This window comes from Romboutsia faecis, assembly GCF_014323405.1.
Classification (GTDB): domain Bacteria; phylum Bacillota; class Clostridia; order Peptostreptococcales; family Peptostreptococcaceae; genus Romboutsia_E; species Romboutsia_E faecis.
In genome coordinates, this window is record NZ_JACRWE010000003.1 from 346,028 (window position 1) to 461,370 (window position 115,343).

Consider the following 115,343-nt stretch of genomic DNA (forward strand, 5'->3'; position numbering starts at 1 on the left):
CTTCGGCTTTATGGCTTCTTAGTTCTCCTCTTAAATCTAATCTATGCGGTTGTCTCCTATTTCTTCTTGTTATCGTCTTCTTTTTATTACTTTCAACAGTTCCCATTAACTTTTTTAGATATAAATTCCAAGGAAGTTCTCCTTTGTTATTTTTAATTAATTCTATTAACTCATTTAAATATGATGGATTCTTACCTTTATTTGATTGATTAACAAATTTTTCTGTAAACTCTTTTAGTGTTTTTTCATCAATTTCATCTGAATCTTCCCAAATATCATGAGTTTTCTCTGGATCATAATCAGCTGTTATGCTTTCATTATTATTAGCATCATTTTCTTCTCCATCTTCATCTTCTTCTTGTAAATCTAACTCTGTTTGAATTTTATCAACATAGTATTCAAAAGTTTCATAAGGCTCAAGTTTTAAAGAGTAATTAACATTTACCCACTCTAAGGTAGTAGCATATGGTGGAAGATTATCTAAATATTTATTTACTACTATATCCATTGCCATGTTAATAGCTAACGTACTGTATCTACTATTCAAATCTTTTGATCTTAATAAATGTTGTGATATTATATGAAGGATTTCATGTTTGATGCTAGTTTCCATTTGTTTTCTATTGAGTTGTAAGAAAATTAACGGATTAAAGTATATAACATATTTAGCACCTTTAAAATTTACAGCAGTTGGACTACTTATATCAAATCTTATATCTCTTGACATTTGAAATAAGAAGTATCCATAAAAGTTATCATTATCTTCCATTAAACTTAAATTAACTTTATCTATAAGTTTAAAAAATTTACTTTTATAATCTTTTGGTATATCTATTTCAAACTTTTCACTATTTTTATTTGCCTTTATCATAGTAGCAGTATTAATAATTTCATTTGCATTTATAAAAAGTTCTTCTACTTGTTTGTTAAAATTATTTTTCATAAATTAGCCCCTTATTGAACTATAAGACTCAAAGTAAGCTTCTACAAATTCTTCATTTTCAATAGCTACATTATACACTTTAGCATAAGTATTTTTCATATCCTTCATAATGCCTACCATTAAATCTATTGGATATGTTTTTAAGAACTTTACAAATCTATTTATATAAAAACTACTATCATAATTCTCATCATTTATATTTGCTTCTAATTTTTTTAGTATATTCATTGCAGATAAATAAAGTCTTGTATGAGTTTCGTTATTTACTTTTTCTATAACACTTTCATTTAAAATATCTCCTGAGAATACATCTTCAAAAGATATTAATGGACTGTGATTTGATTCAATAAAACTTATAAACTCCTCTGCAATAACCTTACCTACATTACCTTTTATAACATTTAAAAATACTGTTCTTGGAATTATATCCATCTTATTCTTATATTCTTTATAAGTTTTAGACACTCTTTCATAACTTCTAGGTGTAGCTCTTACATCATCTTCATTCACCTTATGTAAATATTCAGGGAATGTAGATATAAATTCTATAACCTTTTGTTCAATTCCAGCATCTATAGCCCAGCTTAACCATTGTGTATAGTCTGGCTCCATATTTAACCAAACAAATCTATTTTCTTGTGCAGCATCCATATCTACAACTTGATAATCAAAATCTGAACCATATTTACTTGATGGGTTCATTGCTGCTAATATTTTCACATCATCATGTAATTTATATCCATTTATTTCTCTATTTAATATTAAGTTCATAAGCTCTTGTTGTACTGTATGTTCACAGCGATTTATCTCATCTATAAATAAAAGAACACTATTTCCTTTAGATATTTCTTTATCAATTTCCCTTAACTTATTATGAACAGCATATACTGTTGCTTTCTTTTCTATTTTATCTCCATTAGAGTTAGTAGTTAAATAAGATTCTATAGTTGGAAGTCCTCCTATTTCACCTTCTTTAAGTAAGTTACCATCTATAACTATTAAACTCCAATTATTTTCCTTAGCAAGTGTTTTAGCTAAAGCTGTTTTTCCGATTCCACTCTCACCAACTACTAAAGGTACTTCTTTAGTAGATAATACTAAGTCGACGCTTCTTAATGTCTCTATAAAATTCATCGTTATCTCTCCTAAATCATCTTAAGTTTTTCATCTACTGATATTCTCTTAGCTTTTTTGCTTCCATATTTATAAATAAACATAATTTTATCTATTTTAAAAATATTACTCTCTTTATCTATCGTACTACAATTTAAAAAATCTCTTATATATTTTTCAGATATATCTTCTTTTGATATCACCTCTTTTAATAATTCTTCTAACTCATCTTTTGTAATTATATTTGATACTTCACGTTCTATATATTTTATAACTAAGATATTTACTTTTATAAACTCTAGTATTTTTTCTTTATCTAAATTATTTATGAAACTAATAGCAGCCTCATTATTTTTAATAGCTATTATTTGTGAATTAAAACTTGGTGATTTTATATATCTTAATGCATCATAGCTTATTTTTACTGCTTCTTCTTGGACACTTTCATAAGGCTCTTTAATGTGTTTTATTGAGTCATAGTTTTTTCTGACTGCTAATAATTGTAATTCTTCACTAGGATTTTTCGCATATTGTATAGCCCATCCAGCTTGATTTATGGCTAATTTAATTACATTCTCAGTTGGATTTTTTATATAATCTAATATACTCCATCCTTCACTTACTACTTTTATCATCATTTCTTCAGTTGGTTTATCTATGAACTTGATTGCTCTTGGATTATTTTCTATAGCTAAATTTTGCATTTCTATTGTAGGATTATTTATATATCTAAGCACTAGTCCATCTTCTTTAATAGCTAATATTTTCATTTCATCTGTTGGATTACTTATTGTTTTTATAATAGAAGGATTTCTTTTTATTATTTCTATAAGTCTTGATTCATCCATTGTGTACCTCCCCTATCTATTATCTTTTTCCTATTATATATATATACTTTTTCAGCAAATTTAAACATAATAATTACATTAAATATTAATGCCTAATTATTCTATATTTTTTATAACTATATTGTATTAACTTGTGAATTAAGCAAGCATAGTAGTATATCACTTTTTAGAAAAGGTAAAATAGATAATAGCATATACTTATATCCTATTATATTAGCATCCTTAATAATGCCAATAATTAACCTTTTTATTTTGCAGTTATCTTGATCAATTTTTCTTAATACTATACATTTAGCTATTTTATTATCTAACTTGGTTATATACAACCTTCAATATGAAATCCGTAGCTGTCATTTTTTGCTCTTATATTTTTTTATTTTTATTATATTTCCTACTAGGAGTTTTTCTAAGGTTTTAATATAACCATGACTTAAAATTTAACTTAATATATTTTTTGTGATTTTCCTAAAATAAAAAAGTAGAGTGTAATAATATTTACACTCTACTTTTTTATTTAATTAAACAGTTAATTTACTTTAAAATCTGTTTTAAATTAAACGTATTATCTTACATTTCTTGTAATTGAGGCGTATAATATATTGGCGTCTCCTCTTTTGATAATTTCTTTGATAATATTATAAAATATGTTACACATAGTATAATTTGTACAAATGTAGACATAGGAGTTGCAAGACCTACTTTAAACAATGATACTGGTAATATTTTACTCATAAGATATGATACTGGTATTCTTATACAAAATGCACCTATTATTCCTTGTATCATTACAAAAGTCGTTTTTCCACAACCATTGAAGTAACCTACCATACAGAACATTATTGCAGTAAGTAGGCAATCTATTCCGTATGCCTTCATATATTCCCAAGATGCTAAGACTACTTCTCTATCTTTTGAAAACATCCCTGATAGTAAATCTCCATGGAAAAACGTTACATAGAACATTACAACACCACAACATAATGAAGTTGAAATAGCATAAAGAAGTACTTTTCTAGTTCTATCATATTTTTTAGCTCCATAGTTTTGTGCTACAAATGCAGATACTGCTTGAGAGAAAGATGATGGTATAAGCATTATAAATCCAACAAGTTTTTCCGCGACTCCAATTCCTGCTGAAGGAATTACTCCTATTGAGTTACCTATAATCATAATTGCAAGGAAAGATAAATGTACAAGTCCATCTTGTAAAGAAATTGGTGCACCGTATTTAATTATTTTTGAAGTTATGCCTTTATGAAATTTTATACTTTTTCTAGAAAATTCAAATGGAAGCCCACGCTTTTTAATAATACCTAGAGATAATATTACACTAATAGCTTGAGCCATTATTGTAGCCAGTGCTGCACCCATAGCGGCCATTTTGAATAATCCAACAAATATTAAGTCTCCTATTATATTTATAACACATGCTATTCCTACTGTAATAAGTGGAGTTTTGGAATCACCTAATCCTCTAAATACTCCTCCTATAATATTATAAGAAACTATGAAAACAGCACCTGAAGAACAAATTTTTATATATGCTACAGTATTATCAAACGCTTCTTTTGGAGCATGCATAAAAGTTGATATAGGTGATGCAAAGCTAACTACTAATATAGTAATAATTACCGATATAACTATAAATATTGAAATACCACTTCCTACAACATATCCTGCTTCCTTAGATTTACCTTCACCAAGTTTTTGACCTATTAATATAGTAATACCCATAACTAGACCCGTAATCATAACAGTAATCGTTGTCATTACCTGACTTCCTGTTGAAACTGCAGATACGTCTGCTGCACCGCCAAATTGGCCTACTATAAGTAAATCAATTGCACCATACATAGTTTGTAAAAATAGTGTAAGTAATATTGGTATAGTAAATTTTAATAAAGGTGAAAATATCTTACCCTCTGTAAAGTTTGATACTTTTGACATATTTCAATCTCCTACTCTTATTTATGTTTTGCACAAAACAATATTTTTATAAATATAACCGTTTTAAAACTTCAAACGGTCATTCTAGATTATTTCTTATTTTAGAAAGAACTCTTTGGAATATTTCTATTTCTTCTAGAGTTATATTTTCTGATAGTTTATTCTCAATTGAGTCAATTGCCTCAGAAATTTTTTCATTAAGTTTAATAGACTTTTCAGTTAAAATAATTTTCTTTAAACGAGCATCCTCTGTTACTGGAACTCTTTTTATTAAGTTACTCTTTTCCATATTATTCAACATTAAGCTAATAGATGAACGTTTCAAGTCAAATTCTTTCTCTAAGTCTTTTTGGAATATTTCTTTTTTATTGCATTGATTAAAAATAAAGTCTATTACATAAGCCTGTGATACAGTTAAATTGTCATCAATTGAACTAATTACGGCAGAATCCATCTTCCTTGAGATTATATGGTCAATTTTACTTATATCAAGACCTAGTTTAAGCTTATTAATCATGGAAATACCTCCATATGTAAATTTGTTTTGTACTAAACTATAATAACTATTATGTTTATATCTGTCAATATACTTTATTATAACGTATTAAATATGTACTCAGTTTTAATTTTTTATCAATAGCATGTACTCTACACCAGTATGCTTGGATAACCTCTTGGCTATCAACAGTAAATTATTCCACTAATAATTAAAACTACTATTAATAAACTACAAATTATGCATTCTTTAATTCGTTTGACTTCATAATAAAATCTCTCAATATCTAAATAATAATGTTACAAATAAAAAATTCAATAGAATCTCTATTGAATTTAAAGTAATATATAAAATTATTTAGATCTTCTATTTACAATTAAAAAGCTATTTTGCTTTCTAATAAACTCTTAATTTTATCAAAATCTTCTATTTTTATTATTATATTTCTATCTATAAAACCCTTACCAATTCTTATTATTTTTTTATTTTTAATAAATAAAGGTTCTTTATACTTTATTTCTTCAATCTTATTAATATCAATAATTAAACCATCATAAAAAATAACCTTATCATCTGTTACTAAACTTGTACTAAATATTGCTTGAACAATCATTAAAATTGAAACAATAAATAAAATTATACAAGTAAATATAAGCATTCTATAGGAGTAATCAAAGTTATTTATATAATTTATTATATCTACAATACTATAATTTTCTATTGGATATATATTTAATAAAGATTTTAATGATATTAACATACTTAAAATTAAAAGTAATAAAACTAAAATCGTTACTTTATTATTTTCTTTAACTTTAATACAATTCATATTTTTATGCTTTATTTTTTTTATTAGTATCATCCTAGTAAGGTAATCTGTTATATTCTCTATTATAATAACTATAGCCATCCCTATTGTCGATAAGGATGCTATTATTTTATTTTCTGTAAATAATGATGTCACCCCTAATATGACCAAAACAGTATTTAAAATTTTATTTTTTATGCTCATTTCATACTCCCTAATTTAATATATCCCATTATTCTCAATTGGATATTAAAGTTTAATATATAAAATAGATTATCTAATTTTGCTTATCATCACTTATACTCTATTTTACTTATACTCTATTTTATTAATTGGTAAAAATATAGAGAAACTTGATCCAACTTTCTTATGGTTAATCTTAATATATCCACCTTGCTTAGATACTATCTCTCTAGTCAAATACAATCCAATACCTATACCCTCTACATCACCAACATTTTTGCCACGATAAAATCTACTAAATAATTTTGGTATTTCCTCTTCATCAATACCTATTCCATCATCTTCAATATCTATCCTCACAAACATTTCATAACTTCTAACTACAACCTCAATATTCCCATTTTCTGGAGTATACTTTACTGAATTTTCAAGTATGTTGAAAATAGCTTCTGCAGTCCAATTTATATCATGAATAGTATCAACCTTATCTATATTTTCTAACTTAATATGTATATTCTTATTTCTTGCTTTTTTCTGTACTTGACTTATAGCAAATAGTACGGTGCCATTTAAGTCATCTAGCTGTGGTCTTAAATTTATTACTCCACTCTCCAGTCTAGACATTTTTATCATACTTTCCACCAAAAAACTAAGTCTATCTAGAGACATCATTATAATCTCATTGAATTCCTTACGTTCTTCATTACTTAAACTTTCATCTTGTAAAAACTCTCCGTACATTTTTAAATTTGTAATAGGCGTTTTTAGCTAATGAGCAATATCTGAAATTAAAGATTTTATTTCATTTCTATCATTTTCAATTCTTTTATTTTTCTCTGTTAGTATATTAGCAAGCTTTATTGTTTGATATTGTAGTTTAGAGAAGATTGTATCATCCATAGTAGAAAATACTACTTCATTTTTCATATCTATAATAGTTCCTAACATATCTGATAAATCTATGAATATATCTTCCATATAACTTTTATATAATCTTTCTTGAATAAATATCATACTAATTATAAATAATGAGAAGATAAGTAGACCTAATGATATATTAATTTTTTTCAAAATCAAACCCACCCATATATTAAATCCTATTGTTACAGCTATAAATATAAGCTTATAAGTCATATTTAATTTACTAAAATTCTTTTTCACAAGCTATTCTCCAAAGACGTATCCAATGCCAAATACAGTTATTATATATTTACAATTTTTAGGATCTCTTTCTATCTTTTTTCTAAGACGTCTTATATTTACACTTAATGTATTATCATCAACATAGTTACCTTTATAATCCCATATTTTATCTAATATCATTTCTTTTGTCATAACTTTTCCTTTATTCTTTGCTAGTAATTCTAATATCTTATATTCAGTTGCTGTTAAGTTAACATCTTTATCATTTAATTTTACTTCAATTTTTTCAAAATCTATTTTTAAATCTTTATATTCAAAAACATTATGGCTAACACCTTTTTGCATTCTTATCATGGCATTAATTTTATGTTTTAAAACTTCTACTGAAAAAGGTTTTGATATATAATCATCACATCCAGTTTCAAAGCCTTTGACCATATCTTCTTCTGTATCGTTTGCTGTAAAAAAAACAATTGGAAAATTTACTTTCTCCCTAATTTCTTTACAAAGTTCTAGTCCACTTCCATCTGACAAGTTAATATCTAGAAGTAAAAAATCTATTTTATTCTCATTATTTAATATTATCTCTTTTCCTTCTATTTTAGAGTATGCTGATATAACATCATACCCTTCTCTTTTTAGTGCAAATGAAACACCACGATTAAGTATTTTATCATCTTCTACAATTAAAATTGAATTCATATTATCATCTCCCCCTCTCATTATAACAAATTATAGCAAAAATGGTAGGTTATAACTAACCTACCACATAAATTTAATTTTCTATTTCTCTAAGTCTTTCAGTTACACTTTTCTTTGTTGATACCTTAAATACAATAGCAGGAGTAATTAAGCATACTGTTAAGATTACAATTATTAAAACTACTAATGCAGTAGTAGGGAACACAAATGCTGCATAGTCTGCAATATTCTTCGAAAGCTCTCCAATGCCATATATAATTCCTATACCTAAAGTAAGTATAAAACCTGTAGTAATTAAAGCATAATATAATCCTTCATAAGTTAACATCATTTTAATTTGCTTTTTAGTCATACCTATACTTTCCATAATTGCAAACTCTTTTAACCTTATATTGACACCTGTTATCATAACATTGATAAAGTTTAATATACCAATTAAGATTAAAATAACTGCAATTCCTCCACCTAATATATTCATTACCATTTGAGATTTATTAAACTCTTCTGTTTTTTCAGATTTTGACTCGAACCATAACCCACGAGCCTTGCTTAAAGCTTTTAAATCTTTGTTTATTTTACTTTCATATTTCTTATTTACATTTATATTTAATATATAGTTTACAGCATCATTATCTAGTTTTTCCAATGCTGAATTACTTATATAAATAGTTGGTATACCTAATGGTGCATCTAGTCCTGGAGGTAATAATTCACTAGTATCTCCAACTACGTTCATATTAAAAGTTTTAGACTTATTATCCTTAGAATTTCTTATTGTTACGTCTCCTTTTATACTTTTGTAATTCTCTGGATAATACCAGGAATCTGCTATGGCAACATTTCCTTTTTTAAATTCTTCTACGTCTATTTTATCTTCTAATTCTTCATTAAGCCTTTCTATAAGATTATCGTCTATTCCTATAACTGATGCTTGTAATAAACTTGGATCCTCACTTACTGCATTTAAATATTCATTAAGATCTTCTTTTGTATTTCCAAATCTTTCATAAATATTTTCTAGCGCGGGTAATAAAACATCTTTGCTCATATCTAATTGCAGGTTACTTGATTTTGATAAGCTTATACTATTGACACCCTTCATATCTTTTATCTTATTTATAAAATCGCTATCTATCTTATCATCATTTCCTTCTACACTTTGTATAAGAAAATCATTTTTAACGTATCTATCTATATAGTTTTCTACACTAATGCTATTTAAGAAGGTATTAACACTTAAAAATGTTATAATTCCCATAAATAATGATAAAAACACTATTATAGCTCTTTTCTTTTCTCTAAACACATTGTACCAAGCCATTTTATATAGCTTTGAACCTTTTGTTGTTCTTCTATTTTTCTTTTGATTTTTAAGTGTACTGCCACTATAACGTAGTGCCTCTATTGGTGAAATATTTCCTGCTATTTTAGCTGGCTTTTTACAACTTATCATTACTGTTACTAGTGAGAATATTCCTGCACCTATAAAAATAATTGGATTAAATGAAACGTCCCTTGGCATTGCACTAGCTTCAGTTCCTGCAAATAAAGTTCCCATAGCTAAAGGCACAATTAAAAAAGATACTATTGCGCCTAAAAGTAATCCTAAAGGAATACCTATAAGAGAAAGTTTTAAAGCTTGCCCTTTTACTATTTTTTTAATTTGCTTTGGTGATGTACCTATTGTTTTAAGCATTCCATAAAAGGTAATATCCTTATTTACTGCTATATATAAAATATTATAAATAAGAAGATACCCACTAAGTACTATAAATAAAGATATTATTACTATTATAGCCATAGTTGATAAAACTGTATCTGATAAATCATTTGATATACCATAGCTAAATGAAAACTCTTGATTTTTATTTAGAGAAACTTCTTTTTCTAGTATATCAGGTGCAGTAGATTTATCTTTAGGCTTTAAACTTAAGTAAAGTAATCCATTATCTTCTAATGATAAACTATTTGCATTTACAAACTTTTCAGAAACAAATAAATATCCGCTATCTTGAACTAAAGCATAATTAGTATAATAACCACTTAATATAAATTCCTTATTTATAATTTTTCCATTTATATTACATGGGACTTTTATTTTATCTCCTATTTTAGCCTCACTTTCTCCTAAAAACTCTAAGGCTTTTTTAGATGCCATAATTTCATTTTCTTTTGTCGGATAATTTCCTTTTATATCGCTAATACTCGGTTTTACTTGTTTTTCAAAATTTTCTTTACTTAAATATTTTATTGATATCTTTGTTCTGTTTTCATTTAAACTATCAAGTGATACCTTCCCTGCATTTATTTCATATCCAATACTATCAGATAAGTCTAATGACTTTATTTTTTCTATTTGATTATCTGTTGGATTTGATAAGACTACATTTGCTGTAGTACCTTGTAACCTTATGTTCATCGTTTTATAATTTTTAGCAAAACTAATTCCTATACTAAACACAGATGAAATCATAAATGTAGTCAAAACTATGGCCATAATAGCAAAGGTATTTCTTATTTTATTTGTTTTTAAAGTACGATTAGTAATTCTTTTTATTATTTCTTTATTATTATTTTCAAACTTCATTACTTATCACCTCTTACTACAACCTTGCCATCTTCTATTCTTATAATTCTATCTGCAAGTTGAGCAATCTCTTCATTATGAGTAATCATAACCATAGTTTGGTTAAACTGTTTGCTAGTTACTTTTAATAATCCAATTACATCCATACTAGTTTTACTGTCAAGGTTTCCTGTTGGCTCATCAGCTAAAATAATTGCAGGTTTTGTTGCTAATGCCCTTGCTATTGCCACTCTTTGTTGTTGACCTCCAGAAAGATTATTAGGCATACTACTTAGTTTTTTGCTTAACCCTAATATATCAATTATTTTATTTACATAATCTGTATCTATTTTCCCTCCGTCTAGCTCTATTGGTAATACTATATTTTCATATACATTTAATATTGGTACTAGATTATAGTTTTGGAATATAAATCCTATGTTTCTTCTCCTAAAAATTGTAAGTTCTTCATCATTTAATTTACTTATTCTTTTGTTAGATATTATTGTTTCTCCACTAGTTGGATTATCTAATCCTCCAAGCATGTTTAGTAGTGTTGATTTTCCACTACCTGATGTACCTACAATTGCTATAAATTCACCTTGATTTATTTCTATACTAATATTATCTAATGCTTTTACTATATTTGGCTCTTGACCATATATTTTTACTAAATTTTCTGTTTTTAAAATACCCATTTTCCACCTCATATAATTGTATTTGTTATGTTTTATATTTTAAAGTAAACTTCTTACAATCTTCTGACAAATAAAAAATAAGCTAGAGAAGTTTTTATTTCTTCATCTAACTTATTCTTTATTTGTAACTTATTATAGATTATATATGTCTGAAAATTCTATATCACATCTTTCCACATGCTTACTTTTTCTATCGATGTCATATTTATTATTACTTTCTTCATTTAAATTAATAGGCAAGCTGAATATAAATTCTGAACCTTCATTTACTTTGCTCTTTACACTCACCTTCCCACCATGCAGTTCTACTAGATTCTTAACTAAAGATAGCCCTATACCACTACCCTCACATTTTCTATTAAGTGACTCATCTACTTGCCCAAATCTATCAAATATCATATCTAATTTATCTATTGGTATACCTATACCACTATCTTTTACAGAAACTACTACTTCATCTACTGTAGAGTTAATATTAACGCTAATAAAACCATTCTCCTGTGTATATTTTATTGCATTAGATAAAAGATTTAACATTATTCTTTCTATTTTATCTGGGTCACAACAAGTAATTACTTCTTCATTATCTGTATCAAAAACCAGATTTATATTATTATCCTTTGTATATTCAGCTACTGATGTCGTTATATCTTCAATGATATTTACAATATTATTATTAGAACATCTAAGTTCGTACATTCCTATATCCATTTTATTTATATCTATTAGGTTATTTACTAACCTTAATAATCTATATGAATTTTGCTTTATGTAATTTGTATATTTTTTTAATGAATCTAATTTTATATTATTATTTTCTATATTTTTATTAATCACTTGCATAGTACCTAATATAATGTTTATTGGAGTTCTAAATTCATGAGATATATTTGAAAAAAATTCATTTTTTACTATTTCTGATTTAACAGCTTCTTCTAAAGTTATTTTTTCTTTTTCTATTTCTAATCTTCTAGTAATATCTTTTGCTGATGTTATATATGCTTCTTGTTCTCCAATATATTTACTATTCCATTCAAGATAAATATATTGTCCGTTCTTATGCCTAAATCTTATAATATTTGTAATCACAATGCCTTCTATATCATCTAGTATCTTTTTGCCCTTGAAGCTTGCTAAATCTTCAGGATGGATAATATCTGTGCATGGCATTGACAATAACTCTTCTTCTGTCCATCCTAAAACGTCATACCAGCTAGAACTTACTCTCTTTAAATATCCATCTCTTCCTGCTATTGCTACTAAATCAACTGAAATATCTAAATACCTTTCTAATTCTTTTTCTGTATATTCACGCATTTTATTTTCAACTGACACTTCATATTTAAGTCTTACATTCTTAATTATCATTGCTATTCGATTAGATATATACTTCATATATTCATCACTATTGAACTTTGGTCCATTTCCATTTCTATAGCTTAAAGTAATAAATCCAATAATTTCTTCATCTAGTTTAATAATATAGTTTCCAGAATAATCAAGTTCATCTACACATTTATAATCTGGATTTAATGTATTGTCAAACTTTTTTCTCGGAAGTATACGATTAATATATACTCTATATTTATCCGATTTTAATTCATTTAGTTTTACCCGAGTAAATTCTACATTTTCTAAGTATTTATTTGCATCTTTTAATTTTATAAATGGTACTAAACCTTCTTTATCTATATCGTACAGCATTATAGAAAGACCATCTGCATTTGTATAATTAATTATATTTTCTCCAATATTAGTTAATATATTTTTTAAGTCATTACAACTTCCATTACTATCACGTTCAAGAGTTGCTATATTATAATTTTTATATAATTCTTCTGACACTATTTTAGATAAACTGTAATTTTTAGTTGTTGATACAATATACTTAGGTTTTTCATTTTCATCAAATATTGGTGATTTATAACTTTCATACCAATAGCTATTTTCTCCTGATAATATCTCTTCATGAAAAATCTTTGGACTCTTATTTTTAAATACTTCTTTATTATTTTCATCAAATACTTTATATATATTTTCTTCCCAATAATCGCTATTATAAGTTCCAATAATATCTTCTCTTTTTTTATTTAATATATTAGTAAAGGGCTTATTTACATATAAATACTTCCCATAAGCATCTGCAATAAATGTACAAACATTTATATTATCTAAAAGATCTTCTAGCATTTCCATTGTGTATGTTTTTTGATATACTTCTTTACCTATAATAAAAATACTTTTCTCGTTATTAAAATTTTCTATACTTATATTTGTGTTTATTCTGACTAATTCATTTGATTTAGAATAAAATTCTAATGTTTTATTTTCATCTTCTAATCGTTCTACTGATTTTTTATCTTCATTTGTTATTATATTTGAAATACTTGTGTTAAATATTTCACCTTGTTTATAATTTAATCGATTTAAAAAACTTTCATTACAAAATATTATTTCACCTTTGTAATTTAATACTATTATATAGTCCCTAATTTTATTGTATATGGATAACATTTTATTCCCCTTTGGCCCAATTATATAACGAATTAATTCATTCCATTTATTGCATATTTTACCATATTTATATAATTTATTTGTATGGAAATCTGTATTTTTAGAAAATAATCCATTAATCTGTAGTTAAAACTTATATTTTTATCTCATTCTACATTTTCTTGATTTTATTCATAAACAAGTATTTAACTACTCTAATAATATTTTTTATAATTATGATCTTGTCTATAATACTAAATATAAGAAGTGATTAGATAGGGATAATTCTTTTGGATTTTAAACGTATTTTATATACTTAGTTTATCTGCTATTGTCATTATTAAAACTATTATTCCTTATTTCTTGAATAAAGAAATTAAAAACTAGGATAAAAACATAAAAAAGCAAATCATCTTTCTTCCATATAATTCAAAAATCATGAGCCATAAGATAAATTAATATTTTAAATTCTAATGCCTAACATAATAGTTATTATAATTAATTTATATTTAAACCATAACCTTAATTAACTTTAAAAGTAGTTAATAAGCTTTATCCTTACTAACTACTTTTAATATATTATTTATTACATATATTCATTAATAAATATCCCCAGCATTATCTTAAACAAGACTATTTTAACTATGAGTATTCACGAAATAATCTTCTAAATTTGTAGGTCCTTGCAATACTTCTTTTCCTACATACATGCTACTATCCTCTCTTATCATAACACTCCATTTTACTAAACTAATGCAACTATTTTCAATCTCTATTGCTGTAATCGCTGTGGGATGTATACAGCTTCCAGAATTAAAGTACATGTCTTTATTTACTTGTGCAAAACTAGGTCTATGAGTATGACCTGCAATTAACATTATGTTTTTCTCTTTAGACCATCTCATCAGTTGTCGCTCTATTTTATTCTTCTTTCTATAATTTTTAGCAGCTCTAGTAGGATCATTAACTCCCCATATTTCAAGAGTTCTCCAAATATAACGAACTAAAAATCTCCCTAGCTTCCATAATCTATCATTAATTAAATCACCTTGATGGCCATGTACAAGGAGGATTCTATTTTTTTTATTATCATTATTTTCTAGAATTAATCCTTCATATCCCTTCATAGAAGTAAATAATGAATAAACAGTTCTTCTTATTGTGCAGTAATATTCCTTATAATGACACTCTAAAAATCTTGTATCACTTTTTTGCATATCATGATTTCCATAAATCATATACATTCTGTTAGATTTATAAAATTTAGATAATAATTCGAATGTGCTCCTATGAACTTCAATAATTTGTTCCATACATCTATTTTCCCAAAGCTCATCTCCATCACCCAATTCAATATATGTGAATCCCATTTTATAGTAACTATTCAGCGCAGCTAAAAAGATATATTGATTATTTAAAAAATTATCTCCTGAATTACCACTTCCCCTGTGGCAATCACTCATTATGACAATTTTTGAATTATAATCATAAGGGATGACCTTAGACTTTTCATAAACTTCTGATAAACGTTTATATGTGTTCATTATCTACCATCTCATTCCTATTCAAATAAGATGAAATTTCTTTATAAGCATTTTGTAATTTTTTCTTTCTACTATTACCTGCTACTATTTTAAATAAAGCCGGATAGTATAATCGTAAAAAGTCAATTTTATCTATTGTTCTTATAAAATCTCTAGTAATTAAATTATAAAACTTACAGTAAAATTTGTTCATCAATTGAATAAAAGGTATTACCAATTTATAATGATTACGTGGTTGTTCTGACTTAGGAGCATCAAAGTTCAAATAAACCATATGACTAACCACCTTAAATTCATTGTCTGTATAACCTAATTTTTTTAATCCATTTAAAAATGCATCTCTCATACATACATTAGGAAAAATTATCCTAGTTTCCATTGATAAATGGCTAGGTGATGAAAATACACCTACATCAAAGCCTGTTAACCACCAATGACGTTCTTTTCTTTGGAATAGTTCTTTTTTATTTATTTTAAGCTCAAATCTCATATTTAATAATTCTTCATCTGTTACAGCTTCAAAAAACGGTCCGGAGTAAATACCTGGTATATTGATATCATCCTTATTGGTTACATATATACCAATTTCACCACCAGTAGTCATACCATATTGTCCTTTCCAAAACTCAATAAGCCATCTTCTTTTATCATATTCAAAATAAATAGGTTCACTATCAATAATCATATTCAAAGAAGGAGCTACTTCATCATAAAACCTACAATATCCTACTTCTCTTTGCCAAGGATACATATGTGAGCATATAATATCATTAGTTGGATCATATGCAAAACCATATAAATTTAATGCATCATTAATATCTTTAATTTTTTCCTCATCAGTTCTTTGTAATACACTATTAATCGCTTGTTTTCTTTGTACTAGCCATTTATATAAAAGTGGAACAAGTATAATTATAATAATAGCTATAATCCAATTTTGCTCCATACACTCAACCTCCATATAAAATATGTTTCATATTATTATATTTATATTCGATATTTTTTGTTACATTTTTACATTTATTTCCATAATTTATAAAAATAAATTCAACAATTCAAATTAAAAGGTGCTAGATATTATCTAGCACCTTTTAATCAGTATGTAAAAATACTATATTATAATTCAATTAATTTAGAAAATATATCTCTTACATTCATAGTACATCTTTTGCATCTTGTACCTACCTTAATAGTATTTTGAACATCCTCAAATACTTTAGCTCCATTTTCTATTTCTCTTACTAAATCACCAATTGTTACATTAGTACAACGGCACACAACTTGTTCTTTATCCATTAGTTGCAATCTCCTTTTGTCTATTTTATGTAGTTTCTATACTGTAAATTATTACAATAAAAATGTCAATATAAAAATATTTATAAATATAATTTAAGTTCTAAATTAACCTATTCTACTCCCCCTAGAATAACACTACAACCTTATATTCTTTTTCTTATTCTTTTAAAACCAACTAATTTGAGTTTTTTCATATACTCTTTTATAATCATATATAATATCTTTCATATTATACAAAAGATTATACTTTTCACACTCTTCTTTAAAAACCTTAAGCAAATGATCATAGTTTCTAGATCTATTTTCATAAGACTCACCATAAGTTTCAATATATTTTTTATCTAACTCTTGGTTTGGGAATATTCTTCTTAATTGTTCAAAATAATATTCTCTTTGATTTTGTCTTAGGGTAACACCTAATCCATAAGAAAATACAAATTTGGCTCCATATTCATAAGCTGATTTTATAATATTTCTTATATTTTCTTCATTATCATTTATAAAAGGTAAAACTGGTATTAATAAAACACCTACATATATTCCATTGTCTGATAGCTGTTTTATTGCCTTTAATCTATCAGATGTTGGACATACATTTCTTTCAATTTTTTTACATAGTTCATCATCGTATGTAGTTATTGTCATTTTTATTAAAGTAGGTGAATGACTTTGTATTTTTTTTAGTATGTCTATATCTCTAGTGATTAAATCACTTTTGGTTGCAATAGAAATCCCAAATCTATTTTCATTAATTAACTTTAATGCTTCTCTAGTCAACTTATATTTCTTTTCAAAGGGATTATATGGATCACTCATAGCCCCTGTTCCCACTACACCTTTATTTCTTTTTGATTTTAGGTCTTTTTTTATTATATCTGTTGAATTTTCTTTAATTCTTACTCTATCAAATTCTATTATTTGATAGCAGTTGCTTCTAGAGTCACAGTATATGCATCCATGGCAACAACCTTTGTATATATTCATATTGTAGTTTATTCCAAACCAATGTTGATTTTCTTTATAACTAGATGATATTATTGTTTTGGTTGGCATAAATTCCATAAAATATCATTCCTTTCAATTTAAATACTTGTTTATTTTATAATAAAATTTTAGATTTGAATAGGATAGCAAATTATATTGTACATAAATATACAGAGTTTAATAAAGTAGCAAAGAAATTAATTTTTTTACTTTAGTCATAATACAATACTCAATGTGATATATATGTATTAAGTAGATATAAATATATCACATTAACGGGGGGAGATTTATTTATGAATGGGTTAAATAAGTGCTCAATTTTATTCGCACTTTTTGGATTTTTAGGTTTTAAGGAATTAAACGGAGATCCACTAAGTCTTCTATCTTTTGGTTTCTTTGGATATCTTTCTTATATTTGGTGGAATAAGCTTGGAGATTGTGAAGATGAGAGATTGATTTATAATAAACAACGAGCAGGTTCCATAGCTTTTTATACGGGATTTGTTCTTGTAGTTGTCGCAAGCGTATTAATTAGACTATATACAGTAGATATACTAATACTTTATAGATTACAAGTATTAATAATTGCACTTTCTTTTGCAATATCAATGAATTTATGGGCATTTTTAACTTATAAATTTGATATGGGTAATTAAAAATTATGGCTAAGTTTATTAGTAATTTAAAAAAGTATCGTCAATTTAATGAATTAACTCAAGAGGAATTGGCTAATAAGGTTAATGTTAGAAGAGAAACAATAGCTCGATTAGAAAATGCAAAATATAATCCTTCTCTTGAGTTAGCTGTTAGGATTTCTAAGGAATTAAATACTCCTATTGAAGAATTATTTATATTTAATTTTGAATAGATGTTAAAATAACCCTATCATAGTTATTAGGATACTATGATAGGGTTATTATTCATTTATAAACCTATTTTATTTATATATGATTACAACTTTTCATAATTGATAATTTTAGTTTTCTTTATTTAAAGAATAATTAAAACTAGACAATTTTTTAATATCCTAATTCTTCTAGTATTTCTGAAAGTACTCTACATCTTTCAACTAATAATTCACCTTGATTATTAGGCTCATTAGCTAAAATAATTATATCTTTATCTAAATTTTCGTTATATGCACTCTTCTTAACACCAATGTCTATTTTTTCTATATCTGAGCTAGGAACTCTATATCCATCTACATCTTTATATTTCCTCCACATTTTCTTCTGTAAACTTATCCTTACACATTTCTCTTAATATTCTTAAATCTTCACTATAATCAACCTTACTTTCGTCTTTGTCATAAGGTAATACTTCTACTGTTCTTATTTCAAAGTTTTCTTCTTTATTTTCATTCCAATCCTTTTGCAATTTTTTACATTTATGATTATTGAAATTTAATTTGAATCTATCGCCATTTATAGTTGCTTTTATATTTTTGTCACAACCTAAATAAACTATATTTGTTTTTTTAGACTTAAACATATATACACCCATCTCTGGTTTCATTTCTTTGTATTGTTGTAATAATTCTTTTTTTCTTTGTCTATCCATAATTAATCTCCTATCTATTATTAGTCCTCTATTCAGGTTAATATTCTACAAATGCATTTACAAATATGTTTTGTTACTATACCTATAATTTATATCATTTTAGACTACTAAACAATAAATGCTCCGTAGAGTTGAACTCTATAGATCTCTTATTATCAAGTAATAAATTTTTAATATGCTTACTGAAAAGCCATTTAAATACAAATATTCTAAGTAATATATTAAATTATTACATCAAAATTAGCTCTCAAATCATTTATAGACTCCAAAGCTATCCTTTCATCTTCATTTATTCTAATTCATCTGCTAACTTCGGATGAATACAAACATATGCATCTTTAGGCCATTTCTATTTTCACCTTAAGGTAATTCATAGATAATACCAGTTATATCACATAGCATTCCTTTTGAGCATTTTTTAAGTAACTCAAAAGCATCCCTTGGTGTTTATCAATTATCTAATAAACTATCCATCCCTAAAACTTTTCCTCTATTGAATATTATCTCATAGTCAGTTAGTTCCACTTCTTCCTTTTATATAATATGGTTTACTTTAGATAATCTTCTAAATCTTCCATTAATGTTCCTTATCCCTCTAAGCGACTTTAACTTATATAGATTTCATTTACCATCTTATACATTTCTTTAATATATTTTGCAAAATATTAAAATATATAATTGCATATAGAGACTTCACAGAAGATGACAAAGAAGAATTTTTAAGATTACTTAAAAAACTTAGTTCTAACTTTAAGAATGAAAATGAAAAGTATAAATAAAAAATGCCTCACTAAATGGGACATTTTTTATTTACTCTATATTTTACTAATCTATAAATGTTACTACTTCTTCAAGAGGTTTACGAGATGGCTTAGGAGAAGTATTATCTTCTGCAACTCCTAAGGATATCATAGACATTAATTCAAATCCAGGTTTATCAAGTCCAATTAACTTTTCTATTTCTAATTTAGCATGAGTAGGTCCTGTCATATAACAAGTTCCATATCCTTTTTCTGTTGCTGCTAATAAGAAGTTTTCAACTGCAGCACCTATTCCTTGAGCTGCTGATTGAGGAGATACTAACATGTCTAAAACTTCTTTAGATGCATTATTTTCCTTCAATATCTTATACTCTATCATTTTATATTCTGATCCATATACCATTATTACTACTGGTGCATTTTTAAAACAAGTATAATAATTTATTACACTCATATGTATCTTTTTATCTTTTTCAGTTTTCGCTATTTCACCTAAATTTTCATGACTTTTGGTTACTATCTCAGCCATTTTATTTATTATTTCACGATTAGTAACTACAACAAAATTCCAATTTTGTTGATGCTTTGGTGAAGGTGCTGCAGTTGCAGCTTCTAACATTTCTAATATGTCCTCTTTAGGTACTACTTCATCTTTGAATCTTCTTACACTTTTACGAGCATGTATTGCGTCTAAAACGTTCATTTCTATTCTCCTTTTAAATGTCCTTAAGATATAAGATTATTTATCATATTTACACATTTAATATTTTTCAAACTAATGCTTTAAAATAGTTTTATGTCAAACTAATTTTACAACATATAATAGTTTTATGTCAAACTTTTTCAATTTAACCATCAGATGTTATTCAATCTCTATGATTTAATATTAATAGCTAACGAAACCTCTGCTCCAGTTTTATATTCTCTATTTTTTATAACTACAAAACCACCATGCATTCTAGCTACAGATTCTGCAATGTATAGTCCCATACCATAATGCTTTCCAACTTTTCTTTCACTTGCTTCCATGAAAAATTGATTCGTAGCATTTCTTAATCCGTTCTCAGTGAATCCTTTACCAGAGTCCCTTATAGTAAATTCTAACATCTCCTCATTCTCATTAACTATAAATTCTATTTCACTTTTTTCAGGTGAATAATCAACTGCATTTAACATTATATTAATAATAGCTCTCTTTAAAAGATCTTTATTTGATACAAAAAATTTAGATTTGTAGTTTAGACTAGTTATTATTTTTATATCTTTCAATGAGCATATCATGTTAAGTTCACCTTTTAACTCATCTATAATAATATCGGTATTAATATTTTCATTTAGTTTACACTCCCCCATACCTGACTTAGATATATCTATTAGCGTTGATATATATTTTTCAATTTTATCAGCATTATTAATAATATATTTAGCGAATTCTTTATCTTCTTCACATAAATCACTTTCATTTAATAGTTCTGCATTTCCTTTTATAATTGTTATTGGCGTTTTTATATCGTGAGCTAGTGCACTTATTTGATTTTCCTTTTCTTGCTCTATATGCCACTGTTCTTTTAGTGATTTCTTAAGTGCTGTTTTCATATTTGATATAGATGTTAATACTTCGTTAAACTCTTTCACATCACTTGGTATTACTTCAAAATCTAAATCTTGATTCATTATTTTTTCAGTTGATGCTTTCAAAGGGTATAACTCTTTTTTTAATTTCTTTTCAAACTTTATTGCAATTATACATGCTGTTAATATAAATCCAATCAAAAAAATACTTATTAATAGTATCTCTGGATAAGGTATTAAGTCATTCCAAAATTTTGAAGTAAAATGAGCTTTAATATCATATCTAATTATACAAATCCCACTATTAAAAGGTATCTTCGTATAAAAAAATTTACTATTACCCCTCTCTCCATCTAAATACTTATTAACTTCTTTTAACTCTTCTTCATCAAGATTTGTTTTTACTATTTCATTTTCATTGTTAAAGAAAGCATATTTGCTAGGATAAGGTATTTTGTCTTCATCAAGTTGTGAACCTCTTTCAACTTCTATTTTCAAGTTTTCCACTTGATTTTGTACATAGTTAGCTGGTTTTATTATGTTAAAATTAATAGCAGTATTAACAGTAATTATCAATGAAAATATTAGTATAATGCTTAAGACACAGAAAATAATTAAATATTTCAAGAAAATTGTGTATAAACTTCTTCCTCTTTTCATATCCATTTGTATCCAATCCCCCATACTGTTTCAATTGGATTTTCTATATATTTGTTAATCTTAGCACGTATATTTTTTATATGTTCTCTAATACAACTATTATCGCTTTCTTTATCAAATCCATATACTTCAATAAAAATTTGTTCTAATGTGAAAACCTGTCCTTTATGCTTTGCTAAATACTCACAAATTTTATATTCACCTTTCGTAAGTGCTATCTTCTTCTCATAGAAATATAATTCCTTTGATTTTAAATTAAACTTCAATCCATTAGTAGATAAAATTTGTTGCTTTTCTCTATGTTCTCTTCTTAGGTGTGCTTCTACTCTAGCTCTTAATTCTAAAATGCTAAAAGGCTTTTTTATATAATCATCTGCGCCTATTGATAACCCTTCTAAAATATCTTCTTCCATTGTTTTCGCTGTTAAAAAGATTATTGGACAATCAACTTCATTTCTAATTGATTTACATAAAGTAAATCCATCTATCATTGGCATCATTACATCCAGTAATATTAGATCAAATTTAATTAGTTCATCTTTATTTATATCAATTGCATTGTTCTTTATAGTAACTTTATAATCTTGTTTTTTCAATACATTTTTTATTAAATTCAATATTTCTATTTCATCATCAATAACTAAAATATTTATATCTTCCATAAGTACTCCTTACTTAATAATTTTCTCTCCTACCTTCCCAATAGTTTATAAATATTAATTGTAAAACTAAAAGTGTAACCATATATATTATCATCATTATCATAGAGTGTATTATAGATTGATTTTCCATCAAAGTACTAGAATTATACATTATAAAATAAGAACATAATCTTACTGAATACACCCAAGGTACTATTGGCCATATTCCATCTCCTATACCTGTTAGCATAAGTGCTGAAATAAGACTTCCTACTATTCCTAATCCTATTGATGCGCCTTTACCAAAATAAAATACCGCTAAATATTGTATCATATATATAATTATGTTACTTCCAAACATTATAAATGACTGTCTAAAGTAAAGTTCTATATCTGTTAAGTTATTTTCAATTAAGTAAAATATAATTCCAAATCCTAATATTGCTATTAATGTTGATATTAAACCTAATATAAATATTGTAATAAATTTACTAAAATGAGCAATATACTTTTTATTTGCTATTCCTAAAAAATATTGAAATCCAGCTTCTTGCTCTTGCTCATATACCATATTAACTATAATTGATATTATAAAAGGAAATGAAATTGAAATAAGTTGGATATACGCTATAAATTTTTGCAATTCATCCCAGGAAGAAATTACATAATAAGCTAAGAATGTAATGACCGTTGAAATAGGAATTATTAAATGCACCTTAATTATATTAGAATGATAAAATTTATAAAAATCTGCCTTCAGACAATTTATTAATCTCCACATACCTATATCTCCTCCTCTTTGAACCATCTTGCACTTAAGTAAGATATTAGTATATACAACATTACTGTTACTATTAATCCTATTAAAATAATTTTAATATCAAAAATATACCTTCTATTTTCTACAGATAAACCATTAGGTAAAACTCCGATAACATGACACATTAATCTTGATGGAATTGCAAATGGAATCCACCAAGTTGATTTAACTGCACAAATTATCCCTATTCCACAGTTACATATCATACTAATTATCATAGCAGTACCAGTTTTAAACCTCATAGATATATACATGAATAGTGGTATTTGCCATGAAAAAGTTATAAATAATATTATAGATGCTAAGAAACTATTTTTTATAGAGATTGTTGATTTAAATAAATATCCCATTAAAGTTACTTCTAAAAAGAATACTAAGCAAGTTAAAGCTAAATAAATAGTACAAAGAATTATTTTACTATACCAAATTTTATCTTTATCTATTACAACACTAAATAATCCATGATATTTCCTATTGTTATCATTATTTATTACAAATGAAGTTATTAAAGTAAGAATCCCTGGTAATATCAATATATACCACCAATTATATCCCCCTGATTGTATATAGTTACCTCCAATTAATATAGATGCTAATAGTAATGTAATAGTAGGAGCTAACCATATTAACATTTTTTGAAAACTCTTCTTTAGTTTTAAATGTTCTGATTTTATCATATTAATCATTACTATTACCTACCTTTCTTACTATTTCTAAAAATAATTTTTCTAAATCTATATCTTTTTGAATTTCCTCTTGATACCATAGCTTACCATTTGCTATTATTCCTATATGATCTGCAATTTTCTCAACTTCAGATAAAATATGGCTAGACAATATTACTGTTATTCCTTTTTGTGGGAATAATTTTATTAGTTCTCTTAATTCTCCTATGCCTATTGGATCTAGTCCATTTGTAGGTTCATCAAGTATTAAAAGCTTAGGATTATTTAATAAGGCTATAGCTATTCCTAATCTTTGCTTCATTCCCATTGAAAATTTTCCTGCCTTTTTCTTTCCTGTGTTTGTAAGTTGAACCATTTCTAAAACTTCATCAATTCGTGATTCTGGTAAATCATATAATAGAGTACGTACTTTTAGATTTTCTCTTGCTGTTAAATTTTCATATATCGGTGGTTCTTCTATAAGGGCACCTATTTCTAATAGATCATTTCTTGACCATATTTTTCCTTTGTATAGTATTTCTCCTGATGTAGGATTAATCATTCCTGATAGCATTTTTAGTAAAGTTGATTTTCCTGCTCCATTAGGTCCTAATAATCCGTATATAGATTTTTCCTGAACTAATAAAGATATATCTTTATTCACTTCTTGTGTCTTATATTTTTTGTTTAAGTTTTTAGTTTCTATTATATATTTCATGAAAAACTTCCTTTCTTATTTATCGTTTGATGAAAGTATATGAAATGTTTATAAGGATTTTATAAGGAAATAGTTAAATATTCTTAATATCTACGTCATTATATTATCTTGTTATGATTCATAATTATGTTTATTATCTTTACTATTAAGATAAAAACGTATTGATTTCTATACCAATACGTTTTTAATAATTCATTAATAATAAGTATATTATTGTTTACATAAGTAAAGCTATAGTGTTATACCATAGCTTATATTCTAAAAATATTACATTCATACAAGTATACAAGGCTTAATACTTAATCATTTTTATGTAAAAGATACTTTTTCTCAAATACATCGACATTTATAGGTTTTGAAAAATAATATCCTTGCCCAAGTTCATATCCAGTATTAATAAGAAACTTTATCTGTTCTTCTGTCTCTATACCTTCTGCTACTAGGTTAATATTATTTTTATTTGCTAAATCTATCATAAATCTCAATAAATAATCAATCTTTTTATTCTGTCCTATCTTATTTATAAGGGATCTATCAATCTTTATAGTATCTATATCTATATTCATAGAAAATGATAAATTTAAATTTCCTGTTCCGAAATCATCTAGTGATACTTTTATACCCATAGATCTAACTTTATCAATCTTATTATTAATATTATCTATACTATAATCTACATATTCTCTTTCTGTTATTTCAAATTCCAAATACTTTAAATCTATATTATAAATTCCTATCAATGCTTCTAAAGTATCTATAAAATCCACTCTCATTAATGTACTTTTAGATAAATTTATTGATATAGGAACTAAATTATCTTTATATATATTGTTCCAATAATATATTTTTCTTAGACATTCTTCTATTGTATAATAATCAATTAAATATATTAAATTATTATCCTCTAGCTTCTCTACGAAACTATCAGGATATATAATTACAGCATTACTTTTATGCCATCGTATTAAAGCTTCAGCCCCTATAAGCTTCCCATTTTTTATATTATATTTTGGTTGATATACAAATTTAAATTCTCTTCGCTTTATACCATTCTTGACTTCTTCGTAAAGTTTACTTTCATTATTATTTGAGCAAAGTTTAAACTCTTTTTTATACATATGTCACCCCCCATTTGATTAATAAACTAAACAAAACCATGTTATAATAACTTTATTACTATTTCTTTTATCACATTTACTGCTCATATATATCAGATAATTCTATTTTTATTCTTTCTAAGCTATTCATATCAACCTTATAATAAGTTATATCTATTTCTTCACTCTCATTTATTATATTCGGCAGGCTTATTATGAACTCACTACCCTCTCCAACTTTACTTTCTACACTAATATTTCCATTATGTATTTCTACTAAAGCCTTACTTAAGGCTAAACCAACACCACTTCCTTCAGATACTTTCGTAAATCTATTTTCTACATTAGAGAAACTTTCAAATATAGTATTTATTTTACTATTACAAATTCCAATACCTGTATCTCTTATAGATATTTTAGTATACTTATCTTCTATTTTTAAACTTACATATACGTATCCCTTAGGTATATTAAATTTTATAGCGTTTGAAATTAAATTTAATATTACTCTTTCAATCTTATCCGTATCAAATCTAAGTATATGTTCTTCTAAGTTTGTATCAAATATCAAACTTATATCCTTGAATTTTTTATAATTGTTTATGCTATCACATATAGATTCTACAAAACTAACAATATCATGATTTCTAGGATTAAAGTCCATACATCCAGATTGAATATTTGTTAAATCAATAAAGTTATTAGATAATTTTAATATCCTTAGACTATTAGTATTTATAAGTTGTAAATTATTTATAAAGCAATCCTTACAGTTTCCAATCTTACATATCTTACATTTATAATCTAACAGTTGTATTGAACTAAATATCATATTAAGTGGTGTTCTAAACTCATGTTTAATATTAGAGAAAAATCCATTTCTTAGTTTCTCAAGCTCATACTTATATGATTTATCTTTCATTATATTTAAAATTGCATTTACATTTTGTCCATCATCAGTTATTGGAATTTTAGTAACTTCAAAATATTTAATTTCACCATTAGTGTTAATTATTTTTTGACTGTATTTCAGTGCTTTACTATTTTCAATCACTTCTTTACTTTTTATAGCATTATACTCTTTGTATTCTTCTCCTGTATTCATAAAATTTTCAATGTAGCTTTTATTACAATATAGCATTCTTCCATTCCTATCTTCATAAAAAATACATTCCCCTATATTGTCTAAGGTTAGTTTTAGTACACTATGTTTAAAAACATTCTCCATTTAATTGCACTCCTCTACTAAAAATATTCTCTCTCTTATAAGTATTTATAGTTTATATATTCTTGTAAAATAGTGTCTTTTAATCCAATAGATGATTTAGAATATATCTAGTTTTTACTCTTCTTCAGAATTATATCTTTCTAAAATATCGACTAAATATTCAATAACTTCATATTCCTTTGGTAATCTTTTTTTTATAACCTCTATTTTATCTGCTATATTTATTTCCGAATCCATAATATTACCTCCTGCCTTTTATACATTTTACATCCTCATTGTGTAATTTACAATACACAATGCGATTTTTTTCCATTTTTCCCCATATTTTTCTTATTTTAAAATGATTTTAATTTTTTTTTTTTTAATTTTACATTGAGTAATAATATTCTAGATTATATACTATAAGAATGGAGGTGTTGCGTAATGAACGAAAGGTTAAAATTAATCAGAAAAAATTTAGGTCTTTCTCAAAAAAAATTTGGAGAGAAAATACATCTATCAGTTAGCCAAATTTCCTCCTATGAAAATAAGTTCAGAAATATACCAGAAAGAACTATATTAAATATAATTAGAGAATTTAACATAAATCCTGATTGGTTAAGATATGGAAAAGGAGATATGTTTGATAATACAAAGTCTATTGATAATTTAATTTATAAAATAAATTCATTATCAGAAGAGGATCAATTATTTATTAATAGAATTATTGATTGTCTATATAAATCTTCTTGTGATAATAAATCTAAATAATATAGTACATATTATCGAACCATTTTAAAAGTTTTTATACTAAATCAGCTAAACTAACCTCTATTTATGACTAATTAATATATTTTCACATAAAAAAGACTGTTATTGATACAGTCTTTTTTATGTTTATTCTATTATAATTCATAATAAACTTAGTATTTTGTAAACTGAAAATAGATCTAAATAGATTATATTAATATAATATTTACTTAGAGCTATTTTATATTTTAATAATGTATATGGTTAATAATAAAAAGCTATATTATTAATTATTAATCAATACTTACGATCTCATAATTTCTAGTACCAAGGCCTAGTTCTTCGATTTATTTGCTACATTTATATATACAATATTTTCTCTTCCCATAAAATATTCTTTAAACCACTATACCCAGGACTAGAAGCTCATATATATATTGTCTGGAAGATATATCTTAAAGGTAAATACTATTCTAATTGTTTCTGAATTAAATCAAAAAAACTCAGCAACCCCAGCACATACACCTATTAATTTACGTCAGTTATATATATCTATTTTGTATAAATCTCTCCCATTAGCTCTTAAGATTTTTACTATTATTGCATTTTACCACTTTTCTATTCTTGTTATAAATGTCTTAAAATGTGTAACAACATTAATTAATTGTGATATTACTTATTGAACTATAAAAATATTATGTAGATTATGTATATATTATCTGACATTATAAAAACACATAATAAAAAATAACTATATATAAGTATTAATATTTCTTATATGTAGCTATTTTTTATTATGTATTTTAGCTTGTGATATATTAATTTTAGAACTATTTGTTTTTTAATTAGGAATTATTTCTACTTATTAAATTAGATATATATTCAAATACGCTTCTACCAATATTTTATGAAGCGTATTTTTTTACAGTATTAAATATGTTCTCCATAATCAAATGAATCGCAACATGCATTGTATGCATCTATTTGAACACAATCTGCATGACATTCTTTATTGTCATTATATATACAATTATGAGCTTCACATTTTATATCGCATGGCTGTGTAGTTGAATCACCTACACCATTTACAAAATTGCTATTAAAACTATTAAAAAATTGTTCTTTCTCTTCAGAATTTTCAGCCATTCTATCTACATAACTGCTACTATCTCTATCTACAAAACTTGTACAAGTAGTCCCTTCAGTAGATACTGCGCCAAGTCCACTTACATGTATAGAACCTGCCTTACACTCATAATCTTGATTATGTGCACAGTCAGTTGCATTACATTTTAAATTCCCTCTTTGCATTCTATTTACCTCCTCAATCTTAATAAATATCTATTTTATTATTTCCAAAAGATAAAATATAATTCGATTTGATATTTTTAGTTTTTATGTTTTTATTTCTACTAGGAATTTATTTATTTTTAATTTTTAAATTGTTTATATTATTTATCTCTACTCTATTTTTTCAATTAGTTTATATCTATTTAAATCACTTAATCTTTATATTCCCTTTTCCTTCTACGGATTTATCTAATAGCTGAATTAAGCATTATTTTAGCAAATGATGAGAAAAATAATAATTAATATGATAAAATGCAAATTCATAAGGTGATTTCCCTGGTAATATCTAAATAAAATTCTAGTAAGATTGTACACAGAGATCTGCTAAAATAAAATTATTATCAATTCAAGAGAATTCCAATTAATTATCCTCATAAATTTTATATTTATTTTTGTTTTATTACAATAATCATTGAAATCCATATAACAGTACATAAAAGCATTTAAATATAAGATGTTATTTTTTTATATATTTTACCCTGACTTATCTTATTGTGATTAATTAAACTTTGATTATACTATACACTTTTGTATCTTATTTCCCAAACTCAGAATAATTACATTAAATTCATTTTTAAATTATAGAATTAAAGAAACTTTATATAAAGTATATATATTAAGAAAATAAAAGGTTAAAAAGATTGTAAAATATAAATAAATATTGAAATTTTATATTCTCATAGCACGAAAGTTATTGTAATATATCTGATTTTGCTGCATTATCATTAATACATGTACCGGCAAAAGTAATTCTATTATGGTTAGATTTCTACATGCTAATAGAGATCGTAAAGATATGTAAGTAATAACTTACTACTAAATAATTCTAACAAATTATTTTCTTTATTTAAGATAATGATATAATTAATATGATAAAGGATGTCAACTGACCATCCTTTAATTGCATATTTTACATCCTTTTTATAAATTTATTTAATATTATATATGTTATAATAATGATATATAAATAAGAAAGGGTGATAAAGATATGTTGGAATATAAATATGACACACAGTTACTCATTGATGGAGTTGATCTTAACGAAGATATAATAAATGAATTTTTTGCCAATAACTTTAAAGGTGATTGCTTACTTGCTGTTGGTGATTCAGAACTCATTAAAATTCATTACCATACCAATGAACCTTGGAGAGTATTAGAATACTGTGCTTCATTAGGAGAAATATATGATATTGTAATTGAAGACATGGAACGTCAATCCAAAGGACTTAAGGGTTAATATATTTACATATAATTAATTTCAACTTATGATATAATTAAAATTTAAATTTAATGATTTTATATATTACAAAATAATAATAAAAGTGGACAACCTAGTTTGTCCACTTTTATTATTATTTCATATAAACATTAATTTAAAGTATTACTAAAAGTAATTATTACATTTGTACCTTTATCTACCTTACTTTTAATATCTAATAAAGCTTTTTATTTAATTTACTAATATTATTATTGATAAAAGACCTACTAAGACTACTGTAGCAATAAAAGCTAGTATATTAAATACTTCAATCGTTTTATTTTTAAATAGTTTAGCAAGTAAATAAAATATTACAATACCTATTATTCCACCTAAAGTATTACCCAAGAGATCTGTTATATCTGTAACACCTATAGATAAAATAAACTGAAAAATTTCAATTGCTAAACTTATAAAAAATGCTGGTGCAATTTTTTTAACAAAAGGAAGTTTTGGATTTAACATACATGTATAGATACCCACAGGTACGAATACAAGTATGTTGTTGATAATTTCTTTAATATATATTTTTCCATTTACAATAACAGAAGCAGAAAAAGGAATTAAATTTATACTCCTGCTACTATAATTTACATCAAATGGAGTACCCATTTTAAATAAAAGAATCCATACTAAAATTAAAAAATATAATGTAAACAAAACAATAGTTATTTTACGTCGCTTTTTGTCTTTCATATAATCTCCTTTCTATGGAAGATTCTGATACTTTGAATCACCCAATTATTTATTTTTATATAAAATTTTCTTATTAAAACTAATCCATATATTAATTCCATTTATAATGTATTTACTTAATCTATATTATAATATTTAACTAATAAAAATAAAATAAGCTAAATGAAATTACTTCATCTAGCTTATTTTTCTAATTATTATCCTCAGTACATTCTAATACGTCAGGAATACCTATTGTAAATTTACTACCTTTGTTAAGTTCACTTTCAAGTCTGATGTATCCCCCATGGAGCTCTACTATATGTTTAACAAGAGTTAATCCAATTCCACTACTACTCGCCTTTGTAGCACCTGTTCCTTCGACTTGAGAGAATCGTTTAAATATAAAATCTTGATCTTCTTTTGATATTCCTATTCCAGTATCTTCTACACTAATTTCTATATAATCTTCTACTTCTTTAATATATAATCTAATTTCTCCACCTTCAGGAGTAAATTTAACTGCATTACCTAATAAATTAATTATACATCTTTCTATTTCTGTAGCATCACAAGATATAATTTTTTCTTCCATATATGGATCAATTACTAAAGATATTCCTTTTTTCTCTATAAACTTACTCATATTAAGTGCAGTTTCTTCAGCTAAATATACTATGTCATTATTTTTTTTATAAATTTTATATTCTCCCGTTTCTATCTTAGAACTATCTATAATATCACCTATTATTTTTAATAAATTATCACAGCTTTTAATTATCATATTCATATATTCATGAGTTTTTTCTTGTGTCATAACCTTATCTTTAGTAAAAGCATTTATCAACTGTACCGTAGATACTATGATATTTATAGGAGTCCTAAGTTCATGAGATAAATTAACAAAATAATTATTTTTGAATTTCTCTTTATCTATTATCTCTTCACTTAACCTCTTATTTTCTTGTAATTGCTTGTTTAAATTAATTGTCTTTTGATCTACTAAATGCTGTAATATTTTTACATAATTTATTATATAACAAATTAGTGCAAGTCCAATAATGATATAAATTAAGTACGCTAATGGAGTCTTCCAAATCGGTTGTTTAACCCTGATATTCATAATTGTTTCATCTGTTAAATTACCATGTCCATCTCTTGCTCTTAATTTTAAAGTGTACTTAGCTGATTCTAAACTCTCAATATCTAAATAATTTCTGTAATCTAGAAATTTCCACTCAGAGTCAATTCCTTCAATCATATACTCATAAGTTATATAATTTAAGTTTTGGTAATTTGGTAAAAAATAATCTATGTATAAATTTTTATCATCATATCTTAAAACCAGTTCATTACCATCATAAGTAACTTTATTATCTCCTATATATATATCACCAATAACGACTTTCTCATCAACTGCTTTAGACTTAACGATTTCATCTGGATTGAAATATGTTATTCCATTCGTACTACCAAATATCATAATTCCATTTTTTTGCTTAAAACTAGAATTTAAATTAAATTGATATCCTTGTAAACCATCCATTTTTGAGAACTTAACAATTTTTTCTGTTTCTATATTAAATTTATTTAATCCATTATTAGTACTTATCCAAAGATTATCACTATCATCTATTAATATAGAGTTTATAAAGTTATTACTTAAACCTTCAGCTGTAGTATATGAAGTAAATTTTTCTGTTTTTATATCTAATTTACTTAGACCTATATTTGTTCCTATCCATAAATTCCCTAAATCATCAAATATCATACAATTTATATAATTATTAATCAATGAATTTTCACTTGAAAAATCATGTTTATATCGCTTAATTACTCCATTTTCCTTGTGAAATTTAACTAATCCTATATTAACTCCACCTAACCAGATAATATTATCATCATTTTTATCTGGTAGTATGTATGATATATGATATGGGGTTATATTAAATTTATTTAGATTATTATTATAGTAAGTTCTTTCTTCTGTATAAATTTTTTGACTATAAAAACCATTTGTCGCTGATACCCAAATAAATTCTCCATCATCATATATATAATTTAACTCATTTGAATATCCATCTTTAAGTATATGCTGTTGATATGAAAAATTTTCTGTATCAAATGAAATTGTCTCCTTATTTGTAACAATAACTATAAATCTATCACCTATTTTAAATAAGTTTTTTATATATTTATTGCTTAAACTTAATTCATCATTAATATTGTACAAACGATCAACATATTTCCCACTTTTATCATATATATAAATTCCATCAAATTTAGTAGCTACCCATAAATATTTATCATCTTCTAATATGGATACTATATTTTTGTCTTTATCACTATAATTAAATTGCTTATTATAATTTAATATACATACACCTTTATCAGTACCTATCCATATTGTACCATTACGATCTTCATAAAAACATGATATAGAATTACTTGTGAGTTTATATTCTGAATTCATATCTTTATTAAATATTTCATAATTAAGTGTATCTTGTGAATATTTTATAATACCATTGCTACTTGATATCCAAATGTTATTTTGACTATCACTTAATACAAAATTATTATTATCTATATTATTTGGCTTTTTATTTGCAGCAAACATTTCAATCCGCTTTTCTTTTATGCTATATTGTTTTACCCCCTCATTATCAATGATCCATACAATATCTGATAATTTATTGATATCATATATAAGAATTCCACCTTTAGTAGAAATCCACACTTTATTTAAATCATCTATTTCTATATTATATATGTAGGATTTTTCATCATATATATGAAGTGTGTCCTGATTTATACTTAAATCTTTCCTTATAACATTTACCCCGTACTTTGTTCCAACCCATATTGACCCATCTTTATATTCTTCTAAACATGTTATAGATGAATTAGTTAATGAATTTATATCATCTTCGTCATGATAAAAAGCTTTAACTTCTAAACTTTTTATGTTTATCTTCATTAATCCATTTTCTGTTCCAACCCACATAATATTATCTTCGTAATTGCTATTCAATAAAGATGTTATTCTTAATTCCCCTAACCTATATTTATCATGTTCCATATATCTTAATCTAATAACCTTATCTGTATCCTTGTTCAAAATATCTAAACCATGATCAGTTCCTATCCACATATTACCACAGTCATCTTCTTCTAATGCCGTTATATACGTAGAGCTTAAAGTATTTTCATTATTAATATCACAGTTATATACTTTTATATTTTCACCATCATACCTATTTAGACCATCAAAGGTACCTATCCATATATATCCTTTTCTATCTTGAAATATTGATGTTACATTCTCATTTGAAAGATCTTCATCAACTGATAATTTTTCAAAATTTATTTTACTTACTTCACTTGCTAAAACTCTGGTAGGAGCTGAGATAATTATTAGAAAGCATATTACCCCAATTATTATTGCTAATTTATTTTTCATACTTTGTTCCCCGTTATAACCTTAAAATATAAAATTTATTTATAATTAATATAATATAATTTTTTCACTATTACAACAAATTTACAGTAATTTCCACTTAATATGTAAAAATTTTAATATCTATTATAATATCTCATAAAAAAGGATATAAGTAGTCAAAACTTATATCCTCTATCTTTAAATATAATTTAATTAATAAAGTTAGTCATCTCTCTATCTTCTAACTCAGGCCTATTAACATTATTATTTTTCCCTAACTCTATACACTTAATTAACCAAGCCATATTTCTACCTAAGACTCTCATTGTTTGCATTCCTTCTAAATCTTGCTTTACTTCTTTTGGACTATTACCATGTACCATATTCCAATATTGCGAACTTACAACTGGCATATTTGAAATCGTTAGATACTTAGTTAATTGATCTAAAGTAGCTGTTGTACCAGCACGTCTTGCGCTACATATAACTGAGGCTGGCTTAAACTGCATATATCTTCCTGCACTATAAAATACTCTATCTAAAAATGATGTTATTGCACCTGATGCAGCTGCATAATGTACTGGTGAGCCAAATATAAATCCATCTGCAGCTTTTGCTTTTTCTACAAACTCATTAACTATGTCTTTAATAAAACATTCCCCAGTTTTTCTACAGGAACCACATCCTATACATCCAGCTATTGGTTTATTTCCAACTTGAAATATTTCAGTTTCTACTCCATTTTCTTCTAAAGTTTTTGCTATTTCTTCTAATGCAGTAAAAGTACATCCTTTTCTATCTGGACTTCCATTAACTAATAAAACTTTCATAACTTTTCTCCCTTATTTATTAAAATTTATCTTTTAAAGCTATAGATCATAAGATTTTTTATCACTAACTTATAATGCCTAAATATACCCTTAATAAAAATATCTATTAATCTTAGTTAAAGTATATTACTTAATTTTTTATTTTAAAAGTACGCACTTTTTAGTAAGTATTATTAGATTTTTTTAATAAATAAAAAATCTTCCTAGTTTCCTAGAAAGATTTTATTATTTAAAATCCAAGTAATTCATCACTATTAGCATATCCTTTATTTAAAGCATCTTCTCTAAGATAAGCATATAGCTCTGCATTTGTCCCTTGAACATACGGATTAACATAAAATATTCCAAGTATACCAAATGTCAGTGCAGATAAAAATTCCCATCCTATGAAAGATAAATCTAGTACAAATGTATCCCACTTATTACCGTTCATCATCAGCTTACTTATTTCAAAGGCTCTTTGTCTACTTATCCCTGGATTTTCACTTAATATATATGGTATCATTCTATATTCGTAAGATTTTATTATCCCTGGTATAACAAGTAACAATGACCATAAAAATTGGAATAATCCTTTTATAAACATAGTTATTATTGTGCCTTTAAGATTACCACTCTTATAAATAAATATTAGACTATCTAAAGTTTTTTCACCTTCTCTTATTCCCATAAAAAAATTATTCTTACCTATTTCTATCGGGTAGACAATTAATAATTTAATAATAAATCCTAGAATAGCAAAGACTATTGCAATTCCTGTAAACATAAAGAAGAAACTATCAGAAAAAAATGACTCTGTACCTTCAAATATATTACTAATAAATCCTTCATCGTAGTATTCATCAAAATATTCATCATCGTAATTTTCTTCATAACCATAATTATTATTTATAGTTGAGTTATAAGTATTATTACCTACGCTACTATTTATACCTCCACCTAATAGTAAAGTTATAAAACATACTAAGACAGATTTCCAATAAAACCTTTTAAAGTTTATTTTACCTTTTTCTTTTAATTCACTTCTTATCCACATATAAACTCCCTCCTGCTTATTTGTTACGTAATATTATATTATAAATTTTACTTAAATAATATTACAGTATTGTAAATACTATGTATATATTCCAATTATTATTTAACTAGTATTAATAAATACTATCTTAGCATTATTTGTTTAATAAAAAATAGAAGAATATTACTCCTGTTTTCATTTATATATTAAATTATTGATTTTTTAATCCTTCTAACTTTTTTGAATCCTCTATCTCATAATATTTTTTTAAATCTTCTCTAGCTTTTATGATACGTTTTTCAATATTTTCCATATAAATATCACTATATAAAAATTGTTCTACAGAAATGGATATATCACCTTCATCTGGAATCCCATCATCTCTAGGCTTTTCTAAAGTAAAATCTATGGCATAGAAAGATATATTTTCTTTATCTAAAATATCTTTTATATTAAGTAATATTTCGCTAGCTTTTTTTATACTTACTTCTTCATCTTGTGTGTAAAATACAATATGACCTGCTTTTTTTCCTATTGAATTAATATCATAATCCTTATCAAGTTCTAATTTTTCTACATCTAATCCATAATCAGGATAAAAATATTCATCCTCTTCATTTAAACTCTTGTCTCTAATTTCACCAAAGTAAATGTCACTTTTATACGGAAAATTTTTACTCTCAAAAACTGATTTTATTTTAGTATTATAACTGTAATCTATCCTATGTAAAGTATTGTATTTACTAACTACATCGTATTCATAAGAATCATATATTAATTTTCCAAAAGGAGATATTGTAAGCGAGAAGTTTGTATCTTTACTAACTGGAGATTTCACTTGAACATAATAGTCTCCTGATTTAAAACTATAATAAGCATTTGATATTTCTAATTCCATATTAGGATAATTTTTTTCTATGTATTTTGTTGATGTATTATTAGCCATCATCTTAGATATAGGATTACCTAAAAAACCATTAGCAAAGTAAAGTATCCCTACTATTAATAAAAAGGCAATTGATCCTGTTAAAACTTTAATAGATTTCTTCATATTATTTGTTCTCCTTTTTAAATGCTATATAAAGCAAAAATGCAATTAACATACCAATAGCACATAGTCCACTATATAAAATAGTCCATAACAAAGGTGCCATTAGTGATGATACTAATTGTGATTTATCAAAAATTCCATCAATCATATACTTAATAAGATGATATAAATATATAAATGCAAACATACTTAATAAAACAATATAAGATTTTTTTCTAAGAGCAGAATAAGCTAAAATTCCAATAATAGGCATAATCAAAATATTATAAAACATTCCTTCACTTTCTGAAAGTCCTAACCCTATTACTGATCCCAAAATAACAAGTATAAGAGCTATAAGTATTAACTGACTTTTAATCTTAGAAATTACTTTTTCATCATTCATATTTTGATTTACTTCTATATTTTCATCAAATAAATCTTTGCACTTATTACACTCATCAATATGTTTTTTTACTAAATTATAACTATCTTCACTTGCAACATTATCTTTAACTAAAGGAATTAAATCTTTACAAATATCACATGAGATTTTATTCATATACTATCCCCTCCTTTACTAAGATTTCTTTTATCTTCTTTTTAGTACGATAATCTATTACTCTCGCAGAGCTTTCTGATATATCATGCTTTTTTCCTATTTCAAAATAGGAGTACCCTTTTATCCTCATAAGAATAATATCTTCTGTTCTAGGTGGTTCACTTTTAAGTAAATTAATTATTTTATTATAAAGTTCTCTTTTTATAAGAACATCATCTAAATCTGATTCACTTAAAATATAATTATAAGCTAAGTCATCTATGGATATATTATATTTTTCTTTACGCAAATACTCATACCACTTATTTCTTGCAATAGAGAAAAGCCACGTTTTAATACTCGACTCTCCCTTAAATTTATGTAATGACTTTAAAGCACCTAAAAAAGTTTCAGACACTAAATCTTCTGAAAGAGAGGTATCATGTGTTAAGCTTACAAGATATTTAAATACATCTTGTTTATATTCTTCGTATATTTTTTTTAGTAACATAAATCTCCTTTCACAATATTAGTGATTTAAAAATCTATTTTGTTACAACTTTTTTAAAATTATTTCTAATTTAAATTTATCATAATATATAGCAGATTGAAATAAGCTATGAAACTAATTATATTTGTTATAAATTATAGAAATATCATTTTATAAAAATTAAGGACTGTAGCTAAATTTGATTTTTACAAATCTAGTACAGTCCTTAACAATATTCGTTTCTTATTTATTTCAAATTATCTTTTTAAATCTTCTTCCTTTGTTAAAAATATTTCTTCATATCCATCGATTTTTTTATCTAATCTATCTAAAGTCTCTTGCATTTCTCTAATTCTATCAGCTAGCTGATTTCTTTGTTCTATAAGAAGTTCTTTTCTAGCTTTAATGGTAGAACTTCCTTCTTGAAATAGATTTACATATTCTGTTAGTATCTCTATAGATAAGCCCGCACCTCTCATACATTTTATAAATTCAACCCATCTACAGTCATCTTCTGTAAAATCTCTAATACCACTTTTATTTCTATTTACACGTGGAATCAATCCTATTCTTTCGTAATATCTTATTGTATCAGCAGTAAGTTCATATCTTTTACTTACTTCCGTTATTGTCATTAAATTCATCTCCCTTTGTTGAATAGTCACAAAGCTAAATATCTTATTTCATATTTAGTTATTACTTATATTGTTATTTCATTTAAAAATGATATAATAACTTTAATTATTTTTGTAATTCAAATGTTTTTGCTACATCTTTTAAATGTTTAGTAATGTCTATATGCTGTGGACAGCTTTTTTCACATTTTTTACATTCAATACAATCAGATGCCTTACCATAACTTTGGGTAAGGTTTCCATAATATACTCCTTGAGTTGAAAATCCTTCACTTGTTGTTTGCTTTTCCGCATTATATAATGCAAAATAATCTGGTATTGCAATGTTTTTTGGGCATCCTTCAACACAATATTGACAAGCTGTACATGGAACTACAATCGATTTATTTATAATTTCAACTACTTCATTAATAATATTTTGTTCTTCTTTATTTAAAGGGCTAAAGTCTTTCATATATGATGTATTATCTAATAATTGTTCCATTGAAGACATACCACTAAGTACCATCATTACATTATCATGACTTGCTGCAAATCTAATTGCCCAAGATGGTATTGACATATCTTTATTATATTCTTTAAATAACCCTTCAGCTTCTTTTGGTACATTAGCAAGAGTTCCACCTTTAACCGGCTCCATAACTATAACTGGTTTATTGTGTTTTGTAGCTACTTCATAGCATTTTCTAGATTGTATACTCTCATTATCCCAATCAATATAGTTAATTTGCAATTGGACAAAATCAACTTCTGGATGTGTAGCAAGTATTTCATCTAACAATTCTGCATTATCATGATATGAAAAACCGATTTGTTTTACTTTTCCTTCGTCTTTTTTACTTTGTATAAATTCAAAAGCATTGAATTTTTTAGCAATTTCATAATGTGAAACGCCTAAGTTATGAAGAAGATAATAATCAAAATATTCAAGACCAGTCTTTTCTAATTGTTCATTGAAAAGTCTTTCTAAATCCTCTTCTTTCTTTAAAAACATTGTTGGTAACTTTGTTGCTACAGTATAAGTATCCCTTTTATGACGCTTAACTAAAGATTCTCTTAATGCTATTTCACTTGTAAAATTGTGATACATGTAAGCTGTATCAAAGTAAGTAAAACCTCTATCTAAAAATATATCTACCATTTTATTTAATTGTTCAAAATCAATTTTACTCTGATCATTTACATCTAAAAGTGGTAAACGCATAAATCCAAATCCTAGCTTTTTTAATCCCATTATAACCCCTCCTCCAAATAAATCCTCTTATTGCTATTTTTTGTTAAACTCTCATAACTTAATAATACTACTTAGAGCTAGCTCCAAGTCAACAATTTTTTCTAATAGAAAAAATAATTAGCATAATTTTTAATCATGCTAATTATCTAAAAGTAATTTATTATCTAAATAGATTTTCCCATATCATAAGCTTCTTTCATAGCTTTAGTATATTTTACTTAGCCTTTTTCCCAAGCACTAGTTCCATATATTCTTCCTTTTTCTTTTGCACCTGGTAAACAATCTAAAAAACCTATAAATCCATCAAAAGTTTTCTCTAACATTGCTTTGTTATTTACTGCTGCTGTAGCAATAAAATAAAAATCTTTATCTTTAATTTCCATGTATCTTGCCACAGTTCTATCTATTAAAGTCTTAACTTGTGCATCCATTGTATAAAAATAAACTGGTGTTGCAATTACTATTACATCTGTATTTATCATTTTATTTAGAATTTGTTCCATATCATCTTTGTGAACACAAACACCATTGTTTCTATTACAAGCATAGCAACCTATGCAGTAGTTTATATTTTTATCTCCTAAGAAAATTTTTTCTATATCATGTTTTGACTCTTTTGCTCCTTTTATAAACTCATCACATAATATATCTGAGTTCCCATTTTTTCTAGGACTCCCTGATAGCACTAGTACTTTTTTACTCATTTTCATTCCCCCAATACACTTTATAACTTCATTTTAATAATAGTACTTTAAGTTAACTCCAAGTCAACAAGTTTTTTATATTTTAAAAATCAAATTAAAGGAATGTTGCTTTTATTCAATATTTTCTTTTGCAAGTAAAATGTAAGAAGTATAAACTAATCTCTTTTACTAATTTCATCAGCTATCAACAATTTTGAAATATACATTGATTTTATTATCTTTTTTAAACGTGTGTAATGCGAAGTACTCTCCACAAATTTCAGCTGTGCTTTTTCACTTTTACTGATGATTGAGTCTATAGGTCTTAAAGCATCTACTAACTCTTCTTTTGTATATTTAGCTTTAATATTTTCACCTATTATTAAGTATTTTGAAATATACAACGCCTTTATCCTATTTTTTAAGAGTGTATGCTGTGATGTGCCACTGTCAAATTTTGGATGTATTTTTTCGCAATTACTTATAGTTGAAGATACTACTTGTAGAGCCTCTAATAATTCTTCTTTTGTATATGTTCCCATAATAGTTCACCTCAAATTTTCTTTTATAAATTCTAATATATAACACTATTTACATTAAATATATAATTATAACACTATTTACATTAAATATATAATTATAACATATTTAACTAATCAATTACGTTTAATCTACTTAAAACAAAAATAAGCTAAATGAAATTACTTCATTTAGCTTATTTTCCTATTCATTATAAATGAAACCTTCAACTATATTAGGAAGACCTATTGTAAATATACTACCCTTATTAAGTTCACTTTCAAGTCTTACATACCCTCCATGAAGTTCTGCTATACTCTTAACAAGAGTTAGACCTATTCCACTACTACTCGCTCTAGTAGCACCTGTGCCTTCAACTTGGGAAAACCTTTTAAATATAAAATCTTGATCTTCCTCTGATATTCCTATACCAGTGTCTTCAACACTTATTTCTATATATTTTTTAATTTCTTTTATATATACTCTTATTTCTCCACCTTCAGGAGTAAATTTAACTGCATTACCTAATAAATTTATTATACATCGTTCTATTTCAGTAGAATCACAAGAAATAATCTTTTCTTCCATATCTGGATCAATTAATAAAGATATTCCTTTTTTTTCTATAAACTTACTCATATTAAGTGCAGTTTCTTCAACTAAATATACTATATCATTATCTTCCTTATTAATTTTATATTCTCCTGTTTCTATCTTAGAGCTATCTATAATATCACCAATTATTTTTAATAAATTATCGCAACTTTTACTTATTATACTCATATATTCATTGTTTTTTTCTTGTGAAAGAACCTTATCTTTAGTAAAGGTATTTATCAACTGCACTGTAGATACTATGATATTTATAGGCGTCCTAAGTTCATGAGATAAATTTACAAAGTAATTATTTTTAATTTTCTCTTTGTCTATTATTTCTTCACTTAATTTTTTATTTTCTTCTAGTTGCTTATTTAACTTAATTGTTTTTTGATCTACTAAATTCTGTAATATTTTTACATAATTAATTATATAATACGTTACTAGAACTATTATAATAGTATATATTATGTACGCTATTGGTGTCTTCCAAATTGGTGGTTTGACTTTAATATTCATAGTTGTTTCATCAGTTAAATTACCATGTCCGTCTCTAGCTCTTAACTTTAAAGTATATTTTCCTGATTCTAAAGATTTTATATCTAAAAAATTCCTACTGCCTATATGTTTCCACTCTGAGTCAATTCCTTCGATCATATAATCATAGGTCACATAATTTAGATTTTGATAATTAGGTAAAAAATAATCTATTATTAAATCATTATTATTGTATTCTAAAACTAATTCTTTTCCATCATAAGCTACCTTTTCTTTTCTAATATATATATCCCCAATAACGACTTTTTCTTTGTATTTTGTAGGATTGACTATATCTTCTGGTTTAAAATAAATTAGTCCATTTGTACTACCAAAAAAAATATATCCATTCTTACATAATAAGCTAGCATTTAAATTAAATTGATAGCCATTTAAGCCGTCCATTTTAGCAAAGTATATAAATTCTTGTTTTTCTATATCAAATTTATTTAATCCTTTATTAGTGCTTATCCAAATATTTCCACTATTATCTATTATTATTGAATTTATAAAATTATTACTTAAACCATCTGCAGTAGTATATGAACTAAAACTTTCCGATTTTATGTTAAATTTACTTAAACCAATATTAGTTCCTACCCATAAGTTTCCTGAATTATCAAATATCATACTATTTATATAATTATTGATCAAAGAGTCTTTATTTAAATAATCACTTTTATATTGATTTATTACACCATTTTTCTTATGATATTTAACTATTCCTATATCAATTCCACCTAGCCAAATAATATTTTTATTATTTTTATCCTGCAAAATGTATGTTACACGACCAGGATTTATATCAAGTTCTTTTAAATGATTACTATAATATATTATTTCTTTAGAATTCTTATTAAAACTATAAAAATCATTACAAGATGCTAGCCAAATATCTTCTCCATCATCATACAAGTAATTTAGTTCAGATGAATATCCATCCTTAATTATCTCTTTATGGACTATAAAATTTATTGAATCGAATACTATTATATCCTTATTAGTACTAATAACTATATACCTATTATCAGCTTTAAATAAACCTTTTATATATTTATCATTTAAACTTAAAGTATCACTAATTTCATATAAATGTTTTTCTAATTCACCATTTTTGTTATATATATACTCCATTAGATTTAGTAGCTATCCACAAAAATTTGTCATGTTCCAAAATAGAAACTATATTTTTATCGCTAATGTATACATTTTCATTTACATTAGTAGACTTAAATTGATTATTATTATTTAATATGTTTACACCTTTATCAGTACCTATCCACATTGTCCCATTACGATCTTCATAAAAACATGATATAGAGTTACTACTTAATGTATCTTTTTTATTTATGTCTCTGGATAATAATTCAAAATCGTTTGTATCATGAGTATATCTTACTATTCCACTACTACTAGATATCCATATATTATTTTTACTATCATTAAAGATAAAGTTATTATTATCAATATAGTTTTTAATTTTGCTATCATAAGAATTTATTATATCTTTTTCTTTTTTAGAATATTCCTTTATTCCACCTTTATCAATAATCCATACTATATCTGATGACTCATACATCTGATACACAAGTATTCCTCTCTTGCTAGAAAGCCAAGCATAGCCTAAATTATCTATTTCTATATTATATATATATTGTTTATCATCATATATTTTTAAGTTATCTTTATCAATGATCAAATCGTTATGTATTACATTTATACCATACCTTGTTCCAACCCATATTGATCCTTGCTCATTTTCCTCCAAACATGTTATAGATGAATTAGTTAATGAATTTTCATTACCTTTTTCATGATAAAAGGCTTTAAGTTTCGATTTTTTAACATCTATTTTCATTAATCCATTTTCAGTTCCAACCCACATTATGTTATCTTCATGTTCACTATATAATAAAGATGTTATTTCTAATCCACCCAAATTATGATTATCTGATTCTATATCGTTTAGTCTTATTACCTGACCTGTATCTTTATTTAAAATATTTAAGCCACGGTCAGTTCCAATCCATATATTCCCATAATCATCTTCTGATAAAGCAGTTATATAAGTTGAACTTAGACTATTTTCATAATTAATATCACAGTTGTATATTTTTATATATTCTCCGTCATATCTATTAAGACCGTCTGACGTTCCTATCCACATATAACCTTTACTATCTTGAAAAATTGTTGTTACATTCTCATTTGAAAGCCCTTCATCTATAGATAATTTTTCATATTTTGCATCACTTAATTCACTTGCTGATACTTTAATGGTCATTGAAGAAATGCTTATTAGAATACATGATATTATTGTCACTATTACCAATTTTGACTTCCTATTTCTTATCACTCTCTTACCTCTTTATAATTTTTTACATATTTTTCAAATATTTATCACTATATTTTATAATATAATATATTTACCCAGTGTTTTCAATAATATTTAACTCTTTCTGGTATTTTTAATATAAGTAAATTTATTATTTTTATAGTAAAAGACCTACTTCAATACTTAATCAAAATAGGCCTTTATACAATAAATTAAAAATATATATATTATATCTATTTTAGTTGTAAAATACATTCTATTTTTTAGGTATTTTACCTTGTATTTTTTTATTAATATATTCTCCAAATAACTCGTAAATAACACTAACAAGAGGCATTCCTACTACCATACCAATAATTCCAAAAAGATTTCCGCCAACAATAATCGCAAGTAATATCCATAAAGAAGGAAGCCCCAATGAATTTCCAACTACTATTGGATATACAAACTTTCCATCTAATTGTTGTATTGTAAAAATTAATATTAAAAATAAGATAACTGCTGAAGGTTTTACCATAAGTATAATAAATGCTGATATTAATATACCTAAATAAGTCCCAAATATAGGTATAAAATTAAGTATAGGTATTAATATGCTTATAAGAAGAGCGTATGGTATTTTTACTAATGTAAAAACTATAAAAAATGTTGTCCCAAGTATTAACCCATCTGTTGATTGACCTAATATAAACCTAGAAAATTTTTGATGAGTTAAACTCAAAACATATATTATTCTTTCATATATCTTTTCATTAAATAAAGCATATACAACTTTTTTAAATTGCATTGATAGTTTTTCCTTACTAAGTAACATATAAACAGCAATTATTATTCCTAAGAAAAAATTAATAAAGAAATTTGTAATACCTAGTGTAAAATTAAATAAATTCGATATGAACGTATTCATTAAGTTACCAATATAAGATATTGATTTTTGTATCATTAAAGGTACATCTATTTTGATTTCATTTTGTATGTTTAGTTTATCCATTCTTTCTATTACAAAATTTTGTACTAAAGTTACGTATTCTGGTATGCTATTAGCTAAAGTAGTTACACTATTAATAAGCTGCGGAGCTACATAGTTTATAAACACGGTTATAATAATAGATACTATTATTAGTGTACATGTTAAAGCGATTATTCTAGATAAACTTTCAAGTTTCTTATTTTTCTTTAATAAAGGTCTAATTAATTTCTCTTCTATTATTCTCATAGGTATATTAACTAAAAACGCTATTACTCCACCTATTATAAATGGTTTAAAAGCTGTTAATATTTTACTTATTATATTAGGAATTAACATTGGTTTTATTATAAATAAAAGAAATATCATTATATATGTTGATAGTATAAATTGATTTTTTAGTTTATTCATTATTACCTCCTATCATAAACTACTTTCATACTATATATTCTTCCTAGTTTGTAAAATTATATATCTAAAAAAGAGTAGTAAATTAAGAAGTTCATCTAAATTTATTACTCTTTTTTATTATTTAAAATTATTTATTTAGTAAGTAAATAATAGCTTTATATTTCCCTATATGTATCGGTTGTGTATATTTCTCTATTATTTTTCTTTCTAAATCATTAGGCATATCATAAAAATATATATTATAATCGATAAACTTTTCTTTAATATACTCTATTATAACTTTTATAATCTCTTCAAAGTATTCTTGTCTATAGCAATTTATATAGAAATTATCATACCACAATGATATAAATAGACTATCATTATCTATATCTACAAAAGTTTGATAATATTCATTAGGAGATATATTAAAATTTCTATAGTTATACCCATAAATAACTTTAAATTTACACTCGATGTTCTTAGGTAATCCCTCTATGTAATAATATTCATGCATCTGACTTTCAGAATACTTTTCTATTTTATCTTTTTTTATTAATAACTTCATCCTAACTCCACTCCCCCTATTATCTTCTTCCTACATTATATGTTCTCAAAGATCATATTTTGTTAATTGGTTTATCATATTCACTTTTTATTAATACACTCTTGTATAAATTTTATAAATTATTGCCTCTAAAAATATCCTAAAAAATTATTATTTTATCCTATTTTTAATATGTAAATAATGATATTATATAACATAAAATCAATAATAATTAGAAAGGCATATATTAGATGATAGTAGATATAACACAAATAACTAAAATTGGAAAAGAGTATAGGGCTGGCTCTAAGCCTTTAGAAGTTAATAGCGTAAATCGTTATTCTAGAAGTGGTCGTGAATATACAACTACACATTTTTCTTGCGATATACATAACATGGGGACTCATATAGATGTGATGGGAAAAGATATAGTAATAGAAAATGAAAGGTTAATAGGAGAAGGAATTAAATTTGATGTATCTAATATTACAGATAGACCAATCAATTTAAATGATTTAGATTTATCTTTAGTTAAAGAAAATATTTATGTATTCTTTCAAACAAATTGGGATAAGTACTTAGATGACGAGGAAAAGTATGCAAATCATCCTGAGATATCTATAGAAGTAATGGAGTATTTAGTAAATAAAAAAGTTAATATGATTGGCATAGACACATTAGGATTAGGGCTTAAAAGAAACCATGGTGTTATAGATGATTATTTAGCTAAAAATAAAATCTATGGAATAGAAAATCTATGTAATTTTAAAAATATACCTACTAAAGACTTTAAAGTGTATTGTTTGCCAATAAAAGTTGAAGGTATTGATGCTCAACCGGCTAGAGTTCTGGTTGAGTTTTAATAAGGATATACTATGAATATTGATTACTACGGAAAAATCCTTTGGGATTATCATAAACTAAATGAAGATGTAAAAAAATCTGATATTATATTAGGATTTGGCAGCCATGACTTACACGTTGCGAAAAGATGCGCCCAACTTCTCTTAGATGGATATGCCAATACGATTATTTTTACTGGTGGTTATGGTAGGGTCACTAAAAACTTATGGAATATAACAGAAGCTGATAAATTTGCACAAATTGCAATAAATATGGGTGTACCTAAAGATAAAATTATTATTGAAAATAAGGCTAGTAACACGGGTGAAAATATTAGTAAAACTAAAGAATTATTAAAGAATATGGACCTTTGTCCTACATCCTTTATAGTTGTTGATAAACCTTATAGAGAAAGAAGAACCTTCGCCACTCTGAAAAAACAATGGCCTGAGATAAGTTTTATTGTAACTTCACCAAAATTTACTTATGAAGAATATTGTAATTTTTATTCTAATGGCGAAATCTCTAAGGATGAATTTATAAGTATTATGGTAGGAGATTTACAAAGAATTTTTTTATATGCCAAAAATGGATTTCAAATTGAACAAGAAATACCTTATAAAGTATGGGTAGCTTATAATAAGTTAATTGACTTAAATTATAATAAGCATTTATGCATATAATAAAAAAGAGAATTAGATTACTCTAATTCTCTTTTTTTATTATATATATCTCTTAGACCATAAATAAGCATTATCCCAATAAGAGTTATTTATTTTAGTTTTCTTAACTACATCTCCAGGCTTAGGGGCGTGAATCATTTCATTATTTCCTATATAAATACCAACATGGCTTACATTTCCAGTTCCATTTGTACTGGAGAATATTAAATCTCCTGGTTGTAAATTAGATTTACTTACTGTTGTACCAGTTTTCGATTGTTCAGTAGATGTTCTTGGTAATGATATACCTACAGCATTTTTAAATACATAATATGTAAGCCCTGAACAATCAAAAGAGCTTGGACCTTCAGCTCCCCAAACATATGGCTTTCCAATTTGCTTAGTCGCTAAATCAACAATAGCTTGAGCTTTATTTGTAGTTGTAGAGCTTGAACTATTAGAATTGTTTGATGAACTTCCTACACTTACATAGTCTGCACTTACCCATCCTGTTTTTCCATTTGATAATTCTATTTTATACCATCCATTTGAACTTCCTACTATATTTACAGTATCACCCTTGTGTACTTTTGATATTACAGAATAGCTTGTTCCTGCTCCACTTCTTACATTTAATGTATCTGTAGTTACTGTTCCTTTTTTATTTTCTGTTGCTGTATTATTAGAATTATTTGATGAACTTCCTACACTTACATAGTCTGCACTTACCCATCCTGTTTTTCCATTTGATAATTCTATTTTATACCATCCATTTGAACTTCCTACTATATTTACAGTATCACCCTTGTGTACTTTTGATATTACAGAATAGCTTGTTCCTGCTCCACTTCTTACATTTAATGTATCTGTAGTTACTGTTCCTTTTTTACTTTCTGTGTTAGTAGAAGAACCACTTATACTTAAATAATCTCCACTTACCCATCCTATTTTTCCATTTGATAACTTTACATTATACCATCCATTTGAACTTCCTACTACTTCAAGAGCATCACCTTTGTATACTTTTGACATTATAGAATAATTTGTTCCTGCACCGCTTCTTACATTCAATACATCTGTAGTTACTGTTGCAGTTTGCGCTGCACTTGCATCTATAGTGCTTAGAGATAAGGCAGCCGCACTTAAACCTAATGACATTATTACTTTCTTATTCATTACTCAATTTCTCCCATTTTTTATTTATTATGATAAAAAATTGGTATATTGATAATATATACCATATATGTAACTTTATATGAAAAATTCAACAATGTAAATAGATTTTATAAAAAAGTTACAAAAAAGTTACATTATCTGATAATATTTTCCATTTATTTACATTTATCTTTATTTTACTCTTTACATTTATTTAATATTTTACATAAAATTAATTAATAAGTTTTGTTTAACTAAAAACACCTTTAAGATTCAACTACTTAAAGGTGTTTTTCTAATATAAACTTTAAATATTATAAGCTATTAAATCTCTCCATTTGTAGTAACTTGTTCGATTTGATTTCTAGATATAATTTTTTCATGAATTATATCAAATATTCTATCATAAACTCTACTGTATATAGAACCAAAACACCCATTAAGTAAACGAGTAATTAAAGCACCTTCTAATCCTAAAGCTGGTACCGCTGATGTTAATCCACCAAATGAATTAAATATAACTTGCCATTGATAAGTAGCTGAGAACCCCACCATTATTCCTCCAAGCATACCTAGCAAACTTTTAAATCCATCTGGGATAAAAGAATAGATAATAAAATAGAGTAAACATCCTAAAATAGTAAATAAAATCCTATTTTTAAAACGGAATTCTACTAATTCTTTATTTGGCTGAATTATTGACATACATGCAATTCCTATCCACATCGTTTTAGGAAAATGTAATAAATCTCCTATCAGCATAGATGAACAAATACCAACAGCAAGTTTTAATTGCCACTTAGTTCTATCATTGCTTAAATTTACGTCTCTAATAATATCAGAAAATTTGTTTTCAAATTTTACGTTTCTTTGTTTAATATAAAAAATACTTGCTACAATAATACCTCCTAGTGCTAATGCTATTACACGATTTATTAACACATTCATATCATTTGTTTCATACCCATATAAAATCAAATATGATAGTATAAGTATAGATTGATTAGAAAGCACTTCGTTGTGGCAAGTCAATATAAGTATTGTCATTATAAAAATAAAATTAATAATACTTCTTGATATCGGTCCTACTAGATTTGCTGTATAAGGGCCAACCATAAAAATACAAAACACACCAAATAAAGTGAATGCTGATTGTTTAACATCAAAATCTATATTGGAAAATCTAAAAGTCAATACGCCTAAAATAGTTACAACGCCAACTATACTATTTTCGTTTCCAAATAATTTACCAAAACTACTCACAACGAGAATACAAAATATAAGACATAATATATTTTTAAAAATAAAGGCTGTAATATATTTTTGTCTTAACTTTTTGTCTTTAGTGTCTTTAATCAAAGGTTTCATTACATTTGCACCAACTTGCATTGCTTGATAAAAAGTCATTAGAATATCTCCTCCAAATCTTCATTCATTTTTTTATTTGCATTTTCTATATAAGTCATTAATTCGAAAAATTCTATATCGCCTACTCTTCTACGTAATTCATAAATTGGACCTAGATAGTTTTTATATACCTTATCCATCAATTGTTTCCCTAAATCTGTAATTTTTACTGAGTAACTTCTTTTATCTTTAATATCTTGAACTTTAATTAAATACCCACCTTTATTCAAAGAATCTATTATTCTACTGATAATTGTTTTATTTACCCCCATAATTTTGCTAAGATTCATTGGCGTCATTCCATCTTCGTGTATTAAAAGTTGCGATAATAATTCTAGATGTTGAGCTGATATTTCATATTCTTTTGTAGCTCTATGTATCATTGTTCTGCTAAATAAATGTATCTCTTGCATTTTTTCCATCATATATATCCAATTTGTATCTTGCATATTTCATCTCCATTTTTTCATTCTCTTACTTTTATTATATATAATATAGTTTACTTTGTTAACTATATTATATATTTTTTTACCATATCATGTCAAACTACAAAAACAACTTATATTTGAGTGTGTTCTTTTGATGTTGTCATAATATTTATTTAATTATAATAAAAAAAGGTGAAATCTATTTGATTTCACCTTTTTTTATTATAATTTTATTACAAAAGAATAATTATGTTTTAATATATTATTCATTTGATTTTAATGCGTCAATCATATCAACTTTTCTTAATTTCATATGCATCATAAACATAACAATCATAGAGAAGATCATAGTTATTATAGCAGAGAACATATAACTATATTTTGATATTTCTAGATAGAACATCATAGTATCAATTTCTGATGTTTTAAGTACAAATGAATGTAGTACTTTTCCTAAAAATCCACCTACAAATATACCTAATAACGTTAATAATATATTTTCTCTTAAAATATACATAGTAACTTCATTATCATAGAATCCTAATACTTTTATAGTTGATAATTCTCTAATGCGCTCTGAAACATTTATATTATTTAAATTATATAAAACTACAAAAGCAAGACATCCTGAAGATATAATTATGACAAGCATGATCATATCTAAATTTGCACTAGACTCTTCACTTGATTTTTTCATATCCGACATAGAAGTAATATTTATAACATTATCATTTGCCATAAGTTTTTCAGATATATTTTCATTATTCGCTTTATCATAATCAAAATTTAAAAATTGTGAATTATATTTTGGTGCTTTGTTAAATATCTTTTCATAGTAGGATGGTGACATATAGATAAAGTGCATGAAGTAATTTTCACATATATTATCAACTACAATATCATATATATTGTTATCTTCATCCTTCATCTTTATCTTATCCCCTTCTGAGACTCCTAAATGATTAGCTAATTGTTCATTTATAATAACACCATTATCTGATATATTATATACTTCGCCAGTTTTTCTATCATTTAAAAGAATATAGTCATTCATCTTATTAGTATTTTCTGCTACATATAAAGTAGCAGTTTGCTTATTCATATTTTCTTTACTAAATGATACTGATTCTTGATGAATTCTTAAGTTACTTTTATATCCTTTTATTTCATTTAATGTTTTGTTATATTCTTTATTATTTAAATCTGAATCTCCATCAAAAATCACCATAGAATCATACTTCCATATCTTATTGAATTGCATTTCTAAAGCACCATTATTTGAATCTTTAAGACCAAATCCTGTAACAAGAAGTGCCATACATCCAGCAATACCGAATACAGTCATTATCATACGTTGTTTATATCTGAAAATATTTCTAAATGTAACTTTTTGATTAAAGTTTAGCCTTTTCCATATAAATGGAATTCTCTCTAATAATATCTTTTTGCCTAACTTAGGAGCTTTTGTCCTCATAAGACTAGCTGGATTACTTTTTAACTCCACTCTTAATACAAATAATGAAGCTCCAACTGTACATAATAGTGATATTAATATAGATTGAATTATATAAGATGGATAATAATATATATCTAATTTTGGTAGGCTATATAAACTTGTATAAGCTTCGTTTATTACATTAGGAAGTACGTTAAATCCTACTAATATCCCTATTATGCTGCCTAAAATACTAGCTAAAGATGCATATATCATAAACTTTTTAGATATTTCAAAGTCATTATATCCTAAAGCTTTAAATGTACCAATTTCTCCTCTATTTTCTTCAACCATTCTAGTCATTGTTGTTAGGCAAATTAATACAGCTATTAAAAAGAAAAATACTGGTAAAACTGACGCTATACTATCTAAACTATCTATAGAGTCTTTAAGACCAGAATAGCCTATATTATCATTTCTATCAAAGAAATAGTATTTACTATCTTCCATATTATTAATATCATATTGATTTTCTTTTAATTCTTTTTTAGCCTCCAATAAATTCTCTTTATTTTTATTTATTTCTACTTCTCCACTTTTTATACTCTTCTCTGCAGAAATCAACTCTGATTTAGCTTTATAAAGCTCTTTTTTTCCCTGAATCTTACCACTTTCAAGTTCTTTCTCACCTTTGGTAATTTCAAGTTTCGCATTGTATAATTGATTTTGAGCTTCATTAATTTTTTCTTCACAAGAGTTAATTATTTTTAATTGTTCATCATACTGTGCTTCACCTTGTTTATACTTTGCTATTTCACTTATTAACATTTCTAAATTAGATATATTACCTTTTACAGTATTACTTGCTATTTCTATTTCTTTAGATATAGTAAGAGCAAGATCCTTTTTACTTGGAGATTTTTCTAATTCACTAATTAGCTCGCTTAAATGGCTTAAACCTAAACTTTTATTTAATATAATGGATTTCCAAGAAACTATCTTTTCCAATGGAATTTCTTCTTTATCACTTATGTTGCTAATAATATCTTTTATATCTTTTGAAAGAAAATTATAAGTAGTAACTAGTATATTAAGATTTTCTATATTAGATTTTAATTTACTTGTATCTCGGTTAATATCTATACCCTGATTTAAAAGTGCTTCTTTAGCTTCATATAATAATTTTTTAGCTTCATCAAGCTGTTTTTTACCCTCTAATATACTCTTTTTCTGTTTATCAAGTTCTGCTTGTGCATTTTCTAACTTATTTTTACCTTCTAAAAGTTTTAATTCACCATCTTTAATACTTTCTTCATATTCTTTTAAGCCCTCTTCATACTGAATTTTACCTTCTTGAAGCTTTTCTTTTGCATCTTTTATTTCTTTTTCTGCATCTAAAAGCTTTGTTTCATTTTCTTCTATCTCTAAATATGCTTTATTTAACTCTTCTTGAGCCTTAGCTTTTATCTCTTCAACTCTTTCGACTCCTCTATTGGAGTATAAAGTTTTTAGATAATTATTATTTTCTTCCATCTTTTCTTTATATTCTTTACTGTAACCTTTAAGGTTTTGGACATTTTTAAATCTTACATATATCTCTGTATAAACATCCATTGATATATCTCTTTTATTCAATACTGCAAAATAATCAATAGTTCCTTTACCTACTGAAGTCGTACCTCTTGACTCTTTTTCAATATATATAGGACTTTTTACAAATCCTACAATTTTAAATGTTTTCTTATTAAAGGACTTCATTGTATCTTCATCAGATTCAATTACATAACTATCCCCTATATTTATATTTTTATTTAATTTCAATACTTTCTCATCTAATGCTATTTCAGCACTATTTTCAGGTAGCCCTCCTTCTACAATAATGAAATCATTTATCTTGTTTTTATTATCATATTCAATGAATTTTACTACACTATTTATATTTGTAAGATTCACATCGATACTATGGGTTGGATAAAAATCCAATATCCTATCATTATCTTCTAGTAATTCTAAATCTTCATCACTTAATCCTAAACTTGATACTATTCTACTATCCATAAGATTTTGATTATTATAAAGCTTATTTATGGCTTCATCCATATTAGGACCTGATGATTTGATACCAGAATAAAAAGCAACTCCTAAAAGAATAATTACTAATATTGAGGCAAATCTAGATTTAGATGTTAATATTTCTCTAATTATTGATTTTTCATATGCTTTATTCTTACTCAAAATTCACCCCTACCACTCAATTTCTTCAATTGGAAGTGGATTTTTGTTTACTTCAATACTTCTAACTTTAGCATCATTAATTTTAATAATTCTATCAGCCATAGGAGCAATTGCAGAGTTATGAGTTATAAGTATAACTGTTGTCCCTGTATTTCTACAAGTATCTTGTAACGTTTTTAATACCTGTTTACCTGTTTTATAATCAAGAGCACCTGTAGGTTCGTCACAGAGTAATAATTTAGGATTCTTCGCAATTGCCCTTGCAATAGAAACTCTTTGTTGTTCTCCACCTGATAATTGAGATGGGAAATTATCTTTTCTATTAGATAGCCCGACTAATTCAAGAGTTTCATCCACATCTAAAGAGTTTTTCGATATTTGTGTAGCCAGCTCAACATTTTCTTTTGCTGTTAAATTTTGTACTAGATTATAAAATTGAAATACAAATCCTACATCATGTCTTCTATATTTTGTAAGTTGCTTATTACTAAATCTTGATATATCAGTTTTATCAATTATTATCTTACCTTCATCACAACTATCCATTCCACCAAGTATATTAAGAACAGTTGATTTACCTGCTCCACTTGGTCCTAATATTACAACAAACTCACCCTTTTCTATAGAAAAATTAATACCGTTATTTGCTACAACTATATTTTCACCGATTTTATACCTCTTATATGTATCTATAACTTCAATATACGCCATACTCTACCTCCCTATATTCTTTATTAAATACATACGTTTTATTAAATAGACACATTGTATATTTAATACTATAATATAGTATAAATAGTTATAAATTTATAGACAATATACACATGAAATTATAATGTTATTAATCATACATTTTTATAAATTTTGTTCATTTAATAACGTTATATTTAGAATTGACTTTTTATATAAAATATTAAAGGAGAAACAAAATGTCAGGGATTAAAGGAAATCGCAGAACTTTATATACTAAAAAAGTAATAAAAGAAAGTTTAATAGAACTACTTCAAGTTAATGATATACATCAAATTACTGTAACTAATATATGTAATAAAGCAGATATTAACAGAGGAACTTTTTATTCATATTACAAAGATGCCTTTGACCTTCTTCAATCTATAGAAGATGAACTTTTTAATCAAATTCTTGTGTACCTAGTGGAAACTCCAACTAAAGATTATACTGACTCTTTACTTAATAAAGTCCTTGAATTAATTGCAGAAAATAAGGACTTATGCAGGGTTTTACTTTGTAAACAAAGAGATGGTAGAATAATTGATAGAATCTTGTATATTGCTAGTAAGGCCAATCTTGAACCTTTATTTGATAACTCAAGTGAGTTTGATAAATCATATTTTGATTATTTAATAAGGTACTCTGTTGGTGGTGTTTTGGCAATTATACAAGTTTGGTTAGAAAATGATTTAAAAGAATCACCTAGAGAGATAGTTAAGATTATAAATAATATAAATAAGCTAAATTATAGCTGTTTTAATTAATTTTATAAAAAGCTATGAATAATAAAATAAATTAATATCCCCTTTATAATCCATAGCTTTTTTAATTTATTTAGTTCTTCTTAAAACTTTTTAATTGATAATAAGAAATAGCTTCTTCATTAATTAAAACTCTATATTTTACTACACCAAGACCTTCAGAGTAATATATCTCTGTTGTGATACTTTCATTATCAACTAAGGTGTTACTTACTGTTTTTATATAAATACCTTCTAATAAAATATCATCAAGTTTTAAATCCATTCCAACTTCTACTATCTCTGTGTTATCCCATTTTTGACCTACTTCTATTGGGGATTGTAATATAAGTTCACTTTCATTTTTATTATATGAAATCTCATCCTTTAAATTTTGTTCTAATGCTTCATCTATATTTTTATCATGTAAATCTTCTTTGTAGATTAACATTAGGTTATTGTCTACTACTTTAAATACATCTCTATAAAGTCCTTTACCATTTACACCTATGGTCTGATACATTTCTCCATCACCTTCAATAGCAATTATTTCAGGAGCTAAATCAGTGCCTTCATAAACTACACTGTAACTTTCATTTGGTATAAATCTGTAAATATTATTTATTAAGATTTCTTTGTTTACATATTCTTGCTTGTAAATTATCTTCCCTTCATCTTTCCATTTAAAATTAACAATGTATATTATGGCTAATATAAATACTATAATAAGCACTATTAATTTTTTGTTCACCCTCTCCCCTCCTATTTAATGTTTTTGATGCACATATTTAATTAATTATATGCAATTTATTTATAATAGTCATCTAGTGAATAATATTAAGTTATTTAAATAATATCATCATATACTTATTAGTAAATTTACATAATAAAAAAGCATATACCCTATTATATATAAGATATATGCTTTTTTATTTATTGAGATACAGTTTCTAATCCTCTTTCATCATTAACTGTTAAACTTTCTACATTTATTATTATATCTTCAAGTCCATTTACCTCTCCAATTTCTAAGGTTCCTACTACTTCTATCCAATCATTATATAAAGGATGTTCACCATCATAGTTAAAGAATAATCCTACTATACCATCATCTCCACAGCATCCAGGTCCATTTCTATATACAATATGATTCGTTTCTTCATCATACTCAAAGTAATTATATATTCCTTCTATCTTTACTTTTTTGCCCTCATAATCCTTGTAATTAGTATATATGTCAGATACTTGACTTAAAAACATTTTATCATTTATTTCAAGTATTCTATCACTTGATGAACATCCACTTAATATAAACATTGTCAATATTACTGGTACCATTAATTTTTTCATATTATTTATTCCCCCTTATAAATCCAACCATCGAATAAACTATAAACATTAAAATATTTACAGCTACTACACTTGCACCTGTAAGTGTTGCATATATATATAAGATATTACAATCCCTAAAAAGAAACAAAGTGAAGATATTATTGTTGAACTTATAATAACAGCTTTAAAAGTCTTACACACTCTCATAGATGTTAATGCTGGGAATATTATCAAACTAGATATAAGTAATGCCCCCATAATTCTCATACCTAAAACTATAGTTATAGCTGTCAATAATGCTATTATCATATTATATAAGCTTACATTTATACCTGTAGCTTTTGCAAAAGTTTCATCAAAAGTTACTTTTATTATAAAATGCTATGCATAATACTAACACAATAATTGAAAGAATGATACTAATAGCAACATCACTATTATTCATTGCAAGAATACTACCGAACATATAGTTGCATACGTCTGTATTCATCCCTGTTGTCATAGCAATTACAATAACACCTACGGCAAGAGAGCTAGTAGATATTATACCAATGGCTGAATCTCCTTTTATCTTACTATTTTCACTTAGCCTTAAAAGTAAAAATGCTGCTATTAGAACAACTGGGGTAGATACCATAAGCGGCGCTAAATTTAAAGCATTAGCTATTGCAAGTGCACCAAAACCTACATTTGACAATCCATAACCTATCATAGAATATCTTTTCAAAACTAAACTAACTACAAGTAATGCCGCACATAAAGATACTAATACTCCTACTATTAAAGCCTTCACCATAAATGGATAAGAAAATATTTGAACTAACGTATTAATCATTGCCTACACCTCCTAAGAATCTTCTTCCAACTTCACTATTTTGATAATTCTTAGAACTGCCTATAAATATTGTTTTTTTATTTAGGTGTAGAACTTTATTAGCATCTTAAACTATATTTTTTATATCATGAGTTACCATAAGAATGGCTATATTTTTAACCTTATTAATTTCTTTCACTATTTTGTGAAACTCACTGGATACAATTGGATCCAGCCCTGTAACAGGTTCATCAAGAACTAATATTTTTTTAGTTGCACAAAGAGCTCTTGCAAGCATAACTCTTTGCTTTTGACCACCAGATAACTCTCTAAAACAACTATTCTTTAAGTTTTCTATTCCTAATAATTTTATATTTTCTAAAGCCTTCTTTTTCTGTGATCTACTATAAAAAGGCATAAACTTAGTATTGTTTAAACATCCCGATAATAACTGCAGGTTTGATTAATATTAATACTTCGAGTTAGCTTCAGGTCAAGTAATTCTTATAATACAAAGTAACTGCGCATCATCGAATGCTAAAAAGAACTAGACTTAAGATAAAATCTAGTTCCTTTATTTATATTTAATATCGTTTAATGTATAATCTTAATTATCTTTATTATCTTTTAAAAATAGTTTCTCCTTCTTTTATTGTTTCAATAACTTGAATATCCTTTATAGCTTCATAATCAACTTTTAATGGATTTTTATCTAATATAGTTAAGTCTGCTAATTTACCTTCTCTTATAGTACCTTTTGTATCTTCTTCAAAATATTGATACGCAGCATTTTTAGTTACAGCTTTTAATGCTTCTAATGGTTCTATTCTTTCTTCTTCTCCTAGAGAAACACCATTTTTAGTTGTTCTTGTTACAGCAACCCATATAGTTTCTAGCATATTAGGTTCTATAACTGGAGCATCTTGATGTAATGTGAAAGTTATACCTTTATCTTCTGCAGATTTAAGTAAACTTATTTTACTTGCTCTTTGCATTCCAAAATTCTTAATGTGTATATCACCCCAGTGATAAACATGAGCAACAAAGAAAGATGGAATCATATTTAATTCTTTTACTTCATCCAATTGGTCTTCTCCTAATAATTGAGCATGAATTATTACAGGTCTAATATCATTAGTTGAAGCAGTTTCTTCTTTAGCAATTCTATACATATCTATATATTGTTGACAAGCTCTATCACCATTACAGTGAACTAATATTTGCATATCTTCTTTTAAGGCTTGTTCTAATTTACTTTTTAATTCTTCATCTTTTTGAGTTCCATATGCATAATAATCTGGTTCCCCTTCGTATGGAGTTCTCATCCATGCAGTACGACCTTGTGGAGAACCATCTAAGAATGTTTTATATCCACCTAGTTTAAAGTGATTTTTATATTGCTTTTTATAATCACCTAATTTACCAAGTATAGATTCACTTTCTCTTATATCTGCATATCCTACATAGTCTATTTTTAAAATATTTGAATTAGCTATATATAATAAAAAGTCTGATAAAAGTGAAACTACCATACCTTCTTGAACAGTAGTTATACCGTAAGATGCATAGGCATCTTGAGCTTTACCAATAGCTTTTATTATATCTTCTGTTGATGCCATTGGTACTTTTTGTACATATTCTATATAAGCATTTTCTTCTGCGTATCCAGTTAATTGTCCATTTTCTTTGAAAAATTTCCCACCTTCTGGATCTGGAGTGTTAACATCTATTCCTAACTCTTTAAAAGCTAATGAATTAAATAATCCATTATGGCCTGACTTATTTGATACTACAAGCGGATTTTTAGGTGCTATTTTATCTAAAAAATCTATTTTAGGGTAGGTTTTTTCTTCTAAGGCATTATAATCAAAGTTGTTACATGATATCCAAACGCCTTCTTCGATATTATTTTTTTGTATGAAATTTGTTATTTTATCACCTATTTCTTGAAAATTTATAGCTTCATCTAAATTAACTTGTAATGTTGAATTTGCATAACCAAAAAAGTGACTGTGTGCATCTATAAAAGAAGGAATTAAAGTTTTCCCTTGTAAATCTATAAATTCAACATCTTTACATGCACACTGAAGTAAATCATCCTTTTTACCTATCTTAGATATTTTTCCATCTTTAACTAGGACTGCTTCTACATATAGATCATCTTCTAATGTTATTATATCTCCATTGAAATATAGTTTTTCATTAACTGTCATCTTAAACCTCCTGATTATAAAAATACTCTTTATTTAAAGTATTTACATATTTAAGATTTATAATATATTTATATTCGAATTCCTTTTAAACATCATTTATGTAATTTATAGTTAAAGTTGGTTGATATTATATTTAAATTTTCAATTTGCCTTCTGTAACTCATTATAATAATTTTAATATTATATAATATAATAAATTTTTGTATTACTATCTAATTATTGGAGGAATTTAAATTGCTATCTACAAATAATACTTTAGCTAATATAAAATCTAAGATAGATGAGTTAGTTAAGGATGGTATGATGGTTTATAATCTATATTTTGAAGAACAAATATTATATAGAATTGGATTTTATAAAACAGATATATATACTTATTATTTTGATACTAAACTACATGAAAAAAAAATATATTTTAATGATTCTTTTAATATTATGGATATCTACTCACTTTATCAATTTGATCATGAACTTCGTAGTTTAATTATCAATTTATGTACATGTGTAGAAATGAAGTTCAAAGTTTTCATATCTAACTGCATATATGACATCAGTTCTGGTAAAGAATATTTAGATATTAGTAACTTTAAAAATGAAAAACATTATAAAGATCTTATCTATCATGTTAATAGAAAAAGAATAAGTGAAGATATATCCAGCCATATAAATGATAATACTAAATATACATGTAACACAAAACTTCACATATATCTAATTTGTGAACTATTAACATTTGGAGAAATTTCTAAAATGTATGGTAATTTACAAAACGGCTTAAAGAAAAAGATAATTATGGATAACTATAATAACAGAGATGTTACTAAAAGTTGGTTATACGTTGATGGATGGTTAAAAAGTATATGTGATATGAGAAATATCTGTGCTCATAATGGTAAATTATTTGACTGGAAAAATACTTTTAAGAATGAAATTTCTCTTCCTAGGATAAATAAATATAAAGAATATAAAAATCAAAGAGGAAGTTTATTTTCTATTCTATTAGTTACTAAGCTTCTTTTTGAAGACAAATATTTTATTGAAAGTGATAATACTTGGAATTTATTTATTGATAATTTAGATAATTGTATAAATAAATATACCTTCTCTTGTAAAGACTTTAATCCACTTGATTATATGGGATTTCCATCAGATTGGATAGTTAGACTATCTTAAAATAGTAAATTTTAATTGTATCCCATAAAAGAACTGTAGGTAAATTTAGTTTTGAATCTACCTACAGTTTTTAATTTAATAGTATATATAAGTATTTATATATTTAAAAGATTTTTTTATATTTATAAATTTTACTATAAACATAACATATCTTTTTATGTCTTATATATCTTAGAACTTTTATTAAATAATTAATTTTTTCTTTTATAATTACTGTTTCTTTCGTCATCACCTTACACCTATTCCTCAGTGCACCTTATTTTTCTAGTTGCCTTATGTGCTGTAAGTACTGTTAGTGTATAATATGTTATTGTTATAGTTTATGTTCATATTAATTTTAAAGAAGATAAGATTACTTAAATATTATTTTCCTGAGAAGTATATATACTACTTTTACCTGAAAATACATAACTTATTGCGCATACCAAGAATATATACCTTATATTATATCCTCCAAATAGCTCTAGTGCCATAACAAATGATGCTATTGGTGTTTTCGTACCTCCACAAAATACACCTATCATTCCTAATGCTGCTAAAAATGATATTGGTAGATTTACGATAAGAGATAAGAGATTCCCAAAAGTAGCACCTATTACGAATAACGGTGTAACCTCTCCACCTTGAAAACCTGTCGATAAAGTAATTGATGTAAGAATCAGTTTTATAATAAAAGAATATTTAATTACTGTTTTGGTAAATGAATTTCTTAATAAGTCTAAACTTAAGCCTAAGTAAGATCTATCATTTATTATTAAAATTAAAATAACAATTATTATACCTCCAATGAAAGACTTTATATAGGGCTTTGGAATTTTTTGCGTCAGATACTCTTTAAGATAATGCGTTACCTCTGAAAATATCTTGCTAATAAATCCAAATAATATCGCACAAAATATTACTTTATAAAATATAATAGGATTATTTGCCACTACTTCTTCCATATGATAATGAGTATGTTGAACTTTAAACAAAGAAGATATATTGTTTCCTATATAACTAGCCATAAGACATGGAATAATTGCCTCATACCTCATTCTCCCGACTGTACTAACCTCTAATCCAAATATTGTTCCAGCAATAGGCGTTCCAAATACTACTCCAAAACCACTGCTTACACCACTAATAATTATTATTGTTCTATCTTCTGAATTTAATTTTAATATCTTACCTAGTTTTGCAGAAATACTTGCTCCTATTTGTACTCCAGTCCCCTCTCTTCCTGCCGAACCTCCAAATAAATGAGTTATAAATGTTCCGAAAAACACTAATGAAGCCATCCTAAATGGAATATATCCTTCTCCCTCATTTATTCTCTGTATTATCAAATTATTTCCTTTTAATGAATCATTTCCATATTTATAATATAAATAACTTACAAAAGCGCCTCCAAAGGGTAGGAAGAAAATAATCCATGTATTATCTTCTCTAATATATGTTGCTAATTGAAGACTCTTCAAAAATATTGAGATAGCAATACCTACTAAAACACCTGATAAAAATGCTAATAAGAACCATTTTATAAAGTTCTTTAAAATTAATTTACTTTCTTTGATGTTATTTAGAAATTTTGTCATTACATCACCTCAATATTTATTATTATCTAAAATTTACACTCTATGTAAGGCTTATAATATATAAGTATAAAACAAAAGATATACCTATATACTTGTAATTCAGAATAGGAGTATTCCATCTACTATTCTTGTAAACTAACTATATATTACTATAGTATTCTTCTACCGCTATAGATGCTGTTACATCTACTATCGCATTGTTCCCATGCATATAATCCCCATATAGGTACAAATTCCCCCTATTTTAATACAATAAATTATACGAGCTAATTATTCGGGGGAAAATCATGTAAATAATAGTAAAAGTAAAAGACCTTAACAAAAATTTTTATGGTAAAGAAGGAGAAGTAAATATAAAAGGAACTATAGGTTATATGTTTCAAATGGACCATTTATTAGAATATCGAAAGTATCCTAACGAATTATCTGGTGGTATGAGACAAAGGGTTGCTTTAATTCGTACTTTATCAGTTAATCCTTCAATATTACTTTTAGAAGAATCATTCTCCGATCTTGATTATCACACTAGACTTTTAGTCAGTAATGATGTACATAAAATTATTAGAAATGAACATAAATCTTCTATATTAGTTACTCACGATATATCAGATGCTCTAAGGATCTTTCTATTAAAGAACTAGCATCTATATGCAATGTTACTCCTAGTGTAATTAGTTCATATGAAGTAAACATGTACTATCCTTCTATAGATATCTTAAATATATTAGGAATGTATTTTGATATAAATTATTTATGCAAAAATGGATATAGCAATTTTTTATGGAATCATGAAACTTTTATAAATAATTTAAGGTCATGGATTAATGATAATGGTTATACTAGAATCGAAGCCGCAAAGCTTTTAGGTGTATCTCATTCTATTTTTAGATTTTGATTTGTATTAATATGCATACTTATAATAAAATTTTTAAAGAGATAAAACAGTATAAACTAATCTAAAATTAGCTTTTCATCTCACAATTTACTACTTTGTTATACAGTTTAAAACCTCAGTGTTTATTTAATAAAAAAGCATGATATTATACAATACCATGCTTTTTTATTAAGTGCATATGTAGCATTAATATTTTTATATTAATTCTATACAGTATTTACTGAAATATTCAATAGAATTAATAACCCCCCTCGACTCCAAAGTCATATTTTAATTTTGATTAAAAAATATTACTTTAAAGTCAGTATATTCCTCATTACTACTTACATTTATTTTTCCATTATTATTTTCTACAATTTCCTTAACTATATGTAAACCATATCCATGACTTTCATCTTCATTAGTCTTTGTAGTAAAACCTGTTTCAAATATACTTTCTAGTATATCTGGATCTATCTTTGGTCCATTATTTTTAATGCTTATATAAACACTGTTAAATATCTTGTATGTTTTTATAATTATTAATCCATGACCTTCTAGCGCTGTAATTGCATTACTTAAAATATTTGATACTATTTTATGTAGTTCATATTCACTAATATCTATTAAACTAGAATCAAACTCCTCGTCTACAACTACATGTATATCTTTTAAATCTAATGACTCAACTACACTAGATATAATAGAATCTCTATTAGTAATATATTTTATACAAGGTGATACTTTAGCATTTCCATTTATTATATTTTTTAACATGCCTCCCAATCTATCATATTGTTTCATTACATATAAACCATTAATATATGATATTTGAGAACCATAGTCATGCTTTATTTTTTTCAGTTCATTATTTTTATCAATTAATAAATCATTCAATCTATTAATTTCTTCGTATTTTTTATCCATGTTATTCATATAAACTGAAATACCTATTATAAATATAACAATCATTAGTATCAATACATTAGTTAAAGCTACATTAGCCCATCCATTTAACATCATAGAAATACTTGCTATAAAATCCATCGATATAACCAGTATAAAAACAATTCCAAGTGATGTCTTACTTTTAGTAAGGTTATCATATACTACCTTTACACTATCTTTACTTTTTATAACAAGTAACTCTAAAATCATAGCTGGAATATATATTCCTAATAATCTAGATAATTCTACATCATAAATTATATTGCTTATTATAGGCCAAGATATACTCGTAACTAAAATAGCTACAATTTGTACTAATAAATATGCTATTGAATAAGCTACTAACGCTTTTTTGTATACATTCATATAAATTATATACATTATTATTAGACTCATTATTGTTATTGAAGTAGAAGTCATATTACTGTTTTTAAATATATTTGTAGCTAAAACAGATGTTACAAATATACTTATACTACTTATGACTAAACTCTTTTTTCCATCTTTATCATCTATATCTTTATTAGCAATTAAAAAATAATATGGCAAGTAAGTCATTATAGAAACTTGTATAACAGTATTTAATAAGTCAATAAAAAAATTCATTATTAACTATCTTTTTTCTTTTAATGATTTAGGCATATCCTCTACACCTATTGCTACTACAGATGCTGCTTCACTGCTTATTATAAGTAGTGAAATCATAGCCATTAAACTCCCCATTAACTTTTTCATTATTGTACCTCCCCATGTTTTTTTGAATTGAACATTAAACAAACATTAATTGTTAATGTCCATATTATTATATTGCTATAAACTCTATATTTAATTATAAATATAGAAATCATAGATAAAATTATATAATTAATTAATGCTATTCTATTATTCTTCTTTATTAAACTCAGCTTTGTTATAGGCATACATTTATTTACTATAGGTGCTTGATGATATATACAGAATATATTTATAATGCTTATCAATATTGTACTCACAAGATTTAAATTGCTATTTTTCGCCATTAATATAGTTAAACAACATAGCATTGTAGTAGCAATTAAACACCTTTTTTGTGATGTCTCATGGTACCCTCCTGTAAACGGTTTTACACATATCATAGTAAAAATAATTAAAACTACCTCTTTTGAATATCCAAGTATAGAAAACATAATTATTATAGTTATAATTTTAAGTACCTCGTACATCATAAGTCTCATGACGTACTGTATCTCTTCAGTTTTATCCTGTGTAAAGTTATTATATTTGCATATTTCTTCCACAAAATGATCTAATTTTTTTCTCAACATTCGTGATAATTCTCCATAAAAAGTTTAATATATGTATATATTACCATATTATATAATATTTGTATATTATTTCCTAAAATCCAATTATACATCAAATAAAAAAATTTATCAGGTAAATTACAATATACTATTTTTGCTAAAAAACTTATACAATATTTAGTGTACTGTAATAATTTTTACTTCATTTTAAGCTAACTAAAAAGAACTTTTATTTTATCGAATTTTTTAGAAAATATGCAAAATATATGTAAAAAAGTTTAGCCTTAAACAAAATTTGAAGTTTAGTTAAAATAGATGTGAAATAGAATACAAAAGATGTAACTATATTTTCGTTTTGAAAAGAGAAAATTCATTTAATATAAACTTTAATTAATATAGATGGCATTTGAGATTTATATATAACTGTAAAATCTTCAGTTTAACTTTTCTGTCTTTTGTATTTTTATCTAAAGACTTCATATTTTTACTATTTCGTCTTTACCTACAATTTATCTAGATCAGATTTACCTGCTACCTTTTCTGCATTTTCTCCATCATCTATTAATAAATATTTACTCTAATCCAAATATTGTTCCAGCAATATGAGTTCCAAATACTACTCCAAAACCACTGCTTACACCACTAATAATTATTATTGTTCTATCTTCTGCATTTAATTTTAATATCTTACCTAGTTTTGCAGAAATACTTGCTCCTATTTGTACTCCAGTCCCCTCTCTTCCTGCCGAATCTTCAAATAAATGAGTTATAAATACTCCGAAAAACACTAATGAAGCCATCATAAATGGAATATGTCCTTCTCCTTCATTTATCCTCTGTATTATCAAATCCTTTCCTTTTAATGAATCATTTCCATATTTATAATATAAATAACTTACAAAAGCTCCTCCAAATGGTATGAAGAAAATAATCCATATATTATATTCTCTAATATATATTAATTTACTTTCTTTGATGTTATTTGGAAATTTTGTCATTACATCACCTCAATATTTATTTTTATCTAAAATTTACACTCTATGTGAGGCTTATAATATCTAAATGTCAAACAAAACCATACCATAACCTTGTAATTCAGAGTAGGAGTATTCCATCTACTATTCTTGTCAACTAACTATATATTACTATAATATTCTTCTAACGCTACAGATGCTGTTGCATCTACCATCGCATTGTTCCCCATGCCTATAAGCCCCATTATTGATACTCTTTATAAAAATCTACATACTATTCTAATTATAAAAAAATAATATAATCTCCATATAGGTACAAATTCCCCCCTATTTTAATACAATAAATTATACGAGCTAATTATCAGGGGGTGAAATCATGCAAACAATAGTAGAAGTAAAAGACCTCAACAAAAACTTTTATGGTAAAGAAGGAGAAGTAGAAGTACTAAAAAATATCAGCTTTACACTAAAAGAAGGTGAAATACTAACACTCCTTGGACCATCTGGAAGTGGTAAGTCTACTATTTTAAACATTTTGACTAAACTTTTAAAACCAACATCAGGAGAAGTAAATATAAAAGGAACTATAGGTTATATGTTTCAAAAGGACCATTTATTAGAATGGCGAAATATAATGGATAATATAACTATTGGACTTGAAATACAAAATAAAAAAACACCTGAAGCTATAACTGGAATTGAAAATCTTTTAAAAACTTATGGCTTATGGGAATTTAGAAATATGTATCCTAACGAATTATCTGGTGGTATGAGACAAAGGGTTGCTTTGATTCGTACTTTATCAGTTAATCCTTCAATATTACTTTTAGACGAACCATTCTCAGCTCTTGATTATCAAACTAGACTTTTAGTCAGTGATGATGTATATAAAATTATTAGAAATGAACATAAATCTGCTATATTAGTTACTCACGATATATCAGAAGCAATTAGTATGTCAGACCAAGTTGCAATACTTTCTAAAAGACCTGCAACTATAAAAGGCATACATGATATAAACTTAGAAATGGATGGAGAAAGAACTCCAATAAAAAGCCGTAAAGTTCCTGCTTTTCAAGACTATTTTGACATATTATGGAAGGAGCTGGACACATATGAGAATTAGTAAATCATCTGTTGGATATGCTGAGTATTTAAAAGGTCTAAAAAAAGAAAAAATTAAAATACTTATATGTCAAATAGTTTTATTAGTTGGCTTTATAGCACTTTGGGAAGTACTTGCTAATCAAGGAGTAATAAATACCTTCTTATTTAGCAAACCTAGTGCTATTTATAAATTATTTATTCAATATGTAGAAAGCGGACAATTGCTAACCCATGTTATTGTATCAGTTTATGAAACATTATTAGGTCTTGTAATTGGTACTGCTCTTGGAATATTGATTGCAGTTGCACTTTGGTGGTCTGAAAGACTATCTAGAATTTTAGATCCATTCCTTGTAGTTTTAAATGCATTACCTAAAACTGCTCTTGCTCCTATTATAATAGTATGGGTTGGTGCAGGTATAAAAGGTATTGTTGTTACTGCCGTTGCAATTTCAATAGTTGTTACAATTTTATCTGCTTATAATTATTTTATAAATGTTGACAAAGAACAAGTTAAAATGTTTCAAAGTTTTGGTGCTTCCAAACTTCAAATTTTATTTAAGCTAATATTACCTGCCAATATAGGTAACTTAATTAATTTAACCAAGATTAATATCGGTATGGCTTGGGTTGGAGTTATCGTCGGTGAGTTATTAGTATCTAGATACGGGCTTGGATACTTAATAGTCTATGGTAGCCAAGTATTCAAGTTAGACTTAGTTATGATGGGTGTATTCATTCTTGCAATCTGTTCTTGGGTAATGTATGAGTTTGTAAATATAATTGAAAAAATATATAGAAAAAAAAGAAGATAATAAAATCTTTTAATTAAAAATAGGGTATCAGTAAAATGATACCCTATCTTAATTTTTCATCACAAAGTTCAAAATAATAATTTGCAAAAGAAACGCCTATGTATGGTAGTACCCAAACTCCGGCTATTCCTAAAGTAAGACAACTTAATATCATCCATCCAATAAAACTTAGAGCAAATAACACAACTTTCCAAAATGAATATTTTACTAAATTAAAGCTTATACTAATTGCCTCAGAAGATGAACAACCTTTATCTAAAATAGCAGTTATTGCAAATGTAGCATATAAAGATATTATTCCACCTATAAAAAAAGAACATATAAATAAAATTATAAATAGTAAAGGAGAAATCCACATTAAAAAACTACTTAAAATTAAAAATAAACTAGTTATAGCAAAAGTAATAGCCCATATTAAAATTGAATATATTGCACACTTTAAATATTGTTCTAAAGAAACACTTGCATCCTTAAAAGTAATTTCATCTTTTCCCTTACTCTTTGCTATATTTATATAAATCATTGATAAATTTATACTTAATATAGATACAACTAAATGTAATAATATAGTAAAGAAACTATTTCCATTATAGGCAACTCGTCTTTCTATGAACATACTTATAATCATCAATATTGCTGATAATAAAACTGGAATCTTCCAATTATTATTTAATTGAATTTTTGATTTACTTTTAATCTCAACTCTACTTAACATCGCTACCTCCTAGATGACTTAAAATATATATTTATAAATAGTATCCATATTTTCTTAGAAAAAATTCTTGAATATATTATAAGTAAGTCAATAACTCCTGCACTTTACATTTCATTATTTGATAGGCTATATGTTTTCTAACTATACACTTTCTATCAAAGAACTTCTAATTTTTTTATAATAACTCTGTTTTAAGTTATAATATCTACCTTTCTTATTTTTCATTCTTATTATATTTATATTATTTTTGACAAAATAATTCTCAGCTAACAAAGATAAACTTCTACATTTGCTTCCCCATATACATATTATTGGTCTATTTTTTTCAATCAATAAATCTGCATCTTTTCTATACCTGCTAAATATGGAATTTATATCTTCATATTCTTTATATATCTCTTTAACTAATGATTCCTTAAACTTATGCTCTGAATTATCAATAGAACATAGATCTGATAAACTTAATATATTTACATTATCCCATTTCATATCATCCATGATTTTCATAATATATAATTCATCTTTATTTACTTTAGCATCCTTATATATTATTGGTATACTTTTATTAATCATCTCTTCTACTCTATATGCAGGCATTCTTTGATGATTCTCTTTATTAGTAAACTTATCATCCTTCGGATTCATAATTATAAAAGTAGCATCTATTATTTTCTTATCTGTATACCTTCTTTTTATATTTAATAAATTTCTAAAAACAGCGTTTATTTCCTCTAATTTATAATAGTTTGCTCTTACATCAAATTCATATAGATAGTTATTATTATTATAAGTAGACATCAATATCACTCCCATCATTAATATATTTATTATTCAATATTTATTTAATCTATCCTTCTTCTCTAGTTATAATTGATAATCTATATAATATGAAGTTATACTACTAAAAAATACAAATTTATTTGTTATATAATTTAAGAACAAGTACTAGCTATAAGTAATACTATATAACATGTGATATTTTTTATAGGGAGGATATTATATGTTTAAAAAACTTGTATCAGTTGCTAGTTCTTTGGCTCTCGGTGTTGTTTGTCTTACTGGATGTAGTCAAAATAACACAAATAAAACTACAACAGAAAAAACTGAATTAGATAAAGTTACTATAGCCGAAGTTACTCATTCTGTTTTCTATGCTCCACAATATGCTGCGATTTCTCAAGGTTTTTTTGAGGATGAAGGTATTGAGGTAGACCTTATTAATACTCAAGGTGCAGATAAAACTATGGCAGCTTTAATTTCTGGAGAAGCAGATATTGGACTTATGGGGCCTGAAGCTTCTATCTACGTTTATAATCAAGGTAGCGACGATTATGCAATAAACTTTGCTCAACTTACTCAAAGAGATGGTAGCTTCTTAGTATCTAGAGAAAAAAATGATAATTTCTCTTATGAAGATTTAAAAGGTACAGAGATACTTGGCGGAAGAAAGGGTGGAGTTCCATTAATGACACTTGAATATGTACTTAAACAACATGGTCTTAGTATAGGAGAAGATGATCCATCTGCAGATGTTAATGTACGTACTGATGTACAATTTGGAGTAATGGCTGGTGCCTTTGCTGCTGGTGAAGCTGATTATACAACAGCATTTGAGCCTACTGCTAGCCAGCTTGAAAAAGATGGCTCTGGATATGTTGTTGCATCCATAGGTGCTGACTCTGGAGAAATACCTTTTACAGCTTACTCAGCTACTAAATCTTATATGGAACAAAATAAAGATCTAGTTCAAAGATTTACGAATGCACTTTATAAAGCTCAACAGTGGATTCAAACTGCATCTGATGAAGATGTTGCAAAAGCAATGCAACCTTTCTTTGAAGATAACTCTATCGATGATTTAATTATAGTTGCTCAAAAATATAGAGAAATCGATGCTTGGTGTTCCGAGCCAGTTCTATCTGAAGAAAGTTTAAATAATTTAATGAAGGTTATGGAGACTGCAGATCAATTAGATCAAAGACCTCCTTATTCTTCTATAGTTACTACAGAGTTTGCTGAAAATGCAGTAAATAATACTAAATAAAAATTTATAATTATAAGAGTATAATATAATTTAAACAAGGCAATGTTTTGAAGTATCAAAACATTGCCCTATTTTTTTATAAAAATAAATATCATCATAATAATCAATATTCAATAAAACTATCATTTAAGATTTATAAATTATTTAAGTACTTATTTATTTCTTTTGCCACTTCTTTTCCTAATGAAGTCGCATAACATGCAGTTTTTTGTCCCTGTATAATGTCTCCTGTTGCAAATATATCATCTATACTTGTTTTAAAGTTATTTGTTATAACTATCCCTTTTTTATCTACTTCTACTGGTGCAATATTTTCAATCCCCTCCGACATCTGGCCAACTGCGAATATAATTGTGTCCGCATCTATTGTTAAATCTGAATTATCATCAGTACCTTTAAATTTAATAGCTTTTACCTCATTATCTTCATTACCTAATATTTCAACTGAGTCAAAATGATCAAAAACAGGAACATTTACAAATTTAAGGTAATTATACTCTTTTGAACTAGCAGTCATTTCTTCTAAACTGCATCTAACAACTACTCTAACCTTATCATATCCAATAAATTTTGCTGTAGTACCACAGTCCATTGCAACATCTCCACCCCCAATTATTACAGCACTTTTACCTATGTTTATATGTCCATCATGAGATTTTGCATCTGCTAAGAAACCAACAGCACTCATTACCCCCTTATATTGTGATCCTTTAATATTTAATATTCTTCCCTTATTTAGGCCACTTGAAATTAAAAATGCATCATATCCATCTTTTCTTAGTTCGTCTAAAGTTATATCTTTACCTACAGTGCAATTAGTTTTAAACTTTACACCTAAGCTTTCTATATATCTTAAATCTTGATTTATAGCATACTTAGGTAATCTATGGGGAGGTATACCATAGCTTAGCCATCCTCCTAATTGTTCTCTTGCCTCAAAAACAGTTACACTATGTCCTTTTATTGATAAAAATGCTGCAGCTGTCAAACCAGAAGGACCTGAGCCTATTATAGCTACTTTTCTACCTATAAGATTAGCATTTATTTCACTTTTTTCATTTTTCCAATTACTATCTCTCTCATACTCTGTTAAAAACTTTTCTATATATGGTATCATTATTGGATCTTTTAGCTCAGTATTTTTACATCCTCCAATACAATAAGTTTCATAAGGACAAACTCTTGCACATATAGCTGCTAAAGGATTTTTCTCTCTTATAATTTTAACGGCTTCTTCTATCTTCTCATTGGCTACTAATTGTATAATATCTTTGGGATTCACATCTATTGGACAGTTTTTACTACAATATTCATCATCACATAACAAACATCTTCTAGCTTCTGAAATAACTTCTTCTTGAGTAAAATATTTACCTGACTCAGTTAAATACCCTACATTATTCATTTTTTAATCCTCCTAAAGAATATAAATTAATAATTATTTTGGTATGATACAATCAAATTATTGATGTGCATTTTAGAAATCATTTTCATATCTTGAGTGTAATACTTTTTTATACATAGTGGTATAATTTTACATGTTTTTTATTTTATAAATTGTCAAATATATATTTGAATCATATAATTGATTTGATGATAAATATTATAAGAGGTGTATTCTATGACTAAAAAATTTAATTTGTTTAGAAAGCACTATAAAAATACTCATAGGTTAAATCCTGACACATTTATAAGCAATTCATCTTTAAATTATAGTTCTTTTGAAGATAATGTAAACTATGATGATTATAATGATAATCTATATTTAGATCAAGATATAGATTATGATAACTATTACTATGATTTATCTTTTTATAATAAAAAAAATACAGTTGATTATTTTTATGATTTTGATGACTATGACTATATAGAATAAAGCTTCTAAAATTATATAGAAGCTTTATTCTATTATATTAGTTACAACTACTAAGCATTTTCAAATGTATATATTGCATCAATTCTGGTAATATAGATTGAGTCATCTTTGCAACCTATATATTTTGCATATTTTTTTACTTTTTCTTTTGATCCTTCAATATCTATCACACAGTCGCTTTCAATTAACTGTTTTATATATATATCCATTAGAGTAGCTTTATATTCCTTTATATCATAACCTAAATAATCTGTTAACCTTTCAATTTCTCCTGAAAAATCTCCATCTTCTTTTATAAAAAATTCATATATATCTTGCCTATATGGGTTTAAAGATATTATTTGTCTTACTACTTTACATTCATCTGCTTTTCCAATAAAACCGTCTTTATAATTGTTAAATAATGCATTTGCTTGTCTTATAGACTTATTGTCAATATAACAATGTACATTGCCTACATTGTTATCTAATAGGGCATCTATAATTGCATAATGTATATTAAAGCAGTCATTATAAATATATTCAGCTAATTTTTTTATTATAGGTTTTATTTCATAAAACTTTGTGACATTACTATTTTTTCGACCTCTATTGTTTGAATTTGTATGCTCCTTCATAAGATTGTTAAACAGTCTTGCGTAATCTAAGTACTTTTTACAGTATTGTTCCTTAAATATATTAAAGTCTATTGTTATCACTCTATAAGTAACAATAGTTTCAACACCCTTTTTAATAATGCTGTCAATCAGTCCCTCTCCAATTGTCAAAGCCTGATCTGAAATTTGCTTTATTGTATGCGCATTATTCAAACAATCTTCTTCAAATTGATTAGATATATTAAAAGCATAAGTTTGGAATTTCTTTCTTATGCTGTTATAGTTATCCATACTGTCATCGAACTCCACAATAGCCCCATTTATATCAAATGTAATCATATTATTTAACCTCCTTTTTAATTTCATCAAATGAAATATGTATTTTATTAACTAATATATAATTAATTTGATCAATAATACTACTATTCCTTCTAAATGTGGAATTTGTCTAAAGTTTTTTTAAATCATGCCGAAAATACCAAAAAATACAGGGATTATCATAGCTGGTAGTAAATTTGCTACTTTTATGTTAGATACTTTGATCATATTAAAGCCTAGTGCCATTATTAGTAAACTCCCAACTGTAGTCATTTCATTTACAACACTATCACTTAGTATACCTGATAAAAATGATGCTCCTATTGTAATAACACCCTGATAAATAAATACTGATATCCCAGAAAAAAATACACCTATTCCCATAGAAGCTGTAAAAATGATTGATGAAATTCCATCTAATATAGATTTAGCAAATAATATCTCATGAACACCCTTTAAACCACTTTCTAATGAACCTACTACTGCCATAGCCCCTACACAAAACAATAAACTTGCAGATACAAATCCCTGAGAAATTGATATTGTACTTGTCATTATATCGCTGTTTTCCTTTATCTTATTTTTTGAAAATTTACTTTCTAAAAATTCTCCTAATCTATTTAACCACTTATCTAAGTCAATTAATTCCCCTATTACTGATCCCAGTGCCATAGATATTATTGTTATTAAAGTATTTTCACCTTCAATAGAACCTGATATTCCTATGCATATAACACAAAGTGCTATACCATTCATTACTGTATTACTTAACTTTTCTGGTATTCCTCCTTTTATTAAAAGACCAACTAAACAGCCGCCTATTATCGCTCCAGTATTTACAATTGTACCAAGCATTTGATTTCCCCCTAAGTAATTTTGTTTTTTATAAATATATTATTTATTATTTTATACCTTCTTCTGAATTTTCACAATTCACCTTTTCACCTTTGGCTAATAATCTTATATACTTTCCTGGTTCTTTCGCAAAGTCTTGAAAAGATTTATCAGTAAATAAAACATCATCTCCTAAAAATCTTTTATACCTACTTTCTTCTCTTCTTAGTGAGAAATCTTTTTTTCCTTCGTGATTATTAAAGACCATTATTTTTAATGGTGGTTTTTTTCTATTAGTTTGAACTCTTTTTATTATATATTTTATATGTATATCAGCCTCAGGAAATGAGTATCCGCAAAAAATTAATATATCACTTTCTCTTAATACCTTTTCAGTTTCATTCCAAACACTACTCAAAAATACATTAGACATATCTTTAAAATAAGTTGGAGGTACTATAATTGGGACAGTGAGTTCTCCGCATCTAAGGCACTTTGCCCCTTCTATATCTTCTAATATTCTCATTACTCCACCCTCATAAGGAGTTAAAGTTAAGCTACTACAAAATGGACAATACATCCAATTTAAAGACCCATGTATCTTAAGGAGTTGAATCATCGGCTCCTTAGCCTTCACCCAATTATTACCTTCATAGAAATTTGTAAAATCTATACCATAATCAAGCATAACAGGTAACTTTTCTTCATCGTATAGACTAGCTATAGTATTATCTATATTAATATCATAATTAGCACTTATGAATGTAGTATCTAAAAGTATATCTTCTTTTAATAAATTCTCTAATAACATCTTGTGATATTTATTTGTATTTTTTTTATTAACTGAATAAGCCATTAATAATATCAGATACTGTCTCACAAATCTTATGCTATCACTTTTTTTATTAACCATTTCAAGAGCAAAATTTTTAAAAAACTCTCTTCTGTGTTCGGCTAAGTCTAAAATTCCTAAAACTTCCTCAAAAGTTGGAAAATTAATTTCATCTATCTTATCCTCTTTCAAATCTATATTAAACATCTGTTTAAAAAATCGGTGTAGCTCTTTATTCATTTCTTTATCAAAATCACTAGGCTTAAGATCCTTAAAGTACTCACTAAATAATTCATTTTGAATTGGTAAATTTTCTGCTGCTGAAGCTCCTGCACCTAGGAATATTGTTATCTTCATATTGATTCCTCCAAACAAAAGAATTTAATATTCTATAAAGTATCTTATGCCTTTTATATAAAAATTATAAATTTCATTACTTTTAAATTTTTCTTAAATTTCTTCAATATAAAAAAATAAAAGCTGAAGTATAATTATACCTCAGCCTAAATAATTTATTTATCAATTGGTTTTTTTAGTATTGATAATAATATCATACCCACTACTGAACCTACACATATTGCTATTAAGTATCCTATTGGATTTGATATGACCGGAATTACAAATATTCCTCCATGAGGAGCTCTTAAAGCTGAACCGAATAACATACTTAATGCTCCTGCAATTCCAGAGCCTACAACACATGCTGGTATTACATGTATTGGATCTGCTGCTGCAAATGGTATAGCTCCTTCAGTTATAAAAGATAATCCCATAACATAATTAACAATACCAGATTTTCTTTCTTCTTCTGTAAATCTATTTTTAAAGAATGTAGTTGCTAAAGCTATTGCAAGAGGAGGAACCATACCACCTGCCATTACTGCTGCCATTACTTCAAATTGACCTGCTTCTAGTGCAGCAATACCAAACACGTATGCAGCTTTATTTACTGGTCCTCCCATATCAACTGCCATCATAGCTCCTACAACTATTCCTAATAGTAACCTAGAACTTCCCCCTAGACCCATTAAGAAATTAGTCATTCCATTATTTAAAGCGACTACTGGTGGCATTACTATAAATGTCATTAATAATGATATTATAAATGTTCCTAATAAAGGAAACAGAAGTATTGGTTTTATACCTTCTAAAGCTTGTGGTAAAGAGCTAAACAATTTCTTAAGTCCAATTACTAAATAACCAGCTAAGAACCCAGCTATTAAAGCTCCTAGGAATCCTGCTCCGCCTTCTTTGGCTATTATTCCACCTACAAATCCAACTACTAATGCAGGTCTATCGGCAATAGAAAAAGCAATATATCCCGCAAGAACTGGTAACATAAAATCAAATGCGTATCCACCTATCATATTTAAATATGCTGCTATTGGTGTGTTTTTACCAAAATTAGCTGGGTCTATTTCGTAGTTATCAAATAAGAAAGATAGTGCTATAAGAATACCTCCTGCTACAACAAATGGCAGCATATTTGAAACACCGTTCATTAGATTTTTATAAATCTTTCTAAGTGCACCTTCTTCTTCAATTAAATCTTCATTTGAGTTTTTAGTATAACTTGAACTATGATATATAGGAGCTTCTCCTTTTACAGCTTTATCTATAAGTTCATCTGCTTTGTGTATTCCATTTGCAACCTTTGTTATTATAACTTTCTTACCATTAAACCTTGCCATATCAACATTTTTATCAGCTGCAATTATTATACAGTTAGCATGTTCTATTTCCTCGTTAGTTAATATATTTTTAGCTCCTGAAGAGCCATTAGTTTCTACTTTTATCGAAACCCCTTTTTGATTTGCAGTTTTATTTAAACTTTCTGCAGCCATAAATGTGTGTGCTATACCTGTTGGACAAGCTGTTACTGCAAGAACCTTAGGATATTTCAACTCTATTTCTTCTTGAATTTCTTCTTTTATTTCTACTGCATCATTTTCTAGTTTTATTTCTTCTTTTTCATATTCTTCTGGAAACTTTTCAATCTCTTTTTGATTTATCAAATCTAAGAATTCATCCTTTGAATTAGCATTAATCAATTTTGCTCTAAACTCTTCATCCATAAGTATTGTAGAAAGTCTTGCTAATACTTCTAGATGTGTATTATTAGCACCATCTGGTGCTGCAATCATAAAAAATAAATTTGCTAAACTACCATCAAAGGCCTCATAATCTATACCATCTTTACTTATACCAATTGATAATGATGCTTTTTTTACGGCAGTAGTTTTAGCATGTGGAATTGCTATTCCTTCTCCTATACCCGTTGTACTCAACTCTTCACGAGCTAAAATTGCTTTCTTATATTCTTCTTTATTTTTTAAATTTCCACTACCATACATTAGTTCTACTAATTCATCAATTACATCTAATTTATTTTTAGATTTTAAATTTAAGTTAATAGACTTTTTATCTATTAAGTCTGTAATTCTCATATTTTACCTCCTTTACATTTTGCATACTATAATTTGCTCTTTGATCTCATCAATAAATTCTTTAGTTGCAATATCGTATGAGAATGCAGTAGCTCCTCCTGATGCTGCCCCTAATTTTAAACCTTCTAAGTAACTATTTGTATCTAAGTACCCTGCGATGAACCCCGCTACCATAGAATCTCCTGCACCTACTGAATTTTTTACGATGCCTTTAGCTACATTACTTACATATACTTCATCATTTTCTGTTAAAAGTAATGCTCCATCTTTCCCCATAGATACTAAAACATTTAAGGCACCCATTTCTTTTAGCTTCTTAGAATACTTTATTATTTCTTCGTTACTATTTAGTTTTACATTAAATATTTCTTCTAATTCATGGTTATTTGGTTTAATTAAAAATGGTTTATATTTTAGTACATTTAATAATAAGTTTTTAGTTGCATCAACTACAACCTTTACTCCTTTATTTTTTATTCTATCCATTATGTTTTCATATAATTTATCATCAAGTGTTGATGGTATGCTTCCAGCTAAAACTAAGATATCATCACTATTTAAGTTATCTAATATTTTATAAAGTTCATTAAGTTCATCATTAGTAATTACTGGTCCTTTGCCATTTATCTCGGTTTCTTCTTTTCCTTTAACCTTTACATTTATCCTTGTAAATCCGTTTTTTAATTTTATAAATTTATTATTTATTCCTTTTTCCACTAAAGTATTGACAATAAACTCTCCTGTAAATCCACTTATAAATCCTAGTGCGGTATTTTCATATCCTAATTGTTTTAGCATATTAGAGACATTTATTCCCTTTCCCCCTGCATAAACTTTTTCATCTTCTACTCTATTTATACTCCCAATTTCTAAGTTATCTAAATTTATTAAATAATCAATTGCTGGATTAAGTGTCACTGTATATATCATGTTTTCACCTCTTTTTTCTTATATTTATATAATATTTTGAAACCATTTCCCTGAAAGTTAAAAAATTTCTCTTAGTCAAAAGAGAAATTTATTCAAATTTATTATTTAGTTTATCCTTTTTTAATTAAACATATTTCTAAACTTATCAAAACTTTGATTTTCACATATATTTATTACCTTTGCGATAGAATCAACTCTTATATATATCAGAAAATAGTTCTTCATAATCTAGTATTAAGTCTGTATCAATTGCCATTATAATTAATAATCTTACTTCATTAATTTCCCGCTTTATAGACTTTTTTAAAATTCCTACTACTATTGTATTTTTAAATATTTTCTATATTAATCAAAGATAACTAAGCTAAAGCTTAGTTATTTTGATCATAATTTATTTTATTAACTATATAACATTATTTTATTTAGCCTTTAAGCAAGCTAATTTTTTTTCATTTAGTTCAAAATTGTAATAATATCTTATAGTAACTTTCTTCATTTCTAATAAACTCTGACTATAGATTCCATTATATTCGTAAAATTGTTGCCTAACGTCATAAAAATCAAGACTACTAGATTCACTTATTAAATATTCTATAAAATTTGAATATATTTCATAATTATAAATAATTCCTAATGCTATATCATAATCGTTTAATATGAATATGTAGTATTTATCATTTATAAAATATGATATTAGTTCAGATCTCCCTCTTAAGTCAATTATATCTATTATTTTTATTTCATTTGTATCTATATCATTGACCTTGAAATATAACCCTAGTATTGTCTCCTTAAAATCAAACATTGTTTTTAATTTCAAAATATCCCCTCCTTAATTTATATTAAGCATGTATAATATTAATATAAATTTAGGATATTTTGATTGAATTCGTGTTAATATATCAATTATTGACGCGAATTTTAAAAATTTATTTAATTTACTATAAAAAACTGACAGTAACTATACTGATAATTATAATATTTGCCAGTAACAAGTCAGTGTCAGTTTAAATATAAGTATTATTTTTTGCTAAAAATTATCTAGTATAACTTTGTGATTATTGGGAATATTTATGTATAATCAAATCCCATTTCTAATAATCCACAAATCTTACTCATATACCGAGTATTCTTTCCATATAGTTTCTAAATCATCAAAGTATTCTTTAATATCTTCTTTTTCCTTCATTCCAACAGATATTACAAGTGCATTAGCTACACTTAATGCTGGTACTAAAGAGTCAACGAAAGAAGCCATATTACTTTTAACTAATAAAGTATTATCTGAAATAGAAGCTACCGGTGCAAACATACTATCTGTTATAGATATTATATGTGCTCCTTTACTTTTTGCATATTTTGCTACTTGATAAGACTTTCTAGAATATCTTGGGAAACTAATTGTGATTAGTACATCATCTTCATTTACTCTTACAACTTGTTCGAATGCATCTCCCATGTCCATTCTTATTATGTGAACATTATCAAGTATTATATCAAGATAAAATCCTAAATATTGAGCTATAGTGAATGAACTTCTCATCCCTAAGATATATATTTTTCTCGCTTTTAGTATTTTATCAGCAGCACCTTTAAATGCATTTTCATCTATAGCATCTAAAGTATCTCTTATATTGTCTATATCACTTTTTAAAACTTTATTAAGTATAGTTGAATCATCAGAATACTGATCATGGGCCATCTCAACTCTTTGAACTGTAGTTAATTTATTTTTTATAAGTTCTTGTAGTGCTTCTTGTAGCTTAGGATACCCTGAGTAGCCTAAAGCATTTGCGAACCTTACTACAGTTGATTCACTAACACCTACAGCCTCACCTAGCTTACATGCCGTCATAAATGCGACCTTATCATAATTTTTTAATATATATTGAGCAATGATTTTTTGTCCTTTACTTAATCTTGCATATTGAGCTTGTATATTTGAAATAAGATGTTTTCCATCTTTCATTTCTAATTTTTCTTTATTGTCCATAAATTTCTCCTTTTAGCAGAACGAATACTGTTCTTTTACACTCCTAGAATTATCTAAAATCATTATATCACTTTTATGTATATTTTTTAAAGAGTGAATGAAACTTTTTTGTTTATGCACAATTTTGTATATTAATACTCTTTTTTCTTTTCGATCAATATTAATTGTGGAGGATTATTGATTTGATTTACAAATTTACTTTCTAGAACATTAAATTCATTTTGATCTAAGTTTTGTACAAATTCATAAACTTCATTTTTTTCTTCCATTCCACCTTCATGACCTGTATATATAGCAATACTAATAATACCATGAGGCTTTAAAAGTTTTAAAGATGACTTTATTGCCTTAATCGTAGTATCAGGTTTTGTTATTACATTATGATCAGCCCTTGGTAAATAACCTAAGTTGAATAATACTACTGAAACTCCATCTTTAACATAATTATCTATATTTTCATGACCATCTAGTATAAGACTAACTCTATCTAATAAACCTTCTTTTTCTAATCTTTTTTTCGTTGATTTTAATGCTTCTTCTTGTATATCAAAACTATACACAAATCCATTTTCACCAACTTTTTCAGCTAGATATTTAGTATCATACCCATTTCCCATCGTAGCATCGATTGCTATGTCACCTTCATTTATTACGTCTTCTATAAATAACTTATTTATTTCTGTAATTTTTGTTAAATATTTAGCTTTAATCATTTATTGCACCTCTATTTTATACCTTTTAAGTATTCTACTTCTTCTTTTGTCAAATGTCTATATTCACCTATTTTAAGACCTCTTAGTTTAATATCTCCCATTGCAACTCTTCTAAGTCTTAGTACAGGATGATTAATAGCTTTACACATTTTCCTAACTTGTCTATTTCTTCCTTCATGTATTTTAATTTCGCATTTAGAATAATTTTTTTCTTCATTTACATCTACTACTCTTATTTTAGCTGGAGCAGTTTTATAATCTTCTATTTCTAAACCATCTCTAAAGTTTTTAAGTTCTTCGTATGTAGGATGACCTTTTACTAATGCTACATATGTTTTATCTACTTCATGTTTTGGATGAGTTAGTTTATATGTTAAATCTCCATCATTAGTAAGTATTAAAAGACCACTTGTTTCATAATCAAGTCTACCAATTGGATAAACTCTTTCTTTTATATCTGTAACTAAATCTAATACACTAGGTCTATCAAATTGATCTTTTACAGTTGTTATGTAGCCTTCTGGTTTATTTAAGACTATATAAACATAGTTTTCACTTAAACTTATTAATTTTTCATCTATTTCAACTACATCTTTATTTTCATCTATGTTAAATGATAACTCTGTAACTATTTCACCATTAACTTTTACTCTTCTATCTAATATTATCTCTTCAGCTTTTCTTCTTGATGCAACACCACAAGAAGCTATATATTTATTTATTCTCATAACTTAACCTTTCCTTATTAATTATTTAATTAGATACTATATTTTCTCATTTCTTTTCTATAATATAATACCTCATTATTAAAATCAAAGCATTTATTACAAATTTCTTAACTTTTAATATTTAACTATAATATGCCTTTAAATTATATTAATTATATTATATACTAATTTTAAAATATTTAAAAACTTAGGAGGTAATATGATTTCAAAAGAAGACATAAAGCATTATATATTTTTGGCTTTAGTAGCTATTTTGCTTTATAAATTCATTAATAACCCTATGCAATTTATTTCAGGAATAGGTGGTTTTGCTAACTTTTTCAGCCCTTTTCTTATAGGAATTTTAATCGCACTACTAATAAATCCTTTAGTAATGTTTTTTGAGAAGAAATTTAATCTACGCAGATTATTGAATATACTTATATCTTATATAATCGTTTTTATACTTATATTCTTAGGTTTTAAGTTACTTATTCCATCAATAGTAGATACTCTAAATAAATTAATACAAGAAATTCCTACATATATTGATATGATTAACACTTTCTTAAGTAAGTATATGACAAAGGCTGAATTCTTCAATAGCATTGCTCCTCATTTACAGGAAAACTTAAATAGCATATTAACAAGAGTAGTTAACATACTTACAACATTCTCTTCTAATCTTTTAGTACATATATCAAGTATAACTTCTTTATTATTTGACATAATAATGGGCTTAATACTTTCGATATATATGATATTCGATAAAGAAAAAATAGGCTTAGGTTGTAAGAAAATACTTTATTCTACAGTTAGTAGAACTAAAGCTGACGAGACTGTAGAATTCTTTAAAATGTCTCATGATATATTTTATAATTATATAATAGGTAAGATTATAGATTCTCTTATAATTGGGGCAATTGCATTTGTAGGATTCCAATTTATAATAAAAATAGATAATACATTATTCTTATCATTTATAGTTTTCTTAACAAATATAATACCTTACTTTGGACCATTCATTGGTGCCGTACCACCAATACTTATGACTTTAGTATATAGCCCTGTTAAAGCTTTTTGGGTTGCTATTTTCATATTAATACTTCAGCAAGTAGATGGAAACTTCATCGGACCTAAGGTAATGGGTGATTCAGTTGGTCTTAGTCCTCTTTGGATTATATCTGCTGTTTTAATCGGCTCTAATTTATTTGGTTTAATAGGAGTATTTTTATCTGTTCCCGTAGCCGCAGTAATTAAAGCTTCAATAGATAAATACGTAGAAAAAAGACTTTATATAAATGACTCAAAATAATAAAAAAGTTGCCTTCTAATTAAGGCAACTTTTTTATTTGTTATAAAATTTTTTAAAATATTCAAATTTATAACTAACTTGTTTATGGTTATAAAAACAAATATAAATGAGATTTTTATTGTACCAAAGGTGCTTCTTCTATAATTGAATTTTGATTTGTATTTCCCTGAATTTCGCTAGTACCTTCATTTGTATTTTCGTTATTTTCAGTATTTTTATTATTCAATTGTTCTTCTTCCTCTTGCTTTTTCTTTTCTTCTTCTTCTCTTAATGACTCTTCATATTTTACTAATTGCTGACTTGCTTTATATGCATCTTTGCTAGCTGCAGTTTTAGCATCTTCTTTTCTTTTTCTTTCAGCTTCTTTTTGACTTTCATATAACTTTTTAATTTCTTTTAACTCATTAGATGCTTCACTTTTTATTAGTTGTGAACCATTTTTTATTTTTTCAATAGCCTCAAGTTCTTCAATAGCTTTTTTATAATTTGTTTTAGATTTATAACTATCTACATTTATCATTCTCATTGCTTGCATATACATCGATCTTGCATGTTCATCAGAACTATTTTCGTCTAAAGCATTAGATAATAATTTCATTGCATCTGAGTACTTATGAGCCTCTAGTGCAATCTTTCCTTCTTCTACTAAATTACTTTCTTCTGTTTTAGATGTACACCCTATCATAAATATTGATAATAAAGTTATGATTAGTACTATTTTCTTCTTCATTGAATCCCTCCTTATTACCTCTAGTTAATTTTACCACAATTGTATAAGTTTTGGACATAAGTTAGAAGAATATTGTAAAAAATTATATATATTTGTTATTTTTATGGTATTTTTAATATTTCATGATGTTTTTTACTTAATTTTATGTTATGATATTTTACTTAATATATTATAGGAAAATATTAATTCTTAATAAAAAAGCAGGTGCTATTTTAATTTTTTTAATAGCACCTGCTTTTATTCTTTTATAAAATAAATAAAAATTTATATTAATTCTAACTCTAAAAGTTCATCGTATGTTTGTCTTTTGCATACGAGGTTAGCTTTTCCGTTAGATACCATCACAACTGCTGGTTTAGGTATTTTATTATAGTTTGAAGCCATGGAATAACCATATGCCCCTGTAGAAGTCGTAATTAAGATATCTCCACTTTCTATATCCATTATATTAGCATGAGTTATTAATATGTCACCACTTTCACAACATTTACCAGCAACTGTAACATTATTTACTTTTTCATATTTCATTTTATTAACAATACTGCATTCATATCCAGCTTTATATAATGAAGGTCTTATGTTATCAGTCATACCCCCATCTACACTTACATATGTCCTTACATTTTTAATATCTTTTATAGATCCTATAGTATATAATGTACTACCTGCATTGGCTGAAATTGACCTTCCTGGCTCTATTATAAGTGTTGGTACTTTTATACCTATTTCCTTACATTTAACTTCTGTTCTATTTATTATAGCTTCACAAAATTCTTTTATAGTTTTTGGCTTATCTTCTTTAGTGTAATATACACCTATACCTCCACCTAAGTCTATTTCTTTTAAATCTATATTGTATTTTTCTTTAATTTCTTTTATTAAATCTATCATTATATCAACTTCATCTATAAATGGCTGTATATCAAATATTTGAGAGCCTATATGAGCATGAAGTCCAACTAACTTTATATGTTTATACTTAGATAATTTTTCTATAGCTTCATATAAATCTCCATTTATTAATGCAAATCCAAATTTAGAGTCTATTTGACCTGTCTTTATATAATCATGTGTATGAGCTTCAATTCCTGGAGTTATCCTAAAATAAATTTCTTGTATTTTATTGTTTTCTTTGCAAATTTCTTCTATTATATCAAGTTCATAAAAATTATCTACTACAAATCTTCCGACACCCAACTTAATTCCCATTTTTATTTCATCAATTGTTTTATTATTTCCATGAAATAATATATTCTCCATTGGAAAATTTGCCTTATGTGCAGTATATAGTTCTCCTCCTGAAACTACATCTAGACATAAATTTTCCTCTTTAATAAGGTTACACATATATAAAGTTAAAAATGCCTTTCCTGCATATGCAACTTTATTACTATTTTCATCGACTTTAAAATATTTTCTATACTCTCTACAATTTTCTCTTATTAAATTTTCATCAAATATATAAAGTGGTGTTGAGTATTTATTTGCTAAGTCTACACAACTAACTCCCCCGATGTATAATGTATTATTCTTAATAGACATATTCCCATGTAGTTTCATAGTACCCTCCTAAATTTTATATGTTAAATACTTTAGCCACTTCATTTATTGCTACTTCTTCATCTGAAGAATTTATTGCACATGATATTCTTATCTCAGATGTAGTTATAAGTTTAACCTTAATATTATTGTCTTTAAATATTTTAAAAACCTTTGATGCCACTCCTGCTGTATTTTTCATACCTAAACCAACTAAAGATACTTTTGTCACTTTATTATCTATTACTATATCCTTATCATCTGCATATCTTTGAACTAATTGGTTACATTCATTTAAATCTTCTTTTGATATAGTAAATGAAACATTTACTATATCATCAATTGGAGCTGTTTGACTTATCATATCTACACTTATATTTTTACTTGCAATGCATTCAAATAAACTTGAAACTTTATTTAAGTTTAAATCCTTTATAGTTAAAATAACTACGTCATTGCTAGTTGCAAGACCAGTTATAACTCTTTCTTCTAATCTCATATTTTCTCCACTCCTTATATACGTACCATTTAATTTTCCACACGAAAGCCCTACATATACTTCTATATTGTACTTTTGAGCTAACTCTATACTTCTTGAATGCATTATCTGAGCACCTAAACTTGCAAGTTCTAACATTTCTTCATATTCAATTTCATTAAGCTTTTTAGCACCTTTATACTTTCTAGGGTCTGTAAAATATATACCATCTACATCTGTATAAATTTCACACTTGGCATTTAATTTAACAGCTAATGCAACTGCAGATGTATCTGAACCACCCCTACCTAGGGTTGTCACATCTCCTTCATCATTTAAACCTTGAAAACCAGTCACTATAACTACCTTTCCTTTGTCTAAACTTTCTTTAATCTTAGATATATCTATGTCATCAATTTGAGATTTTCCATGATCACCGCTTGTATGTATATCAAGCTGATATGCATTGTAACTAATTGATTCACATCCAAGAGAAGACAAACTCATAGCTAAAAGTGATGCAGATATAATTTCACCAGTTGACATTAAAACATCTAACTCTCTTTTATCTGGTCTATCAGTTATATCGTTTGCAAGCTTTATATAATCATCTGTCGTATCTCCCATTGCAGAAACTACTACTACTATTTTATTATCTACTTTTTTTCTTTCAATTATATTTTTTGCAATTTCCTTTATTTTTTCAATACTACCTACAGAACTACCACCATATTTTTGAACAATAATGTTATTCATATAATCCCCCTTATACCTTATGGCTAAAATAAAAACGCCCAAAGGTATACTTTGGACGTAATTTTTTACACAAAGTAACCTTGTAGCTCACCACTTATTTTAATAAGCGACAGTCTTGCACATATTCTGTACAAGTCCAGAAAAATTATCTGCCAATAATTTTTCTTCGGCTATATTTCCTTTCATTCATTATCAACACCTGCCAGTTCCAATGAATTACTATTAAATACAGCACCTCTACCCTAGGTACATTTAATTTGGTTTTTATTGGTTATTCTATTTAATATAGTTTTATCACACTATTTTTAATATTTCAACTATTAATCTATTTCTTATATAGTTTTTATTTATTTTTATATAAAATATTATTTACACGTTATTTATTATTATTTATATAAAATGATAAAATGCATATTTACTTAAAATAGGTCTATATATACCTGAATAATTTATTTAAAGTTGGATCAATAAAACTTACATTAGCATTTAAACTATTTATACTTAAATCGCGTGTATCTTTAGATGTAACTATAAGTACTTTTGGTAATTCAAAGAACGGAATAGTTGAGTCATTAATTTTATACTCTAAATTTGTATATTTAGATTTTTCTATATTTCCATCTATATCTATATCTACTAGAAGTTGATGTAATTCATTGTATCGATCTATATACTCAATAAATATATCAAAAGTTTCATTACCAACTTTAGAATTTCTATAAAATCTCTTTACTTCATACCCACCCATATTGATTCTAATAGCTAGTTCTGATCCAATAACAATTTTAACTAAATCCTTTCCCTTATACTGTTTACTTCCATTTAGATAATATACGTAGGAATTATCTCTATATCCGCTATAGTTAATATTGCATGGGTATTTTCTTAATGTATATTCATTACACATCTTTCTTAGTGTTTTTTTAAATGGTTTTCTACCATATCTTTTTTTAGGTGAGAAAACTTTTCCAACCTGTGTTTCTGTCATACATCTAACTCTACTAATTAAAAGTAATATTTCTTTTTCTATCCCCATCATACGCCAGTCTCCCTTGAGTCATTAATTTACCAAGTTGTACTAATATTATATTAAGTATATAAGGTAAAATTTCCATCTTTTAAGATTTTTTTTAATATTGTTTGATATGACAATAAAATATAACCTTACTATAATAAAAAAAGCATAAAACATATAAAAATATGTTTTATGCTTTTTATTAAGAGTATATAACTCTTTATTGTTCTTGTATATTTTCCGATTCAGTATTCTCTGTTTTTGATTCCTCTATTGATAAAGAATTATCTGATTTATTTTTCTGTGAAGTAGCACCTAAATTTAAATTATCAAATTCAATTATATCTACTACACCTGATTTACCTTCTTGATAAGCTATCTTTACCTTATCACCAACTACAGTTAAAGGTAACTCTGTAGATACCTTAGAAGTTGCTACAAATATCTTATTATTATCAGAATCTATAGTTAAATAGTAATTAGTATTTCCACTTTTAACATCAGGGCTAATTCTTTTCACTACTCCTTCTATATCTTTTTTTGTTGTATCATTTTCTATACTTATATTATTTCCATCACTAGAAAGAGCTTCTCTATAATTTATTAAAGCTTCATCTTTTGTTTCTCCTAAACCTAATATAGCAAAGTCTTCTACTGACACAAATGCAACCATCTTAACAAGACCAGCTTTATCTTTTAATGCAGAAACATATGTTGGTGTTCCTAATATATTATACATAACAGGGAAAGTAGCCTGATAATTCTTCTCTTGAACCTTACCCTCAGCAGATTTCATAGCTGCTGTTTCTGTTGCTCCTGGTTGTTTATATAATTTAGCTTCTTTTGTACGAGTATCTACTAGCATAAATCCGATAGTAGATTCATCTCCACCAGAAGAAGTTATTCCGGTATACCAATATGATTTCCCATCATCTCCATATACTAAAGAAGTTCCTTCAGTAGCAACTAAAACTCCTTCTTCAGAAATTACAGAGTTTAAAAATCCTTTTACATAAAGTCCCCAATCGTTAATTTGATCTACTACAAACTGTTCTGGCTGAATTCTATCTATCCATCCTGGGGCATCTTCTATAGAATATCTACTAACCTCTCCAGTTTGTGCATCAACAACGGCTACTCCTATTGCATCAGAACCACTGAATCCAACTTTATGTTCATATAGACTTGTAACCCAATATGGTCTACCCTCATCATTTACTTCTAGTGAAAACTCGGTCATACCCGCATTTACAATTCCATTTACGTACATATGTCTATGTAGATCTTGAAGGAAGTATGCATCTGGTTGATATACTATCTTTATAGGTTTTCCATCTAATTCTTGAACTAATCTAACATCTTGTGGATTACTTGCTGAAACCATAACATATCCATTAGTTCCATCTAAATTTGTTATCCATTTAATAAAATCTCTATGTACTAATGGTGCTACCCAGTATAGTTCACCATTTACATTTTGTATATGAAATTTGCCTAATTTAGATATACTACCTACTGCAGGTATCTCTCCTAATTTTTTGTCTCCTAGCTTCATAGCCATTTCTTCATCTACTATACGAATATCCTTTACACTTACTGGACTTACATCCTTATCAAAATTACTTTCTTCAACATTTCCAATAAGGCTTCTATATGATTTAGCATGGAATATTGGAGAAGATGTTACAAAAGGTATTGCTGCTACAATTAATATTAATACTATAGCTATAAAAAAGTTGTTTTTTGCAATTTTTGAAGTTCTCTCTCCCTTATCAAACATCATGTCTAGTACTCCGGCTATAATAAAAAATACAATAATTGTTGAGAAGCCAGAGGTAAAATCAAGTCTTAGCACTGGTAGCTTTATAAATGCATATATTGCTACTAATATAAGTGCTATCCCGTAGGATTTTATATATCTTTTCATAAATACTCCTTTCAAAATAATCGTTACTACCATTATATCCATAATCTTACAAAAAATAAATACCCCTTAATTAAAAGGAGTATTTCTCTTAATAGTATTATATTTTTGATATATAAGGAACATAATTTTTTGCCTCTTTTCCGTACTGAGACAAAAGTCCCTCATATTCTAATGTTAAATTTTCATTATCATAGAAAAAGTCCGGCCTTATACTACAAGATGGTTCATCAAATAAACCAACTTCACCTTTCATAAGCATGTCTGCTACAAAGTGAGAACAAACATATTTATATTCAGCTTGTCTAGGTCTATTTAATGTTAAATAAATTAAAGCCATTACATCATAATCATACTTTTTTCTGTTTTCACTAACGAACATTATATTATTATATATATTATTATATTGTAAGTCTGTAACATCTAGTGAGTACACCCTACACATAGTATTTTTTCTAATTGCGTATAAACCTTCATCTATTTTTTCCTCAACAAACCCTGCAAAAATAGGAGTTTTAGGATTTAGTCTTCCAAAAGAATACATAGGATTCAATTCTTCGTTCAATGCTATTGATACATGTGCATACGGGGTTTTACTGATTTTTCTTATTAAATAAGATAATACTGTTCCTGTATAGGTTGTTATTATATATATCTTCTTCATTTCTTCCCCCTAAGTTAATTTAATTATAACTTTTTATATAATAGCACATCTATCATAAGAATTCAAATTTATTACGTAAATGTAAGAATTAAATCTATAAATTATCTTCTTTATGCACTTTATTATTTATGTTTTTACCAATAATCCATGATATTAAAATAAACATCGTAAATAAAATTATCTTTAATGGATTTCTAAAAAAGCCTTCAATATCTTCACCTACATAACTTATAAATAAAAACATAACAAATTTTCCACATACCATTCCACTTACAAAAGTTTTCATATCAAATTTAACTAATCCACTTACAATAGTAATAAGAAAGTCTGAAATAAAAGGACAAACATAAGTTATAAAAATCATGCTAAACCCCTGTTTTTTAATAAATTCTGTCAATTTTTCATTTTTTTGTCTATTTCTATATTTGTCAAATATTTTTAATTTAGATATTTTTCTAGCACAATAATAAAGTAAAATTGAAGCAATACATGATCCTGCCCATGATATAAAAAATCCAAGCCACATTCCAAATATCATTGAATTTGCCAATACTATACCAACTAAAGGTAAAATCGGTATAAAACTTTCTATTGCTGTTAAAAAAAATGCAATAAAAGCCGATAGTATCTTATATTGAGCAACTGAATATAAAATCTGCTCCACTAGTATCACCTACTTTAATGTCAATTTACTTTGTATTATACTCTCCAATAAATTCAATAATATCTGTAGCTGTCACAAATATATTTAAAATAACTTTATCTTTAATAACTTCTATAGTTTCTATTTTTAAAGGTTCTATATAAGAGCTACCAACTATTATTTCATTTTTTTCTATTTCAAAAGGTAATGTGTTCATATTTGATTTAAGTACAGCACTAACTATGCTATTAGGAAGTTTTAGTTTACCTATTTTTACATCTTTTAATTTAAGGTGTAAATTATTACCAATTATGCTTGGATAAATATTAACTTCATATTGAGTATCTATAAAGTTTAAAATCCTATATGGAGCCTTTATTTTTATAAAATCATCATGTAATGTTGTTTCATTACGCTTAAATTCCTCTATATTATACTTTGTTATTACAGTATATAAAATATCTCTAAATTCTTCTTGTGATATTTCTAATATTCCTTTTAACCTGATAGGATTATTTAAAATTTCAAAAGACTCTATAAAGTTATCTTTTAATAAATCCTCTATGGTGATTATTTTATTATTAGTATCTAAAGTTACTTTTTCAGATGGTAAAAGCATAAAATAAGCACCACCTAGAAGTATCGTAATTATAACCACTATCATTATTAATGTTTTTGTACCTTTTATAATAATCTCTCCTTCCTCAACCTAAAATTGATACTATTAATTACCAATATATAAAAATATATTTAATTAAAGCTCTGATAAGTTTATTTTTAAACTATAATAAATTTATATTTATAGAATTATAATTTACAATAAAAAAAATTATAATACTAACATAAAATTTTTAATTTTGTTCAATACTCTTAAATATAATATCTAATGAAATTACATAATGAAATAATGTCGTAAATTTAATTATTTAATCTTTATTTGTTATTTATATCTTTATTTTTTTGCTATATTGCATTAAAATTAATAATATGGAATTATAGTATCATTTTTACTATATAGAAACTATTTGAAATTGAGAGGTACAAATTATGTCAAATGAAACTAATTCATCTAACTTTATAAGAAATATAATTATAAATGATTTAGAGACAGGTAAACATGACAGCATAATAACTCGTTTTCCACCAGAACCAAACGGGTATTTACATATAGGTCATGCAAAAAGTATATGCCTAAACTTTGGGCTTGCAAAGGAATTCAACGGAAAAGTTAACTTAAGATTTGATGATACAAATCCAGTTAAAGAAGATGTTGAATACGTAAACTCTATAAAAGAAGATGTTCAGTGGCTAGGATTTGATTGGAATAACTTATTCTTTGCATCTGATTACTTCGATGAAATGTACAATAGAGCGTTACTTTTAATAAAAAAAGGTAAAGCTTATGTTTGTGATTTAAGTCCAGAAGAAATGAGAGAATACCGTGGAACTTTAACTGAGCCAGGTAAAGATAGTCCATACAGAAACAGAACTGTAGAAGAAAACTTAAATTTATTCGAAAGAATGAAAAATGGAGAGTTTAAAGATGGAGAAAAAGTTTTAAGAGCTAAAATAGATATGTCTTCTCCTAACATAAACTTTAGAGATCCAATAATATATAGAATAGCGCATGCTTCTCATCATAATACAGGAAACAAGTGGTGTATATATCCAATGTACTGCTTTGCTCATCCACTTGAAGATGCTATTGAAGGTATAACACATTCAATATGTACCCTTGAATTTGAAGATCAAAGACCAATTTACGATTGGTTTGTGAGAGAATGTGAAATGGAAAATATTCCGAGACAAATAGAGTTTGCTAGACTTAACTTAACTAACACTGTTATGAGTAAAAGAAAGTTAAAGCAACTTGTTGATGAAGGTATAGTTGATGGATGGGATGACCCTCGTATGCCTACTATATCAGGTGTTAGAAGAAGAGGATATACGCCGGAATCAATACGTAATTTCTGTTCTGAAATAGGTGTAGCTAGAGCTGACTCTAAAGTAGATAGTCAATTATTAGACCACTTCTTAAGAGAAGACTTACAACCTAAGGCTCCACTTGTAATGGGTGTCCTAAAACCATTAAAATTAGTTATAACTAACTATCCAGAAGGTCAAACTGAGATGTTAGATATAGAAAACAATGCTAAAGATGAAACTAAAGGAACTAGACAAGTTTCATTCTCTAGAGAATTATATATAGAACAAGAAGATTTCATGGAAGAACCAATAAAGAAATACTTCAGATTATTCCCAGGAAACGAAGTTCGTTTAAAAGGTGCTTACTTTGTTAAGTGTACTGATGTAATAAAAGATGAAAATGGAAACGTTGTAGAAGTACATTGTACATATGATCCAGAAACTAAAAGTGGATCAGGATTTACAGGTCGTAAGGTTAAAGCAACTATACATTGGGTAGATGCTAATAACTGTAAGCCATGTGAGTTTAGATTATTTGAACCATTAATATTAGATGATGCTCCAGAAAATGAAGGAAAGCACTTCTTAGATCAAATAAATGAATCTTCAATAGAAATATTACAAGGATTCGCTGAGACAACTCAATTAAAAGATGCTAAACCATTAGATAAATTCCAATTCGTTAGAAATGGTTTCTATAGTGTAGATACAAAATACACTACTGATGATAAGTTAGTATTTAATAGAATAGTTCCACTAAAGAGTTCTTTTAAACCTGGAAAATAATAAAAAATCGGAAATAGACTAAAATGTTTATTTCCGATTTTTTATTTAATTACATCCTAATATTTCTATTCCATCTTTAATGCATTCTATTTCTAATGGAAAATCTGGACCTTTTTCACCATCAATATCTGTAATTAAGTCATCATTGCACTCTATTATAACTTTCTTAGTTTTAAAGTACAATAAATCTTCTTCATTATAGTGGTCTAAATGTTCTCCTTTTAAGGTACTTATAAGAACAGGAATTGATTTTGGAAGTGGTGTTGCTTTAAATATTATAACATCCAAATAACCATCATCTAATTCAGACTTATATGCTAAATTAATATTTCCTGCAGTTTTTCCATTGAATACAAGCATTAGATACATATCTCCAATGTATATAACCTCATCCGAATGTACCTTTATATTAAACTGTCTCAAATGCAATGCCTCTTCTATTCCCTTTATATAATATGAAACTTTCCCCATAGAATTTTTAAATTCCGTGTTTATCTTTTGAGATACATCTGTAAACATTCCTGCACTAGCCACATTTATAAAAAATTTATTATTAACTTTTCCAATGTCAATTTTTTTTGGCTTAGAATTAATTATATTTACTATGGATTCTTTAACATTAAAAGGTAAACTTAAGGCATTAGCAAAATCATTAGCTGTTCCTGTTGGTAATATACCAATAGGCTTATTAATCTCTAATTCTTTCATAACATTTAAAACCATATCCACCGTACCATCTCCACCTGAAATCAATACATGTTCATAGCTATCATCTATATCTATAAATGCATCTTCAATGGGATTTTGTTTATTTAGCCTATATGGAATTAATATATATCCATAACTTTGATAAATTTCTATTATAAAATCTAATTTATTGACAATAGATCTTTCCCCAGAATTAGGATTATATACTAGCTTTACCTTTTTCATTATTCCTCCTTACTGCATATTAATATCCAAAGTTTTCATTTAAAAATATTACATGCATTCTTCCAGCTGTTCTTTGTCTTTTTATTAATGTATACTCACAACAGATTCTTCCTGGACTTGAACAATCCATACATTGTCCTGTTGATGCACATGGTGTCTTACAACTTAATCTTTTTGTATTTGCAGGAGCACATATTTCTTTATTTCTGCTTATAGCTTCGTCAACATCCTTAACAATTTTATTAACACCAACAATTAATATAACTTTGTCTGGTCCATAAAGCATTGCTGCTACTCGATTGCCATTACCATCTACATTATATAGTTCACCATTTTCCGTAACAGCATTTGTGCTTGCAAAATAAGCATCTGCATAAAAAGACTTTCTATATATTTCTTTCATATCATCAGCAGAAAGATTGGCTTGATATCTATCTAAAAAATTATACTTTCCATTTCTAAGATAATCTATTACGTTAGTTTCAAATAAAGTCATTGAACCCCCACATGCTACTAAGTCACCTTCATTTATAAGTTCTTCTATTTGATTTAAAAGTTCTTCTTCGTTATTTACTAAATAAGCACACATGTTATTTTTTTCTAGAGCTTTCATAGTTCTTTCTATTTTTTTTTCATTAACCCATTTAACATTATTATCCATACTCAACCTCCAGTAAATTTTATTACTATCTATAAATATCATACTCTATTATTTTAACATAATTGCTTATTTTTAACATTTACTTTTGATTCATACTTAGTATTTTATCCAAATAAATAGATTTCATCTGTTGACTTGCTAGCATCTTTTTAGCTGGAGGTAATTTTAATATTGCAGAAAGTATAGCTGCCATAGCTCTATGGCTACTTAAAGCTTTATTATCAAATATCAGTTCTTGTAGCTGTCCTTTTTCTATAGCCATAAGAACTACTCTATGTACTGAATTGGCAGGAGTAATTATTTTTTCCTTTCTTCTTAATAATGTAATACTTCTTTTACTACAGTTTCTAACACAAACTCCACATCCTAAACATCTATCTTCATCAACTTTAATGATTATTTCATCTTTATTTTTCATCTTACTAATAGCTCCGATTGGGCATGCTTTTATACATTTTTCGCATTTGACACAAGTCTTATCATTTATACTTGGAATAAAACTTGTAGTTGCTACAGGATGCAAATTACCAAATTTTTTAGCAGCTAATAAAGCTTCGCAACAACATCCACAACAATTACAAATGAAGTTTACACCTTGTCTTACATTTTCACCACATTGAACTAAATTATGTTCATATGCTTGATGTAGCAATTCTTTACATTCTGAAGCATCAATTCTTCTTGCATAGTTGTTTTTTATTAAAGAATTTGCTGTTCCATTAAAAGTCATACATATATCCATTGGAGCATCACATGCTTTTCCAACATGTTGCATCTTGTGCCTGCAGTAACACATTCCTACAGCAATATGCTTAGCTTCTTCGATAATATGACTAGCTCTTTCATAATCTAATATTGTTACTTCATTTTCATTGGTTAAAACTTCTTCTTGTACATAAACTCTACCTAACTTCGTCTCAGCAGAATAAAATAAGTCTTTTATAAAATCTTCCTCTACATTTAAATATTGATAATATAGTTCTGCTAAAAGTTTTTGGTCTATATCATTTCTAGTTCTCATTAAAGCGAACTCAATAAATCCTGCCATCGGTGGAGGTAATATGTATTGTTTCCCCTTATCATCTTCTAAATCTAATAATATTGCTTTACTAGCTAGTTTATCTAATACTTTTAGGGCATCACTTTCGCTTACGCTCCATATTTTAGCAGCTGTCTTTACTCTAAATGCCTTTATTGGCAATTGAGCAACAAGTTCTGCCTCCTTCTCAGTAAATAATATTGATAATATCTGATACAAAGTATCTGATGGAGGTGCACCCTGAGGAAACCTATTTAATCTCTCTTCCAAACTTTTATAAGCCTTTTTAACATTTATATGCGACATCTAATCACCCTTTATTTTTTTATATATTACCTATTGTAGCATAAATAGGTTTATAAAATAATTTAATAAAAACTACTCTACTCTTCACATTATGCTACCATTTTCCATTTTTTATAATAAAAAAAAGTTGAACTATATTTAGTTCAACCTTTTTTTGGAATATATATATATAAATCATCAGGATTATAAGCTTAGTTATGCTCTATTATAGTTTTAGTCGTGTTTACATTTTGTGCAACACATCTTTGACTATTTATTCTTTCATTTACTAGTATGTATTTTGATATACCCTTTAATGTAGATATTATTCTTTCTATTTTTTTCATTTTTAATCATCTCCGTTACTTCTTTTTTTCTTACAAGAATATTGTATACAATATGCAGTATATTGTCAACGTATTTTTTTATTTTTATTATAATTAAAATATTTAATATATTAGCAAATACTAATCAAATCCCTTAAAATTGATGAAGCTGCATTTAATGGTGAAGAAGCCCCTCCAATAATAGTTAAATCTCCTAATATATCAGTTTTATAATAAACCCCTTTATTTTTTCCATCGATTGAGTATAGTGGATGATATTTGTCTATTAATTGTGGTTTAACTTCAATTATAAAATTTTTATTATCTGATGATATTTTTCCAATAAGTTTTATCTTCTTATTATCCTTTTCTGCATTTTCTATTTCATAAAGACCTATATTTTCTATTCCTTCTACATATATGTCTTTAATGTCTAAATCCATAACTACTTTAGATATAATTAGCATTTTTGCAGCTGTATCATATCCACTTACGTCTAAATATGGATTTGCTTCTGCTATTTTTAAACTCTGTGCTTTTTCCAATGCTTCTATATATGTAATTTTACTATTAGTCATTTCTTCGATAATATAATTGCTTGTACCATTTAACACTCCTTGTATTTCTATAATCTTTGAGCCTTTGAAACAACTATTTCCAACATCTACAGAGGGTAATGCTCCTCCAGTTGTACACCCAACTTTAAGACTTCTATTATTGTTATCTGCTATAGATTTTAACTCCTTATAATAATGAATTATCGGACCCTTATTCCCTGTAACAACATGTATTTTATTTGTAAGAGCCTTTTTTATATGAGTATATCCAGGTTCTCCATCTTTTATGTTTGTACTTGTTAACTCTATTAAACAGTCAATATCTTTATTTTCTATTATGTTATCAATATTTATGTTTTTCCAGTTAGGATGTTCTTCTAGTTTAATATTCTTATCAATATGATTTATTATTGATTTTATATCCAATCCCTCAGGATTATATATTCCACCGTTACTCTTTATTATGTAATTTAACTTTATTCCATCTAATAATTCTTCTCTAATTTTTAATAATTTAACAAAAGATTTCCCCACTTCTCCAAATCCAATTAGTCCTAAATTCATATTCTTACCTCCACTTTAACTTTATATTATTATAATTGATTTTATTTAAATTAAGATATAGTTTAATGAAATAAATCATATCTTTATAATAGTGATATACAATTTATATTTTATATATTATATTTTTTAATATATTTAATTATTTTAATTAATTGCAATTTTTAAAAATATGCTGATTATTTTGACAAATAGTTTATTAAAATATGCTAAAATATACTTAATTAATTTATAAGGGGTGTTATTACAATGATATCAAATAAAATGGAAACTCTTCTTAAAGGAAACTCTGTCATAAGAGCAATGTTTGAAGAAGGCAAAAAACTAGCTCAAATTCATGGATCTGAAAATGTCTACGACTTTAGTATAGGTAATCCAAATGTAGAACCTCCAGAGAAAATCAAAGAGATTATAAATGAAATATTGAATTCTGAATCTGCAAATTTAGTTCACGGATATATGAATAACTCTGGATATGAAGATGTAAGAGAATCTATTGCATCATATTTAAATAAAAAGGAAAGCCTTAGTTTAGGTTTTGAAAATATAATTATGACTTGTGGGGCTGCTGGAGGATTAAATATAATTTTAAAGACATTATTAAATCCTGATGATGAGGTTATAACATTTGCTCCATATTTTGGGGAATACGGTAATTATGTAAATAACTTTGATGGTAAATTAGTAGTTGTACCTACAAATATAGATAACTTTGAACCAGATTTAAATACTTTGAGTATAGCAATAACACCTAAAACTAAAGCTTTAATAATAAACACACCTAATAATCCAACTGGAGTAATATACTCATCTACTTTCTTAGAAAACTTAGGAAATTTACTTGAAGAAAAACAAAAAGAGTTTAATTCTAATATTTACTTAATATCAGATGAGCCATATAGGGAAATTACTTACAACAGTGCTATAGTTCCTTGCATCTTAAAATACTACAAAAACTCTTTTATAGGTTATTCATATAGCAAATCCTTATCTCTTCCTGGAGAACGTATTGGATATGTGGTAGTAAATAATGATATGAATGACTTTGATAATATAATATCTTCACTTAATATAGCAAATAGAATTCTAGGTTTTGTTAATGCTCCTTCTCTTTTCCAAAGAGTAATTGCTAGATGCTTAGATGCTGAGGTTGATATTGATATTTATAAAAGAAACTTTGATGTTTTATATAATCATATAACTGATTTAGGTTTTACATGTGTAAAGCCCAAAGGAACTTTTTACTTATTCCCTAGAACTCCAATTGAAGATGATAAAAAATTCTGTGAGGATGCAAAAAAATTCAATTTACTTTTAGTCCCTGGCTCTTCCTTTGGATGTCCAGGTCATTTTAGAATTTCTTATTGTGTATCATATGATACTGTTATAAATTCACTTCCTGCTTTTGAAAAATTAGCAGAACTTTATAATTTAAGTAGTAATACAAATTAAAAAATAAGAGCATACTCCAGTATATAATTTTTATCGAGGTATGCTCTTTCTTTTATTTTTCAATTTTTTACTTAAGTATGCACTTATAAATCAGTTTTTAATACAAAACTGACTAAGTTAAGAAGATTATTAGCTATAATAAATTCTTCTTTACTAATATAATTAATATATGATCTAATTTCTTCCCATTTTTCTTCTACAGATTTACTATTAAAACTTATATCTTTTATACTGTTTATTATGTCGGTAACTTCAAGCTTTTTATCTATAGATAAAGAAGTATTTGATTCTATTTCACTCATAGCATCATCAAAAACTTCTTTAAGAGCAGATATTTTATATTCATTAGTTAGCTTATTTTTATGCTCATTTAAATATTCATTCAAATCCTCTAAATCTTTTTTCTTGTATGACCATACATTATTCTTCTCTAGTGAAGTTAAGAAGTTTATTTGATTTTTATATTTATCAATCATCTCCTCAATAATTATTACCATTTCTAATAGATTATTTAATTTTAGTGACTCTTCACATTTTTTTATATCTAAATCTAAAACTTTAATATTTTCCTTCAAATTATGACCATCCTTCTAATTTATTTCTTTTACTACTTATACAAAGTTTATAATATGTTATAAATATTAAATTAGCAATACTCTACTTCAACGATTTTACTTAATTATATAATGACATCTTTTAATTCATTAACTAAATATAGTTTTACACTAAATTTAGTTGGAAAGTCTTGATTTTTATTATATAAAAAATACCTTTTATTTTTCTAAAAGGTATTTTCAATAATTATTTTATTTTTACATTTTTTGAACATTTATAGCTGATGGACCTCTTTCAGCTTGAACTACATCAAAGTTCACTTCTTCTCCTTCATGTAAATCTTTATTATGACCTACTTCTTTTATATTAGAATGATGTACAAAAATATCTTCTCCATCAATAGTTTTTATAAACCCGTAACCTTTCTCATTATCAAACCATTTAACAACGCCATTGTAATTTGCCATTTAAAATTTCTCCTTCTTTAAATAATGTTTCTTTAAATATTATCTGTCTATCATACTTTTTTATTCTTGAAATTACATACCATTATATCTTTTCTAACCTTACTCATAAATATTATTTACTTTAGTGAGTAAAATAATAGATAGATTTATATTTTTTAAGTAATGGAGTGAAAAAAATGGATAATAATTATAGTTTATTTAACACAAATAATAGATTAGGACGATTTTTAGATGAATATCAAACTAATATTATAATATCTTCAAATGCATCAGAGGAAAGATTTAAAGATGGTGTAGATTATTACTACAGCCTAAACGACTATTTAAATGACGACAAGGAAGAAAAAACAAATTATATGAACTAATAAAAATGGACTGCCTCTAAATTAGTATTAAGAGACAGTCCATAATGAACTCTGTGTTTATATATTATGCTTTATTTTCTTGATTTGTTTTATTAGCACAATAAACAACATATATAACAACTATAGCTAAGTATGGAAGCATTTGAATAAACTCTATCGGAAGGTTTATTCCTTGTAAGTAATTACTCATACTCTCAGCAAACCCAAATAAACTTGAAGTTAAAAGCCCTACTACTGGATTAGCTCCTGCCATGGACTGAGTAGCAAGTGCTATATATCCTCTACCTGATGTCATACCCGCAGAGAATAATGTAACATATCCCATTGATAAGAATGCTCCACCAAGTGCAGCTAATGCTCCACTCATAGTTAGTGCTATATATTTTACTTTATTAACACTTATTCCTACAGACTCAGCAGCTTCTGGACTTTCTCCGACAGCCTTTATTCTAAGCCCTAATTGTGTATATTTAAACATTATATATACAAGCAGTACTAGTACTAATGCTACATAAGTTAGTATATTGTGACCTGATATTATCTTTCCAATTACAGGTATATTTTCTATTATTGGTATATTAATATTTGGTAATGCTAAAGAATTTAAAGAAGTAGAAGCTCCTTTATCTCCTGTTAATAAATATAATCCAAATATAGTCATACCTGATGCCATTAAATTAAGTGATATACCAGATATAATTATATTAGATTTTAATTTAAGTGCAAAATAAGCAATTATATTACTTAATATTATACCTGAAATCACTGAACATATTAAACCTAAAAAAGCATTTTGTGTAAAGTGACTTGCTGCAACTCCAACGAATGCCGCTGTTAGCATTGTACCTTCTAGTGCTATATTTCTAGCTCCAGCACGAGATGCTATCATAGCACCTAATGTTGTTAAAAGTATTGGCGTTGTAGATCTTATAACAGCAAACCAAAAATCTTCTTTTAATAATATTGCAAATAGAGCTTCCATTACTTATCGCCCCCTTTGTTTTCGTTGTTTGCTAAGGCTAACTGACTTTCTTTTCTTTGTTTTATAAAGTATAAGAATCTTTCAGCTGTAACTAAAAGTATTATTACACCTTGTATAAGTGCAACTATTTCATTTTGTACATCTGTTTGTCTAGCCATTATATCTGCACCAACACGTAGATAAGATAAGAAAAATGCCGCTATTGGCACAAATATTGGATTGTTAGATGATAGTATAGATATTATAACCCCATCCCAAGCATATGTTGGAGCAGTTGCCCATTGGAAGCGTCTATACATACCTAACTTTTCTATAGCTCCCCCTATTGCTGCTACGAATCCTGATATAAATGAAGTATATAATATTACCTTCTTTGTATTTATACCTGAATATCTAGCAAACTCTGGGTTAGAACCAACTATTCTTATTTCATATCCCCACTTAGTACGTGTTAAGAATATATAAAGTAGTATACAAACTACTATTGCTATTATAAATCCTGTGTGAAGTCTTGTCCCATCAACTATATTTGATAAAGCTGATGTTTTTAGGAACTTAAGTGAGGCAAAGTTACTTGCTTGTCTATCTGCTAAGAATTTATTAACTATATATAATCCAGTATAGAAGAACACATAGTTAAGCATTAAAGATGTAACTAGTTCATTTGCTTTGTATTTAACCTTACACCATGCAGGTATGCTTCCTATAATTCCGCCAATAAATCCAGCTATAACTATTGCTACCATTGGATGAATCCCACTTGGAAGTGGTATCATTATTGCAATGAAAGATGCTACTACAGCCCCCATATAAAATGAAGCGTCTGTTATCATTGAGAAGTTTCCTGATTTGAAAACTAAACTTAATGATAAACCAGTAAACATAAGCGGTACCATCATCTCAAGTACATTAAATAAGTATCTTTTCGAACTTATTGGTCCTGTAAGTAACGTTGCTAAAGCTTTAGTTGGATTTTCACTGCACATGAATATTATTGCTGTTGTTATAACAAGTGCTATACCTACTGCAACAAATAATCTTAATAAATCAAAATATTTTAAGACATTAAATTTACTGTCTTTACGCATAATAAGCACCTCCGATTACCTCATCACTATCACGCTTAACGCCTAGCATGTAAAGACCTAATTCTTCTTCTGTAACATTTTTAGCATCATCCATATACGCTACTATTTTACCTTCATGCATAACTATTATACTATCACTTAAAGATAATACTTCTCCTAAATCTGATGATATAAGTAATATTGCTTTTTTAGCTTCTCTCATATCAAGTATTTTATGTCTTATGAATTCTATTGCCCCAACATCTATTCCACGAGTTGGTTGATTAACTATTAAAAGATTTGGATCATATAAAAACTCACGTCCAACTATTACCTTTTGTATATTACCACCAGATAAATCTTTTATAGATTGTTTAGTATTATCATGCTTTACTATAAATTCTTTTACTAATTTAGTTGTAAATTCCTTTACTTTTGTTAAGTCTAGTAATCCTTTTTTATTTAATTCCTTTGAAGCATATATCTTAGATATTGCATTGTCTTCAATTGAAAGATTTGGTGCACTACCAAAATGTAATCTATCTTCAGAAACATGAGATATTCCTAGTTCTTGTCTTTTTAATATAGATTCTTTAGTTATATCATTCTTACCTAAAGCGATTTTACCATTTACTATTGGAGTTGTACCTATTATCGCATTTACAAGTTCTGATTGTCCATTACCCTCTATACCAGCTATACCAAGTATTTGACCTTCACGAACTGTAAAGCTTACATCATTTACCACTACATTTTTGAATGAGTTTTTAACAGTTAAGTTATCAACGCTTAAAACTACATCCTTAAAGTCTCTTTGAGTTTTTTCTATGTTTAAATCTACATCACGACCAACCATAAGTCTAGATATCTCTTGTTCTGATAATTCACTAACTGTGTAAGTACCCATTGTTTGTCCATCTCTTAAAACTGTTAATCTATCACAAAGTTCTTTTATTTCGTGAAGTTTATGAGATATAAATATAATTGTATATCCTTGTTCTTTTAATAACTTTAACTGTTTAAATAATTCTTCTATCTCCTGTGGTGTAAGTACTGCTGTTGGTTCATCTAGTATTAATATCTTAGCTCCTCTATATAAAGCTTTTAATATTTCTAATTTTTGTTTCATTGCTATTGAAATGTCTTTTACCTTAGCTCTTGCGTCAACTTTTAAGTTATATTTTTTTGAGATTTCTTCTGTTTGCGCTATAGCTTCTTCAATATTTATAAATCCTGATTTTGTTGTTTCATGACCTAATATTAAATTTTCCGCTACAGTCAAAGAAGGCACCAGCATAAAATGCTGATGCACCATTCCTATACCTTTTTCTAGAGCTTGTTTTGAAGATGAGAAATGTACTTGCTCTCCATTTACAAATATATCACCACTAGTCTGCGGTATCATTCCAAATAGCATTTTCATTAAAGTAGATTTTCCTGCACCATTTTCACCTATAAGTGCATGAACTTCACCTTCATTTATAGCAATATTTACATTATAGTTTGCAACTACACCACCAGGGTAGACTTTTGTTAAATTACTTACTTTTAATATTTCTTTCTTCATTTAACACACCCCGATCCTAATCTAATTACTTAGCATTTTTTATTATTTCTTTTAAATCTGCTTCTTTCATACCTAAAGCACTACTAACTTCCACTTTTCCATCTTTTAATTGGTTTGCAATTTCACTTACTTTTGTTCTTATAGCTTCACTTACTGTTGAAGTATATATATCATTTTCAGCAAGCCCTACTGCATTTTCTTTTATTCCTAATACACTATGAGTGTTGAATTCTAATGAGTTATTTAAGTACGCATCCATTGCATCAACTAATGAGTTGTCTATATTTTTAAGAGCTGAAGATATTATATATTTCTGCTCTTCTTTTCCTTCATAAGCTAAAGCTTGGTCACTATCTACACCTATTACATATCTTTTTGCATCTTTAGCAGCTTCTACTGATCCTGCTGAAGCTGGTCCAGCTGCTGTGAATACTATATCTGCTCCATTTGAGTATTGAGCTAATGTTATTTCTTTAGCTTTTGCTGTATCTGTAAATGAACCTATATATGCTACTTCAACTTTAACATCTTTATCTATAAACTTAGCACCTTCAATGTATCCAACTAAAGAATCATTTATAACAGCTGATGTATCTCTAGCTCCAACGAATCCTATTACCTTTTCTTCATTAGCAAGTTCCATATCGCTAGTTGTAACTGCAGCTGCTAAAGCTCCTGCTAAGAATCCTGCTTCATTTTGCTTATATGTCATTGAGTAAACATTATCTAAGTCATACTCGTCATAGTTAACATCTGTGTCATAAACTATATACTTTTTATCTTTATAATTTTCTGCTGTAGTTTCAACATGTTCCTTCATATCCCAACCACCAGTTATTATTATGTCAGCATCTGATTCTGATGCATCTACTAATGATGGTTCAAATTTAGTTTGGTCAAATCCCATTTCTACAACATCAACATTAACTTTATCACCAAACTGTTCTTCTATTTTCTTCATACCAGCATTTGCTGAATCATTGAACCCTTTATCTCCTAAAGCTCCTGTTACTAATAATTTAACATTTACTTTTTCTCCATTAGAAGCAGCATCCTTTTCCTCTGAACCGCATCCAACTAAGAAAGTAGCACTAAGTCCTACAGCTAAAAGTGTTGATAATATTTTTTTCTTAAACATTTCTTAAACCTCCGCCTTATACAAATCAGTTTTATTTGTATCATTTAATAATTTTATATATTGATCAAATGTAAGTCTTTGCTTATAATTTGATAATATCTCTTTTGTACGTTTACCATTATCTTTTAGTAAATCTTTTATAGTTTCTGTAAAATAATTAATTGGTAAATCATATGCTATATTAGTATCCTCTGTTCTGAAGTCATTTCCATGAACTCTTCCTGCAAAACCTGAAACACCTATTTGAACTGTTGGAAGTAAATAAGATAAATCACCTATATCTCCACTTGCAAATGAATGGCAATCTGATAGTATCTTGTCTTCATTCATAAATTTAAGCATGTTATCTTTTACTGCTTTTGTAAGATTTTCATCTTGTGTTAAAGGTAAGTATCCACCTGTATTAGTAATTTCAACTTCTGCTCCAATAGACAATGCTCCACCTCTAAATGCTCTATCTACTTTCTTATTAACATCCATTATCGCATCTAAAGTTTTAGCTCTTATATACATATCTATTGCAACTTTATCTGGAACACTATTAACACTTGCTCCACCATCACTTATAACATAGTGAACTCTTATTGCATCATCTTCTTTAAATGTTTCTCTCAGGTACGCTATTGCACTTAAAGCGACGTTAGCTGCATTTAAAGCATTTACACCATCTGAAGGATTAAGTCCAGCATGTGCAGATATACCTCTAAATGTAATCTTTTTACCTAAAAATCCATTTAAACTTGAATTAACCTCTGCAAAATGACCTGTTCCTGGTGGCATTGCGTGAGCTGATAAAATTAAATCTATATCATTAAATGTATTAAGTTTAATCATTTCTTGCTTTCCTGATATATATGAAATTTTATTTTCTTTCACTAAATTTTCTCGGTATTCAAAATCACAGTATTCCTCTGCTGGAGTTGCTATAAATGATATCTTTCCACCAAGTTCTTCAATAATATTAGATTCTTTTAGTGCTAAAAATGTCCCTAACATCATTCCAACTTGTGCATAGTGACCACATGAGTGAGCACAGTTGTCTTTTTTCCCTAAGTACTTATGTTCAGTACTTGGTACAGAGTCTAATTCACATAATAAAGCTATATGAGGACCTTCTTTTTTAGAATCAATTGTGGCCTTTATCCCTGTTATTGCTATATCATTAATGTAATTAATGTTATACTTTTCAAGTTTCTCACATATTAACTTATTTGTTTCAAACTCCTTAAATCCAAGTTCTGGATTTTTAAATATTTCTTCACTTAAATCTATCATTTCTTTTTTTAGTGAATCTAAAAGTAAATTATCCATAATCCACCTCTCTTCCAAACTTATTTTATTATTTTGTGCTTATTATCATTTTTACTTTCTTATTATATCAGTTTCTGGATATAATTCAATATTTTTCTCATATTTTTTGTAGTATTTTGTATTATTTTGTTGGTTTATATCGTGTTAACTAAAATAATTAGGATTATTTCCTTATTATAATTCGTATTTTTCAAAAAAAATAGTGATCTAATAAGATCACCATTTTTCTTTCATGTTTTAAAATAACAACACTCAAAACAGATAAGTTAGTATTTGTAATTATACATTTTTAATATTGGAATATAAATGTTATACATTATCTTTTATTTATTATACACTATTAAATTATTTTTTACAATTATTATATATTATATTTCTAAAAAAAGATAATGGTGTAGACCATTACCTTTCTTTAATTCTTAAAATTAAAAAATTCTCTTGTTAAATCTGGTGGTGAAAATGTTACAAATACAAAGTCAGTATTTAATTTATTTGTCAAATCAGTAATATCATCATCATAATATCTTGGATCTACTAAATAAACATCTGAACACACATTTGATAAAAACGCAGCTAAAGGTAATGAAAATGAATCTTTTATAAGTAACACTTTTATTCCTTTTGGATTATTTTTATTTTTTATATGTGTGAACCCTTGATTTCCTGTAAGATATGAAGAGTACATATCTTTTTCTAAATCATAAGGACTCTTTTGACTATTAAAAGGCATTGTCGAAACTAATGAATCTTCAAATCTACCTTGTAAATTTACTATTCTATCTTTTGTTTGAGACATAAATTCAAAGTTAGTATCAAATTTAGGATATATCAATGTGAAATCATCAACTCCACTGTAGTATATACTAGCCTTTCTTGCCATTGACCCTGCATAGCTATTTTTATATTTTATAAAATTATAATTATCCTTATTTCTATAAAAACCATCTTCATCTAAGTTTAAATTGTATTTATAATTTAACTCATCAACTAGTTTTGTATATGCCCAAAAAGATGTTTCTATTTTCCAGTGATGATCCGTTTTAAAAAATAGATCTTCTTTCGGTATTCCATTATCAAGTAATCCATCTCTGAAATCTATAGTATCTATTCCTTTATCCTTAATACCTTTTATAAAATTATCTGCGGTTTCATTTGCAAAGTTATATGGTATACCTTTTGGAAATTCCGTGTACCCTTTGATGTATTTATCCGGAGGCATTAAGTATATTAATTTTGTTTCTTTATTTTTAATATTTATCTTAAGAGTATTCATTTCATTTACTATCTCATTTACAGGATTAGGTCCTTCAGCAAAATAAGTATAGTGAAGTGAGCCATTAGTATCTTTAACTACTTCAAAATTTGATTCTTCATTCTTACCCATAAGATTTTGCGTTAATCCATATAAACCAATATATTCATTCTTTTTATACACATTTTCATTAATGACAGAATCTATTTTATTAATAAGATCTTTTATAGTTTCAAAATTAAGATTACTATAATCAAATTCTTTAAGTGTACTTACTAATGGCCCAGAAGATATTTTTATATTTTGATATGAGAAAAACATCAAAAATATAATAAATATTAAAGCAGTTATTCCTTTTTTAATAAATAATCTTTTCATTATGTCAATTACCTTTCCCTATTTAGAAGTTAAAGTATATAAATGGATTATAACTACCTTTTACAAGGTAAGATGTAACTATAATAAATAATATCATTATTGCAATTGGGTAAGCATATTCTAACACTTTAACACCCTTAGTTTTTTCTACAATTAATTTATTTGCATGTTTTGCAATAGGTGTTGAGAACACTATACCAAGCACAAAGAATACAGCATATTCTTTTATAAACATCAATGTATAATCACTAAAGAATCCATTATGACTCAAAGCAAACATATATGAAATATATTTACCTGCTTCATATAAGTTTGCAGATCTAAATATTACCCATCCTAGATTAACTAAAAATAAAGTGTATATATGTTTAAAAACATCTATTTTATCTATTTTTTCAAAAGATATTATTTTTTCAAAAGCTATAAATACAAAGTTTAACAGTCCCCATACTATAAATGTCCACTCTGCTCCATGCCATATACCAGTTAACAACCAAACAACTAAAAGATTGCGAATCATCTTATCTTTGTTTTGAACTCTAGATCCCCCAAGAGGGAAATAAACATATTCTTTAAACCACGATCCTAAAGATATATGCCATCTTCTCCAGAACTCTGATATAGATTTTGATATATACGGATAATTAAAGTTCTCTTCGAATTTAAACCCAAACATTAACCCCATTCCTATAGCCATGTCTGAATATCCACTAAAGTCATAGAATATTTGTAACGTATAAGCTATAGAGCCAAGCCAAGCTAAAGATGCTGCTATTGGTGATATTTCGCTCATACCAAATACTCTATCAGCAACTATTGCCATGCTATTTGATATTAAAACTTTTTTGCCTAGCCCAGTTATAAATCTACAAGTACCTACCGAAAACTTTTCCCATGTTTCTTTTCTATTTTTAATTTGCTCAGCTATAGTACTGTATTTAACTATAGGACCAGCAACAAGCTGTGGAAAAAATGAAATGTATAATCCTACATAAAAAGGATTTTTTTGTACAACTCCACTTTTTCTATATACATCAATAACATATGATAGTGCCTGAAATGTAAAAAATGATATTCCTATAGGTAGCACAATGTTTGGAATAATAATAGGATTATTTTGGTATTGATTAATATTTCTAATAACAAAAGTCAAATATTTAAATATAAAAAGCATCCCTAAGTTATATATACATGTTATAACTAAAAAGAATTTGGCTATACTTTTTTTATCTCTATAAACATCTATAATTAAAGCTAGAAAATAATTTACTACAATTGATAATATCATTAATACTACAAATTTTGGTTCACCCCAAGCATAAAATATTAAACTTAATATTAATAAAATTCCATTTTTTAAACACTTCGAAAAAAATAAGCCATAATATAAGATTAATGTGACTGGTAAAAAATAAAATAAAAATGTTACGCTTGAAAAAATCATTACTATACCTCGTTTTCCTTTTTTATATTGTTAGTAAGATTTTCAATATATCTCTTCTTACGTGTTATTATATAGTAAATAATTACTATAAAAGTCAATAATAACAATATTCTTAATATAATTATTATTGTATTTATTGCTTTTTCTTCATTATTGCTAATTATCTCTTTTACATCAGTCGCATTCGCTAGTCTAATCTTTACATTTTCTTTTTTTTCGTACTCATAAATCCAAGATTTTACTAGTTGTATTTCTATCTTACCAGACCATCTATCACCTATATTTGATTCTATAGTTATCAACCCTGGATTTGCACCAGTATTTACTGTAAGTATGCCATCTTTATTTATTGTTACATCCTGTACTTTGGGATTAATCTCAAAATTAATTTTAGAATTTATCTTTTCTAAGTTTAAATCTTCGTATTTTAATTTGTACTTCGCAATGCTTTCTCCAACAACTGGAATCTGGACTAAATTATCACCAACTATCTCAATTTTACTCTTAGAGTTTATTTTATTTAATACTTGTGAATTATTATTTTCAGCATGTATTTTAATATAATTTCCAAAGAAAAATAATAAAGAGAGTAGTATTATGATGTATTTCTTAAGCGTCTTGTTCACTTTAATATTTCCTTTCTATTTGCACCATTTTTATAAAAATCTATATATAGTTCATTTCATCAAACTCAAGACTGTGCTTTACACTATTAGTTTGCATATCAATATTAATGAGCTGCTTTGCCCTATCAGTATTAAAGTAATTATTCCATGAGTATACAATTGAAATGAACTCTTCATTCTTTACTAATTGGTTATAGTTTTCAACTCTGTAAAGCTTTATACAATTGCGATTTGTATCATTTTTTTTATTTGTCTTTCCATAATCAATTTCTTTACCTTCTACACATTTTAAATAGATGTCATCATTTACTTGTACTGTTATATTTTCTGGTAAAGAAATTGAATGTAATGCTTGTATAGCTGCATACTCATAGTTATAATTTAATAATTTTATATGACCTTGTTCTAGTGATTTTAGTTTCTTATCAACATCTATACGAGCTAATCTTCTATTGAATGATGTTCCTTTTTTATATCTTTTTAATAAATTTATTCTAATGTCATCAAAGCTACTTAAATTATCATCTAAGTTTTTAGGCATAATTGGCTCTCTATCATATAAAATATGATATAAGTTTCTTTTATCATTTTCTTTTATTTCTTTTAATGTAAATGCATATTTCCATTTATCTTTTATATTATCAACATGAACAACTTTAGCTTTGAATTCAGTCCTATATACATCGGTATATATATTGATAGTAACTAATTTATCTTGTGGAATGTATACAGGTAAATCTAATATAGTAGCCATTCCTCCTTCTGATATATCGTTAGTTACACAATTTATTGTTTTATTATCATAGGAAATTGTACAGCTTGTTTCTACATGTATTCTTTCATAATTTCTATATGCCTTTCTACCTAACATAAAGAATATCGACATAAGTAAGTTATATAAATTAGTGCATAACCAGAATAAAATTACAACATAAGTAACCGTATTTTGTTCAAATGTCGCCATTACACAATTTCCGATTCCAATTGTAGTTAAGATAGATAAAATCATATGCGGTATAGCTTGAATAAAGTTATATAACTTATCATTGTCCTTATCTTTATTTTTTTTAGTTACTTCGAATTTCTTTTCAGATAAACCAAATGTTTCTAATACTACACTTGGAATTAATGCCATAAATAATATTGTTTCATATATATTTGTCCACTTTGTACTTCTTATATTATTGGATAAATATTTTAAAGATAAGTCACTAAATAAATACATTGGTAACCAAAATATAAGAACTTCAATAAAGCTACATTTAACAACCATGATTCCAAATGTAGAGAACATTATTGGAGATATAATATACATAAATCTTTTTAGACCTGAGTACCAATATGATATCGAAGATATATAACTAATTTTTTGTTTTAGATTCAAACCTTTTTTAAACAATATATTTACTTTTCTACCAGTTTGAATACACCCTCTGGCCCATCTTTTACGTTGTTTAATTAAACTTTTTAAATCAGATGGAGATAAGCCAGATGCATAAATTTCGTCTAATGCATAGCATTTATAACCTTTGCTTTGTATCTGTATCCCAGTTGCAAAATCTTCAGTTATAACTCCTGTAAAAAATCCGCCAATTTCTTCTAATGCTTCTCTGGAAATTAAAGTATTAGTACCACCATAAATAACTGAATTAGTTTTATTCTTACTAACTTGAACATCTCTATAAAAATAGTCCTGTTCGTTAGGTATTCTATTCTCTGAAAATAAATTGTATTGAAATAAATCTGGGTTGTAGAAACTTTGAGGTGTTTGTATAAAACCTATTTTTTCTTCTCCCATAAAATAAGGTACACATGAAATTAAAAAATCATGTTTAGGAATCATATCTGCATCCAATGTTAATATAATTGGAGATGAAGAATATTTCATAGCATTATTTAAGTTTCCTGCTTTTGCATAAGTATTTTCTTCTCTTGTTACATAATTAATTCCCATTGAGTCCGCTAAAGATTTCATTTCTGATCTATTTAAATCATCGCATAAATACACATGAACCTTAGACTTCTCTGGGTAATCCATATTTATACAACCATTTATAGTTTTATATATTAAATCAACTGGTTCATTGTATGTTGCTATAAATACATCTACATGAGGAAATTTTTCATCTTCAACAATAGGCTTTTCAGGGTAGACTATATTAGACATCTGTTGATAATGAACTATTGCTTCAAACATACCTATAACTTCAACAATTAGCAATAATACTCCTAATATTGTTGATAAGATTCCATACTCAAATGGAATAGTAAAAAATATTCTCCACGTTAGATATATTATTGATGATAGAACTGTTGCCAATATTAGCAGCTCCTTTTTCAATTTATTCTTTTTCTGATTATCCATTATTCCTCCTTTATCTATTTATGCTATTTAAAAATAATCATAATAATATTATTATAATTATTTTATTAGTATTATTTCGACATAATATTTCATATTATATCATATAGTTTTGTAATTATTAATACTTTAATCCTTATTACTTTAATTACTAATTTTTAATAAAATAAATAAAAGAGATACTAGAGCACTTC

General features: G+C 26.4%; 111 protein-coding genes, 1 pseudogene and 1 riboswitch (1 of these 113 cut by a window edge). Of the genes and pseudogenes, 18 read left to right on the forward strand and 94 right to left on the reverse strand.

The genetic code is table 11. From position 1 onward, the window contains the following. The 16 genes from H8923_RS08175 to H8923_RS08250 all read right to left on the reverse strand — a co-directional run. Positions 1-943, reverse strand: the 5' portion of a protein-coding gene (locus H8923_RS08175; protein WP_153971288.1) for a vWA domain-containing protein. It extends 467 nt beyond the left edge of the window; the window shows 943 of its 1,410 coding nt (coding positions 1-943); it begins with the start codon at positions 941-943; its stop codon lies beyond the left edge, outside the window. Positions 944-946: 3 nt separating this feature from the next. Beyond that, on the reverse strand, positions 947-2,077 hold the full coding sequence (locus tag H8923_RS08180) for an ATP-binding protein (RefSeq protein WP_153971289.1): 1,131 nt from the start codon (positions 2,075-2,077) through the stop codon (positions 947-949). A gap of 11 nt (positions 2,078-2,088) precedes the next feature. After that, complete coding sequence (locus H8923_RS08185) at positions 2,089-2,904, reverse strand: hypothetical protein (RefSeq protein ID WP_153971290.1); 816 nt, start codon at positions 2,902-2,904, stop codon at positions 2,089-2,091. A gap of 567 nt (positions 2,905-3,471) precedes the next feature. Then, the gene (locus tag H8923_RS08190) at positions 3,472-4,851 is read right to left on the reverse strand and encodes an MATE family efflux transporter (protein ID WP_153971291.1); all 1,380 of its coding nucleotides are present in this window, start codon (positions 4,849-4,851) and stop codon (positions 3,472-3,474) included. A 79-nt stretch (positions 4,852-4,930) separates the two neighbouring features. Continuing rightward, complete coding sequence (locus tag H8923_RS08195) at positions 4,931-5,368, reverse strand: MarR family winged helix-turn-helix transcriptional regulator (RefSeq protein WP_153971292.1); 438 nt, start codon at positions 5,366-5,368, stop codon at positions 4,931-4,933. A 355-nt stretch (positions 5,369-5,723) separates the two neighbouring features. Beyond that, the gene (locus H8923_RS08200) at positions 5,724-6,359 is read right to left on the reverse strand and encodes a hypothetical protein (protein ID WP_153971293.1); all 636 of its coding nucleotides are present in this window, start codon (positions 6,357-6,359) and stop codon (positions 5,724-5,726) included. A gap of 105 nt (positions 6,360-6,464) precedes the next feature. Continuing rightward, positions 6,465-7,094: a sensor histidine kinase gene (locus tag H8923_RS17315; protein ID WP_317982853.1), complete on the reverse strand. Its 630-nt coding sequence runs from the start codon at positions 7,092-7,094 to the stop codon at positions 6,465-6,467. Between the two features lie 12 nt (positions 7,095-7,106). Continuing rightward, on the reverse strand, positions 7,107-7,499 hold the full coding sequence (locus H8923_RS17325; RefSeq protein ID WP_243139921.1) for a hypothetical protein: 393 nt from the start codon (positions 7,497-7,499) through the stop codon (positions 7,107-7,109). A gap of 3 nt (positions 7,500-7,502) precedes the next feature. After that, positions 7,503-8,183, reverse strand: coding sequence for a response regulator transcription factor (locus H8923_RS08210; RefSeq protein ID WP_153971294.1), 681 nt, complete (start codon positions 8,181-8,183; stop codon positions 7,503-7,505). Between the two features lie 73 nt (positions 8,184-8,256). After that, the gene (locus H8923_RS08215; protein WP_153971295.1) at positions 8,257-10,770 is read right to left on the reverse strand and encodes an ABC transporter permease; all 2,514 of its coding nucleotides are present in this window, start codon (positions 10,768-10,770) and stop codon (positions 8,257-8,259) included. Continuing rightward, a complete protein-coding gene (locus H8923_RS08220) occupies positions 10,770-11,447 on the reverse strand; it encodes an ABC transporter ATP-binding protein (protein WP_153971296.1) in 678 nt (225 codons plus the stop codon). Before H8923_RS08220 ends, H8923_RS08215 begins: the two co-directional genes overlap by 1 nt. 132 nt (positions 11,448-11,579) lie before the next feature. Next, positions 11,580-13,961 carry an ATP-binding protein gene (locus H8923_RS08225; protein ID WP_153971297.1) on the reverse strand — a complete coding sequence of 794 codons (2,382 nt, stop codon included), beginning with the start codon at positions 13,959-13,961 and terminating at the stop codon, positions 11,580-11,582. Positions 13,962-14,578: 617 nt separating this feature from the next. Beyond that, positions 14,579-15,484 (reverse strand): metallophosphoesterase family protein, encoded by a 906-nt coding sequence (locus tag H8923_RS08235; protein WP_153971298.1) that lies wholly within the window; start codon positions 15,482-15,484, stop codon positions 14,579-14,581. Beyond that, positions 15,471-16,430: a DUF4474 domain-containing protein gene (locus H8923_RS08240; RefSeq protein WP_172976702.1), complete on the reverse strand. Its 960-nt coding sequence runs from the start codon at positions 16,428-16,430 to the stop codon at positions 15,471-15,473. The genes H8923_RS08235 and H8923_RS08240 overlap by 14 nt, the downstream gene beginning before the upstream one ends. 170 nt (positions 16,431-16,600) lie before the next feature. Then, the gene (locus H8923_RS08245; RefSeq protein ID WP_153971300.1) at positions 16,601-16,780 is read right to left on the reverse strand and encodes a (2Fe-2S)-binding protein; all 180 of its coding nucleotides are present in this window, start codon (positions 16,778-16,780) and stop codon (positions 16,601-16,603) included. Between the two features lie 165 nt (positions 16,781-16,945). Beyond that, complete coding sequence (locus tag H8923_RS08250; protein ID WP_153971301.1) at positions 16,946-17,842, reverse strand: SPL family radical SAM protein; 897 nt, start codon at positions 17,840-17,842, stop codon at positions 16,946-16,948. A 215-nt stretch (positions 17,843-18,057) separates the two neighbouring features. Here H8923_RS08250 and H8923_RS08255 point away from each other — a divergent pair, with 215 nt between their 5' ends. Continuing rightward, positions 18,058-18,420 (forward strand): DUF3796 domain-containing protein, encoded by a 363-nt coding sequence (locus tag H8923_RS08255; RefSeq protein ID WP_153971302.1) that lies wholly within the window; start codon positions 18,058-18,060, stop codon positions 18,418-18,420. A gap of 5 nt (positions 18,421-18,425) precedes the next feature. Next, positions 18,426-18,632 (forward strand): helix-turn-helix transcriptional regulator, encoded by a 207-nt coding sequence (locus H8923_RS08260; RefSeq protein WP_153971303.1) that lies wholly within the window; start codon positions 18,426-18,428, stop codon positions 18,630-18,632. 151 nt (positions 18,633-18,783) lie between these two features. On the opposite strand, the gene H8923_RS08265 is transcribed toward H8923_RS08260, so the two are convergent. From H8923_RS08265 to H8923_RS17490, 11 genes are all read right to left on the reverse strand, one after another. After that, complete coding sequence (locus H8923_RS08265) at positions 18,784-18,990, reverse strand: DUF6530 family protein (RefSeq protein ID WP_153971304.1); 207 nt, start codon at positions 18,988-18,990, stop codon at positions 18,784-18,786. After that, complete coding sequence (locus H8923_RS08270; protein WP_153971305.1) at positions 18,974-19,324, reverse strand: GIY-YIG nuclease family protein; 351 nt, start codon at positions 19,322-19,324, stop codon at positions 18,974-18,976. The genes H8923_RS08265 and H8923_RS08270 overlap by 17 nt, the downstream gene beginning before the upstream one ends. An 825-nt stretch (positions 19,325-20,149) precedes the next feature. Next, a complete protein-coding gene (locus H8923_RS08275) occupies positions 20,150-20,788 on the reverse strand; it encodes a nitroreductase family protein (RefSeq protein WP_153971306.1) in 639 nt (212 codons plus the stop codon). Positions 20,789-20,958: 170 nt separating this feature from the next. Next, complete coding sequence (locus H8923_RS08280) at positions 20,959-22,323, reverse strand: sensor histidine kinase (RefSeq protein ID WP_172976703.1); 1,365 nt, start codon at positions 22,321-22,323, stop codon at positions 20,959-20,961. Next, positions 22,314-22,979, reverse strand: coding sequence for a response regulator transcription factor (locus H8923_RS08285; RefSeq protein ID WP_153971308.1), 666 nt, complete (start codon positions 22,977-22,979; stop codon positions 22,314-22,316). Before H8923_RS08285 ends, H8923_RS08280 begins: the two co-directional genes overlap by 10 nt. Before the next feature lie 13 nt (positions 22,980-22,992). Continuing rightward, entirely contained in the window at positions 22,993-23,739 is a 747-nt protein-coding gene (locus H8923_RS08290) for a lantibiotic immunity ABC transporter MutG family permease subunit (protein WP_172976704.1), read from the reverse strand. 2 nt (positions 23,740-23,741) lie between these two features. Next, the gene (locus H8923_RS08295; protein WP_153971310.1) at positions 23,742-24,464 is read right to left on the reverse strand and encodes a lantibiotic immunity ABC transporter MutE/EpiE family permease subunit; all 723 of its coding nucleotides are present in this window, start codon (positions 24,462-24,464) and stop codon (positions 23,742-23,744) included. Further along, on the reverse strand, positions 24,457-25,161 hold the full coding sequence (locus tag H8923_RS08300; protein ID WP_153971311.1) for a lantibiotic protection ABC transporter ATP-binding protein: 705 nt from the start codon (positions 25,159-25,161) through the stop codon (positions 24,457-24,459). The genes H8923_RS08295 and H8923_RS08300 overlap by 8 nt, the downstream gene beginning before the upstream one ends. 299 nt (positions 25,162-25,460) lie before the next feature. Beyond that, on the reverse strand, positions 25,461-26,279 hold the full coding sequence (locus H8923_RS08305) for an EAL domain-containing protein (RefSeq protein ID WP_153971312.1): 819 nt from the start codon (positions 26,277-26,279) through the stop codon (positions 25,461-25,463). Between the two features lie 76 nt (positions 26,280-26,355). Further along, positions 26,356-27,486, reverse strand: coding sequence for a sensor histidine kinase (locus H8923_RS08310; protein ID WP_153971313.1), 1,131 nt, complete (start codon positions 27,484-27,486; stop codon positions 26,356-26,358). Between the two features lie 114 nt (positions 27,487-27,600). Continuing rightward, the gene (locus H8923_RS17490; protein WP_263457703.1) at positions 27,601-27,723 is read right to left on the reverse strand and encodes a hypothetical protein; all 123 of its coding nucleotides are present in this window, start codon (positions 27,721-27,723) and stop codon (positions 27,601-27,603) included. A 186-nt stretch (positions 27,724-27,909) separates the two neighbouring features. Here H8923_RS17490 and H8923_RS08315 point away from each other — a divergent pair, with 186 nt between their 5' ends. Further along, the gene (locus H8923_RS08315) at positions 27,910-28,236 is read left to right on the forward strand and encodes a helix-turn-helix domain-containing protein (RefSeq protein ID WP_153971314.1); all 327 of its coding nucleotides are present in this window, start codon (positions 27,910-27,912) and stop codon (positions 28,234-28,236) included. 909 nt (positions 28,237-29,145) lie between these two features. On the opposite strand, the gene H8923_RS08320 is transcribed toward H8923_RS08315, so the two are convergent. After that, on the reverse strand, positions 29,146-29,526 hold the full coding sequence (locus tag H8923_RS08320) for a DUF1540 domain-containing protein (RefSeq protein ID WP_153971315.1): 381 nt from the start codon (positions 29,524-29,526) through the stop codon (positions 29,146-29,148). 1,027 nt (positions 29,527-30,553) lie between these two features. On the opposite strand from H8923_RS08320, the gene H8923_RS08325 reads away from it, so the two are divergent. Next, a complete protein-coding gene (locus H8923_RS08325) occupies positions 30,554-30,805 on the forward strand; it encodes a kinase to dihydroxyacetone kinase (protein WP_153971316.1) in 252 nt (83 codons plus the stop codon). Between the two features lie 213 nt (positions 30,806-31,018). On the opposite strand, the gene H8923_RS08330 is transcribed toward H8923_RS08325, so the two are convergent. From H8923_RS08330 to H8923_RS08395, 15 genes are all read right to left on the reverse strand, one after another. Beyond that, complete coding sequence (locus H8923_RS08330) at positions 31,019-31,522, reverse strand: VanZ family protein (protein WP_153971317.1); 504 nt, start codon at positions 31,520-31,522, stop codon at positions 31,019-31,021. 190 nt (positions 31,523-31,712) lie between these two features. Then, positions 31,713-34,964 carry a ligand-binding sensor domain-containing protein gene (locus H8923_RS08335; RefSeq protein ID WP_153971318.1) on the reverse strand — a complete coding sequence of 1,084 codons (3,252 nt, stop codon included), beginning with the start codon at positions 34,962-34,964 and terminating at the stop codon, positions 31,713-31,715. Between the two features lie 188 nt (positions 34,965-35,152). Continuing rightward, entirely contained in the window at positions 35,153-35,773 is a 621-nt protein-coding gene (locus H8923_RS08340; protein ID WP_153971319.1) for a flavodoxin family protein, read from the reverse strand. A gap of 229 nt (positions 35,774-36,002) precedes the next feature. After that, complete coding sequence (locus H8923_RS08345; RefSeq protein ID WP_153971320.1) at positions 36,003-36,809, reverse strand: DUF975 family protein; 807 nt, start codon at positions 36,807-36,809, stop codon at positions 36,003-36,005. 190 nt (positions 36,810-36,999) lie between these two features. Next, the gene (locus H8923_RS08350; protein WP_153971321.1) at positions 37,000-37,839 is read right to left on the reverse strand and encodes a YfjL-like protein; all 840 of its coding nucleotides are present in this window, start codon (positions 37,837-37,839) and stop codon (positions 37,000-37,002) included. A gap of 1 nt (position 37,840) precedes the next feature. Beyond that, positions 37,841-38,380 carry a zf-HC2 domain-containing protein gene (locus H8923_RS08355; RefSeq protein ID WP_153971322.1) on the reverse strand — a complete coding sequence of 180 codons (540 nt, stop codon included), beginning with the start codon at positions 38,378-38,380 and terminating at the stop codon, positions 37,841-37,843. Then, positions 38,373-38,870, reverse strand: coding sequence for an RNA polymerase sigma factor (locus H8923_RS08360; RefSeq protein ID WP_153971323.1), 498 nt, complete (start codon positions 38,868-38,870; stop codon positions 38,373-38,375). Before H8923_RS08360 ends, H8923_RS08355 begins: the two co-directional genes overlap by 8 nt. A gap of 236 nt (positions 38,871-39,106) precedes the next feature. Continuing rightward, positions 39,107-39,484, reverse strand: a complete 378-nt coding sequence (locus H8923_RS08365) for a MerR family transcriptional regulator (RefSeq protein ID WP_153971324.1) — start codon at positions 39,482-39,484, stop codon at positions 39,107-39,109. 106 nt (positions 39,485-39,590) lie between these two features. Continuing rightward, entirely contained in the window at positions 39,591-40,718 is a 1,128-nt protein-coding gene (locus H8923_RS08370; RefSeq protein ID WP_153971325.1) for an aldo/keto reductase, read from the reverse strand. 218 nt (positions 40,719-40,936) lie between these two features. Beyond that, positions 40,937-41,422 carry a flavodoxin family protein gene (locus H8923_RS08375; RefSeq protein ID WP_153971326.1) on the reverse strand — a complete coding sequence of 162 codons (486 nt, stop codon included), beginning with the start codon at positions 41,420-41,422 and terminating at the stop codon, positions 40,937-40,939. A 155-nt stretch (positions 41,423-41,577) separates the two neighbouring features. Continuing rightward, complete coding sequence (locus H8923_RS08380; protein WP_153971327.1) at positions 41,578-41,943, reverse strand: hypothetical protein; 366 nt, start codon at positions 41,941-41,943, stop codon at positions 41,578-41,580. Between the two features lie 181 nt (positions 41,944-42,124). Next, entirely contained in the window at positions 42,125-44,188 is a 2,064-nt protein-coding gene (locus tag H8923_RS17330) for a sensor histidine kinase (protein WP_243139922.1), read from the reverse strand. Next, positions 44,172-45,410 carry a ligand-binding sensor domain-containing protein gene (locus H8923_RS17335; protein ID WP_317982825.1) on the reverse strand — a complete coding sequence of 413 codons (1,239 nt, stop codon included), beginning with the start codon at positions 45,408-45,410 and terminating at the stop codon, positions 44,172-44,174. The genes H8923_RS17330 and H8923_RS17335 overlap by 17 nt, the downstream gene beginning before the upstream one ends. Before the next feature lie 235 nt (positions 45,411-45,645). Next, positions 45,646-46,767 (reverse strand): AI-2E family transporter, encoded by a 1,122-nt coding sequence (locus tag H8923_RS08390; protein WP_153971328.1) that lies wholly within the window; start codon positions 46,765-46,767, stop codon positions 45,646-45,648. A 127-nt stretch (positions 46,768-46,894) separates the two neighbouring features. Continuing rightward, the gene (locus H8923_RS08395) at positions 46,895-47,314 is read right to left on the reverse strand and encodes a hypothetical protein (protein WP_153971329.1); all 420 of its coding nucleotides are present in this window, start codon (positions 47,312-47,314) and stop codon (positions 46,895-46,897) included. Positions 47,315-47,544: 230 nt separating this feature from the next. Here H8923_RS08395 and H8923_RS08400 point away from each other — a divergent pair, with 230 nt between their 5' ends. Then, on the forward strand, positions 47,545-48,156 hold the full coding sequence (locus tag H8923_RS08400; RefSeq protein ID WP_153971330.1) for a cyclase family protein: 612 nt from the start codon (positions 47,545-47,547) through the stop codon (positions 48,154-48,156). A 12-nt stretch (positions 48,157-48,168) separates the two neighbouring features. Beyond that, positions 48,169-48,819 carry a YdcF family protein gene (locus H8923_RS08405; RefSeq protein ID WP_153971331.1) on the forward strand — a complete coding sequence of 217 codons (651 nt, stop codon included), beginning with the start codon at positions 48,169-48,171 and terminating at the stop codon, positions 48,817-48,819. Between the two features lie 39 nt (positions 48,820-48,858). Here H8923_RS08405 and H8923_RS08410 read toward each other — a convergent pair whose 3' ends face one another. The 5 genes from H8923_RS08410 to H8923_RS08430 form a co-directional block, all read right to left on the reverse strand. Then, positions 48,859-49,974, reverse strand: coding sequence for a C40 family peptidase (locus H8923_RS08410; protein ID WP_187127886.1), 1,116 nt, complete (start codon positions 49,972-49,974; stop codon positions 48,859-48,861). Between the two features lie 303 nt (positions 49,975-50,277). After that, positions 50,278-51,360, reverse strand: coding sequence for an FUSC family protein (locus tag H8923_RS08415; RefSeq protein ID WP_153971797.1), 1,083 nt, complete (start codon positions 51,358-51,360; stop codon positions 50,278-50,280). Then, positions 51,360-51,809 carry a MarR family winged helix-turn-helix transcriptional regulator gene (locus H8923_RS08420; RefSeq protein WP_153971796.1) on the reverse strand — a complete coding sequence of 150 codons (450 nt, stop codon included), beginning with the start codon at positions 51,807-51,809 and terminating at the stop codon, positions 51,360-51,362. Before H8923_RS08420 ends, H8923_RS08415 begins: the two co-directional genes overlap by 1 nt. A gap of 241 nt (positions 51,810-52,050) precedes the next feature. Continuing rightward, complete coding sequence (locus H8923_RS08425; protein ID WP_153971795.1) at positions 52,051-55,458, reverse strand: FtsX-like permease family protein; 3,408 nt, start codon at positions 55,456-55,458, stop codon at positions 52,051-52,053. A 9-nt stretch (positions 55,459-55,467) separates the two neighbouring features. After that, a complete protein-coding gene (locus H8923_RS08430; protein ID WP_153971794.1) occupies positions 55,468-56,169 on the reverse strand; it encodes an ABC transporter ATP-binding protein in 702 nt (233 codons plus the stop codon). 218 nt (positions 56,170-56,387) lie between these two features. Between H8923_RS08430 and H8923_RS08435 the strand changes: the two genes are divergently transcribed. Beyond that, positions 56,388-56,954 carry a TetR/AcrR family transcriptional regulator gene (locus H8923_RS08435; RefSeq protein ID WP_153971793.1) on the forward strand — a complete coding sequence of 189 codons (567 nt, stop codon included), beginning with the start codon at positions 56,388-56,390 and terminating at the stop codon, positions 56,952-56,954. Between the two features lie 70 nt (positions 56,955-57,024). Here H8923_RS08435 and H8923_RS08440 read toward each other — a convergent pair whose 3' ends face one another. From H8923_RS08440 to H8923_RS08460, 5 genes and pseudogenes are all read right to left on the reverse strand, one after another. Further along, the gene (locus tag H8923_RS08440; RefSeq protein ID WP_153971792.1) at positions 57,025-57,681 is read right to left on the reverse strand and encodes a hypothetical protein; all 657 of its coding nucleotides are present in this window, start codon (positions 57,679-57,681) and stop codon (positions 57,025-57,027) included. Between the two features lie 182 nt (positions 57,682-57,863). Then, positions 57,864-58,280 (reverse strand): TIGR03943 family putative permease subunit, encoded by a 417-nt coding sequence (locus tag H8923_RS08445; protein ID WP_153971791.1) that lies wholly within the window; start codon positions 58,278-58,280, stop codon positions 57,864-57,866. Positions 58,281-58,346: 66 nt separating this feature from the next. Further along, positions 58,347-59,097, reverse strand: a pseudogene (locus H8923_RS08450) (metal ABC transporter permease). Positions 59,098-59,203: 106 nt separating this feature from the next. Then, positions 59,204-59,494 (reverse strand): ATP-binding cassette domain-containing protein, encoded by a 291-nt coding sequence (locus H8923_RS08455; protein ID WP_153971790.1) that lies wholly within the window; start codon positions 59,492-59,494, stop codon positions 59,204-59,206. 202 nt (positions 59,495-59,696) lie between these two features. Continuing rightward, complete coding sequence (locus tag H8923_RS08460) at positions 59,697-61,289, reverse strand: amidohydrolase (RefSeq protein WP_153971789.1); 1,593 nt, start codon at positions 61,287-61,289, stop codon at positions 59,697-59,699. 234 nt (positions 61,290-61,523) lie between these two features. Here H8923_RS08460 and H8923_RS08465 point away from each other — a divergent pair, with 234 nt between their 5' ends. Then, positions 61,524-62,462, forward strand: a complete 939-nt coding sequence (locus H8923_RS08465) for an Abi family protein (RefSeq protein ID WP_153971788.1) — start codon at positions 61,524-61,526, stop codon at positions 62,460-62,462. Positions 62,463-62,818: 356 nt separating this feature from the next. On the opposite strand, the gene H8923_RS08470 is transcribed toward H8923_RS08465, so the two are convergent. Next, positions 62,819-64,039, reverse strand: a complete 1,221-nt coding sequence (locus H8923_RS08470) for a chloride channel protein (protein ID WP_153971787.1) — start codon at positions 64,037-64,039, stop codon at positions 62,819-62,821. A gap of 383 nt (positions 64,040-64,422) precedes the next feature. Between H8923_RS08470 and H8923_RS08475 the strand changes: the two genes are divergently transcribed. Continuing rightward, on the forward strand, positions 64,423-64,680 hold the full coding sequence (locus H8923_RS08475) for an ATP-binding cassette domain-containing protein (protein ID WP_243239219.1): 258 nt from the start codon (positions 64,423-64,425) through the stop codon (positions 64,678-64,680). Positions 64,681-64,685: 5 nt separating this feature from the next. Beyond that, positions 64,686-64,934 (forward strand): hypothetical protein, encoded by a 249-nt coding sequence (locus H8923_RS17825; RefSeq protein WP_317982854.1) that lies wholly within the window; start codon positions 64,686-64,688, stop codon positions 64,932-64,934. Between the two features lie 270 nt (positions 64,935-65,204). Here H8923_RS17825 and H8923_RS08485 read toward each other — a convergent pair whose 3' ends face one another. The 4 genes from H8923_RS08485 to H8923_RS08495 form a co-directional block, all read right to left on the reverse strand. After that, positions 65,205-66,467: a sensor histidine kinase gene (locus H8923_RS08485; protein WP_153971785.1), complete on the reverse strand. Its 1,263-nt coding sequence runs from the start codon at positions 66,465-66,467 to the stop codon at positions 65,205-65,207. Positions 66,468-66,473: 6 nt separating this feature from the next. Further along, entirely contained in the window at positions 66,474-66,596 is a 123-nt protein-coding gene (locus H8923_RS17495; RefSeq protein WP_263457704.1) for a hypothetical protein, read from the reverse strand. Beyond that, positions 66,596-67,165, reverse strand: a complete 570-nt coding sequence (locus H8923_RS08490; protein WP_153971784.1) for an accessory gene regulator B family protein — start codon at positions 67,163-67,165, stop codon at positions 66,596-66,598. The genes H8923_RS17495 and H8923_RS08490 overlap by 1 nt, the downstream gene beginning before the upstream one ends. A 551-nt stretch (positions 67,166-67,716) precedes the next feature. Continuing rightward, positions 67,717-68,142, reverse strand: a complete 426-nt coding sequence (locus tag H8923_RS08495; RefSeq protein ID WP_153971783.1) for a chloride channel protein — start codon at positions 68,140-68,142, stop codon at positions 67,717-67,719. A 352-nt stretch (positions 68,143-68,494) separates the two neighbouring features. On the opposite strand from H8923_RS08495, the gene H8923_RS08500 reads away from it, so the two are divergent. Further along, positions 68,495-69,244, forward strand: coding sequence for an ABC transporter ATP-binding protein (locus H8923_RS08500; RefSeq protein WP_207724080.1), 750 nt, complete (start codon positions 68,495-68,497; stop codon positions 69,242-69,244). After that, positions 69,234-70,040 (forward strand): ABC transporter permease, encoded by an 807-nt coding sequence (locus H8923_RS08505; protein WP_153971733.1) that lies wholly within the window; start codon positions 69,234-69,236, stop codon positions 70,038-70,040. The genes H8923_RS08500 and H8923_RS08505 overlap by 11 nt, the downstream gene beginning before the upstream one ends. Before the next feature lie 43 nt (positions 70,041-70,083). Here H8923_RS08505 and H8923_RS08510 read toward each other — a convergent pair whose 3' ends face one another. After that, positions 70,084-70,755 (reverse strand): DUF975 family protein, encoded by a 672-nt coding sequence (locus tag H8923_RS08510; protein WP_153971732.1) that lies wholly within the window; start codon positions 70,753-70,755, stop codon positions 70,084-70,086. A gap of 141 nt (positions 70,756-70,896) precedes the next feature. After that, positions 70,897-71,553 (reverse strand): hypothetical protein, encoded by a 657-nt coding sequence (locus H8923_RS08515; RefSeq protein WP_153971731.1) that lies wholly within the window; start codon positions 71,551-71,553, stop codon positions 70,897-70,899. A 202-nt stretch (positions 71,554-71,755) separates the two neighbouring features. Between H8923_RS08515 and H8923_RS08520 the strand changes: the two genes are divergently transcribed. Continuing rightward, complete coding sequence (locus H8923_RS08520) at positions 71,756-72,799, forward strand: ABC transporter substrate-binding protein (RefSeq protein ID WP_153971730.1); 1,044 nt, start codon at positions 71,756-71,758, stop codon at positions 72,797-72,799. A 133-nt stretch (positions 72,800-72,932) separates the two neighbouring features. Here H8923_RS08520 and H8923_RS08525 read toward each other — a convergent pair whose 3' ends face one another. Continuing rightward, entirely contained in the window at positions 72,933-74,204 is a 1,272-nt protein-coding gene (locus H8923_RS08525) for an FAD-dependent oxidoreductase (protein WP_153971729.1), read from the reverse strand. Positions 74,205-74,420: 216 nt separating this feature from the next. Here H8923_RS08525 and H8923_RS08530 point away from each other — a divergent pair, with 216 nt between their 5' ends. Continuing rightward, on the forward strand, positions 74,421-74,675 hold the full coding sequence (locus H8923_RS08530) for a hypothetical protein (protein ID WP_153971728.1): 255 nt from the start codon (positions 74,421-74,423) through the stop codon (positions 74,673-74,675). Positions 74,676-74,725: 50 nt separating this feature from the next. Here the strand turns inward: H8923_RS08530 and H8923_RS08535 are convergent, their stop codons facing one another. From H8923_RS08535 to H8923_RS08575, 9 genes are all read right to left on the reverse strand, one after another. After that, a complete protein-coding gene (locus H8923_RS08535; protein ID WP_153971727.1) occupies positions 74,726-75,610 on the reverse strand; it encodes a kinase in 885 nt (294 codons plus the stop codon). Positions 75,611-75,730: 120 nt separating this feature from the next. Next, the gene (locus H8923_RS08540; RefSeq protein ID WP_153971726.1) at positions 75,731-76,444 is read right to left on the reverse strand and encodes a DUF554 domain-containing protein; all 714 of its coding nucleotides are present in this window, start codon (positions 76,442-76,444) and stop codon (positions 75,731-75,733) included. A gap of 46 nt (positions 76,445-76,490) precedes the next feature. Then, the gene (locus H8923_RS08545) at positions 76,491-77,612 is read right to left on the reverse strand and encodes an SIR2 family protein (protein WP_153971725.1); all 1,122 of its coding nucleotides are present in this window, start codon (positions 77,610-77,612) and stop codon (positions 76,491-76,493) included. 155 nt (positions 77,613-77,767) lie between these two features. Next, on the reverse strand, positions 77,768-79,702 hold the full coding sequence (locus tag H8923_RS08550) for a PTS fructose transporter subunit IIABC (RefSeq protein ID WP_153971724.1): 1,935 nt from the start codon (positions 79,700-79,702) through the stop codon (positions 77,768-77,770). Between the two features lie 12 nt (positions 79,703-79,714). Then, positions 79,715-80,632 carry a 1-phosphofructokinase gene (gene pfkB, locus H8923_RS08555; protein ID WP_153971723.1) on the reverse strand — a complete coding sequence of 306 codons (918 nt, stop codon included), beginning with the start codon at positions 80,630-80,632 and terminating at the stop codon, positions 79,715-79,717. Between the two features lie 418 nt (positions 80,633-81,050). Then, positions 81,051-81,452, reverse strand: coding sequence for a hypothetical protein (locus tag H8923_RS08560; RefSeq protein WP_153971722.1), 402 nt, complete (start codon positions 81,450-81,452; stop codon positions 81,051-81,053). A 291-nt stretch (positions 81,453-81,743) separates the two neighbouring features. After that, positions 81,744-82,625 carry a MurR/RpiR family transcriptional regulator gene (locus H8923_RS08565; RefSeq protein WP_147542202.1) on the reverse strand — a complete coding sequence of 294 codons (882 nt, stop codon included), beginning with the start codon at positions 82,623-82,625 and terminating at the stop codon, positions 81,744-81,746. A gap of 131 nt (positions 82,626-82,756) precedes the next feature. After that, a complete protein-coding gene (locus tag H8923_RS08570; RefSeq protein WP_153971721.1) occupies positions 82,757-83,338 on the reverse strand; it encodes a tRNA (mnm(5)s(2)U34)-methyltransferase in 582 nt (193 codons plus the stop codon). An 11-nt stretch (positions 83,339-83,349) separates the two neighbouring features. Beyond that, the gene (locus H8923_RS08575) at positions 83,350-84,066 is read right to left on the reverse strand and encodes a pseudouridine synthase (protein ID WP_153971720.1); all 717 of its coding nucleotides are present in this window, start codon (positions 84,064-84,066) and stop codon (positions 83,350-83,352) included. 199 nt (positions 84,067-84,265) lie between these two features. Between H8923_RS08575 and H8923_RS08580 the strand changes: the two genes are divergently transcribed. Continuing rightward, positions 84,266-85,360: an AI-2E family transporter gene (locus H8923_RS08580; protein ID WP_153971719.1), complete on the forward strand. Its 1,095-nt coding sequence runs from the start codon at positions 84,266-84,268 to the stop codon at positions 85,358-85,360. A 115-nt stretch (positions 85,361-85,475) separates the two neighbouring features. On the opposite strand, the gene H8923_RS08585 is transcribed toward H8923_RS08580, so the two are convergent. From H8923_RS08585 to H8923_RS08620, 8 genes are all read right to left on the reverse strand, one after another. Then, positions 85,476-86,090, reverse strand: coding sequence for an outer membrane protein assembly factor BamD (locus tag H8923_RS08585; protein ID WP_153971718.1), 615 nt, complete (start codon positions 86,088-86,090; stop codon positions 85,476-85,478). A gap of 264 nt (positions 86,091-86,354) precedes the next feature. Next, entirely contained in the window at positions 86,355-87,650 is a 1,296-nt protein-coding gene (gene lysA, locus H8923_RS08590; protein ID WP_153971717.1) for a diaminopimelate decarboxylase, read from the reverse strand. Positions 87,651-87,666: 16 nt separating this feature from the next. Continuing rightward, positions 87,667-88,863 carry an aspartate kinase gene (locus tag H8923_RS08595; RefSeq protein WP_153971716.1) on the reverse strand — a complete coding sequence of 399 codons (1,197 nt, stop codon included), beginning with the start codon at positions 88,861-88,863 and terminating at the stop codon, positions 87,667-87,669. A gap of 75 nt (positions 88,864-88,938) precedes the next feature. Further along, a riboswitch (Lysine riboswitch) is annotated at positions 88,939-89,111 on the reverse strand. Positions 89,112-89,293: 182 nt separating this feature from the next. Continuing rightward, a complete protein-coding gene (locus H8923_RS08600; RefSeq protein ID WP_153971715.1) occupies positions 89,294-89,902 on the reverse strand; it encodes a hypothetical protein in 609 nt (202 codons plus the stop codon). Positions 89,903-90,098: 196 nt separating this feature from the next. Continuing rightward, on the reverse strand, positions 90,099-91,805 hold the full coding sequence (locus H8923_RS08605) for a hypothetical protein (protein ID WP_153971714.1): 1,707 nt from the start codon (positions 91,803-91,805) through the stop codon (positions 90,099-90,101). A 97-nt stretch (positions 91,806-91,902) separates the two neighbouring features. Next, on the reverse strand, positions 91,903-92,466 hold the full coding sequence (locus H8923_RS08610) for a hypothetical protein (RefSeq protein WP_153971713.1): 564 nt from the start codon (positions 92,464-92,466) through the stop codon (positions 91,903-91,905). Between the two features lie 94 nt (positions 92,467-92,560). Continuing rightward, positions 92,561-93,130 (reverse strand): TVP38/TMEM64 family protein, encoded by a 570-nt coding sequence (locus H8923_RS08615; RefSeq protein WP_153971712.1) that lies wholly within the window; start codon positions 93,128-93,130, stop codon positions 92,561-92,563. Positions 93,131-93,155: 25 nt separating this feature from the next. Further along, on the reverse strand, positions 93,156-93,728 hold the full coding sequence (locus H8923_RS08620; protein ID WP_187127887.1) for a hypothetical protein: 573 nt from the start codon (positions 93,726-93,728) through the stop codon (positions 93,156-93,158). Positions 93,729-94,156: 428 nt separating this feature from the next. Here H8923_RS08620 and H8923_RS08625 point away from each other — a divergent pair, with 428 nt between their 5' ends. Next, positions 94,157-95,821: a glutamine--tRNA ligase/YqeY domain fusion protein gene (locus H8923_RS08625; protein WP_153971710.1), complete on the forward strand. Its 1,665-nt coding sequence runs from the start codon at positions 94,157-94,159 to the stop codon at positions 95,819-95,821. A 45-nt stretch (positions 95,822-95,866) separates the two neighbouring features. Here the strand turns inward: H8923_RS08625 and H8923_RS08630 are convergent, their stop codons facing one another. The 5 genes from H8923_RS08630 to H8923_RS08645 all read right to left on the reverse strand — a co-directional run bounded on the left by H8923_RS08630 (position 95,867) and on the right by H8923_RS08645 (position 100,186). Continuing rightward, the gene (locus tag H8923_RS08630) at positions 95,867-96,754 is read right to left on the reverse strand and encodes a YegS/Rv2252/BmrU family lipid kinase (RefSeq protein ID WP_153971709.1); all 888 of its coding nucleotides are present in this window, start codon (positions 96,752-96,754) and stop codon (positions 95,867-95,869) included. Between the two features lie 19 nt (positions 96,755-96,773). Then, a complete protein-coding gene (locus H8923_RS08635) occupies positions 96,774-97,415 on the reverse strand; it encodes a lactate utilization protein (protein ID WP_153971708.1) in 642 nt (213 codons plus the stop codon). Positions 97,416-97,494: 79 nt separating this feature from the next. Further along, entirely contained in the window at positions 97,495-98,760 is a 1,266-nt protein-coding gene (locus tag H8923_RS08640) for a 4Fe-4S dicluster domain-containing protein (RefSeq protein WP_153971707.1), read from the reverse strand. Between the two features lie 191 nt (positions 98,761-98,951). After that, positions 98,952-99,086: a hypothetical protein gene (locus H8923_RS17500; protein WP_263457705.1), complete on the reverse strand. Its 135-nt coding sequence runs from the start codon at positions 99,084-99,086 to the stop codon at positions 98,952-98,954. 110 nt (positions 99,087-99,196) lie between these two features. Beyond that, entirely contained in the window at positions 99,197-100,186 is a 990-nt protein-coding gene (locus H8923_RS08645) for a homoserine dehydrogenase (RefSeq protein WP_153971706.1), read from the reverse strand. A gap of 246 nt (positions 100,187-100,432) precedes the next feature. Between H8923_RS08645 and H8923_RS08650 the strand changes: the two genes are divergently transcribed. Then, positions 100,433-101,635, forward strand: a complete 1,203-nt coding sequence (locus H8923_RS08650; RefSeq protein ID WP_153971705.1) for a pyridoxal phosphate-dependent aminotransferase — start codon at positions 100,433-100,435, stop codon at positions 101,633-101,635. 83 nt (positions 101,636-101,718) lie between these two features. Here H8923_RS08650 and H8923_RS08655 read toward each other — a convergent pair whose 3' ends face one another. Together H8923_RS08655 and H8923_RS08660 are read right to left on the reverse strand one after the other, a co-directional pair. Beyond that, on the reverse strand, positions 101,719-102,210 hold the full coding sequence (locus tag H8923_RS08655) for a hypothetical protein (protein WP_153971704.1): 492 nt from the start codon (positions 102,208-102,210) through the stop codon (positions 101,719-101,721). A 237-nt stretch (positions 102,211-102,447) separates the two neighbouring features. Further along, positions 102,448-102,657, reverse strand: coding sequence for a cold-shock protein (locus H8923_RS08660; RefSeq protein ID WP_153971703.1), 210 nt, complete (start codon positions 102,655-102,657; stop codon positions 102,448-102,450). 176 nt (positions 102,658-102,833) lie between these two features. Between H8923_RS08660 and H8923_RS08665 the strand changes: the two genes are divergently transcribed. Then, complete coding sequence (locus H8923_RS08665) at positions 102,834-103,022, forward strand: hypothetical protein (protein WP_153971702.1); 189 nt, start codon at positions 102,834-102,836, stop codon at positions 103,020-103,022. Positions 103,023-103,086: 64 nt separating this feature from the next. Here H8923_RS08665 and H8923_RS08670 read toward each other — a convergent pair whose 3' ends face one another. The 9 genes from H8923_RS08670 to H8923_RS08710 form a co-directional block, all read right to left on the reverse strand. After that, complete coding sequence (locus tag H8923_RS08670; protein WP_153971701.1) at positions 103,087-104,004, reverse strand: ABC transporter permease; 918 nt, start codon at positions 104,002-104,004, stop codon at positions 103,087-103,089. Beyond that, complete coding sequence (locus H8923_RS08675; RefSeq protein ID WP_153971700.1) at positions 104,004-105,092, reverse strand: ABC transporter permease; 1,089 nt, start codon at positions 105,090-105,092, stop codon at positions 104,004-104,006. Before H8923_RS08675 ends, H8923_RS08670 begins: the two co-directional genes overlap by 1 nt. Continuing rightward, a complete protein-coding gene (locus H8923_RS08680) occupies positions 105,085-106,638 on the reverse strand; it encodes an ABC transporter ATP-binding protein (protein ID WP_153971699.1) in 1,554 nt (517 codons plus the stop codon). Before H8923_RS08680 ends, H8923_RS08675 begins: the two co-directional genes overlap by 8 nt. A 25-nt stretch (positions 106,639-106,663) precedes the next feature. Next, positions 106,664-107,776: a BMP family ABC transporter substrate-binding protein gene (locus H8923_RS08685; protein ID WP_153971698.1), complete on the reverse strand. Its 1,113-nt coding sequence runs from the start codon at positions 107,774-107,776 to the stop codon at positions 106,664-106,666. A gap of 3 nt (positions 107,777-107,779) precedes the next feature. Further along, positions 107,780-109,087 (reverse strand): amidohydrolase, encoded by a 1,308-nt coding sequence (locus tag H8923_RS08690; RefSeq protein WP_153971697.1) that lies wholly within the window; start codon positions 109,085-109,087, stop codon positions 107,780-107,782. A 412-nt stretch (positions 109,088-109,499) separates the two neighbouring features. Next, entirely contained in the window at positions 109,500-110,717 is a 1,218-nt protein-coding gene (locus H8923_RS08695) for a DHHW family protein (RefSeq protein WP_153971696.1), read from the reverse strand. A gap of 22 nt (positions 110,718-110,739) precedes the next feature. Next, on the reverse strand, positions 110,740-112,161 hold the full coding sequence (locus tag H8923_RS08700) for an MBOAT family O-acyltransferase (RefSeq protein ID WP_153971695.1): 1,422 nt from the start codon (positions 112,159-112,161) through the stop codon (positions 110,740-110,742). Positions 112,162-112,163: 2 nt separating this feature from the next. Next, positions 112,164-112,787: a hypothetical protein gene (locus H8923_RS08705; protein WP_153971694.1), complete on the reverse strand. Its 624-nt coding sequence runs from the start codon at positions 112,785-112,787 to the stop codon at positions 112,164-112,166. A gap of 40 nt (positions 112,788-112,827) precedes the next feature. Continuing rightward, positions 112,828-115,152 (reverse strand): glycosyltransferase family 2 protein, encoded by a 2,325-nt coding sequence (locus H8923_RS08710; RefSeq protein ID WP_153971693.1) that lies wholly within the window; start codon positions 115,150-115,152, stop codon positions 112,828-112,830. Between the last annotated feature and the right edge of the window lie 191 nt (positions 115,153-115,343).

Excerpts from the sequence above, each read along its gene's own strand:
- H8923_RS08180 (WP_153971289.1), bottom strand. The coding sequence starts at position 2,077 with ATGAATTTTATAGAGACATTAAGAAGCGTCGACTTAGTATTATCTACT.
- H8923_RS08185 (WP_153971290.1), bottom strand. The coding sequence starts at position 2,904 with ATGGATGAATCAAGACTTATAGAAATAATAAAAAGAAATCCTTCTATT.
- H8923_RS08190 (WP_153971291.1), bottom strand. The coding sequence starts at position 4,851 with ATGTCAAAAGTATCAAACTTTACAGAGGGTAAGATATTTTCACCTTTA.
- H8923_RS08195 (WP_153971292.1), bottom strand. The coding sequence starts at position 5,368 with ATGATTAATAAGCTTAAACTAGGTCTTGATATAAGTAAAATTGACCAT.
- H8923_RS08200 (WP_153971293.1), bottom strand. The coding sequence starts at position 6,359 with ATGAGCATAAAAAATAAAATTTTAAATACTGTTTTGGTCATATTAGGG.
- H8923_RS08210 (WP_153971294.1), bottom strand. The coding sequence starts at position 8,183 with ATGAATTCAATTTTAATTGTAGAAGATGATAAAATACTTAATCGTGGT.
- H8923_RS08215 (WP_153971295.1), bottom strand. The coding sequence starts at position 10,770 with ATGAAGTTTGAAAATAATAATAAAGAAATAATAAAAAGAATTACTAAT.
- H8923_RS08220 (WP_153971296.1), bottom strand. The coding sequence starts at position 11,447 with ATGGGTATTTTAAAAACAGAAAATTTAGTAAAAATATATGGTCAAGAG.
- H8923_RS08225 (WP_153971297.1), bottom strand. The coding sequence starts at position 13,961 with ATGTTATCCATATACAATAAAATTAGGGACTATATAATAGTATTAAAT.
- H8923_RS08235 (WP_153971298.1), bottom strand. The coding sequence starts at position 15,484 with ATGAACACATATAAACGTTTATCAGAAGTTTATGAAAAGTCTAAGGTC.
- H8923_RS08240 (WP_172976702.1), bottom strand. The coding sequence starts at position 16,430 with ATGGAGCAAAATTGGATTATAGCTATTATTATAATTATACTTGTTCCA.
- H8923_RS08245 (WP_153971300.1), bottom strand. The coding sequence starts at position 16,780 with ATGGATAAAGAACAAGTTGTGTGCCGTTGTACTAATGTAACAATTGGT.
- H8923_RS08250 (WP_153971301.1), bottom strand. The coding sequence starts at position 17,842 with ATGGAATTTATGCCAACCAAAACAATAATATCATCTAGTTATAAAGAA.
- H8923_RS08255 (WP_153971302.1), top strand. The coding sequence starts at position 18,058 with ATGAATGGGTTAAATAAGTGCTCAATTTTATTCGCACTTTTTGGATTT.
- H8923_RS08260 (WP_153971303.1), top strand. The coding sequence starts at position 18,426 with ATGGCTAAGTTTATTAGTAATTTAAAAAAGTATCGTCAATTTAATGAA.
- H8923_RS08265 (WP_153971304.1), bottom strand. The coding sequence starts at position 18,990 with ATGTGGAGGAAATATAAAGATGTAGATGGATATAGAGTTCCTAGCTCA.
- H8923_RS08270 (WP_153971305.1), bottom strand. The coding sequence starts at position 19,324 with ATGGATAGACAAAGAAAAAAAGAATTATTACAACAATACAAAGAAATG.
- H8923_RS08275 (WP_153971306.1), bottom strand. The coding sequence starts at position 20,788 with ATGAACGTTTTAGACGCAATACATGCTCGTAAAAGTGTAAGAAGATTC.
- H8923_RS08280 (WP_172976703.1), bottom strand. The coding sequence starts at position 22,323 with ATGGATATGAAAAGAGGAAGAAGTTTATACACAATTTTCTTGAAATAT.
- H8923_RS08285 (WP_153971308.1), bottom strand. The coding sequence starts at position 22,979 with ATGGAAGATATAAATATTTTAGTTATTGATGATGAAATAGAAATATTG.
- H8923_RS08290 (WP_172976704.1), bottom strand. The coding sequence starts at position 23,739 with ATGTGGAGATTAATAAATTGTCTGAAGGCAGATTTTTATAAATTTTAT.
- H8923_RS08295 (WP_153971310.1), bottom strand. The coding sequence starts at position 24,464 with ATGATTAATATGATAAAATCAGAACATTTAAAACTAAAGAAGAGTTTT.
- H8923_RS08300 (WP_153971311.1), bottom strand. The coding sequence starts at position 25,161 with ATGAAATATATAATAGAAACTAAAAACTTAAACAAAAAATATAAGACA.
- H8923_RS08305 (WP_153971312.1), bottom strand. The coding sequence starts at position 26,279 with ATGTATAAAAAAGAGTTTAAACTTTGCTCAAATAATAATGAAAGTAAA.
- H8923_RS08310 (WP_153971313.1), bottom strand. The coding sequence starts at position 27,486 with ATGGAGAATGTTTTTAAACATAGTGTACTAAAACTAACCTTAGACAAT.
- H8923_RS17490 (WP_263457703.1), bottom strand. The coding sequence starts at position 27,723 with ATGGATTCGGAAATAAATATAGCAGATAAAATAGAGGTTATAAAAAAA.
- H8923_RS08315 (WP_153971314.1), top strand. The coding sequence starts at position 27,910 with ATGAACGAAAGGTTAAAATTAATCAGAAAAAATTTAGGTCTTTCTCAA.
- H8923_RS08320 (WP_153971315.1), bottom strand. The coding sequence starts at position 29,526 with ATGCAAAGAGGGAATTTAAAATGTAATGCAACTGACTGTGCACATAAT.
- H8923_RS08325 (WP_153971316.1), top strand. The coding sequence starts at position 30,554 with ATGTTGGAATATAAATATGACACACAGTTACTCATTGATGGAGTTGAT.
- H8923_RS08330 (WP_153971317.1), bottom strand. The coding sequence starts at position 31,522 with ATGAAAGACAAAAAGCGACGTAAAATAACTATTGTTTTGTTTACATTA.
- H8923_RS08335 (WP_153971318.1), bottom strand. The coding sequence starts at position 34,964 with ATGAAAAATAAATTAGCAATAATAATTGGGGTAATATGCTTTCTAATA.
- H8923_RS08340 (WP_153971319.1), bottom strand. The coding sequence starts at position 35,773 with ATGAAAGTTTTATTAGTTAATGGAAGTCCAGATAGAAAAGGATGTACT.
- H8923_RS08345 (WP_153971320.1), bottom strand. The coding sequence starts at position 36,809 with ATGTGGATAAGAAGTGAATTAAAAGAAAAAGGTAAAATAAACTTTAAA.
- H8923_RS08350 (WP_153971321.1), bottom strand. The coding sequence starts at position 37,839 with ATGAAGAAATCTATTAAAGTTTTAACAGGATCAATTGCCTTTTTATTA.
- H8923_RS08355 (WP_153971322.1), bottom strand. The coding sequence starts at position 38,380 with ATGAATAAAATCTCATGTGATATTTGTAAAGATTTAATTCCTTTAGTT.
- H8923_RS08360 (WP_153971323.1), bottom strand. The coding sequence starts at position 38,870 with ATGTTACTAAAAAAAATATACGAAGAATATAAACAAGATGTATTTAAA.
- H8923_RS08365 (WP_153971324.1), bottom strand. The coding sequence starts at position 39,484 with ATGACAATAACGGAAGTAAGTAAAAGATATGAACTTACTGCTGATACA.
- H8923_RS08370 (WP_153971325.1), bottom strand. The coding sequence starts at position 40,718 with ATGGGATTAAAAAAGCTAGGATTTGGATTTATGCGTTTACCACTTTTA.
- H8923_RS08375 (WP_153971326.1), bottom strand. The coding sequence starts at position 41,422 with ATGAGTAAAAAAGTACTAGTGCTATCAGGGAGTCCTAGAAAAAATGGG.
- H8923_RS08380 (WP_153971327.1), bottom strand. The coding sequence starts at position 41,943 with ATGGGAACATATACAAAAGAAGAATTATTAGAGGCTCTACAAGTAGTA.
- H8923_RS17330 (WP_243139922.1), bottom strand. The coding sequence starts at position 44,188 with ATGGAGTATATATATAACAAAAATGGTGAATTAGAAAAACATTTATAT.
- H8923_RS08390 (WP_153971328.1), bottom strand. The coding sequence starts at position 46,767 with ATGAATAAACTAAAAAATCAATTTATACTATCAACATATATAATGATA.
- H8923_RS08395 (WP_153971329.1), bottom strand. The coding sequence starts at position 47,314 with ATGAAGTTATTAATAAAAAAAGATAAAATAGAAAAGTATTCTGAAAGT.
- H8923_RS08400 (WP_153971330.1), top strand. The coding sequence starts at position 47,545 with ATGATAGTAGATATAACACAAATAACTAAAATTGGAAAAGAGTATAGG.
- H8923_RS08405 (WP_153971331.1), top strand. The coding sequence starts at position 48,169 with ATGAATATTGATTACTACGGAAAAATCCTTTGGGATTATCATAAACTA.
- H8923_RS08410 (WP_187127886.1), bottom strand. The coding sequence starts at position 49,974 with ATGAATAAGAAAGTAATAATGTCATTAGGTTTAAGTGCGGCTGCCTTA.
- H8923_RS08415 (WP_153971797.1), bottom strand. The coding sequence starts at position 51,360 with ATGACTTTTTATCAAGCAATGCAAGTTGGTGCAAATGTAATGAAACCT.
- H8923_RS08420 (WP_153971796.1), bottom strand. The coding sequence starts at position 51,809 with ATGCAAGATACAAATTGGATATATATGATGGAAAAAATGCAAGAGATA.
- H8923_RS08430 (WP_153971794.1), bottom strand. The coding sequence starts at position 56,169 with ATGGCGTATATTGAAGTTATAGATACATATAAGAGGTATAAAATCGGT.
- H8923_RS08435 (WP_153971793.1), top strand. The coding sequence starts at position 56,388 with ATGTCAGGGATTAAAGGAAATCGCAGAACTTTATATACTAAAAAAGTA.
- H8923_RS08445 (WP_153971791.1), bottom strand. The coding sequence starts at position 58,280 with ATGAAAAAATTAATGGTACCAGTAATATTGACAATGTTTATATTAAGT.
- H8923_RS08455 (WP_153971790.1), bottom strand. The coding sequence starts at position 59,494 with ATGCCTTTTTATAGTAGATCACAGAAAAAGAAGGCTTTAGAAAATATA.
- H8923_RS08460 (WP_153971789.1), bottom strand. The coding sequence starts at position 61,289 with ATGACAGTTAATGAAAAACTATATTTCAATGGAGATATAATAACATTA.
- H8923_RS08470 (WP_153971787.1), bottom strand. The coding sequence starts at position 64,039 with ATGACAAAATTTCTAAATAACATCAAAGAAAGTAAATTAATTTTAAAG.
- H8923_RS08475 (WP_243239219.1), top strand. The coding sequence starts at position 64,423 with ATGGACCATTTATTAGAATATCGAAAGTATCCTAACGAATTATCTGGT.
- H8923_RS08485 (WP_153971785.1), bottom strand. The coding sequence starts at position 66,467 with ATGAATTTTTTTATTGACTTATTAAATACTGTTATACAAGTTTCTATA.
- H8923_RS17495 (WP_263457704.1), bottom strand. The coding sequence starts at position 66,596 with ATGAAAAAGTTAATGGGGAGTTTAATGGCTATGATTTCACTACTTATA.
- H8923_RS08490 (WP_153971784.1), bottom strand. The coding sequence starts at position 67,165 with ATGTTGAGAAAAAAATTAGATCATTTTGTGGAAGAAATATGCAAATAT.
- H8923_RS08495 (WP_153971783.1), bottom strand. The coding sequence starts at position 68,142 with ATGACAAAATTTCCAAATAACATCAAAGAAAGTAAATTAATATATATT.
- H8923_RS08500 (WP_207724080.1), top strand. The coding sequence starts at position 68,495 with ATGCAAACAATAGTAGAAGTAAAAGACCTCAACAAAAACTTTTATGGT.
- H8923_RS08505 (WP_153971733.1), top strand. The coding sequence starts at position 69,234 with ATGAGAATTAGTAAATCATCTGTTGGATATGCTGAGTATTTAAAAGGT.
- H8923_RS08510 (WP_153971732.1), bottom strand. The coding sequence starts at position 70,755 with ATGTTAAGTAGAGTTGAGATTAAAAGTAAATCAAAAATTCAATTAAAT.
- H8923_RS08515 (WP_153971731.1), bottom strand. The coding sequence starts at position 71,553 with ATGTCTACTTATAATAATAATAACTATCTATATGAATTTGATGTAAGA.
- H8923_RS08520 (WP_153971730.1), top strand. The coding sequence starts at position 71,756 with ATGTTTAAAAAACTTGTATCAGTTGCTAGTTCTTTGGCTCTCGGTGTT.
- H8923_RS08525 (WP_153971729.1), bottom strand. The coding sequence starts at position 74,204 with ATGAATAATGTAGGGTATTTAACTGAGTCAGGTAAATATTTTACTCAA.
- H8923_RS08530 (WP_153971728.1), top strand. The coding sequence starts at position 74,421 with ATGACTAAAAAATTTAATTTGTTTAGAAAGCACTATAAAAATACTCAT.
- H8923_RS08535 (WP_153971727.1), bottom strand. The coding sequence starts at position 75,610 with ATGATTACATTTGATATAAATGGGGCTATTGTGGAGTTCGATGACAGT.
- H8923_RS08540 (WP_153971726.1), bottom strand. The coding sequence starts at position 76,444 with ATGCTTGGTACAATTGTAAATACTGGAGCGATAATAGGCGGCTGTTTA.
- H8923_RS08545 (WP_153971725.1), bottom strand. The coding sequence starts at position 77,612 with ATGAAGATAACAATATTCCTAGGTGCAGGAGCTTCAGCAGCAGAAAAT.
- H8923_RS08550 (WP_153971724.1), bottom strand. The coding sequence starts at position 79,702 with ATGAGAATTACAGACTTAATAGATAAAAAGTCTATTAACTTAAATTTA.
- pfkB (WP_153971723.1), bottom strand. The coding sequence starts at position 80,632 with ATGATATATACAGTGACACTTAATCCAGCAATTGATTATTTAATAAAT.
- H8923_RS08565 (WP_147542202.1), bottom strand. The coding sequence starts at position 82,625 with ATGGACAATAAAGAAAAATTAGAAATGAAAGATGGAAAACATCTTATT.
- H8923_RS08570 (WP_153971721.1), bottom strand. The coding sequence starts at position 83,338 with ATGATTAAAGCTAAATATTTAACAAAAATTACAGAAATAAATAAGTTA.
- H8923_RS08575 (WP_153971720.1), bottom strand. The coding sequence starts at position 84,066 with ATGAGAATAAATAAATATATAGCTTCTTGTGGTGTTGCATCAAGAAGA.
- H8923_RS08580 (WP_153971719.1), top strand. The coding sequence starts at position 84,266 with ATGATTTCAAAAGAAGACATAAAGCATTATATATTTTTGGCTTTAGTA.
- H8923_RS08585 (WP_153971718.1), bottom strand. The coding sequence starts at position 86,090 with ATGAAGAAGAAAATAGTACTAATCATAACTTTATTATCAATATTTATG.
- lysA (WP_153971717.1), bottom strand. The coding sequence starts at position 87,650 with ATGAAACTACATGGGAATATGTCTATTAAGAATAATACATTATACATC.
- H8923_RS08595 (WP_153971716.1), bottom strand. The coding sequence starts at position 88,863 with ATGAATAACATTATTGTTCAAAAATATGGTGGTAGTTCTGTAGGTAGT.
- H8923_RS08600 (WP_153971715.1), bottom strand. The coding sequence starts at position 89,902 with ATGATGGGGATAGAAAAAGAAATATTACTTTTAATTAGTAGAGTTAGA.
- H8923_RS08605 (WP_153971714.1), bottom strand. The coding sequence starts at position 91,805 with ATGAAAAGATATATAAAATCCTACGGGATAGCACTTATATTAGTAGCA.
- H8923_RS08610 (WP_153971713.1), bottom strand. The coding sequence starts at position 92,466 with ATGAAGAAGATATATATAATAACAACCTATACAGGAACAGTATTATCT.
- H8923_RS08620 (WP_187127887.1), bottom strand. The coding sequence starts at position 93,728 with ATGCTTTTACCATCTGAAAAAGTAACTTTAGATACTAATAATAAAATA.
- H8923_RS08625 (WP_153971710.1), top strand. The coding sequence starts at position 94,157 with ATGTCAAATGAAACTAATTCATCTAACTTTATAAGAAATATAATTATA.
- H8923_RS08630 (WP_153971709.1), bottom strand. The coding sequence starts at position 96,754 with ATGAAAAAGGTAAAGCTAGTATATAATCCTAATTCTGGGGAAAGATCT.
- H8923_RS08635 (WP_153971708.1), bottom strand. The coding sequence starts at position 97,415 with ATGGATAATAATGTTAAATGGGTTAATGAAAAAAAAATAGAAAGAACT.
- H8923_RS08640 (WP_153971707.1), bottom strand. The coding sequence starts at position 98,760 with ATGTCGCATATAAATGTTAAAAAGGCTTATAAAAGTTTGGAAGAGAGA.
- H8923_RS17500 (WP_263457705.1), bottom strand. The coding sequence starts at position 99,086 with ATGAAAAAAATAGAAAGAATAATATCTACATTAAAGGGTATATCAAAA.
- H8923_RS08645 (WP_153971706.1), bottom strand. The coding sequence starts at position 100,186 with ATGAATTTAGGACTAATTGGATTTGGAGAAGTGGGGAAATCTTTTGTT.
- H8923_RS08650 (WP_153971705.1), top strand. The coding sequence starts at position 100,433 with ATGATATCAAATAAAATGGAAACTCTTCTTAAAGGAAACTCTGTCATA.
- H8923_RS08660 (WP_153971703.1), bottom strand. The coding sequence starts at position 102,657 with ATGGCAAATTACAATGGCGTTGTTAAATGGTTTGATAATGAGAAAGGT.
- H8923_RS08665 (WP_153971702.1), top strand. The coding sequence starts at position 102,834 with ATGGATAATAATTATAGTTTATTTAACACAAATAATAGATTAGGACGA.
- H8923_RS08670 (WP_153971701.1), bottom strand. The coding sequence starts at position 104,004 with ATGGAAGCTCTATTTGCAATATTATTAAAAGAAGATTTTTGGTTTGCT.
- H8923_RS08675 (WP_153971700.1), bottom strand. The coding sequence starts at position 105,092 with ATGCGTAAAGACAGTAAATTTAATGTCTTAAAATATTTTGATTTATTA.
- H8923_RS08680 (WP_153971699.1), bottom strand. The coding sequence starts at position 106,638 with ATGAAGAAAGAAATATTAAAAGTAAGTAATTTAACAAAAGTCTACCCT.
- H8923_RS08685 (WP_153971698.1), bottom strand. The coding sequence starts at position 107,776 with ATGTTTAAGAAAAAAATATTATCAACACTTTTAGCTGTAGGACTTAGT.
- H8923_RS08690 (WP_153971697.1), bottom strand. The coding sequence starts at position 109,087 with ATGGATAATTTACTTTTAGATTCACTAAAAAAAGAAATGATAGATTTA.
- H8923_RS08695 (WP_153971696.1), bottom strand. The coding sequence starts at position 110,717 with ATGAAAAGATTATTTATTAAAAAAGGAATAACTGCTTTAATATTTATT.
- H8923_RS08700 (WP_153971695.1), bottom strand. The coding sequence starts at position 112,161 with ATGATTTTTTCAAGCGTAACATTTTTATTTTATTTTTTACCAGTCACA.
- H8923_RS08710 (WP_153971693.1), bottom strand. The coding sequence starts at position 115,152 with ATGGATAATCAGAAAAAGAATAAATTGAAAAAGGAGCTGCTAATATTG.